General features: G+C 71.0%; 107 protein-coding genes, 5 tRNA genes, 1 other RNA gene and 3 pseudogenes (2 of these 116 only partly in view). 55 read left to right on the top strand and 61 right to left on the bottom strand.

Annotation, left to right across the window (positions count from 1 at the left end):
- Positions 1-472: the start of a LacI family DNA-binding transcriptional regulator gene (locus RBJ65_RS13655; RefSeq protein ID WP_306322738.1), read on the bottom strand. The gene continues 650 nt to the left of window position 1, outside the view; 472 of the gene's 1122 nt are visible here — the first part of the coding sequence; its start codon is at positions 470-472; its stop codon lies off the left edge, out of view.
- A gap of 365 nt (positions 473-837) precedes the next feature.
- Here RBJ65_RS13655 and hisC point away from each other — a divergent pair, with 365 nt between their 5' ends.
- The 6 genes from hisC to RBJ65_RS13685 all read left to right on the top strand — a co-directional run bounded on the left by hisC (position 838) and on the right by RBJ65_RS13685 (position 11260).
- The gene (gene hisC, locus RBJ65_RS13660; protein WP_306322739.1) at positions 838-1917 is read left to right on the top strand and encodes a histidinol-phosphate transaminase; all 1080 of its coding nucleotides are present in this window, start codon (positions 838-840) and stop codon (positions 1915-1917) included.
- A 213-nt stretch (positions 1918-2130) separates the two neighbouring features.
- Entirely contained in the window at positions 2131-3705 is a 1575-nt protein-coding gene (locus tag RBJ65_RS13665; protein ID WP_306322740.1) for a cytochrome ubiquinol oxidase subunit I, read from the top strand.
- A gap of 13 nt (positions 3706-3718) precedes the next feature.
- A complete protein-coding gene (gene cydB, locus RBJ65_RS13670; RefSeq protein ID WP_306322741.1) occupies positions 3719-4723 on the top strand; it encodes a cytochrome d ubiquinol oxidase subunit II in 1005 nt (334 codons plus the stop codon).
- A 51-nt stretch (positions 4724-4774) separates the two neighbouring features.
- Entirely contained in the window at positions 4775-8284 is a 3510-nt protein-coding gene (cydD, locus tag RBJ65_RS13675; protein ID WP_306332132.1) for a thiol reductant ABC exporter subunit CydD, read from the top strand.
- Positions 8285-8331: 47 nt separating this feature from the next.
- Positions 8332-10062, top strand: coding sequence for a GAF domain-containing sensor histidine kinase (locus RBJ65_RS13680; RefSeq protein WP_306323997.1), 1731 nt, complete (start codon positions 8332-8334; stop codon positions 10060-10062).
- A gap of 136 nt (positions 10063-10198) precedes the next feature.
- A complete protein-coding gene (locus RBJ65_RS13685) occupies positions 10199-11260 on the top strand; it encodes a M23 family metallopeptidase (RefSeq protein WP_306323998.1) in 1062 nt (353 codons plus the stop codon).
- A 10-nt stretch (positions 11261-11270) separates the two neighbouring features.
- On the opposite strand, the gene RBJ65_RS13690 is transcribed toward RBJ65_RS13685, so the two are convergent.
- The 6 genes from RBJ65_RS13690 to RBJ65_RS13715 form a co-directional block, all read right to left on the bottom strand.
- Positions 11271-12179 (bottom strand): Cof-type HAD-IIB family hydrolase, encoded by a 909-nt coding sequence (locus RBJ65_RS13690; protein ID WP_306323999.1) that lies wholly within the window; start codon positions 12177-12179, stop codon positions 11271-11273.
- Positions 12180-12298: 119 nt separating this feature from the next.
- Positions 12299-13252 (bottom strand): LLM class flavin-dependent oxidoreductase, encoded by a 954-nt coding sequence (locus RBJ65_RS13695; RefSeq protein WP_306324000.1) that lies wholly within the window; start codon positions 13250-13252, stop codon positions 12299-12301.
- 302 nt (positions 13253-13554) lie between these two features.
- Positions 13555-14505 carry a MerR family transcriptional regulator gene (locus tag RBJ65_RS13700; protein ID WP_306324001.1) on the bottom strand — a complete coding sequence of 317 codons (951 nt, stop codon included), beginning with the start codon at positions 14503-14505 and terminating at the stop codon, positions 13555-13557.
- A 106-nt stretch (positions 14506-14611) separates the two neighbouring features.
- Positions 14612-15574, bottom strand: coding sequence for a metal-dependent hydrolase (locus tag RBJ65_RS13705; protein ID WP_306324002.1), 963 nt, complete (start codon positions 15572-15574; stop codon positions 14612-14614).
- Positions 15571-17349 carry an SDR family oxidoreductase gene (locus tag RBJ65_RS13710; RefSeq protein WP_372341462.1) on the bottom strand — a complete coding sequence of 593 codons (1779 nt, stop codon included), beginning with the start codon at positions 17347-17349 and terminating at the stop codon, positions 15571-15573. Before RBJ65_RS13710 ends, RBJ65_RS13705 begins: the two co-directional genes overlap by 4 nt.
- An 11-nt stretch (positions 17350-17360) precedes the next feature.
- Complete coding sequence (locus RBJ65_RS13715; protein WP_306324004.1) at positions 17361-18203, bottom strand: M24 family metallopeptidase; 843 nt, start codon at positions 18201-18203, stop codon at positions 17361-17363.
- A 208-nt stretch (positions 18204-18411) separates the two neighbouring features.
- Between RBJ65_RS13715 and RBJ65_RS13720 the strand changes: the two genes are divergently transcribed.
- The 5 genes from RBJ65_RS13720 (at position 18412) to RBJ65_RS13740 (ending at position 22361) form a co-directional block, all read left to right on the top strand.
- Positions 18412-19428 (top strand): ABC transporter ATP-binding protein, encoded by a 1017-nt coding sequence (locus tag RBJ65_RS13720; RefSeq protein ID WP_306324033.1) that lies wholly within the window; start codon positions 18412-18414, stop codon positions 19426-19428.
- Entirely contained in the window at positions 19425-20327 is a 903-nt protein-coding gene (locus tag RBJ65_RS13725) for an ABC transporter permease (protein ID WP_372341461.1), read from the top strand. The genes RBJ65_RS13720 and RBJ65_RS13725 overlap by 4 nt, the downstream gene beginning before the upstream one ends.
- Positions 20324-21235 carry an ABC transporter ATP-binding protein gene (locus RBJ65_RS13730; RefSeq protein WP_306324005.1) on the top strand — a complete coding sequence of 304 codons (912 nt, stop codon included), beginning with the start codon at positions 20324-20326 and terminating at the stop codon, positions 21233-21235. Before RBJ65_RS13725 ends, RBJ65_RS13730 begins: the two co-directional genes overlap by 4 nt.
- Positions 21236-21244: 9 nt before the next feature.
- The gene (locus tag RBJ65_RS13735; RefSeq protein ID WP_306324006.1) at positions 21245-21964 is read left to right on the top strand and encodes an ABC transporter permease; all 720 of its coding nucleotides are present in this window, start codon (positions 21245-21247) and stop codon (positions 21962-21964) included.
- A gap of 136 nt (positions 21965-22100) precedes the next feature.
- Positions 22101-22361, top strand: a complete 261-nt coding sequence (locus RBJ65_RS13740) for a hypothetical protein (protein ID WP_306324007.1) — start codon at positions 22101-22103, stop codon at positions 22359-22361.
- A gap of 438 nt (positions 22362-22799) precedes the next feature.
- On the opposite strand, the gene RBJ65_RS13745 is transcribed toward RBJ65_RS13740, so the two are convergent.
- From RBJ65_RS13745 to RBJ65_RS13785, 9 genes are all read right to left on the bottom strand, one after another.
- On the bottom strand, positions 22800-23624 hold the full coding sequence (locus tag RBJ65_RS13745) for an HAD family hydrolase (protein ID WP_306324008.1): 825 nt from the start codon (positions 23622-23624) through the stop codon (positions 22800-22802).
- Positions 23625-23692: 68 nt separating this feature from the next.
- Positions 23693-24964, bottom strand: coding sequence for a serine--tRNA ligase (gene serS, locus RBJ65_RS13750; RefSeq protein WP_306324009.1), 1272 nt, complete (start codon positions 24962-24964; stop codon positions 23693-23695).
- Between the two features lie 625 nt (positions 24965-25589).
- Complete coding sequence (gene pheA / locus RBJ65_RS13755) at positions 25590-26525, bottom strand: prephenate dehydratase (protein ID WP_306324010.1); 936 nt, start codon at positions 26523-26525, stop codon at positions 25590-25592.
- 79 nt (positions 26526-26604) lie between these two features.
- Positions 26605-27924 (bottom strand): iron uptake transporter deferrochelatase/peroxidase subunit, encoded by a 1320-nt coding sequence (gene efeB, locus RBJ65_RS13760; RefSeq protein WP_306324011.1) that lies wholly within the window; start codon positions 27922-27924, stop codon positions 26605-26607.
- Between the two features lie 8 nt (positions 27925-27932).
- On the bottom strand, positions 27933-29864 hold the full coding sequence (locus RBJ65_RS13765; RefSeq protein WP_306324012.1) for a copper resistance CopC/CopD family protein: 1932 nt from the start codon (positions 29862-29864) through the stop codon (positions 27933-27935).
- A gap of 16 nt (positions 29865-29880) precedes the next feature.
- Positions 29881-30360 carry a copper chaperone PCu(A)C gene (locus RBJ65_RS13770; protein WP_306324013.1) on the bottom strand — a complete coding sequence of 160 codons (480 nt, stop codon included), beginning with the start codon at positions 30358-30360 and terminating at the stop codon, positions 29881-29883.
- The gene (locus tag RBJ65_RS13775) at positions 30357-31040 is read right to left on the bottom strand and encodes an SCO family protein (RefSeq protein WP_306324014.1); all 684 of its coding nucleotides are present in this window, start codon (positions 31038-31040) and stop codon (positions 30357-30359) included. The genes RBJ65_RS13770 and RBJ65_RS13775 overlap by 4 nt, the downstream gene beginning before the upstream one ends.
- A gap of 87 nt (positions 31041-31127) precedes the next feature.
- Complete coding sequence (locus RBJ65_RS13780) at positions 31128-31874, bottom strand: YcnI family protein (protein ID WP_306324015.1); 747 nt, start codon at positions 31872-31874, stop codon at positions 31128-31130.
- Positions 31875-32052: 178 nt separating this feature from the next.
- A complete protein-coding gene (locus RBJ65_RS13785) occupies positions 32053-32838 on the bottom strand; it encodes a hypothetical protein (RefSeq protein ID WP_306324016.1) in 786 nt (261 codons plus the stop codon).
- Positions 32839-33029: 191 nt separating this feature from the next.
- Here RBJ65_RS13785 and RBJ65_RS13790 point away from each other — a divergent pair, with 191 nt between their 5' ends.
- Positions 33030-33488 carry an ATP-binding protein gene (locus tag RBJ65_RS13790; protein WP_306324017.1) on the top strand — a complete coding sequence of 153 codons (459 nt, stop codon included), beginning with the start codon at positions 33030-33032 and terminating at the stop codon, positions 33486-33488.
- 171 nt (positions 33489-33659) lie between these two features.
- Here the strand turns inward: RBJ65_RS13790 and RBJ65_RS13795 are convergent, their stop codons facing one another.
- Positions 33660-33989, bottom strand: coding sequence for a hypothetical protein (locus RBJ65_RS13795; protein WP_306324018.1), 330 nt, complete (start codon positions 33987-33989; stop codon positions 33660-33662).
- Positions 33990-34962: 973 nt separating this feature from the next.
- Between RBJ65_RS13795 and RBJ65_RS13800 the strand changes: the two genes are divergently transcribed.
- A complete protein-coding gene (locus tag RBJ65_RS13800) occupies positions 34963-35706 on the top strand; it encodes a GAF and ANTAR domain-containing protein (RefSeq protein ID WP_306324019.1) in 744 nt (247 codons plus the stop codon).
- 73 nt (positions 35707-35779) lie between these two features.
- Positions 35780-36529, top strand: a complete 750-nt coding sequence (locus tag RBJ65_RS13805; protein WP_306324020.1) for an ANTAR domain-containing protein — start codon at positions 35780-35782, stop codon at positions 36527-36529.
- Positions 36530-36588: 59 nt separating this feature from the next.
- Here RBJ65_RS13805 and RBJ65_RS13810 read toward each other — a convergent pair whose 3' ends face one another.
- The gene (locus tag RBJ65_RS13810) at positions 36589-36816 is read right to left on the bottom strand and encodes a DUF397 domain-containing protein (RefSeq protein WP_306324021.1); all 228 of its coding nucleotides are present in this window, start codon (positions 36814-36816) and stop codon (positions 36589-36591) included.
- A 178-nt stretch (positions 36817-36994) separates the two neighbouring features.
- A pseudogene (locus tag RBJ65_RS42085) lies at positions 36995-37750 on the bottom strand (Scr1 family TA system antitoxin-like transcriptional regulator); the annotation flags it as partial.
- Positions 37751-37932: 182 nt separating this feature from the next.
- On the opposite strand from RBJ65_RS42085, the gene RBJ65_RS13820 reads away from it, so the two are divergent.
- The 3 genes and pseudogenes from RBJ65_RS13820 to RBJ65_RS13830 all read left to right on the top strand — a co-directional run.
- Positions 37933-38610, top strand: coding sequence for a hypothetical protein (locus tag RBJ65_RS13820; RefSeq protein WP_306324023.1), 678 nt, complete (start codon positions 37933-37935; stop codon positions 38608-38610).
- A gap of 478 nt (positions 38611-39088) precedes the next feature.
- The gene (locus RBJ65_RS13825; protein ID WP_306324024.1) at positions 39089-39841 is read left to right on the top strand and encodes a hypothetical protein; all 753 of its coding nucleotides are present in this window, start codon (positions 39089-39091) and stop codon (positions 39839-39841) included.
- 14 nt (positions 39842-39855) lie between these two features.
- A pseudogene (locus RBJ65_RS13830) lies at positions 39856-40272 on the top strand (ATP-binding cassette domain-containing protein); the annotation flags it as partial.
- Positions 40273-40403: 131 nt separating this feature from the next.
- Here the strand turns inward: RBJ65_RS13830 and RBJ65_RS13835 are convergent.
- Positions 40404-40856, bottom strand: a complete 453-nt coding sequence (locus tag RBJ65_RS13835) for an iron chaperone (RefSeq protein WP_306324025.1) — start codon at positions 40854-40856, stop codon at positions 40404-40406.
- A 150-nt stretch (positions 40857-41006) separates the two neighbouring features.
- Between RBJ65_RS13835 and RBJ65_RS13840 the strand changes: the two genes are divergently transcribed.
- The gene (locus RBJ65_RS13840; RefSeq protein ID WP_306324026.1) at positions 41007-41612 is read left to right on the top strand and encodes a TetR/AcrR family transcriptional regulator; all 606 of its coding nucleotides are present in this window, start codon (positions 41007-41009) and stop codon (positions 41610-41612) included.
- A gap of 149 nt (positions 41613-41761) precedes the next feature.
- Here RBJ65_RS13840 and RBJ65_RS13845 read toward each other — a convergent pair whose 3' ends face one another.
- Both RBJ65_RS13845 and RBJ65_RS13850 read right to left on the bottom strand, forming a co-directional pair.
- Positions 41762-43234, bottom strand: a complete 1473-nt coding sequence (locus RBJ65_RS13845; protein WP_306324027.1) for an aminopeptidase P family protein — start codon at positions 43232-43234, stop codon at positions 41762-41764.
- Positions 43235-43359: 125 nt separating this feature from the next.
- Positions 43360-44868, bottom strand: coding sequence for a PP2C family protein-serine/threonine phosphatase (locus RBJ65_RS13850; protein WP_306324035.1), 1509 nt, complete (start codon positions 44866-44868; stop codon positions 43360-43362).
- Positions 44869-45413: 545 nt separating this feature from the next.
- Here RBJ65_RS13850 and RBJ65_RS13855 point away from each other — a divergent pair.
- Both RBJ65_RS13855 and RBJ65_RS13860 read left to right on the top strand, forming a co-directional pair.
- Entirely contained in the window at positions 45414-46109 is a 696-nt protein-coding gene (locus RBJ65_RS13855; protein WP_306324028.1) for a bifunctional DNA primase/polymerase, read from the top strand.
- A 56-nt stretch (positions 46110-46165) separates the two neighbouring features.
- Complete coding sequence (locus tag RBJ65_RS13860) at positions 46166-46846, top strand: hypothetical protein (RefSeq protein WP_306324029.1); 681 nt, start codon at positions 46166-46168, stop codon at positions 46844-46846.
- A gap of 227 nt (positions 46847-47073) precedes the next feature.
- On the opposite strand, the gene RBJ65_RS13865 is transcribed toward RBJ65_RS13860, so the two are convergent.
- From RBJ65_RS13865 to RBJ65_RS13875, 3 genes are all read right to left on the bottom strand, one after another.
- Positions 47074-48060, bottom strand: a complete 987-nt coding sequence (locus RBJ65_RS13865; RefSeq protein WP_306324030.1) for a DUF5926 family protein — start codon at positions 48058-48060, stop codon at positions 47074-47076.
- A gap of 103 nt (positions 48061-48163) precedes the next feature.
- Positions 48164-48715, bottom strand: coding sequence for an ATP-binding protein (locus tag RBJ65_RS13870; protein WP_306324031.1), 552 nt, complete (start codon positions 48713-48715; stop codon positions 48164-48166).
- A 195-nt stretch (positions 48716-48910) separates the two neighbouring features.
- The gene (locus RBJ65_RS13875; protein ID WP_306324032.1) at positions 48911-49750 is read right to left on the bottom strand and encodes a glycerophosphodiester phosphodiesterase; all 840 of its coding nucleotides are present in this window, start codon (positions 49748-49750) and stop codon (positions 48911-48913) included.
- Positions 49751-50000: 250 nt separating this feature from the next.
- On the opposite strand from RBJ65_RS13875, the gene RBJ65_RS13880 reads away from it, so the two are divergent.
- Entirely contained in the window at positions 50001-51455 is a 1455-nt protein-coding gene (locus RBJ65_RS13880) for a S1C family serine protease (RefSeq protein WP_306332133.1), read from the top strand.
- Positions 51456-51525: 70 nt separating this feature from the next.
- Positions 51526-51610, top strand: a tRNA-Ser gene (locus RBJ65_RS13885).
- A 68-nt stretch (positions 51611-51678) separates the two neighbouring features.
- On the opposite strand, the gene RBJ65_RS13890 is transcribed toward RBJ65_RS13885, so the two are convergent.
- Positions 51679-52572, bottom strand: a complete 894-nt coding sequence (locus RBJ65_RS13890) for a bifunctional DNA primase/polymerase (protein ID WP_306324324.1) — start codon at positions 52570-52572, stop codon at positions 51679-51681.
- A gap of 373 nt (positions 52573-52945) precedes the next feature.
- On the opposite strand from RBJ65_RS13890, the gene RBJ65_RS13895 reads away from it, so the two are divergent.
- The 9 genes from RBJ65_RS13895 to RBJ65_RS13935 all read left to right on the top strand — a co-directional run bounded on the left by RBJ65_RS13895 (position 52946) and on the right by RBJ65_RS13935 (position 61843).
- Positions 52946-53257, top strand: coding sequence for a hypothetical protein (locus RBJ65_RS13895; protein ID WP_306324323.1), 312 nt, complete (start codon positions 52946-52948; stop codon positions 53255-53257).
- Positions 53258-53502: 245 nt separating this feature from the next.
- A complete protein-coding gene (locus RBJ65_RS13900; protein WP_306324322.1) occupies positions 53503-54690 on the top strand; it encodes an acyl-CoA dehydrogenase family protein in 1188 nt (395 codons plus the stop codon).
- 26 nt (positions 54691-54716) lie between these two features.
- Positions 54717-55640 carry a bifunctional MaoC family dehydratase N-terminal/OB-fold nucleic acid binding domain-containing protein gene (locus RBJ65_RS13905; RefSeq protein WP_306324327.1) on the top strand — a complete coding sequence of 308 codons (924 nt, stop codon included), beginning with the start codon at positions 54717-54719 and terminating at the stop codon, positions 55638-55640.
- A 1-nt stretch (position 55641) separates the two neighbouring features.
- Entirely contained in the window at positions 55642-56799 is a 1158-nt protein-coding gene (locus RBJ65_RS13910; RefSeq protein WP_306324321.1) for an acyl-CoA dehydrogenase family protein, read from the top strand.
- On the top strand, positions 56796-57191 hold the full coding sequence (locus RBJ65_RS13915) for a MaoC family dehydratase (protein WP_306324320.1): 396 nt from the start codon (positions 56796-56798) through the stop codon (positions 57189-57191). The genes RBJ65_RS13910 and RBJ65_RS13915 overlap by 4 nt, the downstream gene beginning before the upstream one ends.
- Complete coding sequence (locus RBJ65_RS13920) at positions 57188-58354, top strand: lipid-transfer protein (protein ID WP_306324319.1); 1167 nt, start codon at positions 57188-57190, stop codon at positions 58352-58354. The genes RBJ65_RS13915 and RBJ65_RS13920 overlap by 4 nt, the downstream gene beginning before the upstream one ends.
- A gap of 154 nt (positions 58355-58508) precedes the next feature.
- Positions 58509-59279 carry a glycoside hydrolase domain-containing protein gene (locus RBJ65_RS13925; protein WP_306324318.1) on the top strand — a complete coding sequence of 257 codons (771 nt, stop codon included), beginning with the start codon at positions 58509-58511 and terminating at the stop codon, positions 59277-59279.
- A 246-nt stretch (positions 59280-59525) separates the two neighbouring features.
- Positions 59526-60047 (top strand): SigE family RNA polymerase sigma factor, encoded by a 522-nt coding sequence (locus RBJ65_RS13930; RefSeq protein ID WP_306324317.1) that lies wholly within the window; start codon positions 59526-59528, stop codon positions 60045-60047.
- 155 nt (positions 60048-60202) lie between these two features.
- Positions 60203-61843: a long-chain fatty acid--CoA ligase gene (locus RBJ65_RS13935; RefSeq protein ID WP_306324326.1), complete on the top strand. Its 1641-nt coding sequence runs from the start codon at positions 60203-60205 to the stop codon at positions 61841-61843.
- 102 nt (positions 61844-61945) lie between these two features.
- Here the strand turns inward: RBJ65_RS13935 and RBJ65_RS13940 are convergent, their stop codons facing one another.
- Complete coding sequence (locus RBJ65_RS13940; protein WP_306332134.1) at positions 61946-66358, bottom strand: PAS domain-containing protein; 4413 nt, start codon at positions 66356-66358, stop codon at positions 61946-61948.
- 194 nt (positions 66359-66552) lie between these two features.
- Positions 66553-67017, bottom strand: a complete 465-nt coding sequence (locus tag RBJ65_RS13945; RefSeq protein ID WP_306324061.1) for an SSI family serine proteinase inhibitor — start codon at positions 67015-67017, stop codon at positions 66553-66555.
- A gap of 164 nt (positions 67018-67181) precedes the next feature.
- On the opposite strand from RBJ65_RS13945, the gene RBJ65_RS13950 reads away from it, so the two are divergent.
- Positions 67182-67272, top strand: a tRNA-Ser gene (locus tag RBJ65_RS13950).
- A 62-nt stretch (positions 67273-67334) separates the two neighbouring features.
- Here RBJ65_RS13950 and RBJ65_RS13955 read toward each other — a convergent pair.
- From RBJ65_RS13955 to RBJ65_RS13990, 8 genes are all read right to left on the bottom strand, one after another.
- On the bottom strand, positions 67335-67895 hold the full coding sequence (locus RBJ65_RS13955; protein ID WP_306324062.1) for a tyrosine-type recombinase/integrase: 561 nt from the start codon (positions 67893-67895) through the stop codon (positions 67335-67337).
- Between the two features lie 613 nt (positions 67896-68508).
- Complete coding sequence (locus tag RBJ65_RS13960; protein ID WP_306324063.1) at positions 68509-68847, bottom strand: hypothetical protein; 339 nt, start codon at positions 68845-68847, stop codon at positions 68509-68511.
- A complete protein-coding gene (locus tag RBJ65_RS13965) occupies positions 68837-69136 on the bottom strand; it encodes a hypothetical protein (RefSeq protein WP_306324064.1) in 300 nt (99 codons plus the stop codon). Before RBJ65_RS13965 ends, RBJ65_RS13960 begins: the two co-directional genes overlap by 11 nt.
- Positions 69137-69340: 204 nt before the next feature.
- Positions 69341-69562 (bottom strand): hypothetical protein, encoded by a 222-nt coding sequence (locus RBJ65_RS13970; RefSeq protein ID WP_306324065.1) that lies wholly within the window; start codon positions 69560-69562, stop codon positions 69341-69343.
- Positions 69563-69591: 29 nt separating this feature from the next.
- Positions 69592-69756 (bottom strand): hypothetical protein, encoded by a 165-nt coding sequence (locus tag RBJ65_RS13975; RefSeq protein WP_306324066.1) that lies wholly within the window; start codon positions 69754-69756, stop codon positions 69592-69594.
- Positions 69757-69791: 35 nt separating this feature from the next.
- On the bottom strand, positions 69792-70028 hold the full coding sequence (locus tag RBJ65_RS13980) for a hypothetical protein (RefSeq protein WP_306324067.1): 237 nt from the start codon (positions 70026-70028) through the stop codon (positions 69792-69794).
- An 8-nt stretch (positions 70029-70036) separates the two neighbouring features.
- Positions 70037-70162 (bottom strand): hypothetical protein, encoded by a 126-nt coding sequence (locus RBJ65_RS13985; protein ID WP_306324068.1) that lies wholly within the window; start codon positions 70160-70162, stop codon positions 70037-70039.
- Positions 70159-70464 carry a hypothetical protein gene (locus tag RBJ65_RS13990; protein ID WP_306324069.1) on the bottom strand — a complete coding sequence of 102 codons (306 nt, stop codon included), beginning with the start codon at positions 70462-70464 and terminating at the stop codon, positions 70159-70161. The genes RBJ65_RS13985 and RBJ65_RS13990 overlap by 4 nt, the downstream gene beginning before the upstream one ends.
- A 218-nt stretch (positions 70465-70682) precedes the next feature.
- Here RBJ65_RS13990 and RBJ65_RS13995 point away from each other — a divergent pair.
- Positions 70683-70964 (top strand): annotated as a pseudogene (locus tag RBJ65_RS13995) (SAM-dependent methyltransferase); the annotation flags it as partial.
- Positions 70965-71036: 72 nt separating this feature from the next.
- Here the strand turns inward: RBJ65_RS13995 and RBJ65_RS14000 are convergent.
- The 3 genes from RBJ65_RS14000 to RBJ65_RS14010 all read right to left on the bottom strand — a co-directional run bounded on the left by RBJ65_RS14000 (position 71037) and on the right by RBJ65_RS14010 (position 71787).
- Entirely contained in the window at positions 71037-71219 is a 183-nt protein-coding gene (locus tag RBJ65_RS14000; RefSeq protein WP_306324070.1) for a hypothetical protein, read from the bottom strand.
- Between the two features lie 170 nt (positions 71220-71389).
- On the bottom strand, positions 71390-71557 hold the full coding sequence (locus RBJ65_RS14005; RefSeq protein ID WP_306324071.1) for a hypothetical protein: 168 nt from the start codon (positions 71555-71557) through the stop codon (positions 71390-71392).
- Positions 71554-71787 carry a hypothetical protein gene (locus RBJ65_RS14010; protein ID WP_306324073.1) on the bottom strand — a complete coding sequence of 78 codons (234 nt, stop codon included), beginning with the start codon at positions 71785-71787 and terminating at the stop codon, positions 71554-71556. Before RBJ65_RS14010 ends, RBJ65_RS14005 begins: the two co-directional genes overlap by 4 nt.
- Before the next feature lie 438 nt (positions 71788-72225).
- On the opposite strand from RBJ65_RS14010, the gene RBJ65_RS14015 reads away from it, so the two are divergent.
- From RBJ65_RS14015 to RBJ65_RS14060, 10 genes are all read left to right on the top strand, one after another.
- A tRNA-Arg gene (locus tag RBJ65_RS14015) sits at positions 72226-72298 on the top strand.
- Between the two features lie 83 nt (positions 72299-72381).
- Entirely contained in the window at positions 72382-73263 is an 882-nt protein-coding gene (locus tag RBJ65_RS14020; RefSeq protein ID WP_372341463.1) for a DUF2797 domain-containing protein, read from the top strand.
- Between the two features lie 66 nt (positions 73264-73329).
- Complete coding sequence (locus RBJ65_RS14025; protein ID WP_372341464.1) at positions 73330-73698, top strand: antibiotic biosynthesis monooxygenase; 369 nt, start codon at positions 73330-73332, stop codon at positions 73696-73698.
- Positions 73691-74587, top strand: a complete 897-nt coding sequence (locus tag RBJ65_RS14030) for an amidohydrolase family protein (protein WP_306324075.1) — start codon at positions 73691-73693, stop codon at positions 74585-74587. The genes RBJ65_RS14025 and RBJ65_RS14030 overlap by 8 nt, the downstream gene beginning before the upstream one ends.
- Before the next feature lie 80 nt (positions 74588-74667).
- Positions 74668-75423, top strand: a complete 756-nt coding sequence (locus tag RBJ65_RS14035; RefSeq protein WP_306324076.1) for a response regulator transcription factor — start codon at positions 74668-74670, stop codon at positions 75421-75423.
- The gene (locus tag RBJ65_RS14040; RefSeq protein WP_372341465.1) at positions 75420-76976 is read left to right on the top strand and encodes an ATP-binding protein; all 1557 of its coding nucleotides are present in this window, start codon (positions 75420-75422) and stop codon (positions 76974-76976) included. Before RBJ65_RS14035 ends, RBJ65_RS14040 begins: the two co-directional genes overlap by 4 nt.
- 173 nt (positions 76977-77149) lie before the next feature.
- The gene (locus RBJ65_RS14045) at positions 77150-78508 is read left to right on the top strand and encodes a bifunctional glycosyltransferase family 2/GtrA family protein (protein WP_306324077.1); all 1359 of its coding nucleotides are present in this window, start codon (positions 77150-77152) and stop codon (positions 78506-78508) included.
- A complete protein-coding gene (locus RBJ65_RS14050; protein ID WP_306324078.1) occupies positions 78505-80733 on the top strand; it encodes a glycosyltransferase family 39 protein in 2229 nt (742 codons plus the stop codon). The genes RBJ65_RS14045 and RBJ65_RS14050 overlap by 4 nt, the downstream gene beginning before the upstream one ends.
- Before the next feature lie 133 nt (positions 80734-80866).
- A complete protein-coding gene (locus RBJ65_RS14055) occupies positions 80867-82381 on the top strand; it encodes an MFS transporter (protein ID WP_306324079.1) in 1515 nt (504 codons plus the stop codon).
- Between the two features lie 78 nt (positions 82382-82459).
- Entirely contained in the window at positions 82460-83257 is a 798-nt protein-coding gene (locus tag RBJ65_RS14060; protein ID WP_306324080.1) for a TetR/AcrR family transcriptional regulator, read from the top strand.
- A 69-nt stretch (positions 83258-83326) separates the two neighbouring features.
- Here the strand turns inward: RBJ65_RS14060 and RBJ65_RS14065 are convergent, their stop codons facing one another.
- From RBJ65_RS14065 to RBJ65_RS14080, 4 genes are all read right to left on the bottom strand, one after another.
- The gene (locus tag RBJ65_RS14065) at positions 83327-83788 is read right to left on the bottom strand and encodes a PPOX class F420-dependent oxidoreductase (protein WP_306324081.1); all 462 of its coding nucleotides are present in this window, start codon (positions 83786-83788) and stop codon (positions 83327-83329) included.
- 57 nt (positions 83789-83845) lie between these two features.
- Positions 83846-84664 (bottom strand): YceI family protein, encoded by an 819-nt coding sequence (locus RBJ65_RS14070; protein WP_306324082.1) that lies wholly within the window; start codon positions 84662-84664, stop codon positions 83846-83848.
- 210 nt (positions 84665-84874) lie between these two features.
- The gene (locus RBJ65_RS14075; RefSeq protein WP_306324083.1) at positions 84875-87400 is read right to left on the bottom strand and encodes an MFS transporter; all 2526 of its coding nucleotides are present in this window, start codon (positions 87398-87400) and stop codon (positions 84875-84877) included.
- Positions 87401-87420: 20 nt separating this feature from the next.
- Complete coding sequence (locus RBJ65_RS14080; RefSeq protein ID WP_306324084.1) at positions 87421-87939, bottom strand: MarR family winged helix-turn-helix transcriptional regulator; 519 nt, start codon at positions 87937-87939, stop codon at positions 87421-87423.
- A gap of 197 nt (positions 87940-88136) precedes the next feature.
- On the opposite strand from RBJ65_RS14080, the gene RBJ65_RS14085 reads away from it, so the two are divergent.
- Complete coding sequence (locus RBJ65_RS14085; protein ID WP_306324085.1) at positions 88137-88349, top strand: hypothetical protein; 213 nt, start codon at positions 88137-88139, stop codon at positions 88347-88349.
- A gap of 27 nt (positions 88350-88376) precedes the next feature.
- On the opposite strand, the gene RBJ65_RS14090 is transcribed toward RBJ65_RS14085, so the two are convergent.
- The 5 genes from RBJ65_RS14090 to RBJ65_RS14110 form a co-directional block, all read right to left on the bottom strand.
- On the bottom strand, positions 88377-89138 hold the full coding sequence (locus tag RBJ65_RS14090; protein WP_306324086.1) for a hypothetical protein: 762 nt from the start codon (positions 89136-89138) through the stop codon (positions 88377-88379).
- A gap of 109 nt (positions 89139-89247) precedes the next feature.
- Positions 89248-90195, bottom strand: a complete 948-nt coding sequence (locus RBJ65_RS14095) for an RNA polymerase sigma factor SigF (protein ID WP_306324087.1) — start codon at positions 90193-90195, stop codon at positions 89248-89250.
- Between the two features lie 246 nt (positions 90196-90441).
- On the bottom strand, positions 90442-91266 hold the full coding sequence (locus RBJ65_RS14100) for an RNA polymerase sigma factor SigF (RefSeq protein ID WP_306324088.1): 825 nt from the start codon (positions 91264-91266) through the stop codon (positions 90442-90444).
- A 159-nt stretch (positions 91267-91425) separates the two neighbouring features.
- A complete protein-coding gene (locus RBJ65_RS14105; RefSeq protein WP_306324089.1) occupies positions 91426-91719 on the bottom strand; it encodes a Dabb family protein in 294 nt (97 codons plus the stop codon).
- A gap of 15 nt (positions 91720-91734) precedes the next feature.
- Entirely contained in the window at positions 91735-91908 is a 174-nt protein-coding gene (locus tag RBJ65_RS14110) for a hypothetical protein (RefSeq protein WP_306324090.1), read from the bottom strand.
- Positions 91909-92353: 445 nt separating this feature from the next.
- Between RBJ65_RS14110 and RBJ65_RS14115 the strand changes: the two genes are divergently transcribed.
- Positions 92354-92650 (top strand): hypothetical protein, encoded by a 297-nt coding sequence (locus RBJ65_RS14115; protein WP_306324091.1) that lies wholly within the window; start codon positions 92354-92356, stop codon positions 92648-92650.
- An 81-nt stretch (positions 92651-92731) separates the two neighbouring features.
- Here RBJ65_RS14115 and RBJ65_RS14120 read toward each other — a convergent pair.
- The 4 genes from RBJ65_RS14120 to RBJ65_RS14135 all read right to left on the bottom strand — a co-directional run bounded on the left by RBJ65_RS14120 (position 92732) and on the right by RBJ65_RS14135 (position 94479).
- A tRNA-Ser gene (locus RBJ65_RS14120) sits at positions 92732-92816 on the bottom strand.
- A 10-nt stretch (positions 92817-92826) separates the two neighbouring features.
- Positions 92827-93285, bottom strand: coding sequence for a tRNA adenosine(34) deaminase TadA (tadA, locus tag RBJ65_RS14125; protein WP_306324108.1), 459 nt, complete (start codon positions 93283-93285; stop codon positions 92827-92829).
- 109 nt (positions 93286-93394) lie between these two features.
- Positions 93395-93952: a hypothetical protein gene (locus tag RBJ65_RS14130; protein WP_306324092.1), complete on the bottom strand. Its 558-nt coding sequence runs from the start codon at positions 93950-93952 to the stop codon at positions 93395-93397.
- 194 nt (positions 93953-94146) lie between these two features.
- Positions 94147-94479 (bottom strand): hypothetical protein, encoded by a 333-nt coding sequence (locus RBJ65_RS14135; RefSeq protein ID WP_306324093.1) that lies wholly within the window; start codon positions 94477-94479, stop codon positions 94147-94149.
- 130 nt (positions 94480-94609) lie between these two features.
- Here RBJ65_RS14135 and upp point away from each other — a divergent pair, with 130 nt between their 5' ends.
- Positions 94610-95245 carry a uracil phosphoribosyltransferase gene (upp, locus tag RBJ65_RS14140; protein WP_306324094.1) on the top strand — a complete coding sequence of 212 codons (636 nt, stop codon included), beginning with the start codon at positions 94610-94612 and terminating at the stop codon, positions 95243-95245.
- 69 nt (positions 95246-95314) lie between these two features.
- Here upp and RBJ65_RS14145 read toward each other — a convergent pair whose 3' ends face one another.
- From RBJ65_RS14145 to RBJ65_RS14165, 5 genes are all read right to left on the bottom strand, one after another.
- Positions 95315-95965 (bottom strand): LytR C-terminal domain-containing protein, encoded by a 651-nt coding sequence (locus tag RBJ65_RS14145; RefSeq protein ID WP_306324095.1) that lies wholly within the window; start codon positions 95963-95965, stop codon positions 95315-95317.
- Positions 95966-96102: 137 nt separating this feature from the next.
- Positions 96103-96399: a type II toxin-antitoxin system VapB family antitoxin gene (locus RBJ65_RS14150; protein ID WP_003955420.1), complete on the bottom strand. Its 297-nt coding sequence runs from the start codon at positions 96397-96399 to the stop codon at positions 96103-96105.
- 244 nt (positions 96400-96643) lie between these two features.
- Positions 96644-96775: a hypothetical protein gene (locus RBJ65_RS14155; RefSeq protein WP_306324096.1), complete on the bottom strand. Its 132-nt coding sequence runs from the start codon at positions 96773-96775 to the stop codon at positions 96644-96646.
- 58 nt (positions 96776-96833) lie between these two features.
- Complete coding sequence (locus RBJ65_RS14160; RefSeq protein ID WP_306324097.1) at positions 96834-97178, bottom strand: hypothetical protein; 345 nt, start codon at positions 97176-97178, stop codon at positions 96834-96836.
- 349 nt (positions 97179-97527) lie between these two features.
- Entirely contained in the window at positions 97528-98109 is a 582-nt protein-coding gene (locus RBJ65_RS14165) for an HhH-GPD-type base excision DNA repair protein (RefSeq protein ID WP_306324109.1), read from the bottom strand.
- Positions 98110-98194: 85 nt separating this feature from the next.
- Between RBJ65_RS14165 and RBJ65_RS14170 the strand changes: the two genes are divergently transcribed.
- Complete coding sequence (locus tag RBJ65_RS14170) at positions 98195-98536, top strand: cupin (protein ID WP_306324098.1); 342 nt, start codon at positions 98195-98197, stop codon at positions 98534-98536.
- Positions 98537-98587: 51 nt separating this feature from the next.
- Entirely contained in the window at positions 98588-100477 is a 1890-nt protein-coding gene (locus tag RBJ65_RS14175; protein ID WP_306324099.1) for a propionyl-CoA synthetase, read from the top strand.
- A gap of 2 nt (positions 100478-100479) precedes the next feature.
- Here the strand turns inward: RBJ65_RS14175 and RBJ65_RS14180 are convergent, their stop codons facing one another.
- Positions 100480-101202 (bottom strand): sensor domain-containing protein, encoded by a 723-nt coding sequence (locus RBJ65_RS14180; protein ID WP_306324100.1) that lies wholly within the window; start codon positions 101200-101202, stop codon positions 100480-100482.
- A gap of 211 nt (positions 101203-101413) precedes the next feature.
- Here RBJ65_RS14180 and RBJ65_RS14185 point away from each other — a divergent pair, with 211 nt between their 5' ends.
- The gene (locus RBJ65_RS14185) at positions 101414-101803 is read left to right on the top strand and encodes a hypothetical protein (protein ID WP_306324101.1); all 390 of its coding nucleotides are present in this window, start codon (positions 101414-101416) and stop codon (positions 101801-101803) included.
- 113 nt (positions 101804-101916) lie between these two features.
- On the opposite strand, the gene arsB is transcribed toward RBJ65_RS14185, so the two are convergent.
- Together arsB and RBJ65_RS14195 are read right to left on the bottom strand one after the other, a co-directional pair.
- The gene (arsB, locus tag RBJ65_RS14190) at positions 101917-103029 is read right to left on the bottom strand and encodes an ACR3 family arsenite efflux transporter (protein ID WP_306324102.1); all 1113 of its coding nucleotides are present in this window, start codon (positions 103027-103029) and stop codon (positions 101917-101919) included.
- Positions 103026-103442 (bottom strand): helix-turn-helix transcriptional regulator, encoded by a 417-nt coding sequence (locus RBJ65_RS14195; RefSeq protein WP_306324103.1) that lies wholly within the window; start codon positions 103440-103442, stop codon positions 103026-103028. Before RBJ65_RS14195 ends, arsB begins: the two co-directional genes overlap by 4 nt.
- A 110-nt stretch (positions 103443-103552) precedes the next feature.
- Between RBJ65_RS14195 and arsM the strand changes: the two genes are divergently transcribed.
- Entirely contained in the window at positions 103553-104314 is a 762-nt protein-coding gene (gene arsM, locus RBJ65_RS14200; RefSeq protein ID WP_306324104.1) for an arsenite methyltransferase, read from the top strand.
- A gap of 78 nt (positions 104315-104392) precedes the next feature.
- Here arsM and RBJ65_RS14205 read toward each other — a convergent pair.
- Positions 104393-104477 (bottom strand) — tRNA-Ser (locus RBJ65_RS14205).
- A gap of 120 nt (positions 104478-104597) precedes the next feature.
- On the opposite strand from RBJ65_RS14205, the gene ffs reads away from it, so the two are divergent.
- From ffs to RBJ65_RS14230, 5 genes are all read left to right on the top strand, one after another.
- Positions 104598-104696, top strand: an RNA gene (gene ffs / locus RBJ65_RS14210) — signal recognition particle sRNA small type.
- 99 nt (positions 104697-104795) lie between these two features.
- A complete protein-coding gene (locus RBJ65_RS14215; RefSeq protein WP_306332135.1) occupies positions 104796-107150 on the top strand; it encodes a DNA polymerase III subunit gamma and tau in 2355 nt (784 codons plus the stop codon).
- Positions 107151-107270: 120 nt separating this feature from the next.
- Entirely contained in the window at positions 107271-108530 is a 1260-nt protein-coding gene (gene purD, locus RBJ65_RS14220) for a phosphoribosylamine--glycine ligase (RefSeq protein WP_306324157.1), read from the top strand.
- Between the two features lie 340 nt (positions 108531-108870).
- Positions 108871-110670 (top strand): hypothetical protein, encoded by a 1800-nt coding sequence (locus RBJ65_RS14225; protein WP_306324183.1) that lies wholly within the window; start codon positions 108871-108873, stop codon positions 110668-110670.
- A 151-nt stretch (positions 110671-110821) separates the two neighbouring features.
- Positions 110822-111600 carry the 5' portion of a N,N-dimethylformamidase beta subunit family domain-containing protein gene (locus tag RBJ65_RS14230; protein ID WP_306324158.1) on the top strand. 769 nt of this gene lie beyond the right edge of the window, so only the first 779 of its 1548 coding nucleotides appear in the window; the start codon lies at positions 110822-110824; its stop codon lies beyond the right edge, outside the window.

Below are 111600 nucleotides of genomic sequence, written 5' to 3' on the forward strand. Positions count from 1 at the left end.
TGACCACGGGGTCGTGGTCGGATGGGTCGACGACGACGGTTCCGTCCAGGGCGACGTTCGACCAGACGTCGGCCGGGCTGCGGCGTGAGGTGGCGGGCAGGATGACGAGGGCGTACCCGCGGGCGAGCGCGGCGGAGGTGGCGGCTCGGGCCATCTCCGCGAAGTACGCGAATTCTGTGAAGGTGAAAGGTTCATCCCCGTACGTCGTCACGGTCAGGCCGATGAGGCCCGATTTCCCGGTACGGAGCGTGCGAGCGGCCGCGGAGGGGCGATAGCCCAACCGTTCGGCGACCTCGCGGACGTGGCGTCGGGTGGCGTCCGGGAGCCGGCCCTTACCGTTGAGCGCATCGGAGACAGTTGTGATCGAGACCCCGGCGGCTGCGGCAACGTCTCTGATGCCTGCCCGGCCCGGCCGGGTGCCCCTGCGGGTCGTCTCTGCCCGGCTCACCTGGTGCTTCCCTGCTGCTGTCATGGCGAGCCGATAGTAGGGCTCATTCGGCTGCATGGTGGGGGCGCATATGCAGGCGTTGACAGGCACGTTTCTGCAAGGTGATGAACAGTCATCGACCATGGAATACATGGGAGTTGGCGGGTATGACAGTGGTACATCGCTTGTCGTCACGCACCGGCCTGCCAAGTCGGCGATGTTTCGAGTAGGTCTCAACTCACCTTCACGAGGGATGCGCGCCACGGCGCGAGCCACCGGCGCGCGCCAGGGTAAGGGGCGCTCCCCCCTCTCTGTACGCCTTCGGGAGGGCCGAGCCCCGACCATTGGGGCGCGCGGCGAATCCTCTTAAGGTGAGCAGTATTGGAACGGTGCCCATGAGGAGGACTGCGGTGAGCGAGATCAACCCGAAGCTGCGTGCGGAGCTGGCGGGGATCCCCGCCTACAAGCCGGGCAAGCCGGCCGCTGCCGGGGGGCCGGTGGCGTACAAGCTGTCCTCCAACGAGAATCCGTATCCTCCGCTGCCCGGGGTGATGGAGCGGGCGATCGCGGCCGCCGGGTCCTTCAACCGCTACCCCGACATGGCGTGCACCGGCTTGATCAACGAGCTGTCCGACCGTTTCGGTGTGCCCGCCGCCCATCTGGCCACGGGAACCGGGTCGGTCGGCGTCGCGCAGCAGCTGCTCCAGGCCACCTCGGGGCCGGGCGACGAGGTCATCTACGCGTGGCGGTCCTTCGAGGCGTACCCGATCATTACGCAGATCAGTGGCGCGAAGTCGGTGCAGGTGCCGCTCACGGCGAGCGAGGACCACGACCTCGACGCCATGGTCGACGCGATCACCGACCGCACGCGCCTCATCTTCGTATGCAACCCCAACAACCCCACGGGCAATGCCATCCGCCGGGCCGAGCTCGAGCGGTTCCTCGACCGGGTGCCCTCCGATGTGCTGGTGGTCCTCGACGAGGCGTACCGGGAGTTCATCCGGGACGCCGAGGTGCCGGACGGCGTGGAGATCTACCGGGATCGGCCGAACGTGGCGGTGCTGCGGACCTTCTCCAAGGCGTACGGGCTCGCGGGGCTGCGGGTGGGCTTCGCCATCGCGCACGAGCCGGTCGCTGCGGCGCTGCGCAAGACGGCGGTCCCCTTCGGTGTGAGCCAGCTCGCACAGGACGCGGCGGTCGCCTCGCTGCGCGCCGAGGACGAACTGCTCGGCCGGGTCGGTTCCCTGGTGACCGAGCGGGCGCGGGTCCTCGAGGGGCTGCGGGCGCAGGGCTGGACGGTGCCCGAGTCGCAGGCCAACTTCGTATGGCTGCGTCTGGGGGACAGGACGATGGACTTCGCGGCGGCCTGTGAGCGGGCGGGCGTGGTCGTTCGGCCGTTCGCGGGCGACGGGATGCGGGCCACGATCGCGGAGACCGAGGCCAACGACATCTTCCTGCAGACGGCCGCGGAGTTCCGCAAGGAGCTCTAACGGGCGCCTGAACGCCGGGCGTTGGCCGGGCATCGTAGCCGCAGGGGGTCTCCCGGAATTACGGGGGACCCCCTCTCGTATGCCGACAACCAGTACGACATAATGCTTGTGAATGTGAACGCGTTCACAAGCGTGTCCTGGTTCCTCCCGGGATTTGTGGGATTAAAGGGGCAAACTGCCGCTGTGACCACGGCGATGTAAGGAGAAGACGCAGTGGACCCGACAACGATCGCCCTCGCGCCGGAAACCCTGGCGCGATGGCAGTTCGGCATCACCACCGTCTACCACTTCCTGTTCGTCCCACTGACGATCTCCCTGGCCGCGCTCACGGCGGGCCTGGAGACGGCGTGGGTGCGCACGGGCAAGGAGAAGTACTTCCACGCGACGAAGTTCTGGGGAAAGCTTTTCCTGATCAATATCGCGATCGGTGTGGCGACCGGTCTCGTGCAGGAGTTCCAGTTCGGCATGAACTGGTCGGACTACTCGAAGTTCGTCGGTGACGTCTTCGGTGCCCCGCTCGCGATGGAGGCGCTGATCGCCTTCTTCTTCGAGTCCACCTTCATCGGGCTGTGGATCTTCGGCTGGGACAAGCTGCCGAAGAAGCTCCACTGCGCCTGCATGTGGATGGTGTCGATCGGCACGCTGGCCTCGGCCTACTTCATCCTCGCCGCCAACTCCTGGATGCAGCACCCGGTCGGCTACGAGATCGACAAGCAGACCGGGGTGGCCCGGCTCAACGACATCGGGCACGTCCTCTTCCAGAACACCGCGGTCGTCCAGTTCGCGCACACGGTGTCCTCCGCCTTCCTGACCGGCGGAGCCTTCATGATCGGCATCGCCAGCTTCCTGCTCTGGAAGATCAAGAAGCAGAAGGACGCCGGCGAGCAGGTCGACCGGAAGCGGACCATCACGCTGCGCAGCTCGCTCCGGATCGGCCTGATCACCACGATGATCGCGGGCATCCTGGTCGCTCTCTCCGGCGACCAGCTGGCCAAGGTGATGTTCAAGCAGCAGCCGATGAAGATGGCGGCGGCCGAGGCCCTGTGGGACACCGAATGCCCCGCGCCCTTCTCGATCTTCGCGGTCGGTGACGTGACCAAGGGTCACAACTCCGTCGAGATAGAGCTTCCGGGCCTGCTGTCCTTCCTGGCCGACAGCAACTTCACCAGCTGTGTCCCGGGCATCCACGAGACCGCCAAGGCCGAGGCCGAGAAGTACGGCGGGCAGCCCGAGGACTACATCCCCAACATCTTCGTCACCTTCTGGGGCTTCCGCCTGATGATCGGCATCGGCCTCACCGCCGCCGTCGCCGCGGGTGCCGGGTTCTGGCTGACGCGGAAGAGGCGATGGCTGTTGCCCGAGCATCGAAGGGGTGAGGACGAGATCCCGAAGCTGATGCTCACCAACAAGCGTGAGCTCGGCCCGACCGTCACCAAGTGGGGCTGGCGGGTCGGCATGGCCTCGCTGATCTTCCCCTTCATCGCCAACTCCATCGGCTGGATCTTCACCGAGATGGGCCGTCAGCCCTGGGCCGTCTTCGGACTGTTCAAGACCGCCGACTCGGTCTCCCCCGGCGTCAGCCAGACCGAGATGGCGCTCTCGCTGAGCGCGCTGACCCTGCTGTACGCGGTGCTGTTCTGGATCAACATCCGGCTGATGAAGAAGTACGCCGTCAAGGGTCCGGACACGGACGAGGAACCGCCCACCAAGGACCCGAAGCTGCGTGGTCCCTCGGGGGACGACTCCGATGACGACGACGCCGACAAGCCAATGACCTTCGCGTACTGAGAGGAGAAGCGCCATGGGACTCAACGACTTCTGGTTCCTTCTGATCGCCGTGCTGTGGACCGGCTACTTCTTCCTCGAAGGCTTCGACTTCGGGGTCGGCATCCTGACGCGGCTGCTCGCGCGCGACCGGACCGAGCGGCGCGTGCTGATCAACATCATCGGTCCGGTCTGGGACGGCAACGAGGTCTGGCTGCTCACCGCGGCCGGAGCGATGTTCGCCGCGTTCCCCGTCTGGTACGCGACGTTCTTCAGCGCCTTCTACATGCTGCTCGTGCTCGCGCTGCTGCTGCTGATCGTGCGTGTGCTGTCCTTCGAGTACCGGCACAAGCGGCCGGAGGAGAGCTGGCAGCGCAACTGGGAACTGGTGCTCTTCGTCAGCTCGCTGCTGCTGCCGTTCCTGTGGGGCGTGATGTTCGCCGACATGGTGCACGGTGTGCCGATCAACTCCGACCAGGACTTCGCCGGTTCGTTCGCCGACCTGCTGACCTGGTGGGGGCTGCTCGGCGGGCTCGCCTTCACCGCCGTGTGCACGCTGCACGGGGCCGTGTTCACCGCGCTGAAGACGGTGGGCGACATCCGGGTGCGGGCGCGTGCGCTCGCGACGAAGGCGGGTGTGGCCACGGTGCTGCTCGGCGGCGGGTTCCTCGCCTGGATCCAGGTCGAGCGCGGGACGGCGTGGACCGCGGTGGCGTTCGCCGTGGCGGTCGTCGGGCTGCTCGGGACGCTCGCGATGAACGCCAAGGGGCGCGAGGGCTGGGCCTTCACCTTCAACGGGGTCGCGATCGCGGCCGTGGTGGCGGCGATCTTCCTGGCCCTGGTGCCGAACGTCATGCCGTCCTCGCTCAACGACGCGTGGAACCTGACGATCGACAACACGTCCTCGGGTTCGTACACGCTGAAGGTCATGACCTGGGTCGCCGGGATCATGACGCCGCTGGTCCTGCTCTACCAGGGCTGGACCTACTGGGTGTTCCGCAAGCGGCTCGGCACGAAGAACATTCCTGCCGAAGCGCACTGAGCCGGTCGTCCGGCGTCTTGCTCAACTCGCCTACGTGAGGGTGTGTTTCACGTGAAACCGATCGACCAGCGTCTGTTCCGGTACGGCCGGGCCTCCCGCCTCTTCCTGATCGCGGTGGTGGTCCTGGGCGCCGCCGGGGCGGGCCTGGTCATCGCGCAGGCGATGCTCATCGCCGAGGTCGTGGTGGGCGCGTTCCAGCACGGTCTCGGTGTGGCCGGGCTGCGGACGCCGCTACTGCTGTTGGTGGCGGTTGCGGCCGGGCGCGGGCTCGTGTCCTGGCTGACCGAGCTGGCCGCGCACCGGGCGAGCGCGGCGGTCAAGTCGGAGCTGCGCAGGCGGCTGCTGGAGCGGGCCGCGGGGCTCGGGCCGGGGTGGTTGAGCGGGCAGCGGACGGGGTCGCTCGTGGCGCTCGCGACGCGCGGCGTGGACGCCCTCGACGACTACTTCTCGCGCTATCTGCCGCAGTTGGGGCTCGCGGTGGTGGTCCCGGTGGCGGTGCTCGCCCGCGTCGTCACCGAGGACTGGGTGTCGGCGGCGATCATCGTCGGCACGCTGCCCCTCATCCCGATCTTCATGATGCTGATCGGCTGGGCGACCCAGTCCCGGATGGACCGTCAGTGGCGGCTGCTGTCGCGGCTCTCGGGGCACTTCCTGGACGTGGTCGCGGGCCTGCCGACGCTGAAGGTGTTCGGCCGCGCCAAGGCGCAGGCCGAGTCCATCCGCAAGATCACCGGCGAGTACCGCAGGGCGACGATGCGCACCCTGCGGATCGCCTTCCTCTCGTCGTTCGCCCTTGAGTTGCTGGCCACGCTGTCGGTCGCGCTCGTCGCCGTGACCATCGGCATGCGGCTCGTGCACGGCGAGATGGACCTCTACATCGGGCTCGTGATCCTGGTGCTCGCGCCCGAGGCGTACCTCCCGCTGCGGCAGGTGGGCGCGCAGTACCACGCGGCGGCCGAGGGGCTCGCCGCGGCGGAGGAGATCTTCGCCGTCCTGGAGGCGCCGCTGCCGGAGTCCGGTGCGCGGGAGGTTCCTTCGGCCGGCGGAATCGCGTTTGAAGGCGTTTCTGTTCGCTACGTAGAGCGCTCCTCGGAGGCCGTCTCCGACGTCACCTTCCAGGTCGCCGAAAACGAGACTGTGGCCCTGGTGGGGCCGAGCGGAGCGGGCAAGTCGACGCTGATCAGCGCCCTGTTGGGTTTCGTACGTCCCTGTAGTGGGCGGATCCGCGTCGGCGGCGTCGACCTGGCGGAGGTGTCGCGCGAGGCGTGGCACGCGCGCGTGGCGTGGGTTCCGCAGCGGCCGCAGCTGTACGCCGGGTCGATCGCGGACAACGTACGGCTCGCCCGCCCGGAGGCCGACGACGCGGCGGTGCTCGACGCGCTGCGGGAGGCCGGGGCCCTGGAGTTCGTAGAGGCGCTGCCCCAGGGAGTGGCGACCGTGCTCGGCGAGGACGGTGCCGGGCTCTCGGCCGGGCAGCGGCAACGGCTCGCGCTCGCGCGGGCGTTCCTCGCGGACCGGCCTGTCGTGCTGCTCGACGAGCCGACGGCCGCGCTCGACGGTGAGACCGAGGCGGGCATCGTCGACGCGGTGCGCAGGCTCGCCGTGGGGCGGACCGTGCTGCTCGTCGTGCACCGTCCGGCGCTGCTGGCCGTCGCGGACCGGGTCGTACGGATCGAGGCGCCCGGTGCCGCGGTGCCGGCGCAGGTGCGCGGCGTGGCGCGGGGAGGCGTGGCCGAGCAGGCCGTCGCCGATGCGGTCGAGGCCGCCCCCGCGCAGGCAGCGCGGGACGACGGCGCGGCCGCGGACCGGCGGCACGTGCTCGCGCGGCTGCGCGACGCCGCCCGGCCGCGCCGCTCGCGGCTCGTGCTCGCCCTGCTGCTCGGGGCGCTCGCGCTCGGCAGCGCGGTCGGCCTGATGGCGACGTCCGGGTGGCTGATCTCGCGGGCCTCGCAGATGCCGCCGGTGCTCTACCTGATGGTCGCGGTGACGGCCACGCGCGCGTTCGGCATCGGGCGGGCCATCTTCCGGTACCTGGAGCGGCTCGTGTCGCACGACGCGGTGCTGCGCATGCTGGCCGACACCCGGGTCGCCGTGTACCGGCGCCTGGAGCGGCTCGCCCCTGCCGGGCTGCGCACGACGCGGCGCGGCGATCTGCTGTCCCGGCTCGTCGCCGACGTGGACGCGCTGCAGGACTACTGGCTGCGCTGGCTGCTGCCCGCGTCGGTCGCCGCGCTCGTCGGCGTGGGATCCGTGGCGTTCACCACGTGGCTGCTGCCCGCCGCGGGCGCCGTGCTCGCCGTGGGGCTGCTGCTCGCGGGGATCGGGGTGCCGTTGCTGTCCGGAGCGGTGTCCCGGCGCGCCGAGCGACGCCTTGCCCCCGCGCGCGGGGTGCTCGCCACGAAGGCGGCCGAACTGCTCACCGGCACCGCCGAACTGACGGTCGCGGGCGCTCTCGGGCGACGTAGGAAGGAAGCCGACGAGGCCGACTCCGTGCTGACGCGGATCGCCTCGCGCGCCGCCACCGCGACCGCGCTCGGCGACGGGCTCACCGCGCTGATCACCGGGCTCACCGTGGCCGCCGCCGCGCTCGTCGGCATCCAGGGCGTGCGCACCGGGCAGCTCCACGGGGTCTCGCTCGCGGTCGTCGTGCTCACGCCGCTCGCCGCGTTCGAGGCGGTGCTCGGCCTGCCGCTCGCCGTGCAGCACCGCCAGCGCGTCCACAAGAGCGCTGAGCGGGTCTACGAGGTGCTGGACGCCCCCGAACCCGTACGAGAGCCCGAACGGCCCGCACAGGCGCCGCAGGCCCCCTTCCCGCTCGTCGTCCGCGGGCTCACCGCCCGCTACGAGGGCCAGGACCGGGACGCGCTCGCCGGCGTCGACCTGACGCTGGAGCGCGGCCGCCGCGTCGCCGTCGTCGGCCCCTCGGGATCCGGCAAGACGACCCTCGCGCAGGTCCTCCTGCGCTTCCTCGACGCGGACTCCGGGACGTACACGCTCGGCGGCGTCGACGCGTCCGCGCTGGACGGCGACGCGGTCCGGCGGCTCGTCGGGCTGTGCGCCCAGGACGCGCACCTCTTCGACAGCAGCCTCCGCGAGAACCTGCTGCTCGCCAAGAAGGACGCCACCGAGGACGAACTGTGGGCGGTGCTCGGCCGCGTACGGCTCCAGGAGTGGGCGCAGGCGCTGCCGGACGGGCTCGACACCCTGGTGGGCGAGCACGCCGCGCGGCTCTCGGGCGGCCAGCGGCAGCGGCTCGCGCTGGCCCGCGCGCTGCTCGCCGACTTCCCCGTCCTCGTACTCGACGAGCCCGCCGAACACCTCGACCTGGAGACGGCGGACGCGCTCACCGCGGACCTCCTGGACGCCACGCGAGGGCGGACGACCGTGCTGATCACGCACCGGCTCGCCGGCCTGGAGGCCGTGGACGAGGTGCTCGTGCTCGACGGCGGGCGGATCGCGCAGCGCGGCCCGTACGCCGATCTCGCCGCGGTCGACGGGCCGCTTCGGACGCTTCGGGAGCGGGAGGGCGCGGCGGAGGCGCTGGCCGCGGCGGGTACCTGAGGCAAGCTCGACTTTCCCCGCCAATTGGTACTAATTAGGCTCGTCGCATGGCAGCACCCACGGACCCCGGCGCCCAGTCCCCCGCCGAGCCCGCCGCGGCCTCCCTGGAGGCGGCTACCGAGGCGACCCGCACCCTTCACGGTCTGTCGGCGGAGCTGACCGCACGGCTGCCGCAGCTCCTGGAGGCGATGCGCTCCGTGGGCACCGGGCTCGAGCTGCACTCCACGCTCGACCGGATCTGCGAGACGGCCGCCGAGCTGGCGCACGCCAAGTACGCGGCGATCGGGGTCATCGCCGAGGACGGCGAAGGGCTCTCGGAGTTCGTCTACTACGGGGTCGACGACGAGACCGCCCAGCTCATCGGGCGGCTTCCCGACGGGCACCGGGGGCTGCTCGGCGCGCTCATCCACGACCCCCGCCCGGTGCGCCTCGCGAACCTCGCGGACGACCCGCGCTCCTGCGGGTTTCCCGCGAACCACCCGCCGATGCACACGTTTCTCGGCCTCCCCATCCGCGTACAGGGCGAGATCTTCGGAAACCTCTACCTCACGGAGAAGCACGACGGCGGCGAGTTCGACGACGACGACCTGAACGTGGTCCGGGTGCTCGCCACGGAAGCGGGCATCGCGATCGGCAACGCGCGCCTCTACGAAGCGGCCAAGCAGCGCGAGCGGTGGATCGACGGATCTGTGGCGGTGACGACCGCGCTCCTGTCGGGCGGCGACGCGGACGACGCGCTCCAGGTGGTCGCCGAACAGGCCCGGCACCTCTCCGACTCGGCGGCCGGCATCGTGCTGCTGCCCGCGGAGGAGGGCGGCATGGAGATCGTCGCCGTCGACTCGGACGAGCCCTCCGCCGCGCTCGGCGTGATCGTCCCTCCGGAGAGCGAGGTCATCTCCGAACTCGGCGACGGACAGGCCGTGTTCATCGACGACGCGGCCACCGATCCGCGGATGCTGACCGACCTCGCGCGGGACTACGGTCCTTCCATGATGCTGCCCCTCCAGAGCGGTGGGCGGGTCCTGGGGACGCTGATGATGACCCGCGCGCGCGGGGGACGTCCTTTCACCGAGGTGGAGCGCACCCTGGCCACCCAGTTCGCGTCCCAGGCGGCGCTCGCCCTGGTGACGGCGGAGGCGCAGCGCGACCGGGAGCGCCTCGCCGTCCTGGAGGACCGCGACCGGATCGCGCGCGACCTGCACGACCTCGTCATCCAGCGGCTCTTCGCGACCGGGATGATGCTGGAGACCGCCCAGCGCCGCTCCGTGGTGCCCGAGGTGCAGACCGGGGTCGGCAAGGCGGTCGACGAGCTCGACACCACGATCCAGGAGATCCGCACCGCGATCTTCGCGCTCCAACAGGAGCCCACGGAGGCGCCTTCGGGGCTGCGCACCAAGGTGCTCCGTGAGATCAACATGGCCGCCGTGCCGCTCGGCTTCAAGCCCTCGCACCGCTTCCTCGGCCCCGTCGACACGGTCGTCGGCGAACTCACCGGCAAGCACCTCATCGCGGCGCTGCGCGAGGCCCTCTCCAACGCGTTCCGGCATGCGGAGGCCACCCGTATCGACGTCGTCGTGGACGGCACCGTGATCCTCCCCGACGGGCAGCAGGGCGTCCGCCTGACGGTCGCGGACGACGGTGTCGGCATCAAGGAGGGCGGGCGGCGCAGCGGCCTGAAGAACCTCCAGAAGCGGGCCGAGTCGCTCGGCGGCGCCAGTTGGTACGGGACGGGGCTCGACGGGGCCGGCACGACGGTGGTGTGGCAGGCGCCCTACTGAGTCGGGGCGCACCCTTGCCCCCGGAGCCGCCCCTCCCTGGTTTGGCGGTACGTTTCTGCGCCGTACGGGGCAGGCGTTCCCTCGGCCGGTCCACCTCCAGGAGAGGCCCGGCGCGCGGCGGTCAACGATCCGATGCATGCGTCAAGGACCCCGCCGCACCGGCAGCCGCAACGGCACCTCGCTCGTCCTCCCGGCGCTGCTCTGCGCCCTCGTGGCCCTCGGCGGCCCGCCCACGCTCTCCCAGGGAGCGGAGGGCCCCGAGGCGAGCGCGGAGGTGGCGCGCCTCTACGAAGAGGCGTCAACGGCCTCGCAGCGCTACGAAGCGGGGCGCAGGGCCGCCTCCGTACAGAAGGCGAAGGCGCGGACGATGGAGCGGCTGCTCGCGCGGGAGCGGCGGCAGATCGACGCGCTCCACGGCGACCTCGGCCGGATCGCCCGCGCCCAGTACCGCGGCGGGGGCGACATCCCGATCACGGCGCAGATGCTGCTCGCCGAGAACCCCGAGAAGCTGATGCACGGTCAACGGGCGGTCTGGCAGGCCGACCTGGCCTTGAACAACGCCGTGGACAAGAGCCGACGTGCCGAGCGCAGGCTCGCCGAGGGACAGCGTGCGGCGGCGGACGCGTGGCACTCCCTACAGGCGCGCACCGCACGGCTCGTACGCCTGAAGAAGGGCATCGAGAGCAAGCTCGAAGCGGCGCGGGGGCAGCTCCAGGGGGAGGCGGACCAATCGGTCGCCGCCGGTAAGTGCCGGGGCTCCGTACGCCTCAAGGAGCCGAAGAACTCGACTACGCGCGCGTGGGTGCCTCCTGTGGAGACGTACGAGCTGTCCGCCGGCTTCGACAGCGCGGGCGCGCGGTGGTCGCACCGGCACACAGGACAGGACTTCGCGGTCGACATCGGCACACCGGTGCGGTCCGTGGGCGCGGGCCGCGTGGTGAGCGTGTCCTGTGGCGGTGCCTTCGGTATCGAGGTGGTCGTGCGGCACCCCGGCGGCTACTACACGCAGTACGCGCATCTGGCCGCGATCACCGTCGACCAGGGGCAGCAGGTCCGCGCGGGCCAGTGGGTCGGGCAGTCGGGCACCACCGGGAATTCGACGGGGCCGCACCTCCACTTCGAGGTGCGGCTCACGCCGTACCTGGGGTCCGGGGTGGACCCGGTGAAGTGGTTCGCCGAGCGCCACGTGAAGCTGTAGGCACCAGGGCTCAGCCCGTGGGGGCGTGCGCGGCCAGGATGTCCTCGATGACGCGGGCCACGCCGTCCTCGTTGTTCGTCGCCGTACGTGCGCTCGCCATGGCCAGGACCTCGGGGTGCGCGTTCCCCATGGCGTAGGACGTGCCCGCCCAGGCGAGCATCTCCATGTCGTTGGGCATGTCCCCGACGGCGACCACCTCGGCGGGCGCGATGCCGCGTTCCGCGCAGCACATGGCGAGGGTGCTCGCCTTGGAGACGCCCGGGCCGCTGATCTCCAGGAGCGCGCTCGGGCTGGACCGGGTGACGGCCGCCCTGTCGCCCACGCCGGACCGGGCCAGCGCCAGGAACTCGTCGGGGCCGAGCTCGGGGTGGTACGCGAGGAGCTTGAGCACCGGCTGGTCCGCGACGGCCGCGCCCTCGAAGTCCGCGGCCAGCAGCTTCTCCGCGGGGGCGACGGTGTCGCCGGCCTCCATGTGCAGCGGCGGGTACGCCGGCTCGTGGTGCAGTCCGCCGGTGCGCTCGACGGCGAAGGTGGTGCCGGGGGCGCCCGCGCGCAGGATGCGGACGACGTCGAGCGCGTCCGGGACCGCCAGCTCGCGGATCTTGACGAAGCGGTGCCGGCCCGCGTCGCCGTGCAGGTCCACGACGGCGGCGCCGTTTCCGCAGATCGCCAGGCCGTGGCCGTGCACATGGTCGCTGACGACATCCATCCAGCGGGCCGGGCGACCGGTGACGAAGAAGACCTCTATGCCGGCTTCCTCGGCGGCGGCGAGCGCGTCGACCGTGCGCGGGGACACGGTCTTGTCGTCGTGCAGCAGCGTGCCGTCGAGGTCGGTGGCGATCAGCCGGGGCGTGGGGGCGGTGGGGGCCGGAATCCGGGGCCCGGGATTCGGTGAGGTCACCGCCCCATCGTCGCGCATATGCGTGCACGGGCGTGCTGCGGGGCGCACATATGAGTGTGCGCCTGGCTCATGCGCCCCGTCCGGTTCGTGGCGTTACGGCTTCGGTTCCGGGCGAGTTCGCTCCGGCGTGGTCGAGGTCAGTCGAGTTGGGTCAGGGCCTCCGTGGCGATCGACTCGAAGGTCTTCTGGTCGGCCGCGAAGGCGGTGTCCGGGATCGGCCAGTGCAGGACGATCTCGGTGAACCCCAGCTCGCGGTGGCGGCCCGCGAAGTCCACGAAAGCGTCGACGGAGGTAAGGGGGCGGGTCCGGTCCGGGGTGAAGCCGGTGAGCAGGACCTTGTCGAGTTCGTCCACGTCGCGGCCGATGGCCTCGCACGCGGCGGCCAGCTTCGCCGCCTGCCCGCGAATGGCTTGAATCGACTCCTCCGGCGTGCCGTTCTCGTACAGCTTCGGGTCGCCGGTGGTCACCCACGCCTGCCCGTGCCGCGCGGCGAGCTTCAGGCCGCGCGGGCCCGTCGCGGCCACGGCGAACGGCAGCCGGGGGCGCTGCACGCAGCCTGGAATGTTCTGGGCGCCGACGTCGCCGCCCGCCGAGTAGAACGTTCCGTCGTACGAGACGGTGTCCTCGGTGAGCAGCCGGTCGAGCAGCGGCACGAACTCCGCGAAGCGGTCGGCCCGCTCGCGCGGCGTCCACGGCTCCTGCCCGCTGTGCGCGAGGGCGCTCGCGTCGAAGCCGGTGCCGCCCGCGCCGATGCCGAGCGTGATCCGGCCACCGGAGATGTCGTCGAGCGTGAGCAGTTCCTTGGCGAGCGTGACGGGGTGCCGGAAGTTCGGCGAGGTCACGAGCGTGCCCAGGCGGATCCGCTCGGTGGCGGTCGCCGCGGCCGTCAGCGTCGGGACCGCCCCGAACCACGGCCCGTCCCGGAACGGCACGCGCCAGGACAGGTGGTCGTACGTGTACGCGGTGTGGAACCCCAGCTCCTCCGCGCGCAGCCATGCCTCGCGGGCGCCCTCGTGCCAGCGGCGGTAGGGCAGGATCACGGTGCTCAGGCGCAGCGGGCGAGGGGGCGTGGCGGGAGCGTTCTCGTTCATGCCTGCGAGCGTATGCGCAGGCCCGACGCTCGGCAGGCCGGGCCGGGAAACCGCGGGTAGCGTGGAGGAACGGCGACGCTCCTCGCGCCTCTCGGCCCTTCCCCGCCTCCGTCTCGGCTCTCCGTCGCCCCCCTCTCGAATCCCTTTCGTGCGCCTCCCGGATTCTTCTCGCGTGCCTCTCGGATTCCTCCCGAGTCCCTCTCGGATTCCCTCAGATTTCTTCCAGAAATTTTGCCTCTCATGTTTGATCCACAGCCAACTCAAGTTATCCACAAGGGAATTGGCGTTTCTGTGGACAACTCTCAAGTGATAGAGCCCTTTTGGGCAACAGTGGGAATATTGCCGGAACTTGACGTCAATGCGTCCAATGTCCTTGTATGCACCTCTCGTTCGGCCGCCGCCGCGACGAACGCCGAGACGTGCTCGGGACCAACAAGCCTGCTTACGGCCTGCATTGTGTCGGCCGGTATGGCGACGAATTGCGGCTCGTCGGACGACTCGGCGGCCGGTCCTTCGGACAGGTGCCGACGGAGGTGCTGGGTGGCGAACAGCCGCATTGCGCGGGCCAGTTCGGCGTCGACCGACTGCTGCGCGAGCGGCCGCAGACGCCGCACGAGCGAAGCGGCCTCGGCCGCTTCCGCGTCCGTCGGCGGCTGCGGGCCGAGATAGCGCGCGAAGACGTGCTCGGTGGTGAACTCCAGGAAACGCGCCGCTATATGCTCGACGTGCCCCCTCAACTCCCGTAGATGACCGGAAATCGCGGACAGCGGGACGCCCGCCGCGTGCAACTCGGCTGCCACCGCCAGCTCTTGAGGACTCGGGACGAGGAACTCGTCGTCCGTCCCCGGAACGCGCTCCAGCACACCGAGTTCGATCGCGTCCCGCACAGCGACCTCATCGGGCTCGCCGCCGAACCTCGCGTCCAGCTCCGCGCGCGTGATGCGTCCCGCCCGCTCGTCCGTCCACGGTCCGTCCACCTCCGCGACCAGACCGAGTACGCCGCCCAGGCCGCGCCCCGCGTCCCAGGCCTCCAGCAACTCCTTGATGGACGCCAGGGTGTAGCCGCGCTCCAACAGGTCGGCGATCTGGCGCAGCCGGGACAGATGCGCGTCCGTGTACACATTGGCCCGCCCGCGGCGCTCGGGCCGGGGCAGCAGCCCACGGTCCTGGTAGGCGCGGATCGTGCGGACCGTGGCACCGCTGTGGTGGGCCAGGTCCTCGATCCGGTACTCGGCGACCGACTGCTCCGTCACACCTCACGCCCCTAGGTCGTACCTGTGGAAGGCTCGCGATCCACGCCCGCGACCCACGCCGGCGGTCCACCGCGTCGGCGGTCCACCACGTCAGTGATCGCCGCTGTCAGGCGATGGCCGAGCGGCCGATCGCGCCCGCCGCGGCTCTCGCGGCCGGCGAGGTCGACAGATAGTCGACGGCCTTGCGCAGCGAACCTTCCTGCGAGGGATGGTACGACCGGCGCAGATAGCGCGGTATGGCCGCACCCAGCTCGCGCCAGGACGGCAACAGGCCCTTGCGCACCGCCCTGTTGTGCTCGGCCAGCGAGTAGCGCGGGCGCCCGGCTAGCATGGGGTGTCCCCTGCTCGAAGAGCTTGGGGAAGGGGCGTGGCGGATGAGATACGCGGCGCCCCACGCCCACAGGTAGAGCATCACGGGCGCGGTGACCGCCATCCCCGCCACCCGTCGCGCGTAGCGGGGCGCGCCCCGGCCGCCGCAGTGCTGGTACATGTCGAAGGCGACCGAGCGGTGCTCGACCTCCTCCGCGCCGTGCCAGCGCAGCAGGTCGAGCATGGCCTCGTCGCAGCCCGCGCGGTCGAGGGCCTCGGCGCCCAGTACCCAGTTGCCCAGGACCGCCGTGAACTGTTCGATCGCGGCGATCACCGAGAGCCGGTAGCGCAGCCACTCGCGCTCGGGTATCGGCACGCCCAGGGGCGGCGTCTCGCCGAGCAGCTTCTCGAAGAGGAAGTCGACGTACTTCGTGTAGTGCGCGGTGTCGAGCTTCTGGGCGGCCAGGTGGTCGAGTACGTAGGCGTGCTGGACGCTGTGCGTGGCCTCCTGGCCCATGAACCCCTTGACGTCCTGGAGGAGTTCGGGGTCCTCGACCAGCGGGAGGCCCTCCTTGAAGACGCGTACGAACCACCGCTCTCCCGCGGGCAGCAGCAGATGCAGCACATTGATGACGTGCGTGGCGGTCGGCTCGTCCGGTATCCAGTGCAGCGGCGTCGTCTCCCAGTCGAAGGAGACCCGGCGCGGAGTGATCGTGTAGTGCTCGCCCTTCTTCGTGCCTGGTGTGTCGTCGGTGCTCACAGGGGTGGCTCCATCCGTGCGACCGCGCGCAGGGCCTTGGGTGTGAAGCGGGACATGAGGTGGGCGCCGCGGGCCTCCGGGGTGACCGGGACGACCGCCTTGTCGTGCACGACGGCGGTCAGGATCGCGTCGGCGACCTTCTCCGGCGGGTAGTTGCGCAGGCCGTACAGGCGCGAGGACTTCTTCTGGAGGCGCTTCTCCTCCTCGGCGTCGGCCCCGGCGAAGCGGGCCGTCGCCGTGATGTTCGTGTTCACGAGGCCGGGGCAGATCGCGGAGACCCCGATGCCCTGCCCGGACAGCTCGGCGCGCAGGCACTCGCTGAGCATCAGGACGGCGGCCTTGGAGGTCGAGTACGCGGGGAGCGCCTTCGAGGGCTGGTACGCCGCCGCGGACGCGGTGTTCACGATGTGCCCGCCCTGACCGCGCTCGGCCATCTGCTTGCCGAAGAGGCGGCAGCCGTGGATGACGCCCCACAGGTTGACGTCGAGGACCTTCTTCCAGTCCTCCGGGGTGGTGTCGAAGAACGAGCCGGACAGGCCGATCCCCGCGTTGTTCACCAGGACGTCGACCACGCCGTACTCGTCCGCGACCTTCGCGGCGAGCTTCTCCATGGCCTGCTCGTCGGTGACGTCGACGGTCTCGCCCCAGGCCTCCGGGGCGCCGATGAGCCGGGCCAGCTCGGCGGTCCGCGCGGCGCTCTCGGCGTCCCGGTCGACGGCGATCACCCGCGCGCCGGCCTCCGCGAAGGCGAACGCGGTGGCCCGCCCGATGCCGCTGCCCGCACCGGTCACCAGGACCAGCTGGCCGCCGAACCGGTCCGCGTACTTGCCGTCGGCCGCAGGGCGCCGCGCGGGCAGATCGGGACCCTGCTCCTCGTTCGCGTCGACGAACTCGGTGATCCACGAGGTGAGTTGATCGGGGCGGGTGCGCGGGACCCAGTGCTTGGCGGGCAGTACGCGGCGGGTCAACTGCGGCGCCCACAGCTCCAGTTGGTCGTACAGCTTCGGCGAGAGGAAGGCGTCACCGAGGGGCGTGATGAGCTGCACGGGCGCGTGCGCGTACGCGTCCTCGCGCGGGCGGCGCAGTCGCGCCCTCACGTTGTCCCGGTACAGCCAGGCGCCGTGCGCGGCGTCCGAGGGCAGCGACTTCGTGGGGTAGTCGCCCGCCGGGACGCGCTCGACGCGCTCCAGGATCTTCGGCCAGCGCTTGCCGAGCGGGCCGCGCCAGGCGAGCTCGGGCAGCACCGGCGTGTGCAGCATGTACACGTACCAGGACTTGGCGCCCTGGCCGAGGAGCTGGCCCACCTTCGCCGGTGTGGGCCGCTTCACGCGCTGCTTGATCCAGTGCCCGAAGTGGTCGAGGGACGGGCCCGACATCGACGTGAAGGACGCGATGCGGCCCTGGGTGCGCGCGGTCGTGGTGAACTCCCACGACTGCACCGAACCCCAGTCGTGCCCCACCAGGTGCACCGGCCGGTCCGGGCTCACGGCGTCCACGACCGCCAGGAAGTCGTCCGTCAGCTTCTCCAGGGTGAAGCCGCCGCGCAGCGGCTTCGGCGCGGTGGACCGGCCGTGCCCCCGGACGTCGTAGAGCACCACGTGGAAGCGGTCCGCGAGGCCCGCGGCGACCTCGGACCACACCTCCTTGGAGTCCGGGTAGCCGTGCACGAGGACCACCGTCGGCCGCTCCGGCCCACCGGGTTCGCCCAGCTCGACGACGCACAGCTCGACGCCGCCCGTGTGCACCGAGCGCTCGCGCGCGCCATGGATCTTCATCAGGTCCGTCATCAGATGCCCTCCGCCCAGCGCCGCACGTGCGGCAGATCGTCGTCCAGCCAAAAGGCGCTCTCCTGCGGGTCCTTGGAGTCCGTGACCACGAGCAGCTCCTCGAACTTGGCGCCCGTGCCCCGGAATCCGAGGTGCGGTTCGACCGCCCACAGGCCCGGCGTCGGTGGGTGGTCGGAGAACTTGTACGGGGACCACAGCGGTGACCAGCCGTCCCGGTGCCCGTGCAGCGCGTCGCTCGCCAGGCCCTTCAGGGACTGGGTGCCGAAGCCGAACAGCGTGGGGTTGATCCGCCGCTCCTTGACCCGGTCGACCTTGTGCGCGATGACGCCGAAGGGGTACGCGCGATGCCGGTTCGCATAGCCCTGGCGGACCATCAGCCGCTCGACGTCCTCGTAGATCTCGCGCAGCGAGCGGCGCTCGCGCACCTCGCGCAGGATCAGCTCGCGGTGCGCCTCGAGGTCCGAAAGCAGCTTGTCGTGCACGGGATTGAGGCCGAGGCAGCCCGAGTAGCCGATGTCCGCGGTGTAGCCCTGGTGGACCGGAGCCATGTCGAGGATGAAGGGCATCCCCGCCTCCAGCTTCCGGTTCGTCGGGAAGAACTGCAGCGGTACGCGGAAGTTGACGAACGCCGTGCGGTCCCCGAACCAGGCGAAGGGCAGATGGAACCAGTCCCGCACCCCGCGCTCGCGCAGCCACTCCCGCTGCATCCGCGCCGCCTCGCGCTCGGTCACCCCGGGCTTGAGCTGCCCGGCGACCGCTTCCGCGCAGGCGTACGCGAGCTTCTGCACTTCTCTGAACCCCCGCAGCTCCGCCGAGAGTTCACGCACCACTGCTGAGGTCATGCCACCGTCCGCCCGTCGCCGTACGCGTTCGTAACTTGACACTGATGAATGTGACAATGCCTGGCGGCGGCGTCAAGGGGTGTGCACGGACTGTGTGGGCTACTCAGGGAGGACCCCTAGGGACCCGTAATACTCAGGTCTTATACGAGGTCGACCCCACGGTCTGACGAATTGGTGTGGCCTGCGCCACTACGGTCGAACCGTGACTGTGATCGCGACCGAAAGCCTGAGCAAGCGGTTCCCGAGGGTGACCGCGCTTGACCGGCTGACCATGGACATCGGGCCCGGGGTGACCGGACTCGTCGGGGCCAATGGAGCCGGCAAGTCCACCATGATCAAGATTCTTCTTGGTCTGTCCCCCGCGTCGGAGGGCCGTGCCGAAGTGCTCGGGCTCGACGTCGCGACGAAGGGCGGTGAGATCCGGGAGCGCGTGGGCTACATGCCCGAGCACGACTGCCTGCCGCCCGACGTCTCGGCCACCGAGCTCGTCGTCCACATGGCGCGCATGTCGGGCCTGCCGCCCACCGCCGCCCGCGAGCGCACCGCGGACACGCTGCGGCACGTGGGCCTGTACGAGGAGCGCTACCGCCCCATCGGCGGCTACTCGACGGGCATGAAGCAGCGCGTGAAGCTGGCCCAAGCGCTCGTCCACGACCCGCAGTTGGTGTTCCTTGACGAGCCGACGAACGGCCTGGACCCGGTCGGCCGCGACGACATGCTCGGCCTGATCCGCCGCGTGCACACCGACTTCGGCATCTCCGTCCTCGTCACCTCGCACCTGCTCGGCGAACTGGAGCGCACCTGCGACCACGTCGTCATCATCGACGGCGGCAAGCTGCTGCGCTCCAGCTCCACCACGGACTTCACACAGGCCACGGCGACGCTCGCGATCGAGGTCACCGACAGCGACGAACACCCGGACGGCACCAAGGCGCTCCGCGAGGCCTTCGCACAGCGGGGCATCGAAACCAGCACCGGCGGCGAACTGCCCGGCGCGGGACACACGGTCCTCATCACGGCGCAGGGCGAGGAGACGTACGACGTCGTGCGCGACGTCGTCGCGGACCTCGGCCTCGGCCTGGTCCGGATGGAACAGCGCAGGCACCAGATCGCGGAGGTCTTCCGCCCCGAGGCCGAGGCCCAGCAGGAGCAGGAGTCCGAGCGCGCCGCCGCCTGGGCGGCCACCGCCGCGGCGCAGCAGCAGACAGGAGGCGCGGCGCGATGACCACCGAGCCCATGCCCACCGACCGTGCGTCCACCCAGATCCACAACATCGGCTACCGCCACTACGACGGCCCGCGCCTGGGCCGTGCGTACGCCCGCCGCTCGCTCTTCTCGCAGAGCCTGCGCGGGGCCTACGGACTCGGCCGCTCGGCCAAGTCCAAGGTGCTGCCGATGCTGCTCTTCATCGTCATGTGCGTCCCGGCGCTGATCATGGTCGCGGTGGCCGTCGCCACGAAGGCGAACGACCTGCCCGTCGACTACACGCGCTACGCGGTCATCCTCCAGGCGGTGATCGGCCTCTACGTGGCGTCCGCCGCGCCGAACGCGGTCTCCCTGGACCTGCGCTTCAAGACGATCCCGCTCTACTTCTCCCGCCCCATCGAGCGGGTCGACTACGTAGTCGCGAAGTTCGCCGCCATGACGTCGGCCCTGTTCATCCTCACGGCCGCGCCGCTGATCGTGCTCTACGTAGGCTCTCTGCTCGCCAAGCTGGACTTCGCGGAGCAGACCAAGGGATTCGCCCAGGGACTGGTATCCGTGGCGCTGCTGTCGCTGCTCTTCGCCGGGATCGGCCTCGTCGTCTCCGCCGTCACGCCGCGCCGCGGCTTCGGCATCGCCGCCGTCATCGCCGTACTGACCATCTCCTACGGCGCCGTGTCCACGGTCCAGGCGATCGCCGACGCGCAGGACAACGGCGGGGCGGTGACCTGGCTGGGGCTCTTCTCACCGATCACGCTCATCGACGGCGTGCAGACCGCCTTCCTCGGGGCGAGCTCGTCCTTCCCCGGGATGCACGGCCCCTCGGCCGGCCAGGGCCTCGTCTACCTGCTCGTCGTCCTCGGGCTCATCGCCGGCTCCTACGGGCTGCTGATGCGCCGCTACCGGAAGGTCGGACTGTGACTGCCATCGAAATCGACCACGTCTCGCGCTGGTTCGGCAACGTCGTCGCGGTCAACGACGTCACCATGAACATCGGCCCCGGCGTCACCGGCCTCCTCGGCCCGAACGGCGCGGGGAAGTCCACGCTCATCAACATGATGGGCGGCTTCCTCGCCCCCTCGAACGGCTCGGTGACCCTCGACGGCCAGCCGATCTGGCGCAACGAACAGATCTACCGGCACATCGGCATCGTCCCCGAGCGCGAGGGCATGTACGACTTCCTCACGGGCCGCGAATTCGTCGTCGCCAACGCCGAGTTGCACGGCCTCGGCAAGAAGGCCGCCCAAGAGGCCCTCGCCACGGTCGAGATGGAGTACGCGCAGGACCGCAAGATCTCGACGTACTCCAAGGGCATGCGGCAGCGCGTGAAGATGGCCTCCGCGCTCGTGCACACCCCGTCGGTGCTGCTGCTCGACGAGCCGTTCAACGGCATGGACCCGCGCCAGCGCATGCAGCTCATGGACCTGCTGCGACGCATGGGGGACGACGGCCGCACCGTCCTGTTCTCCTCGCACATCCTCGAAGAGGTCGAGCAACTCGCCTCCCACATCGAGGTGATCGTCGCGGGCCGGCACGCGGCCAGTGGTGACTTCCGCAAGATCCGCCGCCTGATGACCGACCGCCCGCACCGCTATCTGATCCGCTCCAGCGACGACCGCGCCCTGGCCGCCGTACTGATCGCGGACCCGTCGACGGCGGGCATCGAAGTCGACCTCAAGGAGGGCGCGTTGCACATCCAGGCGGTCGACTTCGGCCGCTTCACGACGCTGCTTCCGAAGGTGGCGCAGGCGCACGGCATCCGGCTGCTCACGGTCTCGCCGTCCGACGAGTCCCTCGAGTCCGTCTTCTCGTATCTGGTCGCGGCGTAGGAGGCCCTGATGTACGACCCCACTGTCGCCCGACTCACCTACCGGGCCCTGCTCGGCAGGCGCCGGGCCCTCATCCTCTTCGCGCTTCCGGTCCTCCTGGTCGTGATCTCCGCGCTCGTGCGCGGGCTCACGGGAGCCGACGACCAGACCGCGTCCGACCTGCTCGGCGGGTTCGCGCTCGCCACGATGGTGCCGCTGATCGGTGTCATCGCGGGCACCGGAGCGATCGGCCCGGAGATCGACGACGGCTCCGTCGTCTACCTCCTTTCCAAGCCGATCAAGCGGCCCACGATCATCTTCACCAAGCTCATCGTGGCCATCGGTGTGACCATGGTGTTCTCCGCCGTCCCGACGCTGATCGCGGGCTTCATCCTGAACGGGAACGGGCAGCAGATCGCCGTCGCGTACACGATCGCCGCCCTCGTGGCCTCCATCGCGTACGCCGCGATCTTCCTGCTGCTCGGTACGGTCACCCGGCACGCGGTCGTCTTCGGCCTCGTCTACGCCCTCGTATGGGAGGCCCTCTTCGGCTCCCTGGTCTCCGGGGCGCGCACCCTCAGCGTGCAGCAGTGGTCGCTCGCGGTCGCCCAGAAGGTGGCCGGCGGCGACCTGGTCACCTCGGACGTGGGGCTGCCGCTCGCGACCGTGTTCCTCGTGGTCGTGACGGTGCTGGCGACCTGGTACGCGGGGCAGAAGCTGCGCACGCTGAAGCTGGCCGGGGAGGAGTAGAGGAGTAGGAGTGGGCGACCCGGCCGCTGCTTTCGCCGGGTTTGTTCTTGATGCCGATTTCACCCTCCCACCCGGACACTGGTGGGAGGGTGCGCCGTTCCACAGGCCGCCCCGACGCAGACCCGGAGGGCCCGCGATGACATTCGAACCGAACCGTGAGGGGGACCGGCCCGGTCAGGGCGAGGACAGCGAGCACCGCGTGGACGCTTGGGACGACGTGGTCCTGGACGCCGACTTCATACGTGCCGCCGAGACGAGCGAGCCGTCGGCGCGGGCCCGGATGCTCGCCGAGCGGTGGCGGAAGGACGGTCCCGAGCCGCAGCCGTGGCGTTCGGACGAGCCTCCCGCGGGGTGGTTCTTCAGCAAGGCGCGGCGCCGCAGGTGGCGCCGCCGGTGAGCGTCGGCGATTAATTCGGTGGCGTGCAACTTCGCGGCGCGGCACAGTAGTTGTGTCAGCACACCGACCGTGGCGTCGGCGTCCAAGGACCGGGAGAGGAGCCCGGCGATGTCCATCAGTGGTACGTCGAGCTCCCGGCAGGGCGGCCCGAGGCAGGCTCCGGAGTAGTCACTGCACTCCGTCGAGCCCCGCCTGGGGCGTTGCCCGGGGCGGCCGCTTCGAGCGCGTGTCCTTCTTCCGTGACACGCGGGCCGCCCACCCTTTGCATCGGGCCCGGTCCCCAGCCGTAGCGGGGCCGGGCCTCGATGCTGCGCAACGCACGTGAAATCAAGCCCCGGCGGCGGGTGGGCATTCTCAAGCCCCGCCGGCGATTGAGGCGCGGGGTCCGGGGCGGAGCCCCGAGACATGGGGACGGCCGACCGCCACACGACCCGGACCTCAGCCGAGCATCCGCTCCAGCACCACGGCGATCCCATCGTCCTCGTTCGACGACGTCACCTCACTGGCCACGGCCTTGAGCTCGTCGTGCGCATTGGACATCGCCACCCCGTGCGAGGCCCACCCGAACATCGGGATGTCGTTCGGCATATCGCCGAAGGCGATCGTGTCGGCGGCCTTCGCCCCGAGCCGCCGCGCCGCCAGCGAGAGCCCCGTCGCCTTGGAGAGCCCGAGCGGCAGCAGCTCCACGATGCCCTCGCCCGCCATCGTGACGCCCACGAGCCCGCCCGCGGCGGTCCGCGCGACCTCCGCCAGCTGGTCGTCGGTCAGCCCGGGATGCTGGACGTACACCTTGTTCAGCGGCTCGGCCCACAGCTCCGCGAGCTCCGTGAACGGAACGACGGGGAGCGGCCCCTCCTGCACCTGGTAGCCGGGCCCGACGATGACCTCGCCCTCGATGCCGTCGCGGCTCGCGGCCAGCGCCAGCGGCCCCACCTCGGCCTCGATCTTGGCGAGCGCGATGCCCGCCAGCTGCCGGTCGAGCGTCACGGAGGTCAGCAGCCGGTGCTCCCCCGCGTGGTACACCTGCGCGCCCTGGCCGCACACCGCGAGCCCCTCGTAGCCGAGGTCGTCGAGGATGTGGCGGGTCCAGGGCACCGCCCTGCCGGTCACGATGATGTGCGCGGCGCCCGCCGCGGTGGCCGCGGTGAGCGCCTCACGCGTGCGCTCGGAGACCGTGTCGTCGGAGCGCAGCAACGTTCCGTCGAGGTCGGTCGCCACGAGCTTGTACGGAAAGGCAGGGGCGAGGGGAGCGGGATGGCTCACTTGGCGTTCGGCTCCAGGCTGGTCAGCTGTTCAGGCCGCGCGGGCCCGACGGGCCGCTCAACCTGCGATTACTTGGGGTCCAGGGTGGTGCGTCCCCCAAGGTACGGCCGCAGCATCTCCGGAACCCGCACCGAGCCGTCGGCCTGCTGGTGATTCTCCAGGATCGCCACGATCGTGCGCGGGACGGCGCACAGCGTGCCGTTCAGCGTCGCCAGCGGCTGCACCTTCTTGCCTTCGCGCATCCGGATGGACAGCCGGCGCGCCTGGAACCCGTCGCAGTTCGAGGCCGAGGTCAGCTCGCGGTACTTGCCCTGGGTCGGGATCCACGCCTCGCAGTCGAATTTGCGCGAGGCCGAGGAGCCGAGGTCACCGGTCGCGACGTCGATCACCTGGAACGGCAGCTCCAGGCCGGTCAGCCACTGCTTCTCCCACTCCAGGAGCCGCTTGTGCTCGTTCTCCGCGTCCGCCGGGTCGACGTACGAGAACATCTCGACCTTGTCGAACTGGTGCACGCGGAAGATGCCGCGGGTGTCCTTGCCGTACGTACCGGCCTCGCGGCGGAAGCACGGCGAGAAGCCGGCGTAGCGCAGCGGCAGCTGGTCCGCGTCGACGATCTCGTCCATGTGGTACGCGGCGAGCGGGACCTCGGAGGTGCCGACCAGGTAGTAGTCGTCCTTCTCCAGGTGGTACACGTTCTCCGCGGCCTGGCCGAGGAAGCCGGTGCCCTCCATGGCGCGCGGGCGCACCAGGGCCGGGGTCAGCATCGGCGTGAAGCCGGCCTCGGTGGCCTGCGCGATCGCCGCGTTGACGAGCGCGAGCTCCAGGAGCGCGCCGACCCCCGTCAGGTAGTAGAAGCGCGAGCCGGAGACCTTCGCGCCGCGCTCGACGTCGATGGCGCCGAGCGCCTCGCCGAGCTCCAGGTGGTCCTTGGGCTCGAAGCCCTCGGCGCCGAAGTCGCGGATCGTGCCGTGCGTCTCCAGGACGACGAAGTCCTCCTCGCCGCCGGTCGGGACGTCGGAGTGCACGATGTTGCCCAGCTGCATGGCCAGGCGCTGCGTCTCCTCCTCGGCCTCGCGCTGCTCAGCCTCGGCGGCCTTCACCGCGGTGGAGAGCTCGCCCGCCTTCTTGAGCAGCTCCTGCTTCTCCTCGGGCGAGGCTTTGGGGATCAGCTTGCCGAGCGACTTCTGCTCGGAGCGGAGTTCGTCGAAGCGGAGCCCGGACGACCTGCGCCGCTCATCGGCGGACAGGACGGAGTCGACGAGCGCGACGTCCTCTCCACGGGCGCGCTGGGAGGCGCGAACACGGTCGGGGTCCTCACGGAGCAGGCGAAGGTCAATCACCCCTCAAGGCTACCGTCGCGCGGTTCCGGCAGACGACCCGATATCCGTTGCACCCATTTATGCCCTATTTGCCGGAATGTGAATTTAGAGTGGAATGCGGGACGTCGAGGGGTATCGAGGAACGTCAAGGAAAGAACGCCACTTTCCCTTGAAAGGGGCAGAAGCGGCACTCCGCTTTGACTCGACCCCCTTGCTGGAGGCGGGAGTTGGGGCCCGTTGTCCACAGAGATACACAGCCCCGAAAGGTTATCCACAGGCTGTGAGAATGATCTGTGGACACCGGAAGAGATCATTCCGAAAGCCGCATGCGTAACGAAGAATTCCCCGCTCAAACTGCTCGCAAGCTCACTTTCGGGTGGAAATGCTTCACTCCAAAGAGTCGATCAAGGGAAATGCCTGGACGAAGGGTGGCCTGTCGGGCTGTGGACACCTCTGGGGCCTGTGGGGCGATTTGTCGACCATCCACCACCTTCCTGTCGACTTGTCCCCAGGTCGAGAAGGTGCCCTGTGGATAACTTCTGTGGATGAAGAAAATCCGCTGGTAGGACCGGGTGTGCGGGCAAAAAGAAGCCGGATCCGGCGGTGGAAAACCACCTGGGATCCGGCCCCGTTGCTGCCAGGGGCCTCAGAACCGCCCGTCCTGGCAGCGCGCCAGCCAGTCCGATGCCGCCACGAACTCGCCGTCCGAGGTTCCCGAGCGCGGCGGCCGCACATCCTCCACGGCGACCCCGGCCCGCGGATACGAACCGAGGAAGCGCACCTCCGGGCACGCCCGCTTCAGGCCCATCAGCGCCTCCGCCACCCGGCGGTCCGCGATGTGGCCCTCCGCGTCGATCGCGAAGCAGTAGTCGCCGATGCCCGTGCCGGTGGGCCGGGACTGCAGCAGCACCAGGTTGACCCCGCGGATCGCGAACTCCTGGAGCAGCTCCATCAGCCCACCGGGATGGTCCTCGCGCTGCCAGATGACGACCGAGGTCTTGTCCGCGCCGGTGGGCGCCGCGGGCCGGGCCGGCTTGCCGACCAGGACGAAGCGGGTCTGCGCGTTCTCCGCGTCGTGGATCCCCGTGACCAGCGGCACGAGCCCGTACTTCTCGGCCGCGAACTCGCCGGCGAACGCGGCGTCGTAGCGCCCCTCCTGCACGAGCCGCGCGCCGTCGGCGTTCGAGGCCGCGGACTCCCAGGTCACGTCGTCGGCCAGGTTGGCCTTCATCCAGTTGCGGACCTGCGGCTGGGCGGCCGGGTGCGCGGTGACCGTCTTGATGTCGCCGATCTCGGTGCCGGGGCGCACAAGGAGCGCGAAGGTGATGTCGAGCAGCACCTCGCGGTAGATCATCAGCGGCTCGCCCGCGACCAGTTCGTCGAGGGTCGTGGTGATGCCGCCCTCCACGGAGTTCTCGATCGGTACGAACGCGGCCTCGGCCTCCCCGCCGCGGACGGCGTCGAGCGCCGCGGGCACGGACACCATGGGAACGAGCTCCCGGGTGGCCGTCTCCGGGAGCGTGCGCAGGGCGACTTCGGTGAAGGTGCCCTCGGGACCGAGATACGCGTAGCTGGCTGGCATGGGCTCACCTTAATGGGCCGTACGGTGCGGGGTTCACGGATGCGTCGAGGGCCACCCGGACCGGCGGCACGGGCCCCGCCTACCCCTCCAGCAACGCCTGCCCCACATACCCGCCCTTGTCGGCGCCGCCCGGCACCGCGAAGAGCCCGCTCGCCTCGTGCCGGATGAACTTCGACAGGGCGTCGCCCCGGTCGAGCTTGCGCTGCACCGGCACGAAGCCGCGCAGCGGGTCCGCCTGCCAGCAGACGAAGAGCAGGCCCGCGTCCGGGGTGCCGTCCTCGTCGAAGCCGTCGTGGTACGAGAACGGGCGGCGCAGCAGCGCGGATCCGCCGTTCTGGTCGGGCCGGGTGATGCGGGCGTGCGCGTTGAGCGGGATGACGAGGTCGCCGTTCGCGTCCGTCTTCTCCAGGTCCGGCTCGGTGGTCTCCTTGCCACCGGTCAGCGGGGCGCCGTTCGACTTCTTGCGGCCGATGACGTGCTCCTGCGCCGCCGTCGACAGCTTCTCCCAGTCGTCGAGGAGCATCCGGATCCGGCGTACGACGACGTACGAGCCGTTCGCCATCCACGCGGGGGACTGCACGGAGCCCGAACCCGAGCCCGAGCCCGACCCCGAACTCGGCACGAAGATCCGCTCGTTGAAGTCCTTGTCGGCCGGCTTCGGATTCCCCGTGCCGTCGACCTGGCCCATCAGATTGCGGACCGTCATCGGGTGGGCGGTGGCGCCGGGCGAGCGGTTGAAGCCGTTCATCTGCCAGCGCAACTTCGCCGTGCCGCCCGCCTCCTTCTGGATCGCGCGCAGCGCGTGGAAGGCGACGAGCGGGTCGTTCGCGCCGATCTGCACCCACAGGTCGCCATTGCTGCGCGCCTTGTCGAGGTGGTCGGAGTAGAAGTCCGGCAGCGGGTCGAGGGCGGCGGGGCGCTGCTTCTCCAGTCCCGTACGGGAGAAGAAGCTGTGGCCGAAGCCGAAGGTGATCGTCAGCGAGGACGGTCCGGCGTCCCGCGCCACATCGGTGTCGTCGGACGACATCGGCTCGCCCGCCATCAGCCGCTCGGCCGTCGCCGACCAGCGGCGCAGCAGGGCCGCCGCCTCCCTGCGCCCCGCGCCCGCCGCCAGGTCGAACGCGACGAGGTGGCCGCGGGCCTGCATCGCGGTGGTGATGCCGGGCTGATGTTTCCCGTGAAACATCACCTCGTCCGCCCCGAGCGAGGTCAACGCCGCTTGCTGCTCGGGGGAGTTCGAGGACGCCACGGCGTACCCCGCGCCCGCACCGACGGCGCCGAGCGCGACTCCGGTGGCGCCCGCCGTCCCGATCAGCCGCCGTCGCGAGATGCCCGTCGCCCCGGCGGAGGTCCCGGTGGAGGTCTCGGTCCGGCTCTGCGTGTCAGACGTGTCAGTCATGGGGCGGGTCAGCCGATCTTCGTGTTCTTGTCGATGGTGATCTGGTCGATGTCCGAGGTACGCACGGTCAGCGCGACCTTCCAGTTTCCCGCCACGGGGATCTGCACGCCGCTCGCCGTCCAGTGTCCGGTGGCGATGTGGTCGGGCACGACGGGCAGCGGGCCGATCTTCTTCGCCTCCTGGGTGAAGGCGACCTTCACCTCGGGGACGTCGAAGGCCTTGCCGTTCGGCCGCTCTACGTAGAGGTGCATTTCGTTGTTGCCGGTGCGGCCGGGGTCGATCTCCAGGAGGGCGGTGCCCTTGCCGTCCGCGCCGCCGGTGTCGAACGGGATCTTCAGCGAGACCGGGCCCGACTGCGTCTGCGCGGCCGAGGTGGCGGACTTGGCCTCCTCCTCGGTGCGGCCCGGTTCGGTGGACGTGAGCACGGTGGTGACGGCGAGCAGGACGACCGCGATGCCCGCCTCGGTGAGCACCGAGCGGCGCAGGCCGAAGCGGTGCGGGTCGGAGTCGCGTACCCGCTTCTCGCGGGCGCTGGCCATCGCGGCGCGCTGCCGGGCGAGTTGGGCGGCGCGCTCGGGGTCGGCGTTCTTCGCCCCGGCGGCCACGGAGACCGTCGCCTTCTCCTCCGACTTCTCCTCCACCGCTTCGGCCTCGCGCGGTGCGACCACGGGCGCCGCGGCCACGGACTCGGACAGCCGCCCCGTCCACTTCCGGGAGATCCAGGCGACGCCGACGAGCACGACGACCAGCCCGACCTTCACCATCAGCAACTGCCCGTACGACGTCCCGGTCAGCGCCGACCAGGAGCCGACCTGCCGCCACGACTGGTAGAGCCCGGTCGCGACGAGGACGAGGACGCTGCCGAAGGCCACGCGCGAGAAGCGGCGCACGGCCGAGCCCTCGATCGTCGGCACCCGGTACAGCGCGACGAGCAGCGTCGCGAGCCCGCCGAGCCAGGAGGCGACGGCCAGCAGGTGCAGTACGTCGACGGGCATCGCGAGGCCCGCCTGGATCCCGGTCGAGGCGTGCTCGGCCATGGCCCAGGTGGCGGCGAGCCCGGCCGCGACGACGGCGCCGCCGATGGAGAGCCCGAAGGTGAGGTCGCCCCGCTCCTTCTCCCGCTCGCCCTCATCGTCCCCCTCACCCTCGTCGGCCTCGTTCTTCTTCGCGTACGCCCCGAAGAGCACCGCGATGAAGAGGGCCGCCGCGGCGAGCAGCAGCAGCCGGGACGTGAGCGCGGCGCCGGTCTTCGTCTGGAGGACCTGGCCGAGCAGCGACATGTCGAAGATGTCGCCGAGCTTCCCGGACCCGGTGTACGAGCCGCGCATCAGCAGCATGGCGAGGGTGGCGGCGGTCAGCGCGGTCCAGGCGCCGACCACGAGGCGCTGCACGGGCTTGCTGTTCGCCCCGCCCCGCCAGCAGCCGAGCACGAACGCGGCGCCGCCCACGAGCAGCGCGAACCCCGCGTACGCGACGTAGCGCGCGAAGCCGTACAGCCCGCCGACGACGCCTCCGCCGGCGTTCTGGTCGGCGACCACCGCGGTCGTCTTGGAGGGCTTGCCGATGGAGAACGTGTAGGCGCCGGACACGGGGTGGCTGTCGGCGGAGACGACCTGGTAGGCGACGGTGAACGTGCCGTCGGGCAGGCCGGAGTGCAGGCCCACCGCGTAGGTCGTGCCGCCGGGGTGCGTGACCTTGCCGTCGTCGACGCGCTTGCCGGCCGGGTCGAGGACGCGGACCGCGCCGTCGGAGATCGCGACGTCCTCGGAGAAGGTGAGCGACACCTTCTTCGGCGCCGAGTCGACCACCGCTCCCTGCTTGGGATCGCTCCCGGTCAGCGCGGCGTGCGCGGACGCGGGGGCGGCGCCGGCCAGGAGTGCGCCGGTGACGGCGAGGAAGAGCAGCACCAGCTGCCAGGTGCGGGGAGCGATGGTCTTCACGTACAAGTCAGCCCCTTCAGTGCGAAGCGTGCGACGGGTTGTAGGTGGCGACCTTCACCGGGAAGGAGACCGTGACGGTGCCGGACTTGGCGAAGCGCAGCTTCACCGACACCTTGTCGCCCTCCTTGGGCTTCTGCTTCAGGTTCTCGAACATGAGGTGGTTGCCGCCGCGTTGGAAGTCGAGCTCGCCGTTCGCGGGGACCGCGAAGGACTTCTGCTCCTTCATCACGCCGCCCTTGGTGCTGTGCAGGGTGACCTTCTGGGAGATGCCGCTGCTCACGGACGTGAGGGTGTCGGCGGCCCCCTTGTTGTGCACGGTGAAGAACCCGGCGGCCATGTCGCCGGAGGCGGGTGCGGGGATGAACGCGCCCTCGACCTTCACGTCGGGCTTGTCGGCGGAGTCCTCGGAGCCGGAGCCGGAGCCGGAGCCGCAGGCGGTGAGGGCGAGCCCCGCCGCGAGCGTTATGGCACCGAGGGTGACGGGCGTGCGCCTCACGGCTTCTCCCCCTTGACGATCTTGGGGAGGTCCTTGGTGTAGTCGTCGACCGTGGCGTCCTCGCCGTACATCACGTACCCGGCGTTGGTCTTCGGCGAGAAGCCGATCACCTGCGTGCCGTGCATCGACACGAGCTTGCCGTTCTTGTCCTTCTGCGTCGGCTCGAGGGAGATGCCGAGGGTGCGGGCGCCGCCCTGGATGGTCGCGAAGTCGCCGGTCAGGCCGATGAAGTCCTTGTCCTGCGCCTTGAGCCACTTGCCGAGTACGGACGGGGTGTCGCGGTCCGGGTCGGAGGTGATGAAGACGACCTGGAGCTTGTCCTGCTCGGACTTGGGCAGCGACTTCTTGGCGACGGCGAGGTTGCTCATCGTCAGCGGGCAGACGTCGGGGCAGTGCGTGTAGCCGAAGTAGATGAGCGTCGGCTTGCCCTTGGTCTGCTCGCGCAGGTCGAACTTCTTGCCGTGGGTGTCGGTGAGCACCAGATCCGGCTTCTTGAACGGCTTGTCGAGGACCGTCGCCGCCTTCTTCGAGCCGGCGTCGGAGGACACCTCGGCGACCGGCTTGCCGCTGTCGTCGCCGCTTCCGCAGGCGGACAGGGCGAAGGTCGCCACGGTGACGAGGCCGACCGCGGCCAGCAGGCTCTTCCTGTTGAACTTCGTGTTCTTGCGGGGGTTGCGCATAGAGAAATGTCCCAGATGTGAGGTGGCCGGTGGGCGGCGGGGGCGGCGGGGACGCACACCGCGCCCCCGCCGCCCACCGAGAGTGGCTCAGCTGTTGGTACGCCGACGGCCCGCCACGACGCCGAACGCCACACCGGCGATGCCGACGAGGATGCCGACGACGCCGAGGACGCGGGCGGTGGTGTCGCTGCCGGAGCTGTCGGACGACGCGTCCGTGGAGGCCGCCGCGGCCTCCTTCTTGGCGCTGTCGTCGGAGGCGCCCGAGGCACCGTGCCCGTCCTCCGCGGCGGCCGAGAGCTCCAGGACGGGCGCCGGGTTCTCCGGCTCCTCCTGGCCCTTGACCTGCGGCTCGATCCAGCGCACGACCTCCTTGTTGTCGTACGTCTGGAGCGCCTTGAAGACGAGCTGGTCGGTGTCGGTCGGCAGCTGGCCGATGGACACCGGGAACTTCTGGAAGTAGCCGGGCTGCACGCCCTTGTCGTCGCCGGAACCGGTCGCGGTCCAGGTGACCTTGGAGACGGCCTCGGTGATCTTCTCGCCGTGCATCTCCATGGGCTTGTCGAGCTTCTTCTTGGTGACGTCGGCCTTCCAGCCGGGCACCGGCTCGGGCATCACCGAGGCGAGCGGGTGCTCGGCCGGGAAGTTGATCTCGACCTTGGTGGTGGCGGAGTCGTCGCGCTCGTTCGGCACCTTGAAGTCGACGACGGCGTAGTCGCCCTTGGCCGCCTCGCCCTCCGGCTGCACGCTCACGTGCGCGAAGGCGGGGGCGGACAGGAGGACGACGGAGGAGACGGCGGCGCCGCCGACGAGTGCGGCGCGGGACATCTGCTTCATGACTGAGTGAACTCCACGTTCAGAGGGATCCAGCGAAGGGTGAGAGGGCGCGACCGCGCGGCACCGCACCACATGGGCGGCGTAACACCGCACTACGTAGGCGGCGAAAAAGCGGGTACGCGCGCGTGCCCACGGCACGGCTCATCCCCCGCAGTACGCGGTGGAGTACGCGCGCCGTTCAGGCAGCGAGAAGGAACGTGTCGGCCGCGGGTGGCCCGCGCCGCCTCACGGAGTGCTGAAGTGCCGCCGCCCGCAGGGCCGGTGGTTCGGCGAAGGACGCACGAGCGGCACGCGGCAGGGCCGGCGCACCCCACAACCCGGCCTTGAGGGCCCGTACGAGCCCCAGGGCGGCCCGCAGCGAACGGATGGGCGCCACATCCACGGCGGCGTACGCGGAGAGCCGCACGATGCGGCTCAGCGCGAGGTCGCCGTGGCGCAGCAGCCAGCCGGCGCCGGCCGCGGCGAGCAGGTGCCCGAGCAGCATCGGCAGGGACGGCAGCAGCGACATCGTGGAGTCGGCCGCGCCCGCCATGTGGTGCTGCGCCTCGCCGGTCGGCACGCGCGCGTTGTCGAGGATGCGCTGGGCCTGCGCCGGGCTGAGCGTCGACGCGCCCGCCCCGCACATGAGCCGCGCGGCCCGCTCGACCGCCGAGGGCTCGCCCGCGGTGGGGGCCATGGCCATGGCGTGCTGCTGGCCGAGGCCGAAGACGCTGTGCAGCGCGATCTGCCCGGCGCCCAGCAGGGCGGCGATGCCCGGCAGCGACCGCTCGCGCCCGGCCAGCGGCAGGGCCGCGCAGAAGACGCCGAGGAAGCCGAGCGAAAGTGTCCACAACGGGACGGTGGCCGTCGAACCGAGGCAGTGCCCTCCAGCGGACAGCACGACGCAGACCGCGGCGAACACCGCGGCCCGAAGCAGCCGGAGATCGGCCGCGCTGCGTGACCGACGCTGGTGGGGGGCAGACATGGCGGCCTCATCATCGCACTGGCTTCACACGCTCCATACGGCAGGTCCGCAAGGTCCCGAATCTCCCGTACACCGCCGACTCCGGTACGCGCGTCGGCCGTATGGGCGTCATCACGTCAACTCCGCGATTGCGCCGGGCCGGTGGTGGCAATACGTATCGGTATGTCGAGTCGCGGCCGGGAGGCGGGAGCATGAGCATCTGGTGGTCCCTCCATCTGCGGCGCGATGCCGCGAGCGTGCCGCTCGCCCGGCGCCTCCTCATGGGCACCATGGAGACCGCGGGCGTCGACCCCGACATCTCCTACGACCTGTCGGTGGCGCTCAGCGAGGCGTGTGCGAACGCCGTGGAGCACGGCGGCACGGGGACGAGCGAGGCCTCTGACGCGTTCCGCGTCACCGCCTACCTGGACGGCGAGAAGTGCCGCATCGAAGTGGCCGACACCGGCCCCGGGTTCGCCGCCACGAACGGCCGCGCGGCGGTGGCCGTCCGCCCGGCGCCGGACTACGCGGAGCACGGGCGCGGCCTGTGCCTGATCCAGGAACTCGCCGACCACGTGCACTTCGTGAACAGACCGGGCAGCGGCGGCGCCGTGGTCAGCTTCGACAAGATCCTCAAGTGGAAGAAGGATGCGCCGCTGATGGCGGTGTGAGGGTGTTGTGCTGCGCTGACCTGCGGTGGAGCGGTTATCGGGGCCACTGAGGGCCACTGAGGGCCACTCTGGGGGCTTGATCAGGCCGCGAGGGCACGGTCAGGGCACATGATCACAGATGCTCCTGACCGGGCGGTGAAGGCGGAGTCGATCGCCCGTCGCGTACGGGACTCACTGCTCGGAGGTGTGCATGCCGTCCTCGGGGGCCGCCGCGCAGCGCGGGGAGCCCTTCTCGCGGGGCGGGATGACTCCGGCGTCGGCGAGCGCCTTCTTCCAGACGTACTGGTTGAAGACCGTGCGGTGGTACGCGCGCCCCTGGTCGTCGGTGAAGAGCAGGCGGTACGTGCGTTCCTCGCCGTCGGGCTCGGCCCACGGCAGCGAGACCTCGACCGGCGGGTGGTCCTTCATATGGGCCGTGAGCGCCTCGGCGAGTGTGTCCGGCAGAGGGACGGTGCGCAGCGCGCGCTGCCAGGTCCTGCGTACAGCGGTAGGACGGGGCACCCTGGCCGACGCCGAGCATCCGGCCCGGGTCCTCACCTGGCGTATCCAACGCCTCGCGGCCCGCCCGGCACCCAGCCCACTGGCCCGTGCCGCACAAGCCCGCAGCGGGTATCGGCCCCCCGCGCCGCCCGGTCCACAGACCACGGCACGGACACCTGCCATGGACGCCTCCGTGACGTCGCGCCCGCGGCGTTCACGCTGAGCCTGCCCTGCGTACTGGCGCGGGCCCACGCCGATCGTTCGTAGGGTCGGTGGCGACCGGTGGAGGTGAGGGCAGTGCCGGGGGCCAGGAGACCGGTGAGCCGGAGCGGATTGCGTGGGGGCTCCAGCGTGGTGAGGACCTGAACCGCGGGGGCTCTCCCCGTGCCCGTACCGCCTACAGTGGGTGAGGACGGAAGCCTTCACGGGCGGACAGCGCTCCGTCACACGCCCCCAGCCCCCGGGCCAACTGGACCATTTTTCGGGTGGTCCAGGCCGCCTCGCCGACATCAGACGGCCTGGACCCTCCGTCCTCCCGGACTGATCCAACCCGGGGCAGCTCTCCCGCACGCCCCGGCGCCGGCGAGGACGGACCCTCGCGAGGAACGCGGCATGGAAGGGGAGCAGGCCGCGACATCCCCGCGCAGACGGCCCGCTGCCGGCCTCAACCTCTGGCGGCGGGCCGCCGGCCACTGCAAGTGCGCACCCTCGAACGTACCCCCGCAATGGCCGAACCGGCCTATGCCTGCGGCCAGTTCGTGACACCGGAGCAAAGTGTGGCTCGCTCACTCCGAGGGCGGGCCGTGTCGGCTTCTTCGCGAGGGGTTCCCGCGCCTGTACGGGCGTCGGGCAAGCCCGCCGGGCGCTTGCCGGGTGCCTGCGCAGGCCATCGGTCCTGGCCGCGACGCGGGCAGGAGGAGGACACTGGATTCGGTATCGAGCTGGGCACGCCGTACGGGGCCGCGTCCCGGATCGCTCCTGATGGGGGGCGGACATGGCCGAACTCTCGCGTGAGGAACAGTTGGCGGCCGCCTTCGTCGAGCTCGCCGACACACTGGTGCAGGACTTCGATGTCATCAACTTCCTGCACATGCTGACCGAACACTGCGTACGGCTCCTGGACCTGACGGCGGCCGGGGTCCTGCTCGCCACGCCCGGCAGGCAGCTCGTGGACGCGGCCGCATCCGACGAAGTCACCCGGCAGCTGGAACTCGCCAGCATCGAATGGGACGAGGGCCCGTGCCGGGACTGCTACCGGCTCAAGAGGCAGATCCCCGATGTGCCGCTGGACACCTCCGCCGCACGAGCGCGGTGGCCCCGGTTCTCCCCGCGGGCCGTGGAGGCGGGCTTCACTTCCGTGGTGGCCTGCCCGCTGCGGCTGCACGACCAGGTGATCGGGGCGTTGAACCTGTTCCGGTCCGAGCCGGGACCGCTGGACGCCGCCCAACTCAGGCTGGGGCAGGCGCTTGCGGACACCGCCACCATCGGTGTGCTGCAGCAGCGGGCGGTGAGTGAGCAGATGATCATGTCCGCGCAGCTGCAGGCGGCCCTCGACAGCCGCATCGTCGTCGAGCAGGCCAAGGGGTACCTGGCCCACCGGCTCGGCACCGGAGTCGAGGACGCCTTCGTCCTCATGCGCCGCCATGCCCGCACCCGTCATCTGCGGCTGACGGAGCTGGCCCGGCAGGTGCTGCGCGGCACGGCCGACCCGGAGTTGCTCCACCGGCCCGACCAGTGAGAGACCCGTACTCCGGGGAGAGCGGCGTGGCGGGCCTCCGACCGGCCTGCACCATGCCAGGAAGGGGGCGGTGGTGGTGACTCATCCGGTCCTGGCCGCCTTCCACCGGGCCCTCAGTACCCACACGGGACCCGGGATGGCGCCCGTGCCGCTCGCGGACTTCGCCGGGATGCTGGGCCTGGACGGTCTTGGCCTGCTCCTGTCACCGAGCGGCGGACCGGCTCAGCTGGTGCAGTCCTACGGTGAGCGCACCCTGGCCCTCGAAGACCTCCAGCAGGTCCAGGGCCAGGGGCCCAGCCTGGACGCGGCCAAGCACGGGGCTCTGCTGCTCGTCCCCGACATCCGCGTCCTCACCGGCGACCGCTGGCCGGGCCTGCTCGCCGCCGTCGAGGCGCTCGACGTCCGCGCCGTGTTCGCCTTTCCCGTACGCGTCGGGATCATCGGCCTGGGCGCCCTCACCGGTCACCGCAGCCGCCCCGGAGAGATGTCGATCGCCCAGCTGACCGACGCCTTCCACCTGGCCGACACCCTCGCCCAGCTCACCATCGCCACCGCCGCGCACGCCGACCGGCCGGGCACCACGCTCCTCGACGAGCCCGGCCTGCACTTCGCCGAGGTCCACCAGGCCACCGGGATGCTCGCCGCCCAGCTCGACACCGGCTGCGACCACGCCCTGGTCCGCCTTCGCGGCCACGCCTTCAGCCACGGCCGCCCGCTCCTGGAGGTCGCCCGGGACGTCCTCACCCGCCGACTGCGCCTTGATCTCGACGGGGACGCCGGGGACGCCGGGGATGCCGGGGACGCCGGGGACGCTCCGCGCTGAACGAAACCGGACAGCAGCCGCGTCCCCGCCGAACGCCACAGATGAGCGTCGGTGCGCAGTCAGTCCACATCTCCGGAACGTACGCGGCCGACGAATGAGGACCAGGCCGCGGCCGGCACGACGAGCGCCGGGCCGCACTTGTCCTTCGAGTCACGGATGCCGATCTGGTCGGAAAGGCCCGCGACCTCCACGCAGTCGCCGCCGCCCTGGTCGCTGTACGTCGACTTGAACCAGGCGCCTTCCGGTGCGACCTCGGTGGAAGGAACGAGCTGGGTGTGATGAGTCATTTCCACAGTTTCTTTTTCGAGTTCCATCAGGATGGACGGCGTCCGGGACGGGCCCGGAGCCGCCTTGACCATGGCATCGAACTGCCGCTGGTACTGCCCGACGTCGGACGGCTTCGACCACCTCCACGTTGTCCCGCTCGCAGAGGCGGATGATCTCCGCGTACTGGGCGAGCATGATCCCGGGGCTGCCGATCATCGTGCGCAGTGTGCTCTCGGTCAGGATGATGTGGATCTCACGGGCACCCTCCAGGAGTCGCTTGCGCTCCATGCGTGCCTGGACGCCGCGTACCACCGCGTCGGTCGTACGCTCCTCCACGATCTTGGCCGACCCCATCAGGGCGCTCGCGTACTGCTGTTCCTGGAGCAGGCCGTGTACGACGTTGTTCTCGAAGCCGCGGATGCGAACGGACTCGCGCTCCAGACCGAGGTAGCGCGGCATGCCGGAGGGCAGCACGTTCCGGAACGTGGTCAACGGGTCGCTCTTGAGTGAATCACGGTGCGTCTGGAGGAGCACGCCGCGGTCTATGGGCTCGTCGACGTCGTAGAGGTCCAGGAGCGCTTCGAGGTCGCGCAGCTTCGGCAACGGGATCTCGCCCGCCTCTACGCGGCTCAGCTTGGCCCGCGAGAAGCCGAGCCTCGACGACACCGCCTCCGCCGTGTACGAATCCACCTTCGCGCCCTCAGCTCCGCGCGGTGCGTCGGCGGCCTGTCCCCTCACTTCGGTTCGCTGGCCGTCAGATCGGAGCCTCTGTCCTGCGGCACGAGGTGTCTGTCCGCCGGGAGGAGGGCGCGGTCCGGAGTCCGGCACGCGTCGTCTTCTCCGCAACAGCCCCAGCGCGCTAGCTGCCACTTGCCCATTGGCGCTCGATCGCACATTGCCTCGAATGTCAACTAGCGCGCCCACCAAGCTGGTTGAGCCGGTTCCGGCCCGCACAGGGAGCGCCTTCCCCGGCCCTCTGTTGCACCCGGATCATCCGCGCGGCCACCTCGACCGGCTCGCCAACATCTCGATCGCCACCGGAGCCGGCAAGAACAACGAGGCCGTGGCCTGCCTGCCCCGCCATGTCCTGCGGCTGAGGCCCCGCACCACCTCCTTCCCTCGCTACGAGGTGCCGTATGAGCACCACGGCCCACACCGTCGTCCCGTACATCACCATCCGCCGGACCGAGCAGGCGGAGAGCTTCCTGATGCTCGGCGCGCGCACGGAAGACGACGGCCGATCACGGCTCGCCCACCTGGACGAGGAACGCGACGACCGGGACCTGCACCGTGTGCTCTGGGCACGTGTCTGCCAGTCCCTCGGCCCCGACCTGCTGCCGTCCGGGGACCCGCAGTGGGGTCTTGTCCACCCGTCCCGGCAGCGGGAGACCAGGCTCCGCCTGCGCTGTCAGGTGTGCTGGGCGAATACCGAGGACCACCGCCGCGAGGCACCGGCCCGGCCCGGCGTCCTGTTCCTGCACACCGCCGGAAGCGACCTGACGCAGGCGCAGCCGGTACGTACCTGGCAGCCGCCCATCCGCGTCGAACATGCGCGATTGGCCGTCACGCGGTGCCCGGCCCTGGGCCGCAAGGGCCACGTCGCCCTCCTGGCCCGCCGCTACCGCCTCTACGGCCTCTACGGTGTCATCGGCACCCCGCACGAGCGAACCCTCGACGGAGTGCGCGCGCCGGCGAGCAACGACATCCCGGTCCCGTACCGAGACCCGCGGCTGCGCCGGTTCCTCGCTTCCCAACTCGTCCGCGAACTCACCGACTTCGGGGTCGTGAATCTGGAAGAACTCACGCCGGCGTAAGCCACCCGGCCGGCCTGCCCGGCGCTCCGATCTCCACTTGGTCGCAGCTGTTCAGGACGGGCGGTGCGGGAGAACATCCGGTGGGCCACGTCGAAGGCGGTGCTCTGCTGCGCTTCGGTGATCGCGCCGCGGCGGCAGAGGCGGTCCACCATCATCTTGGTGGTGGAGGGGGTGGCCGTGGTCTGATCCTTGCCGCCCTGGTAGCCGGCGACGGGGACGTGAGGGGTCAGCCGGGAGAGTGTGCCGAGGCACTCGGTACGGGTACGGGCCGCCTGGACCTGGGGTTTCATGGGGTCCGCTATGAGCGTCGAGGTCGATGCGGTCGTCCACGGCGTTGGCGCCCAGGGCGGTGACGGAGATGAAGGGCTGGGCGGCCCGGGCGACCTCGCCGTCGGCAACGAGGACATCGAAGTTGATGGCTCCCCTGGGGCGGGCGCGGGGTACCGGGGGGTGTGTCCTGCCGGTCACACTGGTCGACGTGGAAGACGAAGCAGAAGTTCGGCCGCCTGAGCCGGTCAGCCCGCTGCGTGGGGAGAGCCGGCACGAACCGCTGGCCGGTAGTCAATACACGGCCGAGGAGCAACGCGAGGCGGATGCGGACGCTCGCGAGGCGGATGCGGATGCTCGTGAGGCTACGGCGGACGCTCGCGAGGCGGATGCGGATGCTCGTGAGGCTACGGCGGACGCTCGCGAGGCGGATGCGGATGCTCGTGAGGCTACGGCGGATGCTCGTGAGACGGATGCGGATGCGAGGGAAGACCGGCTCGCCGCGTGGGAGCGCCATTTGGACGAGCAGAGGCGCGCACATCGCGAGGCTGTTCCCGCGCGTCGTCAGCGGGCTCACGAGGCGATCGAACGGTCCCGAAGGCTGTTGGACGGCAGCCGGAGCCGACTGGATCGCAGCGAAGCGGCTTTGCACCGAGCAGATGCGCGAGACGAGCGGGAACAGGGCGCGGTCGACCGGGCGTCCGCTGCCGCACAGCTTCAGCAGGGCCGCGCAAGGACGTTGCCGCTGCTGGAGAGCAGAGTGCAGCGGCTGTGGACGCAGTTTGCGGCGGCGGCAGGCCAATTGGCCGATGCTCAGGACGCGCTTGCCGGCGAGTACGAGCAGCTTGCCCGGCAGGAGCCAGGGCAGTCCGCGGATCTGCTGCGCCGCGCGGAGCAGTCACGCCGGGCTGCACGCAACATTCGCGCCTCGGCCGAATCTGGTGATGCCCAGGACCGTTCGTGATCGACTGCTGGCCAGTGACCTGCTGGTGGGGAATCCAGCGCCTGGCCACCGCACTGCGCGCCGAACGCGGCACCACCCAACTCCCCGAAGACGCCCCGGACATCATCCGCTCCGACAACGTCGCCTACGCCTGCCCCGGCTCCGACCGGCCCGCCCTCGACGGCGTCAGCCTCACCCTGCGCCGAGGCCAACTCACCGCCCTCGTCGGCGAGAACGGCTCCGGCAAGACCACCCTGGCCGCACTCCTGACCGGACTGCGCATCGCCAACCGCGGGGGAAAGGTCACCTGGGACGACACCGATCTCGCCGACACCGACCTCGCCGACGCCGACCCGGCCGGCGTGTGGCACCGCGTCGGCCTCGTCCCGCAGCACTACACCCGCTGGCCCGTGAACCTCCGCGAGAACATCCACCTGGGCCAGCCGGTTCAAACGACTCGCCACCGGCAAAACCGCGCTCTTCGTGACCCACAACCTTTTCGTGCGCCGCTGCATCACCGGTCTCACCGCATAAGAGCTACACCTCACCTGATGTGCTGTGTGAGCCGCTCCGAGCGCGTGCCTCAGCTCACCGCCTGTTTCACGAGCGCGGCTATCCGCGCTTCCACCTCGGCCGTCACCTCGGTCAGGGCGAAACCGGCCGCCCACATCGTGCCCTCGTCCAGCTTTGCCTGGTCGCTGAACCCGAGCGTCGCGTAGCGCGCCTTGAACTTCTCCGCGCTCTGGAAGAAGCAGACGACCTTGCCGTCCAGCGCGTAGGCAGGCATCCCGTACCAGAGCTTCGGCGCAAGGACCGGGGCGCCTTCGGTGATGACGGCATGGACGCGCTCGGCCATGATTCGGTCCGAGTCCTGCATCTCAGCGATCTTCGCGAGCACGTCCCGCTGCGCCTCCGCCGCCTTGTCCGCACGTGAACTGCGACGCCTGGCCGTCTTCTGCTCCTGAGCGTGCTCTTTCATCGCGGCCCGTTCCTCGGCCGTGAATCCCTCGTGCTTGGCGCTCTCATCGGTGCGCATGACAGTCATCCCCCTTGAGGATCTTGGACGTGCGGACGGCCGCGTGCCGACACACGCCGTATCGACACGCTGCGTGCCGATCGTGTCGGGATACTGCGCTCAGTCGGCGGGAGATGTCAACGGCACGCACAGTGCCGTTAGGGTGGCGGCATGACCGACACTCCTGCCACGCCGAGGCGCCGGGGCGCCGCACGCACCGAAGAGCTGCTCCAGGCAACTCTCGATCTGGCCGCGGAAGTGGGTTACGCCGGGCTGAGCATCGAGGCGGTCGGCCGGCGGGCCGGGGTCGGAAAGCACACGATCTACCGGCGCTGGCCGTCCATGCCGGCGCTCCTGCTCGACGCGCTCAACCGCGTATGGACCAGCGACCTGGACTACCGCGACACCGGGGACGTCCGCGCGGATCTGCGCGAGCAGTTCCTGCGTTCAGGTCACGGCCTGTCCACCCCGCCGATCGGCCCCGTCTATCGCGCGGTCATCGCCGAGGCGCAAGCCGACTCCAGGCTGCGGGCGACCCTGCACGAACGATTCCTGGCCACCGTCGAGCAGAGCACGCTTGAGCGGCTCACCCGCGCCCAGCGGGCCGGCGAACTGGCCGCGGGGGCGAACCTGGAATGTGCCGCCGAGGTGCTGTGCGGCGCGCTGTACTACCGCCACCTGCTGTCGACCCGGCCTGTCGGCGAGGACGTGGTCGACGGACTCCTGGACATGTTCATGGCCGCCTACGGAACCGGCTCGCGAAACCAAAGAGCGTAAGCCGGGATCGGTGTGTACGAACTGGCCATTTTCAGCGGAGCGCGTGAGCGGGTTCCGCGCGGCAACGGCTCGGGGTTTCGCGCAACAAGTAGGGCCGCACTTCCAAGTGCGGCCCTACTTGTTGCGTTACTTGTTGCGTTCTAAGGCGCTCAGCCCTTCAGGCGGGCCATCCACGCCTCGACCTCGTCGGCCTTGCGGGGCAGCCCGGCCGACAGGTTCTTGTTGCCGTCCTCCGTGACGAGGATGTCGTCCTCGATGCGGACGCCGATGCCGCGGTACTCCTCCGGCACGGTCAGGTCGTCGGCCTGGAAGTACAGGCCGGGCTCGACCGTGAGCACCATGCCGGGCTCCAGCGTGCCGTTCACGTACGCCTCGGTGCGCGCGACAGCGCAGTCGTGGACGTCCATGCCGAGCATGTGACCGGTGCCGTGCAGGGTCCAGCGGCGCTGCAGGCCGAGCTCCAGGACGCGCTCGACCGGGCCCTCGACGAGGCCCCACTCGACGAGCTTCTCGGCGAGCACGCGCTGCGCGGCGTCGTGGAAGTCCCGGAACTTGCCGCCCGGCTTCACGGCCGCGATACCGGCCTCCTGGGCCTCGTACACGGCGTCGTAGATCTTGCGCTGGAGCGCGTTGTACGTGCCGTTGATCGGCAGCGTGCGCGTGACGTCGGCGGTGTAGTACGTGTGCGTCTCCACACCGGCGTCGAGCAGGAGCAGGTCGCCGGAGTTGACCGGGCCGTCGTTGCGGACCCAGTGCAGGGTGCAGGCGTGCGGGCCCGCGGCGCAGATGGAGCCGTAGCCGATGTCGTTGCCCTCCACGCGCGCGCGAAGGAAGAACGTGCCCTCGATGTAGCGCTCGGAGGTGGCCTCGGCCTTGTCGAGCACCTTCACGACGTCCTCGAAGCCGCGCACGGTCGAGTCGACGGCCTTCTGCAGCTCGCCGATCTCGAACGCGTCCTTCACGACGCGCGCCTCGGAGAGGAAGACCTTCAGCTCGTCGTCGCGCTCGGCGGTGACCTTGTCGGTCAGGGCGGCCTCGACGCCGGCGTCGTAGCCGCGCACGACGCGCACCGGGCCGGTCGCTTCGGCCAGCTCGTCGGCGAGCGCGCGGACGTCGGAGGCGGGGATGCCGTACAGCTTCTCGGCCTCGGTCAGCGAGTGGCGGCGGCCGACCCACAGCTCGCCCTGGCCGTCGAGCCAGAACTCGCCGTTCTCGCGGTTGGAGCGCGGCAGCAGGTACAGCGTCGCGTCGTGGCCACCCGCGCGCGGCTCCATGACGAGGACGCCGTCCTCCGTCTGGTTGCCGGTCAGGTACGCGTACTCGACCGAGGAACGGAAGGCGTACTCCGTGTCGTTCGAGCGGGTCTTGAGGTTGCCCGCGGGCACCACGAGGCGCTCGCCCGGGAAGCGGGCGGAGAGGGCGGCGCGGCGGGCGGCGGTCTCGGCGGCCTGGGCGATCGGCCGCAGGTCGTGCAGCTCGGTGTCGGCCCAGCCGGACTTCATGTTCTCGGCGAGCTCGTCGGACACGCCCGGGTAGAGGCCGTTCTTGCGCTGCTTGATGGGCTCCTCGGCCTCGGCGGCCTCCGGGGTCTCCGGGGTCTCCGGGTTGAGCTCCTCCGACACGGTTCCTCCTCGACACGGCGGGTCCGGTGAAATGCCCTGGATACGGCGATGGACCCCCTCCATCGTACGAGCGTACGGAAGGGGGTCCAGGGTCGGAGTGCCTGTTACACACAGCGCCACAGAGGTCACTCGAAGCGCGCCGCGAGCAGCACCACGTCCTCCTCGCTGTCGGCCGTGTCGAGCCCGTCCGGGAGCACCGCGCGCAGCACGTGGTCGGAGATCGCCGCGGGGTCCTCGCGCAGCGCCTTGGGCACGCTCGCGGCGGCCGCGTGCAGCCGCGCGAAGGCGCGGTCCATGGGGTCGCCGGTGCGGCGCAGCAGGCCGTCCGTGTAGAGCAGAACGGTCTCGCCGGGTGCCGGGGTGATCTCGACGCTCGGGGCTTCCCAGCAGGCGAGCATCCCGAGGGGCGCGGACAGCGTCGTCTCGGCGTACTCGGTGCGCCGCTCGCCGATCACCAGGGGCGGGCTGTGCCCTGCGCCCGCGAGGACGATCTTGCGCTGGGCGGGCTCGCAGTAGGCGAACAGGGCGGTCGCGCTGCGCGCCGGCTCGGTCAGGCGCAACAGAAGCTCCAGGTCGGACAGGACCGCCACCGGGTCCTCGCCCTCCATCACCGCGTACGCCCGGAGGGAGGCGCGCAGTCGGCCCATCGCGGCGACCGCGCTCGCGCCGGAGCCGCTGACCGAGCCGACCGCGAGCCCGAGCGCCCCTTCGGGCAGCGGCAGCGCGTCGTACCAGTCGCCGCCGCCGCGCGGCCCGGTGTGGTGCCGGGCGGCGAGCTGCACCCCGGCGACCCGGGGAAGGCGCGGCGGCAGCAGCTCGTCGGCGACGGTGCGCGACCACGCGCGCGTGCGCTCCAGTTCCAGGAGGCGGGCCAGGTGTTCGGTGGCGTAGGCCGTGTACAGGCCGATGAGGTGGCGCTGGCGCTCCACGGGCTCGGCCGGCTCGTCGTAGAGCCAGACCGCGGCGCCGAGCCGCCCCGCCGCCTCAGTGGCGAGCGGCAGCGCGTAGCTCGCGGCGTAGCCGAGGCGGGCGGCGACCTCGCGGTGGCGCGGGTCGAGCCCGTCCTCGGCGAGCAGGTCGGCGCGCGCCTCGGGCTCGGCGGACAGGCCGTCGAGGATCCGTCCGTACGAGGTCGCGCCGCGCGGCACCGTCTCGATGTGCCCGAGGTCGGGGCGGGACAGGCCGAGGCCGACGGTGGTGTCGGGGCCGCGCCCGTCGCCCGGTTCCAGGACGACGAGTCCGCGCCGGGCGCCCACCAGGGAGGCTCCGGCGCGCAGCAGTTCGTGCAGTGCGTCCTCGAGTGCGGCCGTGCGGGCCAGCCGTTCCGTGAGTTCGTGCAGGGTCGTGAGATCGGAGACCCAGCCCGCGAGCCGGTCCTGGATCACGGCTCCGGGGGCCGGGGCGGCGGGAGTGACTTGCGACACGGAGGGAGCGGGCGCGGCATTGGGGGCGGGAGGGGGAACCTGTCCAGGAGGGGAATCGATTCCGGCCACTTTCGGCAGGCGTGGGGTTGTCATGGCTTCCGGCTTTCCGGCCGGTGCAAATTGCTCATTAGCATCGCAAACCCCCATGTCATTCTGCGCCGCTAGCAATGTCTCCACATGTACACGGACTCGTGAGGGGATGTCCAGCATTGTCCAGTTGAGATTGCCGGTGTCCGCCGTGGTCACGCGACGTGTTCGGTAAAACGATCTCGGTTCTCATACGTGATCCCATCCGTGATCCCCTCCCGATCTCGAGCCGATCCCGTTCGTTCGAAGTTGGCCAAAAAGTGCCCGAGGGAACGGCATATTGCAGTCCACTGGCATTGTTCAGCTGTGGTCAACAGAGCGTCATAGCGGCCGTGGTGGGTACGTAGTCGGTGAAGACCAGGGGCAGTTGGGATCCACCCGGAACCTGGTGACGGAGCCGGGCGTCATAACCATCGGCGACCGTGCCCCATCCTCCCGTGGCGGAGGCGGCGAGAAATACGCGGGACGGCAAACGCCAGGCGCCGCCACCCCACGCCAGGCTTTTAAAGGACACAGCAGGCGCTCGGACTATAGGGGTTCCCCCTGCCTCAGGCCGGCGGTTCAGGCTGGGGTGTGGCGCTCCAACACGTACGCGCAGTGACTGATCGACACATGGTGTGATGTGGCCCATAGCGTTCTCTTCGGTCTACGGAAAGGAACGAGCGCTCATGCGCGAGATCCTCGGAAGGCGACGCAGGCTCCTGTCCAGGCGTGACAACGGGAAGTCTGACCTGATCAGTGCGGCCCTCACGTTCGCGACAGCGTGGCAGTGGCCGGTCCTGCCGGGCATAGGGCTCGAGGCGGGCGGCCGTCGCGACGGCGTCCGCTGCGCCTGCCCCGACCCGGAGTGCACGGTGCCCGGCGCGCACCCCTTCGACCCGGGACTGCTCGCCGCGACGACCGATGAGCGCATGGTCCGCTGGTGGTGGACCAACCGTCCCCAAGCGCCGATCGTGCTCGCCACCGGTGCCCCCGCCGGGACCTCATCGGGGCGCGCGCCCTGCGCCGTGAGCCTCCCGGCCGTCGCGGGCGCCCGCGCACTCGCGGCGCTCGACCGCAGGGACGTCCGGCTCGGCCCGGTGATCGCGACGCCGGAGCGGCTCGCGATCCTCGTGGCGCCGTACTCGCTGGAGCAACTCGGCGAACTCCTCTACGCGCAGGACTTCGTGCCCGGCTCGTTGCGCTTCCACGGGGACGGCGGCTATCTCGCGTTGCCGCCGTCGATCTCGGGCGCGGGACAGGTGCGTTGGGAGCGCGCGCCGCTGCCGGGGTCGGCCGCCCCGTGGGTGCCGGACGTGGAGGCCGTGGTCGGCACGCTCGTCGACACCCTCACTCGTACGGGTGTGAGCGCGCCCGAGTTGTAGCGGAATCGGGCGCGCGGCGGGCCGGTTGGTGGGGTGTGCGCCGATATGTTCGGTGCATGCCTGCCGCGCCGCCTTCCTCCCGACTCCGTCTGTACGGCCTGATCGCCGTGGTGGTTCTCACAGCGGCGCTCCCGCTGGCTGGCGCGTCCGCGGGGCCGGTGGACGACGAGCGGCCGACGCGCCCGGCGGCCGCCGGGGCCGGCCCCACCGAAGCGCCCGGGACGGAGGCCGAGGCCGACACCGCGGACAGGGCGAGCGACGAGCGGGACGACAAGCCGTCGCAGGCGGGCGACGAGCGGGACGGCAAGCCGTCGCAGACGGGCGACGAGCGGGACGGCAAGACGTCGCGACAGGAGTCCGGAAAGCCCTCCCTGCTGACCGGTCTCGGCCTGACCACCGAGGCCCACTGCGGCCCCCAACTGGCCGCCCCGGAAGGCATCGAGGCGCAGACCTGCGTGCTGATCCACGGGCGCGACACCTGGGCGCGCACCTACTACCGCAACGCGACGGGCTCCGTGCTGAACGCCGTACTGACCCTGATGGCACCCGGCGGACGCACGGTGCAGCTGCACTGTGCGGTGGGCGCGGAGGACGAGCCGGGGATGTGCGAGACACCGCGGGAGCGTACGCGGGGAAAGCCCGGCGAGTACGCGGCGGTGGCGGAGTACGCGAAGGGCGGGGAAGGCCCGCTGCTGCTGCGCTCCGGAAGCAACTCGGCGCCCTCGCACGGGGGTTGAGCCCGGCGGGCACGGGGCGAACGCGGAGCGGACATGGAAGCGCCCGGTTGCTGGCGACGGGGGATGCACCAGCAACCGGGCTACTTGAACGGTAACAAGAGATCGGCGGTTAGCAAATTCGATCTCTTCTATTCGGACATGGATTTACCTGCAACTACCGGGAGTTGTGACCCGGCTCACCCTGTGGTTCGGGCTGACCGGTCGGTCAGCCCGAGGAGAGCCGTGCGTCAGCTGAGCGTCACCTGGCGGTTGGTGAGGCCCCCGCGCGCGCGGCGCTCGTCCGGGGTCAGCGGGGCGTCCGTGGCCAGCGCGGCCGCGAGCCGCTCGGCGAACTCGGCGGCCGGCTTCTCGACGTCCTCCGCCCGCACCTCGCTGGGCAGGTCCCAGACCGGCACGGTCAGGCCGTGCGCCCTGAAGGAGCCCACCAGGCGGGTGCCCTCGCCGAGCGAGGACGTGCCCGCCGCGTGCAGCCGCGCCAGCGCGTCGAGCAACTTCTCCTCGGCGTGCGGCATGACCCACCGGAGGTGGTTCTTCTCCGGCGTCTCGCACCAGTAGGCGCTGTCCACGCCGGTGAGCTTCACCGTGGGAATGGCCGCGGCGTTGGCCCGCTCCAGGGAGGCGGCGACCTCGCCCGTCGCGTTCTCCGAGTCCGGAACCCAGAATTCGAAGCCCGTGTGCACGACCGGCTCGAAAACGCCGTCGGAGGCGAGTACGTCCTGAAGGCGCGGACCGTCGGCCGGCGCCCGGCGCGTCTGCACCGGATTGCCCGGCTCCGCCTCCAGCGCGCGCAGCAGGGTGTCGGCCAGATCGCGGCTGATGTCCCCGGACGGCGTGTCGTTCTGCAGGCCGAGCAGGACCGAGCCGTCGTCGCGGCGCAGTGCGGGCCAGGCCATGGGCAGCACGGTGGCGAGCGTCACCGAGGGAACGCCATCGGGCAGCCCGTTCTTCAAGGTCAGCTCGACCGTCGCGGCGGGCACCAGCTCGCGCAGCGCCACCCAGTCGCCCTCGCCGGGCAGGCCCTCGAAGGGGCGCTGCACCAGCTCGGTCACGGCGTGCGCGGCGACCCGGCCGTGGCACGCCTTGTAGCGGCGACCGCTGCCGCAGGGGCAGGGTTCGCGGGCACCGACGACCGGGAAGTTCCCCTCAGCGCCTCCTGCGCGGGCGCCATCGGTGACGTGCGGCTTGCCCTTGGTCTGCGGGCGCTTCTTGGCCATCTTGGGTGTCTCCCGGATACGGCTCTCGTACGTACGGCGCGAGCCTAGCCGCTCGTACTGACAACGAGTGGATTCGGCCCAACTGGCCGCGCCCGGGCGGCTTTCAGCGCAGCTCGTCGAGCGCGTCGGAGAAGTCAAGGCCCGCCAGGTCCGCGACGGGTGGCGCGGCCACCCGCGAGACGAAGTCGTCCCGGCGCTCCGCAGCGGCCTCCGCGTGCACGTCCTTGTGGACGATCACCCAGACGGTGACCTCGCCGCGAAACCCGTCCCGTACGCCCCAGTCGTCGGCGAGCGCCGAGATGATGTTGAGCCCGCGGCCGCCGTGCGCCGTGACCGACGGGGTGGCCGGAACCGGGCGGGTGGGCCCGCCGCCGTCCGTCACCTCGACCGTGAGACAGCCCCGGTCGTCGACGCGCCACGCGGCGCGTACGTCTCCGTCGCCCGCCAGATCGTCGCCGAGCGGCCTGCCGTGCCGACACGCATTGCTGAGCAGTTCCGAAAGGATGAGTACCGCATCGTCGATGACCGATTCCGGTACGCCACTGATGCGCAGCTGTTCACGCATGCGACGCCTTGCCGCACCCACGCCCGCAGGGCCATGGGGAACGGCCATGCTCGACGACGCGGGCACCTCCTGTGCCACCACCAACGCCACCCCCGAGACCTCCTTTGCCCCACGCCACCGTGTGAATGCCCCAATGGACTGGACCGGAAACCGGCCACTTCGCTTCCAGTGACGCACTCGTGACGATCGAATACGGTCCGAACGCGCCGGGGCACACCCTGTGACGACACGAGAGGAAAGTGGCCGGATTCGGTCCCTGGGGCAGTTCTGGCGCCGGGGCCCGCCTCAGGACCTGCCGAGTCGGCTCAGCACCGCCGCCGGCCGGTTGGTGATGATCGCGTCGACGCCCAGGCTCGCGCAGAGGTCGATGTCCTCGGGTTCGTCCACCGTCCAGACGTGGATCCCGTGCCCCGCGCGCGCGAGCTTCTCGACGTACGCGGGGTGGCCCCGCACGATCCGGATGCTGGGCGCCGCGATGTGCACGCCCTTGGGGAGGCGCCCTTCGCGGTGGCGGGGCGAGACGAACTGCATCAGGTAGACCGTCGGCAGCGTCGGGGACGCCTCCTGGACGCGCAGCAAGGAGCGCGCGGAAAAGCTCATCACGCGCACGCGCGAGGGCCCTTCGGGCGGCGGGGCGTCCAGGCCGAACCGCTTGAGCAGGAGCAGCAGCCGCTCCTCGACCTGCCCCGCCCACCGCGTGGGGTGCTTGGTCTCGATCGCCAGCTCCACCGGGCGCTCCGCGTCGGTCACCAGCTCCAGGAGGCGCTCCAGCGTCAGTACGGAGGTGTCGGCGGAGGTCTCGGCGGAGGTCTCGGCCGCGCCGCCCGTCCAGTCGGGCCCCTCCTCGTGGTCCTTCCAGGAGCCGAAGTCGAGGGCGGCGAGGTCCGAGAGTTCCAGTGCGGAGACGGCTCCGCGCCCGTTCGACGTACGGTTGACGCGACGGTCGTGCACGCATACGAGGTGACCGTCCGCCGTGAGCCGCACATCGCATTCAAGGGCGTCCGCACCGTCCTCGATCGCCTTCTTGTAGGCGGCCAGTGTGTGCTCGGGGGCATCCTGAGAGGCACCGCGGTGGGCGACGACCTGGATGCGCTGTTGTCGTCGCTGCTGTCGTGCGAGGGTCACCGCGTCATGGTGCCACCGCGCGGTGGGTACGCGAGAAAAGTTCGGCCTTGCGGATGCGTCCGTTTTGCCGGACGTAAAGGATGGCAGGGGACGCACAGGATCGCCTTACGGCGGCCTGACGTCCCGTGGGAAAGGCTGACGACGTACAACAGCACAAGTGGACCCTGACAGGACCATGCCGGGACGGCGCGTGAGCGCGCCCAGACAGGATGGACCGGCGACGACAGCCGTGGATCGAGGAGAGAAAGCTGTGAGCACCGAGAACGAGGGCACCGAGGTACCCCCGGCCCCGTCCGCACCTCCTGTGCCGGTGGACGCTCCCGCTGCTCCCGCGCCGGCGCCCCAGGGGGCCGGACATGACCCTGCGAGCCAGCAGACGCAGCCCGCCGACCACGGGGCGCCCGGAGCGCCCGCGGCGTCCGCCGCGCCCTCCGGGCCCGCTTCCGGCGTGCCGGGCGCGGCGGGCCCCGCCCACGGCGGCGACTGGCCGCCCCCGCCGCCCGCCATGCCCGCCTACGGGTCGGGCGGTGGCGGTGGTGGCTGGGGCGCCTCCTACCAGCCGCCGCAGCCCAAGCCGGGCGGCCGTCGCGGCGGCCTGCTCGCCGGTGTCATCGCGGCGGCGCTGATCGCGGGCGCGGCCGGCGGCGGCGTGGGCTACTGGGCGGCCGAGCGGGGCGACGGGTCGAGCACCGGCTCGACCACCGTCTCCGCCTCCAACCCGGCGGACCTGAAGCGCGACAAGGGCACCGTCGCGGGCATCGCCGCCAAGGCGCTGCCCAGCACGGTCACCATCGAGGCCGAGGGCAACAGCGGCGAGGGCGGCACCGGCACGGGCTTCGTGTACGACAAGCAAGGCCACATCCTCACCAACAACCACGTGGTGGCGGAGGCCGCCGACGGCGGCAAGCTGTCGGCGACGTTCTCGAACGGCAAGAAGTACGACGCCGAGGTGATCGGCAAGGCGCAGGGCTACGACGTCGCGGTCATCAAGCTCAAGAACGCGCCGGACGACCTGAAGCCGCTCACCCTCGGCAATTCCGACCAGGTCGCGGTCGGCGACTCGACCATCGCGATCGGCGCGCCCTTCGGCCTGTCGAACACGGTGACCACGGGCATCGTCTCCGCCAAGGACCGCCCGGTGGCCTCCAGCGACGGCTCCGGCACCAGCAAGGCCTCGTACATGAGCGCCCTGCAGACCGACGCCTCGATCAACCCGGGCAACTCCGGCGGCCCGCTGCTTGACGGCAACGGGAACGTGATCGGCATCAACTCCGCCATTCAGTCCGCCTCCAGCGGCGGCGGCATGGGCGGCTCGGGGCAGTCCGGCTCGATCGGTCTCGGCTTCGCCATTCCGATCAACCAGGCGAAGATGGTCGCCCAGCAGCTCATCAAGACCGGGCAGCCGGTCTACCCGGTGATCGGGGCCTCCGTCTCCCTGGAGGAGGGCACCGGCGGCGCGAAGATCACGCAGCAGGGTGTGGGCGGAGCCGACTCCGTCACGCCGAACGGCCCGGCGGACAAGGCGGGCCTCAAGCCCGGCGACGTCATCACGAAGCTGGACGACCAGCCGATCGACTCGGGCCCGACGCTGATCGGCCAGATCTGGACGCACAAGCCGGGCGACTCCGTGAAGCTCACCTACACGCGCGACGGCAAGGAGCACACGGTCGACGTGACCCTGGGCGAGCGCAAGGGCGACAGCTGACCGACCCCGCGACCGGACCCGCTACCCTGGTCCCCGCGCCACGACGGTTTTCAAGGCCGTTACGGCGCGGGGTGGGTTGCCCGAGCGGCCTAAGGGAACGGTCTTGAAAACCGTCGAGGCGCGAGCCTCCGTGGGTTCAAATCCCACACCCACCGCGTAGTTGAGCGAGCCCCCGATCCGGATGCCGGGTCGGGGGCTCGCTCGTGTTCGAGGGCGGGGCGGTCTACGGCCCCGCCGTGAGCCGGGCCGCCGAGGCGATCGTGGAGCGGGCCTCGCGTTCCGTCAGGCCGGTGCGGACCGCCGCGTCCGTCAGGGCGTCCACGAGGCTGTCCCCGATGCCGCTCTCGTACGCGCGGCAGGCCGCCCAGAAGAGGCGCGTGTTGCGCTGGCCCTCATGGGCGCTCAGAACGAACTGGACGAGGCCCAGACCGTGTTGACCCGGACGGCCCGGCGCGGGGTGGTGCGCGCGTGGCGGGGGCGTGAGCAGGCGCAAAAGCGCCGGTGGGCAGGGCGCGGGCGGCAGATGGGCGGTGCCGGGGACCGTGCTGTAGACGCCGTGCTCCGTGCGTGAGCCGGGGCCCACGAGATAGCCGCCCGCGCCCCGGATGTCGATCCCGGGGGCGAGGCGCCCCGCGGAATTGGGCACCACGACGTCCGGCGGCCCGGACAGCCACAGGTGCCGGCCGCCGCTGGGGGTGGCCACGACCACGGTGTCGGGGATCGTGAAGAGATGCCGTAAGGCCAGCTCACGCAGCGAAGCGGAGGCGTTCGTACCGGACTTGGTGTCCAGGTCGACGCCGATCAGGTGGTGCGGGGCGAGGCCGCAGGCGATGCCGTAGCCGGTCGCCCTCGGCGCCGCCGCGAAGAGCGCGCGGATGCGGCGCGGATCGGTCGTCGCGTCGTACACGCCGTGTCCGGGCAGCCCGCATTCCCCGTGGCAGCGCGGGGTCGAGGGCGGGTCGTCGCGGTGCGGTGAGGGCAGCGCGGGGAGTTTGGTCCTGGCCAGAGGGATGACGGCGAGTCCGCGTTCGGCGGCGGACAGGGCGTGCGCGAGGGCCAGGGTCGCGAGGGGCGGGTGCGGTGGGGAGCAGAGTGAGTGCCGGTCCATGGTGGCCATGCCCCCATTTTCGTACGAGTGTTCGAAGAAGGGAAGTGGGGCTGGCCTCCGGAGGGGAGCGTTTACCAAAAATGTGCTGAAACGCTTCGCCGTTTGGGGTGCTTGGGGAGGGCTGGTCCCCAGGTGGCGTAATCAGGGTTGAGCTGGGGTTTTCCGGTAGTGAAGCGGGTTTATCGACTTGTCCTCACGCTTGAGAGCGAATAGCGGCTTCCGGGGTGGTTCGCCGGGGATTCGGTGGGCAACTCTGGATTCGCGACGTCGTGAACTTCGCCGAGGTGGTCGGCCAACTACCTGGGCACATCCCCGTACTTACCGGGTGGCGGGACCCCCGTCCGAGCGCCCGGAGCGTACTTCCTGTTCTGGAGGAATAGACATGGCTTCCATCCGTACCGCCCGCGCCATCGCCGCCGTCGCCGCACTGCCCCTCGCCGCAGCCCTCTTCTCCGGGGTGGCCATGGCGGACAACGGCTCCTTCGCGGACGACGGATCGAACGCGGGTGTGGCGTCGGTCAACGGCAGCGGTGTCGGTGACGACAACAGCGGCAACTCGTCCACCACGCAGCAGCAGGCCGTCGGCGACGGCGCCTCGAACCAGAGCAACACGGCTCAGGCGAACGGCTCCGGATTCACGGCGATCGACCAGTCGAACGAGAACGTGACCGTGAACTTCACCGAGCTCTGGTAACCCACCGGCTCCTGCTCGGCGGGGGTCTTCCGTGGGGTGCGTGACAGTCTGCGCGGCGGTGCTTCGGTGCCGCCGCGCAGGCGTGTTCTGCGACTACGCGCGCGTGGCGGTGACGGCGACCGCGCGCGTGCCGTGATGTGTACGCGCGCGTGCCGTGACGTGGTCGATCTCTTGACACCCGACGGTATCTGACGGACAGTCAGAAACCCTTGTCGGTACGAGGCCAGTCCTGGAGGGCAGCCGCCGTGCACCTCGCCCCCACCGAGCGCCAGCGCGAGCTGCGCGCCCAGCTGCGTGAGAGATTCCGTACGTTGATGCCGGGCGGCCCACCGGCCGCCGACGACCCGGGCGAACAGCGCCGGGTGCTGCGCCGGATCGGCGCCGAGGGCCTCCTCGGCCTCGGCTGGCCCGTCGAGTACGGCGGCCAGGGGCGCGGCGCGGACGAGCAGTTCGTGTTCTTCGACGAGGCCTACCGGGCCGGTGCGCCGGTCTCCATGGTCACGCTCAACACGGTCGGCCCGACGCTCATGAAGTACGGCACCGAGGAGCAGAAGGCCTACTTCCTGCCCCGGATCCTCAAGGGCGACCTGGTATTCGCGATCGGTTACAGCGAGCCTTCGGCGGGCACCGACCTCGCGTCGCTGCGCACACGCGCGGTGCGGGACGCGGCCACCGGTGACTGGGTGATCGACGGGCAGAAGGTGTTCACGTCGAACGCGCAGAACGCCGACTGGATCTGGCTGGCCTGCCGCACCGACCCCGAGGCGCCCAAGCACAAGGGCATCTCGATCATCCTCGTGCCGACCGACGCGCCCGGTTTCTCGTGGACCCCGATCGAGACCGTCGGAGGCCTGACCACGACGGCCACGTACTACGACGGCATCCGGGTCCCCGGCTCGAACCTGGTCGGTGAGGAGAACGCGGGCTGGGGGCTGATCACCAATCAGCTCAATCACGAGCGGGTCGCCCTCGCCGCGATCGGGATGCAGGCCGAGGACTTCTACGAGCGGGTGGCCACCGCCGCCCGCACCCCCGATCCGGTGACCGGGGAGCGCCGTGTTGACACCTCATGGGTGAGATCCCAGCTCGCCGAGGCGCATGCCAGGTTGGCGGCAACGCGCCTGCTCAACTGGCGTTTGGTGGGGGATGTCGGGGCGGGCCGGCTGGCCCCCGGGGACGCCAGCGGCGTGAAGTTCGCGGGAACGGAATCAGCGGTCGAGACGTATCGAATATGTCAGCAGATCGCGGGTGACAGCGGGTGGGTGCGGGCCGGTTCGCCCGGTTCGCTCGGCGATGAAGCGGGGGTGGGCGACGGCGGGTTGGAGCGGATGAACCGCGCGGCGCAGATCAATACGTTCGGCGGCGGGGTGAGCGAGGTGCAGCGCGAGATCGTCGCGACGATGCGGCTCGGGATGCGGAGGGGGAAGCGGTGAGCGCGGGAGTTGCGGGACAGGAGTTCATGGGCCACGAGCCCCTGGCGTACGAGAAGTTGAAGGCCTTCGAGGGGCGGGTGGCGGCCACCGAGGCCGCGGGCCTTGACCCGGTCAACGCGCCGATGATCCGGCACTGGTGCGAGGCCATGGGCGATACGAACCCCGCGTACCAGGGGCCGGACGCGATCGCGCCGCCGACCATGCTGCAGGCCTGGACGATGGCGGGCCTGACCAGTTACGAGGGGCGCTCGCCCGCCCACGACGAGCTGTTCGCGCTGCTCGACGGCGCGGGGTACACCTCGGTCGTCGCCACGGACTGCGAGCAGGAGTATCTGCGGCCCCTGCGGCCGGGCGACGCGATCACGTACGACTCGGTGATCGAGTCGGTCTCGCCGCTGAAGACGACGAAGCTGGGCACCGGGCACTTCATCACGACGCGGATGAACGTACGGGTGGGTGGGGAGGTCGCCGGGACGCATCTGTTCCGGATCCTGAAGTACACGCCCGCCAAGCGGAGTTCGTCGCAAGCGGCGGCCAAGAAGGACCGGGGCCGGCGGCCGCGGCCCGTCGTCAACCGGGACAACGCGGGGTTCTGGGAGGGCGTGGCCGAGCACCGGCTGCTCATCCAGCGCTGCCGCGCGTGCGAGACGCTGCGCTTCCCCTGGCTGCCGGGGTGCAACACCTGCGGTGGGCAGGAGTGGGACACCGTGGCGGCGAGCGGCGAGGGCACCGTCTACAGCTACGTGGTCATGCACCACCCGCCCTTCCCCGCCTTCGATCCGCCGTACGCGGTGGGGCTCATCGAGCTGGCGGAGGGTGTGCGCATCGTGAGCAACGTGGTGGGCGTGCCGTCCGACAAGGTGCGGATCGGGATGCCGGTACGGCTCGAATTCCTCGCTGTGGACGACGAGTTGGAGCTGCCCGTCTTCCGTGTGGTCGAGGAGGTCTGACGTGGACTTCACCCCTACCCAGGAGCAGGAGGCGGCGCGGGAGCTGGCCGCGCGGATCTTCGCCGACCTGTCCACGCCGGAGCGGCTTGCGGGCCTCGGCGGCGGCACGGACGGCGAGCTCTGGAAGGAGCTGGGCGCGGCGGGCCTCGTGGGCGCGGTGGAGGAGACCGGGCTGCTCGGGCTCGCCCTGATGCTGGAGGAGCAGGGCAGGACGACGGCGCAGGTGCCGTTCGCCGCGAGCTGTGTGTACGGACTGCTCGCGGTGGCGGCGCACGGCACGGACGAGCAGCGGGAGCGGCTGCTGCCCGGGCTTCGGGAGGGTTCGGCCGTGGCGGCCGGGGCGTTTCCCGCGCGCGGTGGGATCGTGGTGGACGCCCTGTCGGACGGGGCGGAGCGCGCGCGGCTGACCGGGGTCGTGCCCTGGGTGCCGTGGCTGCGGGACGCGACGCACGTACTGGTGGCGGTGCGGGGTGAAACCGGAAGCTCTGTCCACAGCCTGTGGATGGTGCGGGCCGGGGACGCCGGCTGCGAGCCGGTCGAGCTGACCGCGCCCTGGTCCGCGGGGCGGCTCGTCCTCGACGGCGTGGAAGCGGAGCGGATCGGTGGCCCCGGTGCGTACGCGGACGTGCTCGCGGCCGCGCGGACCGCGTTCGCCGGGCTGCAGGCCGGGGTCGGCGCGGGATCCCTTGCCAGGGCCGTGGAGTACACGAACGAGCGGGAGCAGTTCGGCAGGCCGCTCGCCGCGAAACAGGGAGTCCAACTCCGCGCCGCGGAGGCGTACATGGACATCGAGGCGATCCGGGTCACCACGTACGAGGCGGCCTGGCGGCGCGACGTCGGACTCCCTTACGGGAGTCATGCGCTGACCGCGGCCTGGTGGGCGGCGGAGGCCGGCAAGCGGGTCGTGCACACGGGCCAGCATCTGCACGGCGGCATGGGCGCCGACCTGGACCATCCGGTGCACCGGCACTTCCTGTGGGGCAGGCAGCTGGACGGATACCTGGGGTGCGGGCCCGAACTCCTGGAGGAGCTGGGCGAATTGATCGCCTCGGGAGAGACCGGAGAGTCCGGAGAGTCCGGAGAGACCGCAGAGACCGGAGAGACCGGAGCGAGCGACGAGGCCGGCGAGGGCGTCGACGACGGAGGTGTGGCCGCATGAAGGCAGGACAGGAGCTTCCGGACCTGACGATCCCGATCACCCGGACGCTGATCGTCTCCGGGGCCATCGCGTCCCGTGACTACCAGGACGTGCACCACGACGCCGAGTTGGCGGCGAAGAAGGGCTCCCCCGACATCTTCATGAACATCCTGACGACGAACGGCTTGGTGGGGCGGTACATCACCGACCACTTCGGGCCTGCCGCGACTCTACGTAAGGTCGCGATACGCCTGGGGGCCCCGAACTACCCGGGCGACACGATGGTGTTGAGCGGAACGATCAGCGAGGTGGACGGCGGCACGGCGCAGGTGAAGGTCGTCGGCAGGAACGGCCTGGGCAACCACGTGACCGGCACGGTCACGGTCACCGTCCCCGAGGGGAGCGCGGCATGAGCGTGCGCGGAGCGGACCGGCTCGGTGGGCAGGCGGCCATCGTCGGCATCGGGGCCACCGAGTTCTCCAAGGACTCGGGGCGCAGCGAGCTGAAGCTCGCCGTGGAGGCGGTGCACACGGCGCTCGACGACGCGGGCCTCACCCCGGCCGATGTCGACGGCATGGTCACCTTCACCATGGACACCAACCCCGAGATCACCGTGGCGCAGGCCGCGGGCATCGGGGAGCTGTCCTTCTTCTCCCGGGTGCACTACGGGGGCGGCGCGGCCTGCGGCACCGTCCAGCAGGCGGCCCTCGCCGTGGCGAGCGGAGTGGCCGATGTCGTCGTCTGCTACCGGGCGTTCAACGAGCGCTCGGGCCGGCGCTTCGGCTCCGGAGTGCAGCACCGGGAGCCGTCCGTGGAAGGAGTGGCGCTCGGCTGGAACCTGCCGTTCGGGCTGCTCACTCCGGCGTCCTGGGTGGCGATGACGGCGCAGCGCTATCTCCACACGTACGGGCTGACCCCCGAGGCCTTCGGCCATGTCGCGGTCACCGACCGCAAATACGCGGCGACGAACCCGGCGGCGTACTTCTACGAGAAGCCGATCACGCTGGAGGACCACGCCGCCTCGCGCTGGATCGTCGACCCGCTGCGGCTGCTCGACTGCTGTCAGGAGACGGACGGCGGGCAGGCGATCGTCGTCACGAGCGTGGAGCGGGCCCGCGAGCTGCCGAACCCGCCCGCGGTGATCCGGGCGGCGGCGCAGGGCGCGGGCCGCGCGCAGGAGCAGATGACGAGCTTCTACCGGGACGAACTCACGGGGCTGCCCGAGATGAGCGTCGTGGCACGGCAGCTGTGGCGCTCGGCCGGACTCGGCCCCGACGACATCGACGTGGGCATCCTCTACGACCACTTCACGCCGTTCGTGCTCATGCAGCTTGAGGAGTTCGGGTTCTGCAAGCCGGGCGAGGCGGCCGGGTTCGTGGCGGAGGAGAGGCTGCCGTTGAACACCCACGGAGGGCAGTTGGGAGAGGCGTATCTGCACGGTATGAACGGCATAGCCGAGGGCGTGCGACAGGTGCGCGGCACGGCCGTGAACCAGATACCCGGCGCGGCCACCGCCCTGGTCACGGCGGGCACCGGCGTCCCTACATCGGGTCTGATTCTGGGGTCGGACGGCTGAACGCGGTGTGTGTCCCCGCTTCCTGGGCGGGGACGGGGGCTTCACTCGGCCCATGCGCAGGCAATGTCGATGGCAATGGTTGACCTTGGGTCTCGGGTGGCTGCTCCTGGGCGTCGGACTCGTGCCGACGGCCGCGGCGGAGGGGCCTCGTGCCGTGGCGTCCGTGAGAGCGGGGGCCGACGAGTCATCGGGGCCCTGGCGCTCCGGAGTGCGGACCTTCCGCGGCCGGGCCTTCGACGCGTGCAGGGCGCCCTCCCTCGACACCATGCGGCGCTGGCAGCACTCGAAGTACCGGGCGGTGGGCGTCTATTACGGGGGCCGCGCCAGGGCCTGCCCGCACCAGCGGAACCTCGACCGGGCCTGGGTGCGCTCCGTGACCCGCATGGGGTGGCGGATCCTGCCGGTCTATGTGGGCTCGCAGGCGCCCTGCGTCACCGCGCACCACAAGAAGGACGTGCGCATCGGGCGCCACCCGTGGTCGCAGGGCGTGCGCGAGGCGCGGGACGCGGTGGGCCGCGCCAAGGCGCTCGGCATCCGGTCGAGCAGCCCGCTCTACCTCGACATGGAGGCGTACAACGACCGGAAGAAGGGCTGCGCGCGGACGACGCTGTCGTTCGTCCGCGCATGGGACCGCGAGGCGAGCCGGCAGGGGTACGTTCCCGGCTTCTACAGCAGCGCGGGATCCGGGGTGCGGCACATGGAGGCGGCCCGCCGCGCGGGCGTTCCCGACCTGCCCGCGGTGATGTGGTTCGCCCGCTGGCACACGCGGCCGCACCTCTACCGGGAGCCGGTGCTCAAGGCGCGCGCCTGGCACCCGCAGCGCAGGATCCACCAGTACGCGGGGAACGTGAAGGAGCGGCACGGCGGCCGTACGCTGGTGATCGACCGGAACGTGGTGGACGCGCCGGTGGCCAGGATCGGCTGAGCGGGCTCCGGACCGGGGCCCGGCCGGGCGAGCCCACGGCCACGCCTCGCGCGCCTCGCGCCCACGGCCACGCCCGCGCCCACGGCCCCGTACGACAAGAGCAGTCAGGGTCGACCCCCAGGGGACCTCGCCCCTGGCTCCACCTTCAGGAGGTGGGGCCAGCACCCCTCGTACAACCTGAGGCGGACGCCGCTTCGGGACCTCCGGCCGATCCCCGGAAGTAGGGGGCGCTCATAGCGTGGAGCCATGACCGCAACCCTCTCGGCACCCACGACATACCCGTCGTTCGCGTCGTATGTCAGCGCGCGCCAGCCGGTGCTGCTGCGCACCGCCCGGTCGTTGACGTCGAACCCGTGCGACGCCGAGGACCTGTTGCAGACCGCGCTCACGAAGACGTACGTCGCGTGGGACCGGATCGAGGACCACCGGGCGCTCGACGGCTACGTACGCAGGGCCCTGCTGAACACCCGGACCTCGCAGTGGCGCAAGCGCAAGGTCGACGAGTTCGTCTGCGACGAGCTGCCCGAGCACCCGGAGGTGCCGGCCGGGGACCCCGCCGAACAGCAGGCGCTGCACGACGCGATGTGGCGCGCCATCACCAAACTCCCGGCGCGGCAGCGGGCGATGGTCGTGCTGCGCTACTACGAGGACCTGAGCGAGGCCCAGACGGCGCAGGTCCTCGGCGTCTCCATCGGCACGGTGAAGAGCGCGGTGTCCCGGGCGCTCGGCAAGCTCCGCGAGGACCCGGAGCTGCGGCACACGGCGTGACCAGCGGCTGTGATCGTCATGGCCAGCGGCTGATCTTGGGTGATCCCTTGATCGATCATCCCCGGAAGTAGTGACATACCGCCTGGTATGCAGTGAGAATCAGCGGACCCCTACTGCTCCGTAGCGCCCACCGGGAGGACGCCGTGCTGAGCACGATGCAGGACGTACCGCTGACCGTGACCCGCATTCTCGTACACGGCGCGCTCGTGCACGGATCGTCCCAGATCACCACGTGGACCGGCGAGGGCGAGCCGCACCGCCGCAGCTTCCGCGAGGCCGCGGTGCGCGCGATCCAGCTCGCGAACGCGCTCCGCGACGACCTCGGCGTCCGCGAGGACGACCGGGTCGCGACGCTCATGTGGAACAACGCCGAGCACGTCGAGACGTACTTCGCCGTCCCCAGCATGGGCTCGGTCCTGCACACGCTCAACCTCCGCCTGCCGGCCGAGCAGTTGGTGTGGATCGTGAACCACGCCGCCGACAAGGTCGTCATCGTCAACGGCTCGCTGCTCCCGATGATCGCCCCGCTGCTCCCGAAGCTGCCGACGGTCGAGCACATCGTCGTCTCCGGGCCCGGCGACCGCTCCGTGCTCGACGGCGCGCACGCGCGCGTGCACGAGTACGAGGAGCTGATCGCGGGCAAGCCGACCACGTACGACTGGCCCGAGCTGGACGAACGCCGGGCCGCCGCCATGTGCTACACCTCCGGCACCACGGGCGACCCCAAGGGCGTCGTCTACTCGCACCGCTCGATCTACCTGCACTCCATGCAGGTCAACATGACGCAGTCGATGGGCCTCACGGACGCCGACACCTCGCTCGTCGTCGTCCCGCAGTTCCACGTGAACGCCTGGGGCCTGCCGCACGCCGCGTTCATGACCGGCGTGAACATGCTGATGCCGGACCGCTTCCTGCAGCCCGCCCCGCTCGCCGAGATGATCGAGTCCGAGCGCCCCACGCACGCCGCGGCCGTCCCCACCATCTGGCAGGGCCTGCTCGCCGAGCTCACCGCGAAGCCGCGCGACGTCTCCGTGCTCAAGCAGGTCACCATCGGCGGCGCCGCCTGCCCGCCCTCGCTCATGAAGGCCTTCGACGACCTCGGCATGCGCGTCTGCCACGCCTGGGGCATGACCGAGACGTCCCCGCTCGGCACCGTCGCCCAGCCCCCGGCCCATGCCGAACCGGGCAGCGAGGAGGAGCTCGCGTACCGGCTCACGCAGGGCCGCTTCCCGGCCGGAGTCGAGGGGCGGCTCACCGGGCCCGGCGGCGAGCAGCTGCCCTGGGACGGGGAGTCCGCCGGTGAGCTGGAGGTGCGCGGGCCGTGGATCGCGGGCGCGTACTACGCGGGCGCGGACAGCGAACCGATGCGCCCCGAGGACAAGTTCAGCGCGGACGGCTGGCTGAAGACCGGCGACGTCGGCACCATCAGCCCCGACGGCTACCTCACGCTCACCGACCGCGCCAAGGACGTCATCAAGTCCGGCGGCGAGTGGATCTCCAGCGTCGACCTGGAGAACGCGCTGATGTCCCACCCGGACGTCGTCGAGGCCGCGGTCGTTGCCGTCCCCGACGACAAGTGGGGCGAACGGCCGCTCGCCACCGTCGTGTTGAAGGAGGGCGCGAGCGCCGACTTCGAGTCGCTGCGGTCGTTCCTCGCGGAGAAGATCGCGAAGTGGCAGCTGCCCGAGCGGTGGACGATCGTCCCCACGGTGCCGAAGACCAGCGTCGGCAAGTTCGACAAGAAGGTGCTGCGCAAGCAGTACGCCGAGGGGGAGTTGGACGTCACGCGGTTGTGAGGTCCTGTCCGTCGTGACGGCCTGTTTCACGTGAAACGGGGGCGGCCCGAAAGGGCCGCCCCCGTACGCGTATTGGGACCCCTGCGGGGCGCCTATGGGCGACTAATTCGTCCCTATCTTCGCCAGTACGTCCACGATTCGGCCCTGCACCTCGGCGCTCGTCGAACGCTCCGCGAGGAACAGCACCGTCTCCCCCGCCGCGAGCCGCGGCAGGTCGGCGTGGTCGACGGCGGCGGTGTAGACGACGAGCGGGGTGCGGTTCAACTGCCCGTTCGCGCGCAGCCAGTCGATGATCCCGGCCTGCCCGCGACGTACCTGCAGCAGATCCATGACCACCAGGTTCGGCCGCAGTTCCGCCGCGATGGCCACCGCGTCCGTGTCGTTCGAGGCCCGCTCGACCTGCATCCCACGTCGTTCGAGGGTCGAGGTCAGGGCGAGCGCGATCTCCTCGTGCTCCTCGATCAACAGGACGCGCGGCGGGTGCTGTTCGCTGTCCCGAGGGGCGAGCGCCTTCAGGAGTACGGCCGGGTCGGCGCCGTACGCCGCCTCGCGCGTCGCCTGTCCGAGGCCCGCGGTCACCAGGACCGGCACCTCGGCCGCGACGGCGGCCTGCCGCAGCGACTGCAGCGCGGTCCGCGTGATCGGACCGGTCAGCGGGTCCACGAACAGGGCGGCGGGGAACGCCGCGATCTGCGCGTCGACCTCCTCACGGGAGTGCACGGTCACCGGGCGGTAGCCGCGCTCGCTCAGCGCCTGCTGCGTCGCCACGTCGGGGGCGGGCCAGACGAGGAGGCGGCGCGGGTTGTCGAGCGGCTCGGGCGGCAGTTCGTCGTCCATCGGCATCGGCTGCGGCCGGTTGGCGACCTCGACGGCTCCGCCGGGACCGTCCAGCGGCTCGGGGCCCTCGACGCCGTCCTGGTCGGGGGCGCCGATCGCGTAGGCGCGACCGCTGCCCTCGGAGGCGTTGGCGTTCGGCGCGAGGAGCGGGGGCTGCGGCTGCGGGTGCGGGTGCGGGTGCGGCCGGGCCTGGGTTCCCTGCGGGGGCGTGCCCTGGGCGGTGCCCTGCGCGGGGGTGCCTTGTGGCGGGGCGGGCGTGGTGCTGCCCGTGTCCGGCTGCTCCTGGCGGGTGGCCTGCCGGGGGTCCTGCCGGGTGTCCTCGCGCTTGGACAGCTTGCGGCGCCGACCGGACCCGCCGAGCGTTCCGCCCTGCGTACCGGATCCGCCCTGCGTACCGGCCCCTGCCTGCGGCTGGGCCTGCGGCTGTGGAGCGGCGCCCGGACGCGGCGGAGCCTGCGGCGGAACCGGGGGCTGCGGCCGACGCGGTTGCTGCGCGGCGACCTGCCGTCCGAAGGGCACACCCTGCCCCAACGTCCGCACGCTGAAGGCCCGTCCCTGCGTCGAGTTCGTGTCACCGGCCGGGGACTGCTCCGGGGCCTGGGGCTTCGGGGCCTCGGCGGGCAGCGGTTGGGCGGCGGCAGCGGGGCGGGGCTGCGGGGGGCTTTCGGGGGCGGGCGCGGTTTCCTGTGCGGGCGTGGACTCCGCGGGTGCCGAGGTGCCTTCGGGGGCGGCCGGGGCGCTCTGCGGCTCCGGCTGTGTCTGCGGCTCAGGCTGCGGCTTCGGTTCCGGCTGCGGCTGTGCCTGTGGTTGTGGCTGCGGCTGTGCCGGGGTCGTGGTCGTGGTCGTGGCCTTTTGGCCGTCGCCTGCCTGCTGCTCCTCGGGCTGCGTCTCCGGCGGCAGCGCCGCGCCCGTACCCGTACCCGTACCCGTACCCGTACCCGTGGCCGGGGTGGCCTGCAGCGGCGTGGGCGTGCCCTGAGCGGGCGTGGCCTGCGCCGGGTGCGGCTGCGGCGGGGTGTGGTCCTGGGCCGGGTGCGCCTCGGCGGAGTCGTGCTGCTGCGCCTCGTCCGGCAGCGGGAGGGGCTGCGGCTGCGGCGCGGGCCGGGCGTCGCTCTCCTGCGTCGCGGGGGCGGCGGCGTCCGGCTCGTCCTGCGGTACGTCACCGGGGGCGGTCTGCGCCTCGGTCTGCGCCTCGGGCTTGGCCTCCGGTACCCGGTCGGCCTCGGCGGGCGGCAGCGCGAACACCTCGCGCGGCCCGGCCTGCTGCTGCGCGGCCTGCGCCTCTTGCGCCGCCTGCGCGGTGCGGAGCGCACGCCGTGCCCGCCGCCCGGTCGGCTGCGCGGAGGCGGCCCCGGCCAACTCCAGCTCGCCCTGCGCGGGTTCGGCGCCCTGCTCCCCGTCGGGGGCGGACCCGGACGGCAGCGCGGGCAGCGCGGCCTGCTCCTGACCTCCGGCACGCCGGGCCCGGCGCCCGGTCGGCGCGGGCACGCCCTGCGGCGGCACCGTGTCGCCCAACGCGGGCGCGGCCGTTCCGTGTTCGGCCGAGGTCACCACGGCGCCCTCGGCGGCGGCCTCCTCCTGGGCGGGGCGTCCGCGCCTGCGGCCCGTACCGCCGGAGGGGGTCGACTGTCCGCCGCCGGAAACGCCGCTCTCCAGGAACGAGTCGACCGAGGGCCCGGCGGCACGGCGCGCCCTGCGGCGCCCGCCACCGCCGGTGGCCTGCGCGGGAAGGTTCGGGTGCGCCTCGGGGGAAGCGTCCTGGGACTCGGCGCGCTCCACGGAGACATTGGCGGGAGCGTCGAGGGGAGCCTCGGCGGGCACCTCGCCGGACGAATCACCGGGGACCCCACCGGGGACGGTCTCCTCGACCGGACCCGGACCCGGACCCGGCCCCGGACCGGTGACGACCCCGGCCCCCGCCCCCGTCCCGATCGGCACTTCGAGGACGTACGCGCTGCCGCTCATCCCCGGCACCTCGTGCGTCTGCAGCACGCCGCCGTGCGCGCGCACGATGCCGTGCACGATCGGCCCGTGCACCGGGTCCCCGCCCGAGTACGGCCCGCGCACCTCGATTCGTACGTTCGTCCCGCGCTGTGCGGCGGCCACGACCACGGTCGAGTCGACGTACCCGGTGGTGGCGGGCGTCCGGGCGTTGCCGGTGGCGTCGATCCCGGCGACGTCGGCGATCAGGTGCGCGAGCGCGGTCGCGAGCCGCCCCGCGTCCACCTCGGCCTCGATCGGCGGCGCGTGCACGGCGAACTGCACGCGGCCCGGCCCGATCAGCTCGACGGCCCCGTCGACACCGGCGGCCACGACGGCGTCGAACATGACGTTCGTACGGGAGAGCAGGGAACCGCCCTCGTCCAGGGTCTGGTAGGCGAGCACGTTGTCGACGAGCGTCGTCATCCGCGAGTAACCGGCGGCCAGATGGTGCAGCACCTGGTTGGCCTCGGGCCACAACTGCCCGGCGTCGTCGGCGGCGAGCTGGCTCAGCTCGCTCCGCAGCTCGTCCAACGGCCCGCGCAGCGACTGCCCGAGCACGGCGAGCAGCTGCGTGTGCCGCGCGGCCAGCGCCTCGTAACGGTCCTTCTCGCGCTCGGCGAGCGCGGCGCCGCGCTCCTTCTCGGCGGACAGGTCCTCGGAGTGCTGCTCGCGCACGCTCGCGAGCTCACCGGTCAGCGTCTCGCGTACGGAGGTCAGCTCGGCGCCCAGTTCCTCGCGCACCCGCTCCAGCTCGGCGGCGCTCGCCTCGCGCACCTGCCGCAGTTCTTCGGCGCGCTCCTCGCGCTCCTTCTCGGCGGCCTCGTCGCGCCGGGCGAGTTCCTCGGTGTGCTCGACGGTCAGCTTCTCGTGCGCGCGGCGGTCGGCGAAGGTCATGACGGCGCCGACCAGTTGATCCCCGTCGCGCACCGGCGCCGTCGTCATGTCGACGGGAACCCGGTCGCCGTTCTTGGCCCACAGCACCTGGCCGCGCACCCGGTGCTTGCGCCCGGAGCGCAGCGTGTCGGCGAGCGGGGACTCCTCGTACGGGAACGGCTCGCCGTCCGGACGCGAGTGCAGGATCAGCGGATGCAGCTCCTGCCCACCCAGATCACTGGCCCGGAAGCCGAGTATCTGCGCGGCGGCGGGGTTGACGAGCACGATCCGCCCATCGGTGTCGGTCCCGACGACACCCTCCGAAGCGGCCCGCAGAATCATCTCGGTCTGCCGCTGCGAACGGGCCAGTTCGGCCTCGGTGTCGACGGTTCCCGACAGGTCGCGCACGACGAGCATGAGCAGTTCGGACCCGCTGTACCCCGGGCCGCCGCCGGCGCCGGTGGCGTACGGATCCACGGCGTCCCGCGCGCTGTCGGCGAGATTCGCGGAGGTCACCTCGACGGGGAACTCGCTGGAGTCGGTGCGCCGCGCGGTCATCCGCGTCGGCTTGGTCCGCCCGCGCTCGTCGGTCACGGTGTCGGGCCGGCGCATGGAGCCGGGGATCAGCCGAGAGTCGAACTCGGGGAGGAGGTCGAGGAGTCCGCGCCCCACGAGTGCCGTGCCGGGTGCCTCGAAGGCCTCCAGGGCGATCGAGTTGGCGTTGACCACGGTCCCGTTGGTGTTGACCAGCAACAACCCGTCCGGGAGCGCGTCAAGTATGGCTGCGAGGCGAGCAGCGCCTCGGGATGGCCTGCTGCTCACGACTGCGGTTCCTCCCTGATTACTGCGACTTGCCGACCGCCCGGACCATCCTTCGACGCGGTCCGCGGCGTATCACGGGAGGGAGTCTACGGGCAGTGGTTGCGCGAGAGGTCCCGGATGCGACGGAGCCCACGTAGAGGATGTGTTGATCCCGAGCGGGCCGAGTCACGACCCTGTGACCGATGGACTCAGGGTCACGGCCCGGTCGCAGGCAGCACGGGCACCATCCGCTCCCACCGCGCGATCTCGCACCCGTTGCTCAACGCGTACGAGGAATCGACCACCCGACCATGCCAATTCCCCTCAATACGGGCGGTGGCGGGGCCTCCGTACTGCATGGTGCAGCGCGCGTCGTCCGCGACGGGCGCGAACGGATCCACGCCCTCCGCCTCCAACTCGTCGAGCCGCCCGCACGCCCCGTCCGGATCCTCGTGCGTGCCACCCGCGGGCCGGCACTCCAGCTCGTACGTCCCGTCGCCGCCGTTGTCGGAATCGGCGACGGTGACGGTCAGCCGGTCGAGCCCACCGGCACCGGTGTCCGCGTGCGCGGCGACGGGGGTGGCGGCGAGGGCGGCGAGCGGGGCGGCGAGCGGGGCGGCGAGGGTGGCGGCGGATGCGAGCAGCCGAGATGAAATCCGGGAAGAAACAGACGTGAACATGCCGTGCCCAACGCCCGCCCCCACCCCGGGGTTGCGCCCGACACCCCAGGCTTTGCCCTCTGGCCTGCCCTCCTAGTACCGTGGGGGGCGATTGGTGACGCAGCGCTCCGCTGTGTCATCATCTGCACGCACCCACCTCGCGTCCGCGCGAGACGGGCTGTGCTGGAGGCGTCGCCTAGTCCGGTCTATGGCGCCGCACTGCTAATGCGGTTTGGGGTTTACCCCCCATCGAGGGTTCAAATCCCTCCGCCTCCGCACTCTGACCAGGGAGTTCATGTCGTAAGGCATGGGCTCCCTGAGTCGTTTCCGGAGCGAATTCACAGCCCGGATGGCACGGTGATGGCACCAACGGCCGCAGGGCGTCCCATGCGGGGGATGAACGCCGAGATTTTCCGTGCCGCGTCCTGTGCCATTTCTTCGGCGACGACCGCGTACACGTCCTTCGTGAATGCCACGGAGGCGTGGCCGAGCACCTCGGAAACGAACTTGTCGTCGACGCCGGCCGCGATGAGCATCGTCGCCGCGCCGTGGCGTAGATCGTGGAACCGGACCGGTGGCAGCGGCGCCCGGAGAGCTACGCGCACCGCGTCCTCGGTCGTGCGGTACTTCCGAGCGATCCGCTCGACGGTCCAACCGTCATCAGCCCGAGCGCGGATGTTCCCGTACCGCTCGATCAAGATCCGGAAGCGGCTCGACAGGTACTCGGACTTCAACTCCGAGCCGTCCTCGTAGCAGTAGACGCGCCCCGAGTCCCGGTAGGCCTCACCCCACTGAAGCCGCTCCTCGATCTTCCGCTTGTGCCATGCCCTGTGGACGCGGATCGTCTCGTCGTCGAGCGGGATCTGACGCCAGCCGGCCTCGGACTTCGTATCGTCCAACTCGTCCTCGGCCTGCGCCTGGAGGACGTGGAGCCAACATGGGCGCGAAGTGCACACAGTGCCACGCCGGGTGCACCGACTCGCCCAACACGGGCAAGGACAAGTAGGCGGCAAGGCACGAGAGTTGGGGCCCGCCCCTCTACATTCAGGGGCGGGCCCCTTCCCCCTGTGAGAGGAACCATCTGCATGTCGCTCGCCGAGACCTGGGACCGCTTCGCCAAGGAGCGCGCCCCGCGCCGTGCGGTGAATGCGCGGGGCCAGTCGACGTGGCTCAACTGGACCTCCCACCTCCCACCTCCCATCCGGCAGTCAGGAGCTCAAGCCGGGCAAGGTCGGCATGCGCCACGACCACACACCCGACGAGTGGACCAAGTTCCTACACCGCCACGGCTTCACCGACGTCCACGCCGAGATCATCGAACCGCCAGCGGGCCAGAACCCGGCAACGATGCTGATCCGGGCAACTGTGTAGGCCGCCCGCTAGCCCTTCACCTACTCGTCGTGGCATACGCCACCACTGGCGCCCGACGGTGCGCCGTCGCGAAGGCATGGGTGAAGACAAACCAGTAAAGGCCCCCGGTCGTTCGCCCCGGTCGGGGCCCCTCGTGTGTGGCTACCAGTTCATGTGGCTGGGCACATCGCAGGTCGTCGGCATGCCGTCCGACGGAGGGCAGTCGCCCAGGCCGAGCGCGACCAGCACCCCGGCCAGCGCCACCAGGCCAAGGCCGATGGCCAGGCCCGCGGGTGTGATCAGGAACCTGCCGATGCCGCCGAGCTGCCGGTCGCGGGGCACGGTGGCCCGGCGCAGGTTCCAGGCGCCGAAGACGGCGGCGGTAGCGGCCCCGAAGCCTGCGGACACCCAGCCGTCGTGGAACAGGCCCTGGGCGACGTAGGCAACCATGCCGCCGAAGAACAGCGCGTACATGATCCGGACGAGGATTTTATTGATCATCTTCGTCCTCCTCCGGGTATGGGTCGGGCACGAAGCGCTCCATGCACGGCTCCACACGCGGCCAGAGCCGGGAGCCGAGCCAGCACCCACCGGCCAGCACGAGCGCCCCGACCGCGAGCGTCAGCCAGTTCGTGTGCCACACGGCCTGTACGGCGGCCCCGGCGGCGACCGCGAGAACGACGCCGAAGACGTAGATGAAGCAGCCGCTCACGCAGCCCATGGCTTCCGCACGGGCTTCCTCACGGTCTTCGGTCGAGGAGGGCCTGATCGGCCCTATGGGGCGACTCACCGTCAGTCTCCTTCCGTCGTCGCCGTTTCTTCCAGTAGGCGCCGATCAGTCGGAACAGGAGACGGAGGACCACCAGCATGCCGAGGCTCAGGCACGCGTCCCCGAAGGTCCGCCCGCTCACGCATACCTGCACCGCGAGGTAACCGGGCAGGCCGATCCCGAGTGCCACGATGCGCGCGATCGTCTCGGACGACATCCGCCTCGTCATTCGCCGGTCTCCTCGTCCTCGTATTCGGGCTGGCCGGTGCGGCGCCACCACCACTGGTGGATGAGCTGGGATCCCGTGACGCTGATCCCCAGGCCGATCGCCATCTGCCAGTCGCCGATGATGAGCCCCATGGCGCCGAAGAGCACGACGGCCACGAGGACGATGAACGTGACCTCACGAACGGTGAGCTGCTTCGGCGGGTCCGTGTGGGAACCCATCAACAGTAGGCGCCGCTTCACACGCAGTTTCATTCGCCGACCTCGTCCCACTGCTCCCGGCGCCGGAAGTCGCGCAGCGAGATGCCGACTGCGGCGAACTGGCACGCCACGGCGACGGCCGACACCGCAGTCGGCCAGACCGAGTCGTGGCTGGTCACGAGAAGCATGAGGTTCCCGACGATTGCGAGGGACATGCCACTGACGAACACCCGTCGCTGCGTACGTACTTTCATCGCCGCCTCCGTACCTCGCGCCGCATGAGCAGGTCGAGGCGCTCCAGCTCGGCCTGGCGCTGCCGGGCGGGCGCCTGCCGGTCGCTGCGGATGGTCCGCACTTGGTAGCTGACGGCCCAGACGCAGACGGCCGCCCAGAACCAGCGAGCCCAGCCGTGGTGGCTCATGACCATTCCGGCGTAGAGGGCGACGCCCACGGCGAGCGAGACGTACGACCACAAGCCTCCGGGCACGGGCCGCCTCACTTGCGCCTCCGGAACATGTGGACGACGACCCCGATCACGATGGCGGACGCGATGATCGCGACGACTATCCCTTGGTCGTGCGGCAGGTCGGTCGGGATGTACCCGCCGCCCCCGCCCCTCATCGGACGGTCCGGCGGCGCTCGCGCATGCGGCGGCCCCAGGCGGCGGCCTTGGCGTTCAGGCGGCGCTGTCCTATGTGCCAGAGGGTGGCGACGGCTACGACGATGACGATGAGCGTCCAGTCGACGAGGCTGTGGACGTCCGCGAAGCCGCGCCCGTGGTCACGGCGCGAGAGCCACTCGGAGACGGGGCGCACCCCGAACGCGTCCAGGGCGAACGTCGCGGCTACGGCCACGGTTCCGGCGACGGCGGTGACCCGCTTGGGTAGGGACGCCTCGCGCCATGCATCGATCCACCTGGGCACTGCTCTTGCTCCCGCTCGATTAGCCCCCCGGCTGTCGGTGTGTCCGGGGGACGCTAGGCGGCGGGCCGAGCGCGATGGAAATCGATCATGGGGTTCGTTGCGGGTCTCACACGCCGGGCCAACGTGCCTCTTGATGGCACGGTGATGGCACCAACTGGCACAGCCACCCTCGGTCGCGAGCCACCGAGGTGGGGCGGCCTGGTGGCCACGGGCCCGGGCCCGAACTCCTCGTGCCCTTGGTCACTCAACGCCTCAACCCCGGCGGGGTGTTCTTCGTCTTCTCGCAGCCTCCCGCGATCCCCGGCGCGTACGGGCCGCAGGGCATGTACAAGGGCGGTTTCGCCGGGCCGGCCCTGTTCACGTACCGGTACAGCCACACCCCAGAGACCTGGGAAGAGCTGCTTCGGACCGCTGGATTCACTGAGGCACAGGCCGGCGTGCTCGACGCCCCGCAGCGGGGTTACATCGGAACCTTGATCGTCCGGGCCACCCGCAGGTGATCACACTCAGCCCCCGGGGTGAGCCGGACCGCCGTCCCGCCGGTTCGAGTGGAAGCGGCACGCCCGCCCTGGCTACCAGTTCATGTGGCTGGGTGTGCGGCACCTTCCGGCGAGGCCGGTACGAGTGGCCGTGAACCGGCTGATGCGCGTGCCGGAGCCGCCGAGTTGCTGGTCGCGGGGCGCTGTGGCCCGGCGCAGGTTCCAGTCGCCGAAGAACAGCGCGTACATGATCCGGACCAAGACGTTAACGATCATCGTCGTTCCCGCGCCGCTCGATGCGCCGGGCGTGGATGTAGTTCCAGCTCACGGAGCCGAGAAAACGGACCCGCCGTTGATGACGGCGCTCCACTTTCCCGTGCCGGCGCGGATGATGCCCATGACGGCCAACACGACCAAGGCATAAAGGACGAGTCGCGTGGGCTTACTCATCTTCGCCCTCGCCTTCGTGCTCCGGAGCCGATGGCGAGCCCCATGGCGCCGAAGACGACGGCGGCGATGACGGTGTTCACCGCGATCTCCTGGGCGGTGAACTGCCTTGGCGGGTCCGTGTGCAGGCCCACGAACGTCCGCCACCGGTCCCCACGTGGCCTCATCGGCGGAAACTCTCCGGCTGGCGGGCTTTGACGCGGCGGCAGAACAGCTCGAAGGCCACGCCGGCCACGACGGAGCCGGTGAGCACCCACCAGGCATCGGGCGTGAAGCCCTGCGCGATGCCGACGACCCCGAGGACGAACAAGGCCCCTACGAAGATGTGGACCTTGCGCCGGGAGTGCTGGAAGCGGACCCACCCGTCGATGTTCATGGGCCGGGGCTCGATCCGCATGATCACCAGGCCGCCGACGCAGACGCCTGCACGGGACGTGTCTTCGGGCCTTCCGGCCGCAGGAGGGGTGGACGCTGCTTCACTGTCTCGCTCCGCTTGAGTCGTCCCCCCGGACGTCGACGTGCCCGGGGGACGCTAGACGGCGGGGCCAGGGGGAGGAAAGTTGATCACGGGGCCCGTTGCGGGTCCCACACACCCTTGGCCGTGAGCCACCGAGGCGGAACAGCCCCTTTGCAAATCCCTCCGCCCCCGGCTCCCGGGCCCGCTCGCCGCGGTCGGCACGGTCCGACGACCGAGTCGCCTCCAGGCACGTTTTTGCAGGTCAGGCAGGGTGAGGCGAATGGATTTCACATGGCGGCGGCAGTCATGTAATGTTCTTCTTGTCGCCGGGACGGGCCGAAAGGCCGGGAGCGGAGACAACAACAAAAGAAAAAACAAGCACTCGTAGCTTAACGGATAGAGCATCTGACTACGGATCAGAAGGTTGCAGGTTCGAATCCTGCCGAGTGCACACAGGTAAGAGGCCCCGGACGAATAGTCCGGGGCCTTTTGCGTTTTCCGGGGATGTCAGTGGCGTGCGTCATCCTGGCTCGTATGACGTGGTGGTGCACCGGGATGCGGTGGCGTGGGGGCGGGCCGGTTTTCGGGTGGGTGGGTGACGGTGGGGGCGAGCGGGAAAGCGGGCTGCGGTTCGGGGACGACGTCGCGTTTCGGGTCGGCGGGGAGCGGCGGTGCCTTGGGGTGTGGCGCGCGGGGCGGTGGACCGCGTGTCCGGGGCGGGACTCCGTGCCGGTGCGGGGGACGCGGGCGCAGTGTGCGGAGTGTGCCGCGATCGACCGGGCGCGGTCGGTGGCGGCGGACACGATCGCCGATGATCCGCGGCCGTACCACGTGTATTTGGCGTGGTTCGGGGACGGGCTCGTGAAGGTGGGGATCACGGGGGTGCGGAGGGGGAGTGACCGGTTGCTCGAGCAGGGGGCCGTCGCGTTTACGTGGCTGGGGCGGGGGCCGTTGATGGCGGCGCGGCGGGCCGAGGAGTTGCTGCGGGTGGCGCTCGGGGTGCCGGACCGGATTCCGTACGAGAGGAAGCGCGCGGTGCGGGGCTCGTTGGCGGGGGCCGGGGAGCGGGGCGCTGAGTTGGAGCGGGCGCATGCGGTGGTGGCGGGGCTCGTGGGGTGGCCCGAGTCGTTGGAGCGGCTGCCGTGCGAGGCGGTGGATCACGGGGAGGCGTTCGGGCTCGGGGCGATCGACCGGGTGGATGCCGTGGTGAGCGGGTTGCGGGAGGGGGATGTCGTGGCGGGGCGGGTGGTTGCCGCCGCTGGGCCCGATCTGCATCTCGTCGAGGAGGCCGGGCGGCGGCTCGTCGTCGATACGCGGGTGCTGGCCGGGTGGCCGTTGGAGCGCGTGGCGGAGGGGGCCGGTGGGGTGGGGCCCGAGGTGCGGGAGGTTCCCGGGGTGCAGGGTGGGCTGTTTTAGACAGTTGGCGGTCGGTCCTCGGCCAAATCCCTTTCCCCGCGCCCGGGAACAGGAGATCGTATGGACATGAGTGTTCACGCCGATGTGGCTGACGGGGCGGCGGCGCCCCAGCCGTTGCCCGCTTTTGAACCGCCTTACTACGTCGTAGTGTTCAGCTCCGTGCGGACCGAGGGGGACCGCGGGTACGGGGAGGCAGCCGACCGGATGGACGAGCTGGTCAAGGAGATCCCGGGGTACCTCGGGCACGAGTCCGCGCGGACGCCCGGCGGGCTGGGGATCACCGTGTCGTACTTCCGGGACTCCGCCGCCATCGAGCAGTGGCGGTCCGTCGGCGAGCACCGCGCCGTGCAGAAGCAGGGGCGCGCCGAGTGGTACGAGCGGTACACCGTGCACGTGGCGAAGGTCGAGCGCAGCACCGGGTTCGTGCGTGAGTAGCGGCGAAGAGGCGGGGCGCGTTGCCGCGTTCCGCGAGCGGTACCGGCTGCCCGGCCTCGTCGACGTGCACACCCACTTCATGCCCGAGCGGGTGCTCCGCAAGGTGTGGGCGTACTTCGACTCGGCCGGGCCGCTCGTCGGGAGCGAGTGGCCGATCACGTACCGGGAGGAGGAGGGCCAACGGCTCGCCCGGTTGCGGGAGTTCGGGGTGGAGGCCTTCACCTCGATGCTGTATCCGCACAAGGCGGGGATGGCGCGGTGGCTGAACGAGTGGGCCGCCGATTTCGCCGCCCGTACGCCCGACTGCCTGCACACCGCCACCTTCTTCCCCGAGCCGGGCGTCGAGACGTACGTACGCGAGGCGCTGGAGGCGGGGGCGCGGGTGTTCAAGGCGCACGTGCAGGTGGGGGCGTACGAGCCGAACGATCCGCTGCTCGACCCCGTGTGGGGGATGCTCGCCGAGGCCGGCGTGCCGATCGTGACGCACTGCGGGTCCGGGCCCGCGCCCGGCAAGCACACCGGGCCCGAGCCGATCGCGCGGCTGCTCGCCCGGCATCCGCGGCTGCCGCTCGTCGTCGCGCACATGGGGATGCCCGAGTACACGGACTTCCTTGAGCTCGCCGAGCGGTACCGGGAGGTGCGCCTGGACACGACCATGGCGTTCACCGACTTCGTCGAGCGGCAGGCGCCGTTCCCGAAGGGGGAGCTGGGGCGGCTCGTCGAGCTCGGCGACCGGGTGCTGCTCGGGAGCGACTTCCCGAACATTCCGTATCCGTACGTGCATCAGCTGGAGGCCGTCGAGGGCCTTGGGCTGGGGGACGACTGGGTGCGGGGCGTGTGCCGGAACAATGCCGCCGCGTTGTTCGGGCTCGACCCCGGCTCCGGCTGAACCCCGTCGCTCACCGGTTTCTCAGAGTTTTCACAGGTTCGGGAAAGGGCGCTCTCAGAGGCGCGTCGCATCGTTGCACCATGACCGCGACCTCGCCCCAGGGGCGTACCGAACTGCTGAGGCCGGACGGGAGTCCCGTTCGGGTGCTTGTCGTGGACGACGAGCAGTCCATCACCGAGCTGTTGTCCATGGCCCTGCGCTACGAGGGCTGGCAGCTGCGCACCGCGAGCGACGGGAGCGGAGCCGTGCAGACCGCGCGCGAGTTCCGGCCCGACGCCGTCGTGCTCGACATGATGCTGCCGGACATGGACGGGCTGAGCGTGCTCGGGCGGATGCGCCGCGAGCTGCCCGAAGTGCCCGTGCTGTTCCTGACGGCGAAGGATGCCGTGGAGGACCGGATCGCGGGGCTCACGGCGGGTGGCGACGACTACGTGACCAAGCCGTTCAGCCTCGAAGAGGTCGTCGCGCGGCTGCGCGGGCTCATCCGCAGGACCGGCGCCGCCGACCGGCGCAGCGAGTCCGTCCTCGTCGTCGGTGATCTGATGCTGGATGAGGACAGCCACGAGGTGTCGAGGGGCGGCGACAACATCCATCTCACCGCCACCGAGTTCGAGCTGCTGCGCTTCCTCATGCGCAACCCGCGGCGCGTGCTCAGCAAGGCGCAGATCCTTGATCGGGTGTGGAGCTATGACTTCGGCGGGCAGGCGAACGTCGTCGAGCTCTACATCTCGTACCTGCGGCGGAAGATCGACGCCGGGCGCGAGCCGATGATCCACACCCGGCGCGGCGCCGGCTACCTGATCAAGCCGGCCGTGGCCGCCACCGCCTCGTCGTGAAGCGCGGGGGACGGCCGCAGACGCTGCGGACCCGGCTCGTCGTCACGGCCGTCGCGCTGATGGCCGTGGTGGCGGCGGTGATCGGGGTGGTGTCGGCCGTCTCGCTGCACTCGTACCTGTACGACGAGCTCGACAAGCAGGTGCACGGCATAGCGATGCGGGCGGGCGGGCCGAAGGGCGACTTTCCCGGTGGCGGGCCCCTGGGGCAGCACGACTTCGGCAGCCTCGGGTTCGTGACCCTGGGCTCCCCCGAGGGGACCCTCGGCGCCGAGGTCGACGGCGGGCAGGCCACCGACGGCAAGGTGAGCGTCGAGGCGACGAACACCTCCGGCGAGCGGCAGCTGGGGACCGACGAGCTGTCGCAATCCGTGCTCGACGCCCTGGAGGACGTCCCCCAGGTCGACGACGACTCCAAGCACACGGTCGACCTGCCGGGCCTCGGCAGCTACCGCGTCGAGTACGTCTCCTCGGCCGACGGCGACTTCTACGTGGGCCGCCCCACCGCCCAGGTCGACTCCACCGTCAACAAGCTCATCGTCACCGAACTGCTCGTCGCCGCCGCGGCCCTCGTCGCGGCCGGCGCCGCCGGGGCGATCATGGTCGGCGTCAATCTGCGGCCACTGCGCCGCGTCGCCGCGACCGCGACCCGCGTCTCCGAACTCCCGCTGCACAGCGGCGAGGTGACCCTCTACGAACGCGTCCCCGAGTCCGAGGCCGACCCGAGAACCGAGGTCGGCCAGGTCGGCGCCGCGCTCAACCGCATGCTCGACCATGTGCACGGCGCGCTCGAATCGCGCCAGCAGAGCGAGACACGGGTGCGGCAGTTCGTCGCCGACGCCAGCCATGAGCTGCGTACGCCGCTCGCCTCCATCCGCGGCTACGCCGAGCTGACCAGGCGCGGACGCGAGGAGACCGGGCCCGACACCCGGCACGCGCTCGGCCGCATCGAGTCCGAGGCGGACCGGATGACGGGGCTTGTGGAGGACCTGTTGCTGCTCGCCCGGCTCGACGCCGGACGGCCGTTGTCGTACGAGCCGACGGACCTGTCGCCGCTCGTCGTCGACGCGCTCAGTGACGCCCGCGCCGCCGACCAGAGCCATGTGTGGCGCCTCGACCTCCCCGACGAGCCGGCCACCGTGCTCGCCGACTCGGCGCGCCTGCACCAGGTGCTGGTCAATCTGCTGGCCAACGCGCGTACGCACACGCCTCCCGGCACCACCGTCACCGCCCGCGTGCACCGGCACGGCCCCTGGGTCTGCCTCGACGTACAGGACGACGGGCCCGGCATCCCGCCGGAGCTGCTGCCGCGCGTCTTCGAGCGGTTCGCGCGCGGTGATACCTCGCGGTCGAGGAAGGCGGGGTCCACGGGGCTCGGGCTTGCCATTGTGCAGGCGGTCGCGGCGGCGCACGGAGGGTCGGTGACGGTGGACAGCGTGCCGGGCCGCACCGTTTTTACCGTGCATCTGCCGGCCCACGCGGGCGTGCCGGCCACCCGTGCCGACGTCGCGGGGCTCCGCCCCGGGCCCCGCTGCTCAAGCGCCGCAGGGGCTTGAGGGTCGGGGCTCTGCCCCGGGCCCCGCTGCTCAAGCGCCGGCGGGGCTTGAGGATCGGGGCTCTGCCCCGGGCCCCGCGCCTCAAGCGCCGGCGGGGCTTTGAAAATGCACTCACAGGCAGGGCAAAGCTTCACCACACAGCCCTAACAGGGCAGTTGGCGAATGTCGGTGGCATGCAAACCGACTCTTCTCCGGGCATCGACCCCACCGCATCCGCGAGCACCGTCTCCGCGAGGTTCGGGGCGCTGCCGGCGCGGGAGCACCTCCCGGCCGGCAGCGGCGAAGTCGATGTGCCGGTCCTGGACGTTGTCATCCCCGTCTACAACGAGGAGAAGGACCTCGGTGAGTGCGTGCGCAGGCTGCACCACCACCTGGTCCGCACCTTCCCCTACCCCTTCCGCATCACCGTCGCGGACAACGCGTCGAACGACAGCACCCCGCAGGTGGCGCACGAACTCGCCGCCGAACTGCCGGAGGCCAGCTACTTCCGCCTCGAGCAGAAGGGCCGCGGACGCGCCCTGCGCACCGTGTGGTCGGCGTCCGACGCGCCGGTGCTCGCGTACATGGACGTGGATCTGTCCACCGACCTGAACGCCCTCCTCCCCCTCGTGGCGCCCCTGATCTCCGGGCACTCCGACCTCGCGATCGGCTCCCGCCTCGCCCGCGCCAGCCGGGTCGTGCGCGGCACGAAGCGCGAGTTCATCTCCCGTACGTACAACCTCATCCTGCGCGGCTCCCTGCACGCCCGGTTCTCCGACGCACAGTGCGGGTTCAAGGCGATCCGGCGCGATGTCGCGCAGGTGCTGCTGCCGCTGGTCGAGGACACCGGCTGGTTCTTCGACACCGAGATGCTGGTGCTCGCCGAGCGGGCCGGTCTTCGCATCCACGAGGTGCCCGTCGACTGGGTCGACGACCCGAACTCGACCGTGCACATCGTCAAGACGGCGACCGACGACCTCAAGGGCGTGTGGCGCGTCGGCAAGGCCCTCGCCACCGGCTCGCTCCCCCTCGACCGGCTCGCCCGCCCCTTCGGCGACGACCCGCGCGACCGCGAACTCGCCGACGTACCAAAGGGGTTGGCCCGCCAGCTGCTCGGCTTCTGTGTCGTCGGCGGCCTGTCGACGCTGCTGTTCCTGCTGCTGTACTCCGGCTTCCGTACGTTCTCGGGGGCGCAGATCGCCAACGCGCTCGCCCTCTTCGTCTCGGCCATCGCCAACACGGCCGCCAACCGGCGCCTTACCTTCGGGGTGCGCGGCCGGGACAAGGCCGTGCGCCACCAGGCCCAGGGCATCGTCGTCTTCGGCATCGGCTGGGCCCTGACCAGCGGCTCGCTCGCCGCCCTCGACAACGCCTCCGGCAACCCCTCGCACTCCACCGAGCTGATCGTCCTCATCGCGGCCAACCTCGCGGCGACGATCCTGCGCTTCCTGCTCTTCAGGGCGTGGGTGTTCAACGACCAGACCGACCGGGGCAGCGCTGCCCCGGCCCCCGTACAAGAACCCCAGGTTCCGCAGGTGAGGAGCCAGCGATGACCACCGACCTCCGACCCTCGTACGACCCGTCGTACGACACCGCCGCCGAGGCGGCGCCCGCCGAGTCCCCTCCCGGGCCCCGGCCCGCGTTCCTCAAGCGCGTGTGGCGCGGCAGGCCCGAGGACCCGCGCTGGGCCCGCCCGGCCTTCCTCGGCCTGCTCCTCGTGATCGCGGCCGCCTACTTCTGGAACCTCTCCGCCTCCGGCTACGCCAACTCCTTCTACTCGGCGGCGGCGCAGGCGGGCAGCGAGAGCTGGAAGGCGTTCTTCTTCGGCTCGTCCGACGCGGCGAACGCCATCACCGTCGACAAGCCGCCCGCCGCGCTGTGGCCGATGGGCCTTTCGGTCCGCCTCTTCGGCCTCAACTCGTGGGCGATCCTCGCCCCTCAGGTGCTGATGGCCCTCGCCACCGCCGGTCTGCTGTACGGGGCGGTACGCCGCCGCTTCAGCGCCGCGGCGGGACTGATCGCCATGGTGGTGCTCGCGACGACGCCGGTCGCCGCGCTGATGTTCCGCTTCAACAACCCGGACGCGCTGCTCGCGCTCCTGATGACGGCCACGGTCTACTGCGTGCTGCGCGCCATGGAGCAGGGGCGTACGAAGTGGCTGGTCTGGGCGGGCGTCGCCGTCGGCCTCGCCTTCCTCACCAAGACGCTTCAGGCCTTCCTGATCCTGCCGCCGCTCGCGGTCCTCTACGCGGTGTTCGCGCCGGTCCGGGTCCGGAAGCGGTTCGGTCAACTCGCCCTGTCGGCGGTCGCGATGATCGTGTCCGGCGGCTGGTGGGTGGCGATCGTCGAGCTGTGGCCCGCGTCCTCGCGGCCGTACATCGGCGGCTCGCAGAACAACTCGTTCCTTGAGCTGACCTTCGGCTACAACGGCCTCGGCCGCATCAACGGCGAGGAGGCCGGATCCGTCGGAGGCGGCGGTGGTGGCGCCGCGGGCGGTGGCCAGTGGGGCGAGACCGGGCTCACCCGGATGTTCAACTCCGAGATCGGCAGCCAGATCTCGTGGCTGATCCCCGCCGCGCTGATCCTGTTCGTCGCGGGCGTCGTCCTGACGTGGAAGGCACGGCGTACGGACCTGACGCGCGCCGCGTTCCTCGCGTGGGGCAGCTGCTTGCTGATGACCGGCCTGGTCTTCAGCTTCATGGCCGGCATCTTCCACCAGTACTACACGGTGGCCCTGGCCCCGTACCTCGCGGCCGTCATCGGCATGGGCGCGGTGGCGCTGTGGGAGCGGCGGGCGCGGGTGGCCTGGTCGGTGACGCTGGGCGCGGCCGTGGCGGCGACCGCGGTGTGGGGGTACGTGCTGCTCGGCCGGACCCCGGACTACCTGCCGTGGCTGCGGTGGGCGGTGCTCGTCGGCGGGCTCGTGGCGGGCCTCGGCCTCGCCCTCGCGGGCCGCGTGAACCGTCAACTGGCGCTCGGCGCGGCCGGGTTGGGCCTCGCGGCCTCGCTGGCCGCCCCCACCGCGTACACCATCTCGACGCTGAACACCGGGCACACCGGGTCGATCGTGACGGCGGGCCCCTCGGGCGCCAGCATGATGGGCGGCCCCGGTGGTGGCGGCCCGGGTGGTGGCCCCGGTGGCGGCGGCAAGGGCGGCTTCCCCGGTGCCGGTAAGGCGGGCGGAAAGACCGGCGGCAAGGGCGGCTTCCCTGGCGGCGGGATGCCGGGCCAGAACGGCAAGACCGGCCAAGGCGGCCAGAACGGCCAAGGCGGCCAGAACGGCCCGGGCGGCGGGATGGGCCAGCCCCCGAACGGCACCGGCAAGAGCAACGGCAACCAGAAGCAGCGCGGCGCCATGCCCGGCGGCGGAAAGGCCGGAGGCAAGGGCGGCGGCAAGGGCGGCGGCATGGGCGGCCTCCTCAACGGCGCCCAGGTCAGCACCAAGGCCAAGAAGCTCCTCCAGCAGAACGCCGAGGACTACACCTGGGCCGCCGCCACGATCGGCTCGCAGAACCAGTCGAGCTACCAACTCGCCACCGGCGACCCGGTGATGGCGATCGGCGGCTTCAACGGCACCGACCCGTCCCCGACCCTCGCCCAGTTCAAGCAGTACGTCGAGGACGGCAAGATCCACTACTTCATCGGCGGCGACTCCGGCGGCGGCATGGGCGGCTCCGACTCCGGCTCCGCATCGAAGATCACGAAGTGGGTCAAGGCCAACTTCAAGAAGGTGACGGTGGGCAGCGCCACGTTCTACGACCTCACACAGCCCAAGTAGAAGGCCCGGCCGAGGGCCCGGCCGAGGGCCCGGCCGAGGGCCCGGCCGAGAAAGGCACTTGTACGGCGTACAACACATCCTCTACGGTGTACGGGAAACGTCATTCCCGTACACCGTAGAGGAGTGAGTACCCATGGCGCCCACGGCCGACCCGGCCACCGAGGCACCCCAGGTCACGCCCGGCGGCCACCCGCAGCGCTGGCTCATCCTGGGCGTCATCTGCCTCGCCCAGCTGACCGTGCTGCTCGACAACACCGTCCTGAACGTCGCGATCCCCTCCCTCACCCGGGAGCTGCACGCCTCGACGTCCGACGTCCAGTGGATGATCAGCGCCTACTCGCTCGTCCAGTCCGGGCTGCTGCTCACCGCGGGCAGCGCGTCCGACCGCTACGGCCGCAAGAAGATGCTCGCGGCGGGTCTCGCGATCTTCGGCGTCGGCTCGCTGACCGCCGCGTTCGCCGGATCCACCGGGCAGTTGATCGCCGCCCGCGCCGGGATGGGTGTCGGCGGGGCGCTGATGATGACGTCGACGCTCGCGGTCGTGGTGCAGGTCTTCACCGACACCGAGCGCGTGAAGGCCATCGGCCTGTGGGCCACGGTCAACTCGCTCGGCTTCGCCGTCGGCCCGCTGCTCGGCGGCGTGCTGCTGGACCACTTCTGGTGGGGGTCGATCTTCCTCATCAACATCCCGGTCGCGGTCCTCGGCCTGTTCGCCGTGATCACCCTGGTCCCCGAGTCGAAGAACCCGCAGGGCGACCGCCCCGACCTGCTCGGCGCGCTGCTCTCGACGATCGGCATGACCGGCGTCGTCTACGCGATCATCTCGGGCCCCGACGACGGCTGGACGTCGACGCCCACCCTCGCATCGGCCGCGATCGGCGTCGTCTTCCTGGCGGCCTTCGTGACGTGGGAGCTGCGCATCCCGTACCCGATGCTCGACATGCACTTCTTCCGCAACCAGAAGTTCACGGGCGCGGTCGCGGGCGCGATCCTCGTCGCGTTCGGCATGGGCGGCTCGCTGTTCCTGCTCACCCAGCACCTCCAATTCGTCCTGGGCTACGGCCCGTTGGAGGCGGGACTGCGGACGGCGCCGCTGGCCCTGACCATCGTCGCCCTCAACCTCACCGGCGTCGGCGCCAAGCTGCTGCCCAAGATGGGCACGCCGCTGACCATCGCGACCGGCATGACGTGCATGGCGGCGGGGCTCGCCGTGATCGCGCTGCTCGGCGGGGACTCGTACGGCGGGCTGCTGACCGGCCTGATCGTGATGGGCGCGGGCATGGCGCTCTCGATGCCGGCGATGGCCAACGCCATCATGAGCGCGATCCCGCCGGAGAAGGCGGGCGTCGGCGCCGGGGTCAACGGCACCCTCGCGGAGTTCGGCAACGGGCTCGGGGTGGCCGTGCTCGGCGCGGTCCTGAACGCCCGTTTCGCCGCGCTCGTATCGGTCTCCGCGGCCTCGTTCCCCGCGGCGCTCGCGGCGGCGAACTCCGCCGAGGAGAAGGCCCGGATCAGCGACGCCTTCTCCTCCGGTCTGGAGAGCAGCCAACTGGTCGGCGCGGTCGCCGTGCTCGCGGGCGGCCTGCTCGCGGCGGCGCTGCTGCGCAGGGCGGAACGGGCGGAGTCGGTGGCACCGACTTCCGCTTAGCATCGTTGCGGGCGGGGAGCGGTCTCCTACGCGGGCCCGACCCCGCCCGCGTACGAGGAACTCCCGGGAAGGAACGCCATGGCGAAGGCAGCGCGGATGAGCGTCTGGCTCGATGCCGCCGACAACACGGACGGTGGCGCCGCGGAGCCGAGGCCCAGAGCGTCGCGCGGTCGCCGCGCCGAGCAGCCGAGCGGCCTCGACCGGGAGCGGATCACCGAGGCGTCGGTGAAGCTGCTGGGGGCGGAGGGCCTCGCCAAGTTCTCGATGCGGCGCCTCGCGAACGAGCTCGGCGTCACCGCGATGTCCGTCTACTGGTACGTCGACACCAAGGACGACCTCCTCGAACTCGCCCTCGACCACGTCTTCGGCGAGCTGGACATCCCCGACACGGACGCGGGCGCCGAGGATCTCCCGGACTGGCAGACCCAACTGCGCGAACTCGCGGCGACGTACCGGAAGTTGCTGGTCCGCCACCCCTGGATCTCGCCGCTCGTCGGCAACTACCTCAACATCGGCCCGAAGTCGCTGCTGTTCTCGCGCGCGGTCCAGCGGGTCATCGCCCGCACCGGCCTCACGCTGGCCCAGCAGCGCGGCGCGGTCTCCTCCGTCTTCCAGTTCGTGTACGGCTACGGCACCATCGAGGGCCACTTCCGGCAGCGCTGCGCCGAGGTGGGCCTCACCCAGGACGAGTACTTCCACAAGGCGATGGCCCAGTTCAGCGTCCCGGCCGAAATGGCGGACGACTTCCAGCACGCCGAGCGGATGATGGAGGCCGTGGAGGAGGGCGGCGACGTCGACACGATGCGCGACATGGACTTCCAGGTCGCCCTGGACCTCCAGATCGCCGGCATCGAGTCCTTGGTGGCCCGCGGATAGATCAAGCCTCGCCGGCGTTTGAGGCGCGGGGGCCGGGGCAGCGCCCCGAGGCCGCGACGCCGTTGCCGGTTACGCCAGCCGCGCCGGGAACCCACCCGTGGCAACGGGCCCCCACTTCTGAGGCGTCACCCGGATAATCGACTTCCCCTGCTTCCGCATCGCCTCGCGATACTCGTCCCAGTCCGGATGCTCCCCCGAGATGCACCGGAAGTACTCGACGAGCGGCTCGACGGAGTCCGGCGAGTCGATGACCTCCGCCACCCCGTCGACCTGCACCCACGGCCCGTTCCACTCGTCGCTGAGCACGACGAGACTGACCCGCGGATCCCGCTTCGCGTTCCGCGTCTTCGCCCGCTCCGGGTACGTAGAGACAACAATCCGCCCGTCACCGTCGACCCCGCAGGTCAGAGGTGAGGCCTGCGGGGTGCCGTCGGCGCGGGCGGTGATGAGGAGGGCGCGGTGCCGGGGACGTACGAAGTCGAGCAACTCGTCGAGGGACACACGGGTGTTGGTCGCGATGTTCGGAGCCATGCCCCGCACCCTAGGCGCTCTTCGTTACAGAGGAGCCCTTTACAGAGGAGCCCTTCGCTACATCTGCGGCAGCGCGTCGCCCTGCACGGCCTGGATGTCGAGCTCGACCTTCAGCGTCGCGCCGATCGCGGCGATGCCGGCCTGCACGACCTGGTTGTAGTTCATCGCGAAGTCCTCGCGCTTCAGCTCGGCCGTCGCCTTGAACGCCGCACGCGTGCCGCCCCACGGGTCGGCGCCGGTGCCGAGGTAGCTGAGGTCGAGGTCGACCTCGCGCGCCACCCCGTGCAGGCTCAGCTCGCCGTGCACGGTCCAGCGGTCGGTGCCCGCCGGGTCGATCGCGGTGGACCGGTAGGTGATCTCCGGGTACGTCTCCACGTCCAGGAAGTCCGGGGACTTCAGGTGGCCGTCGCGCATGCCGTTGCCGGTGTCGATGGACGCCGACTTGATGACGGCCTCGACCCGCGACTTCTCCGGGTCCTGCGCTATGTCGATACGGGCGGTGAAGTCGGTGAACCGCCCGTGCACGGACGTGATCCCGAGGTGCTGCGCCGTCGCGGCGACCGAGGAGTGCGCCGGGTCGACCATCCACGGTCCCGGCGGCGGCAGTTCGGCCCCGCCCTGTCGGTGCAGCACGATGCTGCCCACGTCGGCCCGCCCGCTCGCCGTCACCATCGCGGTGGACGCGGCGGGGGCATAGCCGACGGCGGTCACGATCACGGTGTAGGGACCGGGGGCGAGCTGGGCCGGGTCGTGCACGGCGCCCTCGTCATCGGCCTCGGCCCGCAGCACCTGCGAGCCGGTCATGTCGGTCACCGTGACGACGGCGTGCGGCAGGGCCCACCCGTCCCGCGTGCGGATCCGCGCGCTCAGTCCCATGCTTTTGCTCTCCTAGCTCAAGTTCATACGTACGTAGAGGCGGGCTGGTCATCGCTCCCTCTACGTGGACGGGCCCCGGTCGGCGTGCGTCTCGGCCGTCCCCTGCCGTTGGCGACGCCGCCGGGTCCGGGGCCCATTCTCACAACCGGGCCTGTGTGCTTCACGTCCGCTCAAAGCGCGAACCACACGTTCAGGTAGGCCCGGGGTCAACTACTCGCCGGGGTGCGCGAGTTCGATGTCGTGGCCGTCGACGCCACTGCCGTTCACGCTCAGCCCGGTGGCCACCGGCGGGTAACCGGTCGCGATGACCGTGTACTCGCCGCCGTCCAGGTCGGTGAAGGCGTACGCGCCGTCCTCGCCGGTGGTGGCGGTCGCGACCACGTTGCCCGCGGCGTCCACCAGCGTGACCCGCGCGTCGTTCAGCGCGCGGCCCGCGGCCCGGATGGTGCCCTGGACCTGGGAGCCGGAGTGCAGGTCGATCTCGACGCGGGTGACGCCCGTGCCATTGACCTCGACCGGCAGCGCGGTCGGCCGGTGACCCGGCGCGTTCACCGCGACGGTGACCGGGCCCGGAACCAGCTCGGCGAAGGTGAACTCGCCGCCCTGGCCGGACTGGCCCGTGGCGAGCACATCGCCGCGCACGTCGGTGACGATGACCATCGCCCCGGCGACCGGCGCCTTGGACTCGCTGGCCCGCACCACACCGGTGAGGCCGCTGGTCCCGCTGAGCAGGATGTCGTACGTGACCGGGTCCTCGCCCACGAGGACCGTGGAGGCCTGCGGCTGGTAGCCGTCGGCCGAGGCGATCAGGACGTAGGAGCCGGCGCCGGGGGCGTCGACACCGTACGAGCCGTCGCCCTGGGCCACGGCGCGGCCGAGCTGGCGGCCACCGAGGGAGATCAGGGTGACCGCGGCGCGCGGCACCGGGGCGGACTCGGCGCCGCGGACGAACCCGCGGACCGGGGTGCCGCCGCCGACGGGCGCGTCGCCACCGGCGGAGGCGACGGCCGCCAGGCGCTGGGTCTGGGTGTCGGCCGCGGGCTCACCCGCACCGACCAGGCTCGGAACCGGCTCCGGCGCGGGGGCGGGAGCGGGGGCAGCGGCCTGGGCCGGGGCGGCGGCGGGCGTCGAATCGCCCTGTGCGGCCTGCTCGAGGGCTCCGGTGGTACGCAGGGGAACCTCCTTGATGAAGATCGTGGCGATGACCGCCAGGAACGCGATGGGGGCGACGTACAGGAAGATGTCGGCGATGCCGTGCCCGTACGCGGCCTCCAGCCAGTTGCGGATCGGGCCGGGCAGCGAGTTCATGTCCGGAAGCGAGCTGCCGCCCATGGACTTGGCGGCCGCGGCCCGCGACTGCGGGTCGAGATCGCCGATCGAGTCCTTGGCGTAGTGGCTGATCCGGGTCGACATGACGGAGCCGAGCGCCGAGACGCCGACCGCACCTCCGAGGGACCGGAAGAAGCTCACGGTGGAGGACGCGGAACCGAGGTCCTGGGGGGCGACCTGGTTCTGTGTGCAGAGCACGAGGTTCTGCATCATCATGCCGACGCCGATGCCCATCAGCGCCATGAAGATCGCGATGTGCCAGTACTCGGTGTCGTAGCGCATGGTGCCGAGCAGACCCAGACCCGCGGTGAGGAAGAGACCGCCGGCGACCAGCCACGCCTTCCACTTGCCGGTCCGCGTGATGATCTGGCCGGAGACGGTGGACGAGACGAACAGGCCACCGATCATCGGGATCGTCATGACACCGGACATGGTCGGCGTCTTGCCGCGCGCCATCTGGAAGTACTGCGAGAAGTACACGGTGCCCGCGAACATCGCGACACCGACGAACAGCGAGGCGAGCGAGGCGAGGGTGATGGTGCGGTTCTTGAAGAGCCGCAGCGGGATGATCGGCTCGCTGGCCTTGGCCTCGATGAGCAGGAAGATCAGCGCGAGCACGATCGCGCCGCCGACCATCGTGTACGTCTGCCACGACAGCCACTCGTACTTGTCGTCGGCGAAGGTGACCCACAGGAGCAGCAGGCAGACCGCGGCGGTGATGAAGAAGGCGCCGGCCCAGTCGGGCTTCACCTTCCGCTTGAGCACCGGCAGGTGCAGGGTCTTCTGCAGCACGATCAGGGCGATCAGCGCGAAGGGCACACCGACGAACAGGCAGTAGCGCCAGCCGAGCCAGTCGGTGTCGGTGATGACGCCGCCGAGCAGCGGACCGCCGACGGTCGCGACGGCGAACGTGGCGCCGAGGTAACCGGAGTAACGACCGCGCTCACGCGGGGCGATCATGGCGGCCATGATGATCTGAGCCAGGGCCGACAGACCGCCGGCGCCTATGCCCTGGATGGCACGGGCGGTGATCAGCATCCCGGGGTTCTGCGCGAACCCGGCGACGACCGAACCGACGACATAGACCAGCAGGGCCGTCTGGACCAGGGCCTTCTTGCTGAATATGTCGGCCATCTTGCCCCAGAGCGGCGTCGTCGCCGTCATCGCGAGCAAGGAGGCCGTGACCACCCAGGTGTAGGCCGACTGGCCACCGTTCAGGTCGCCGATGATCTTCGGCAGGGCGCTGGAGACGATCGTCGACGAGATGATGGCGGCGAACAGGCCGAGCATCAGCCCGGACAGCGCCTCCAGGATCTGTCGGTGCGACATCGCCGCCCCGCCTTCGGGGGCGGCCCCTGAGTGCTTGGGATGGCTGCCCCGCACACCGGCCGGTGTGGTTGTTGCCATGGGATTCCTTTTCTTACTTCTTACGCGGGTGTACGGGTGGTGGCCTGAGCGGTCGACCCGGGGGTCGGCTCAGTGGCGGCCTGCGGAACCGTTGCTCGGGACCCCGTCGTACGGCAGTCGCCGAAGCTGTCGCGCAACCGCGTCATGAGGACGATCAACTGATCGACCTCGTCGTCGGACCAGTCGCTCAGCCGGTCGGCGAGCAGTTGGGTGCTCCGTTCATTGAGCAGGTCCATCTGCTGCGAGCCTTTTTCGGTGAGGCTGAGGATGCGCGAGCGTTTGTCGGCGGGGTCGGGATGGCGCTCGATCCAACCGCGGTCCGCGACGTGTGCCACGTGCCTGCTGGCCACGGACACGTCCACGGCGAGCAGCTCGGCCATGCGGCTCATCCGCATGTCGCCGTAGCGCCTGAGCAGGGTGAGTACCGCGGCCGAACCGGTCGGACAGTCGTGCGGCAGGATCCGCGCCATGTCCCTCTTGACGGCTCCGAAGGCGCTCATCTGTCGCGCCAGCTCGTCGTAGTGACGTTGTGCGGCCACGGCACCTCCTGACCAAAAGATCTTTATTTGTTGCTTAGGGCAACCATAGAAGCGGTTGGTTGCCGCAGGCAAACGAAAAGGGGTGGTCGCGGATAAAATCGCGGCAAAGATCGCGTGCAAATCAGTAAAGTCGCAGCTCAGCTGGTGTGCGCCCGGACTGTGGCGCCGTTCACTGCAATTCGCTAGGGTCCTGCCCCATGGCTAACAACCCCCAAGGCCCCGGCCCCCAGGGCAACCCCGACCCCGCGGGCAACACCCAGATGTTCCGCGCCTTCGTCGACGAGCAGCCTCAGGGGCGCCGCCAGGCGGCGGCCGCCCCCGCGAAGTCAGGACCTGGCGCAGGCCTGATCATCGGCATCGTGCTCGCGGTCATCGTGGTCGCGGCAGTGGCCTGGCTGGCGTTCAAGTAACTCAAGTAAGGCTTCTTCTACTGGAGTTCACTCCCAGTCGACGTCGACGTCCTTCGTCTCCAGGCGCATCCCCAGCGGGACGCGCCAGTCGTCGACACACACGGTCCACGTCTTCCGCTTCTGCTCCCCGGCCCCGATGGGCACGGGGAGCTTCTTGGTGACGTCGATGGTCGCCCAGTCGATGCCCAGCGCGCCGATGACGTGCGTCTCGAACTTCGCGGTGCCCGAACGCACGGCGCTGCCACCGGAGTTGCGCAGGGTCAGCGTCACGTCCTGACACCAGCGCTTGTCCGCCTTCTTGAGGTCGGGGTCGCCGACGAGCTTGAGCTCGGCGGGCCCTGAGGGGGCCGAGGGGCCCGAGGAGGCGGTGTCCCCGCCGCCGGATCCGCCTGAGCCGCCGGAGCTGCCTGAGTCACCCGAGCCGGCGGTGTCGTCGTCGGGGGCGGTGGACTTGGGGGGCTTCCCGGTGGCGGACGGTGTGCCGCTCTCGCCCGGAGTGTCGCCGAGCGGCGGGGTGGCGCTGCCGCCCGCGCCCGGGGCGTCTTCCCCGGCCCTGCCCTTGGCGCCCTTGTCCGACGTGCCCTTGCCGGACGAGCCCGGGGCGCCGGGCGTCGGCGAGTCCAGCGGTACGAGCTCCACCTTGCCGGAGGGCGCGACCCGCTCGCCCGGCTTCGTGGGCGCCGCTCCCGCCGCGCCCACGGCCACGTATTTATCGGGCCCGTCGCCACCGTCGAGGGCGACGACGGCACCCGCGCTCGCGCACACCACGGCGACCGAAGCGGCCCCCACGGCGGCCTTCCTGTGACCGAGCAACCAAGTCCGCAGCATCGCGCCAGTGTGTCTGACGCTCCGTCAAATCGGAAGCCCGTAAAGAGCTTTCGGTTGGCTCGGTCGGTGCTCAGTCGGCGATCAGGCCGTCCCGCAGCTGCGACAGCGTCCGCGTGAGCAGCCGCGACACATGCATCTGCGAGATGCCGACCTCCTCGCCGATCTGCGACTGCGTCATGTTGGCGAAGAACCGGAGCATGATGATGCGGCGCTCGCGCGGCGGCAGCTTGGCCAGCAGCGGCTTGAGCGACTCCCGGTACTCGACGCCCTCCAGGGCGCTGTCCTCGTAACCGAGCCGGTCCGCGAGGGAGCCCTCGCCGCCGTCGTCCTCGGGGGCGGGGGAGTCCAGGGACGAGGCCGTGTAGGCATTGCCCACCGCGAGGCCGTCGACCACGTCCTCCTCGGAGACGCCGAGCACCGCGGCGAGCTCCGGGACGGTCGGCGAGCGGTCCAGCTTCTGGGAGAGCTCGTCGCTGGCCTTGGTCAGGGCGAGGCGCAGCTCCTGGAGGCGGCGCGGCACCCGCACCGACCACGAGGTGTCCCGGAAGAAGCGCTTGATCTCACCGACGACCGTCGGCATCGCGAAGGTCGGGAACTCCACGCCGCGTTCGCAGTCGAAACGGTCGATCGCCTTGATCAGACCGATCGTGCCGACCTGGACGATGTCCTCCATCGGTTCGTTGCGACTGCGGAACCGGGCCGCCGCGTAGCGCACCAGCGGCAGGTTCAGCTCGATCAGGGTGTCGCGGACATAGGCCCGCTCGTTGCTCGTCGCCGATTGCTCGTCGAGCGTGGCAAGACGCAGGAACAGGGAGCGGGACAGGGTGCGGGTGTCGATGGCCCCTGAGGTCCGAGGCGTCCCGGGCACCTCTGGGCTCTCGGCGGCCTGGGCCGGAACCGAGGCGGGAAGAGGAGCGTCGATCAGCGCGGCAGGCGTCTGCTCGCTCATGTCGTCGGTCGCGGCGGACGCGCCGGGCGTGAGCGTGAGCACCTTCGAGCTGCCCTGGTCTGCGGACATGCCACCCCCTTGAGGTCGCGGACGGTCGCGGCGGACGCTCCCGTCAGGTAAGAGCGCAGCCTCCACCTGAATACCGGACGTGGGGCCGCGCCAAACGCCGTTCCAGCAGAATGTCACATGTCGGCAACACGCTGTAGTGACATGTCGACATGTATGGGATGGATCGGTGCAGGAAGCAGGGGGTGTGGCGGAAGGTGGCGCGGATTCTGGCGCGAATGCGCCGTGCGCGCTGTCTACCCGATCGAGCTAGGCATCGATCCTGTTTGCGGAACGAAGTCGAGCGAAGCTGCGGGCGAGGAGCCTTGACACATGCATCTGTGAGACACCCAGTTCCGCGCTGATCTGAGATTGCGTCAGATTGCTGTAGTAGCGCAGCAAAAGGATCCGCTGCTCGCGCTCGGGCAGCTGTACGAGGAGGTGGCGGACGAGGTCGCGGTGCTCGACGCCGTCCAGCTCCGGGTCCTCGTAGCCGAGCCGGTCAAGGAGCCCCGGCATCCCGTCGCCCTCCTGCGCCGCCTCCAGGGACGTCGCGTGGTACGAGCGCCCCGCCTCGATGCAGGCGAGCACCTCGTCCTCGCCGATCCGCAGCCGCTCGGCGATCTCGGCGGTCGTCGGGGAGCGCCCGAAGGCGGTCGTCAGGTCCTCGGTCGCGCTGTTGACCTGCACCCACAGCTCGTGGAGGCGGCGCGGTACGTGGACGGTGCGGACGTTGTCCCGGAAGTACCGCTTGATCTCGCCGACGACGGTCGGCATCGCGAAGGTCGGGAACTGCACGCCGCGGTCCGGGTCGAAGCGGTCGATGGCGTTGATCAGGCCGATGGTGCCGACCTGGACGACGTCCTCCATCGGTTCGTTGCGGCTGCGGAAGCGGGCCGCGGCGTAGCGCACCAGCGGCAGGTTCGCCTCGATCAGGGCGCCGCGCAGCCTGGAGTGCTCGGGGCTGCCCGCCGGGACCTCCTTGAGCTGGGCGAAGAGGACCTGGGTCAGAGCACGGGCGTCGGCGCCCCTGCTCTTCGCGGGCGTGGGCGGTGCTTCTTGAGGCGCAGTACTGGCCGGCACGGTCAACTCCACCTCTGTTTCCGTCAACTCATCGGTCAAAAGCGGTCATAGCATCACAAGACATGTGCACTGTGTGCAAGCACCGCATAACTACGTGTTGATGGGTCGGTTGGGGTGCGAGACGCACGAAAGCCCCTCACCGTTCCGGTGAGGGGCTTCGGCCGCGGCGGCTCAGAACTCGTAGTCGGCGATCACCCACGTGGCGAACTCGCGCCACATGGCGACGCCCTCCTGGTGCGCGGGGTGCTCGATGTACCGCTTCAGGGCCTCGGTGTCCTCGACGGCCGAGTTGATCGCGAAGTCGTAGGCGATCGGCCGGTCGGTGATGTTCCAGTCGCACTCCCAGAACGTCAGCTCCGGGATCTTCTCGCCCAGCGCGCGGAAGGCCTCGACACCGGCGGCCACGCGCGGTTCGTCACGGCTCACGCCGTCGTTGAGCTTGAAGAGGACCAGATGGCGGATCACGGATGCTCCCTGGGGCTACTTCCCACCGTTGACGACCCAGGTCATGAAGTCGCCTATGGACTGGGCGGCGGACGATACGCCTTCGAACCCTATCTGGACGTAGTCGGCGGCCTTGGCGGGGTCGGTGATGATCACGTAGAGCACGAAGACCACCCCCACGAAGAGCGCGATCTTCTTCGACTGCACCACGATGGCCTCCCCGTGCCCGCGTCCGTAACCCCTGTGGCCCCTGTTTGCCGGCGGTGAGTCTAACGCGGGCGATCACTCATGTGACTTTTAAGGACCAACGGCCTCCTGTTATGGGTCCTTTGCCGCCGCTCCGAGCCCCCGCAAAGGCGCAGGATTGGTGATGAGCCCGGAGGGTCTGGCAGGAATCCGAAGGGCTGGGACGTGACCCCGACTGCGGGGTCCGCGCCGCGGCTTCCCCCCAGAAGCGGCGCGGGCTACGGGAGTCCGTCCTCATCGGGGGGAGTGGTTTGTCCCCCCGATACCACTCCCCCCGTCCCGAACGGGACGTGAAGGCTCCGGCACCTTTCGACGGGTGTCGGGGCTTTTCCGTGTTTCGGTCTTCACTCGCCGTGCCGGCGCAGGATCATGGGCGCGCCTACAGGACGAGCGCGAGGAGAGACAACCCATGGCCAACCAGACCCAGGCCCTCGGAAGAGGCGTCACCACAGGTGCGGAGAGCTTCTGGTACATCCTCGGGTGCATCTCGTTCGGAGCCGCCTACTTCGCGAAGGTCCCCACGAAGAAGGCCCTCAGCGAGTACGGGCTCTGCGAGATGACCAGCGCCGAGAAGTTCTGGTACGTGCTGCAGAACATCTGCTTCGGCTCCGGCTACCTGGCCAAGGTCCCGGTGAAGAAGGCGCTGTCCGAGGTCCGCCTCGGAGGCGAGCAGCAGCAGTACCAGTACCCGCAGCAGGCCGGCTGAGCGAGCGGTCGAGCGCGGCCGAACGCGGCCGGGCAACGCGAAGGGGCGGATCCTTTTCGGATCCGCCCCTTCGTCTGTGAGCGGTAGCGGAGGGATTTGAACCCTCGGAGAGTTTCCCCTCACTCGCTTTCGAGGCGAGCTCCTTCGGCCGCTCGGACACGCTACCGAGAGGAACTCTAGCCCATGGTGGGCCGTGGTCCGAAATCCGTATCCCTGAAGAAGCGGGTGAGGGGCTCGGCGCACTCCCGCGCGAGTACTCCGGAGACCACTTCGGGCCTGTGGTTGAGCCGTCGATCGCGGATCACGTCCCACAGCGAACCGGCCGCGCCCGCCTTCTCGTCGAGGGCTCCGTAGACGACCCGGTCGACGCGGGACTGCACGAGGGCGCCCGCGCACATCGTGCACGGCTCCAGGGTGACGACGAGCGTGCACCCCGTGAGCCGCCACTCGCCCACCTCCCGCGCGGCCCTGCGCAGCGCCAGTACCTCGGCGTGCGCGGTCGGATCGCCGGTCAGCTCGCGTTCGTTGTGCGCTCGGGCGAGCACCGTGGTCCCGTCCGGCGCCAGGACGACGGCGCCGACGGGCACATCGCCGCCCGCCGCGGCGAGCCCGGCCTCGGCCAGGGCGAGCCGCATGGACGGCGACCACGGGTCTCGTACGGGATCGGGGACGGCGGCGGCGTCGGGGGCGGGGCCGGGAACGGGGTCGGAGGGTGTCACGGCGAGGAATCTATCGCCGCGTCGGTCAGCGCACCGTTTCGAGGACCTCCGACGCTCCCAGGGCGTCGGCGATCTCGCCCAGCGCGTCCGCCCCGTCGAGGGTGAGCAGTTCCTTCTCGGGGACGCCCAGGTCGGCGAGGACCTCGCTGTCGCCGAGCGGGCCGGGCGGGACCACCTCGGCGCCCGCGTCCTCCTCCTCCTCGGCCCCGTCCTCGTCGTCCGGTTCGCCGTCCTCCGTACCGTCCAGGTTCAGGGCGTCCAGGTCGTCGACCGCGTCCGAGCCGTCCGGGGCCTTGCCGAGCAGTTCGTCGGTGAGCAGGATCTCGCCGTAGCTGCTGCGGGCGGCCGCGGCCGCGTCGGAGATGTAGATGCGAGGGTCCTCCTCGCCGTCCACGCGGACGACGCCGAACCACGCGTCCTCTTGTTCGATGAAGACGAGGACCGTGTCGTCCTCTGCGCCGGCCTCGGCCGCCGCCTCGCGGGCCAGGTCGGACAGGTCCGACAGGGTCTCCACGTCGTCGAGCTCTGTGTCGCTCGCTTCCCACCCGTCTTCGGTGCGCGCGAGCAGTGCGGCGAAGTACACCGTGACTCTCCCACTGGTCTCAGGTGTGCCGGTCGGGATTCCCCCCGGCGGGGTTGTGGAGGCGGGGAGTGCAGTTCAAGCCCCGCCCACTCGGAATCGTGGCAGAAAGTCCGGCTCCAAGAGAGGTCTTCCGCGCGCTGTGTTCGTGGCGCGTCCTTCGCGGGGTCCTTCGGCGGGGCGACCGACGGGGCTCGTCACCAGCGAAACGTGCGCATGCGCATCTGCTGTCGCATCCGTGCCGCCCGGGCGCGGCGCGGCTGGACCCGGGCGCGCAGCTCCCGCGCCTCCGTCAGCTCGCGCAGGAAGAGGGCGCGCCTGCGCCTGCGCTCGGCGTCGGTCTCCGGGCCTGACCCGGAGTCCGGGGGCGGGTCGGGCTCCGCCGCCTTCGGCTCCCGCTCCGGTCCCGTACCGACTGCCTTCGGCTCCCGCTCCGGTCCCGTACCGACTGCCTTCGGCTCCCGCTCCGGTCCGGCTGCGGCCCCCCGCGACCCCCGGTCGGGCCGTGCTCGACGCTGCTCGTCCGCCATCGGCCACACCACCCCAGTCCGCCCAGTCGGCTCCTGTTCGGCGAGTCCTTTCCACCTTCCCCCCGGACCGGCCGTTGATGCCACCGCGCGGGGGAGCGGGCGGCTCCGTGACCCGGTTACTGTTGAGGACATGCGGATCCACGTCGTCGACCACCCGCTGGTGGCGCACAAACTCACCACTCTGCGCGACAAGCGCACCGACTCCCCGACCTTCCGGCGCCTCGCCGACGAGCTGGTCACCCTGCTCGCGTACGAGGCGACCCGGGACGTGCGCACCGACCAGGTCGACCTCGACACCCCCGTCGCGCGGACGACCGGCGTCAAGCTGTCCTACCCGCGCCCGCTGGTGGTGCCGATCCTGCGCGCCGGCCTCGGCATGCTCGACGGCATGGTGCGCCTCCTGCCGACCGCCGAGGTGGGCTTCCTCGGCATGGTCCGCAACGAGGAGACGCTGCAGGCGTCCACGTACGCGACGCGGATGCCGGACGACCTCTCCGGCCGCCAGGTGTACGTCCTGGACCCGATGCTCGCCACGGGCGGCACGCTCGTCGCGGCGATCCAGGAGCTCATCAAGCGCGGCGCCGACGACGTCACGGCCGTGGTGCTGCTCGCCGCCCCCGAGGGCGTCGAGGTCATGGAGCGCGAGCTGGCCGGCACCCCGGTCACCGTCGTGACGGCCTCGGTCGACGAGCGGCTCAACGAGAACGGGTACATCATCCCGGGCCTCGGCGACGCGGGGGACCGGATGTACGGCGCGGCCGAGTAGAGACTTTCCTACGAGAAGGGCCGGGTCCACGAACGCGGAGCGTTCGTGGACCCGGCCCTTCTCTTCGTCCTACCGGCAGCCCGCGGACGCGCTCGGCTCCGGCTTCGGGTGGCTGAGCGCGGTCAGCGCCTTGTCGGCGGCCGGCTTCTTCGTGAGCTTCTTGAAGCCGGAGCCGATGATCAGGTCGACCTCGGTCGGCTTCGTGCGCTTGTCCGTCTTCAGGTCGGCGCCGGTCAGCTGCGTGCCGAGCACCGGGAGCGCGGCGTCGGTGGCCGCGGAGGCGCCGAGCAGTATGCCGGGCCCCTTGACCTTCTTGTCGTAGGCCTTCGTGGCGTTGCCCACGTCGCCGATCTTGAAGCCGCGCTTCTTCAGCTCGTCCGCGGTGTCCTTGGCGAGGCCGCCGCGGGCGGTGGCGTTCAGGACGTTCACGGTGATGTCGGAGGGCTTCGGCAGCTTCTGCGCCGCCTTGCCCGGGGAGGGCGAGGCGCTCGGCTTCTTCTCGCAGGCGCCCGACTTCGCCCCCGCGGCGCTGGCCTTGTCGCCGCCCGTGAACACGTCGACCAACTGGAACGAGCCCCAGCCGATCAGGGCGATCGCGGCGACGGACGCGACGACCGCGAGCACGATCCTGCTGCGCGGGCGACCGCGCCGCATGCGGGGGTACTTGTCCCCTGTGATGCGGTACTTGCCGCCCATGCCGGGTGGAGTGAGCATGCTCATGGGCGCAGCGTAATGCTGTGCGGCGACGATGCCTATTAAATGATCACGGTCAGTCGCTCAGTCCAACCCAAAAGGGCCAATACGGACTTGAGGCGCCGTCAGCCGGGCACGAAGATCGGCCGGGGTTCAGCCGAGGATCAGCCGAGTTCGAGGACGCGGGCGTGCAGCACCTGGCGCTGCTGGAGCGCGGCGCGCACGGCGCGGTGCAGCCCGTCCTCCAGGTACAGATCGCCCTGCCACTTCACGACATGGGCGAAGAGATCGCCGTAGAACGTCGAGTCCTCGGCGAGCAGGGTCTCCAGATCGAGCTGGCCCTTGGTCGTCACCAGCTGATCGAGGCGGACCGGGCGCGGCGCGACGTCCGCCCACTGCCGGGTGCTTTCCCGGCCGTGGTCGGGGTACGGCCGGCCGTTTCCGATGCGCTTGAAGATCACACGGAAAGCCTACCGGGCGAGGCTCTCCGGGCGCAGCCTTGGGGACGCAGTGCGACGTCGGTAAATAACGTGCTTAACCGGTGCCAACCAGGTCCAGTCGAGCCGTTCACAGGGGCCTGAAATGAGTGGCGCCGCACGTGAGTTGGTCGAAAGGAGGCGTGTCGGCGGCACTTCCGGGGTAGTGGCGCTCGCCGCGTTGACGGACGGCTCCCCGCGCCCGGTGCGAGGGCGCGGGGAGCCGACTTCAGCGGGCGTCCTTCTTACGCCGCGGGGGCTGGTCCTGAGGAGCGGCGGGCGGGGGCGTCCGCTCCTTCGCGGCACGCGCGGCCTCCGCGCGCATCAGGGCGCGCAGCAGCGCGTAAGGGTCCTTGGGCATGGGGGTGCCGTCCTTCCGACGTCGTGCGTGAGTACGAACAGGTCCGGGGCGGGACCTGTCAGCAGCGCAGGACGACGGTGCGCAGGGCGCGGTGGAACGGCGGTGCGGGGTGCGCCGCGGTGTCGGGGCGCGAGACGAGCAGGGGGCACGGCGGGGCGCTCGGCGGCGGAGCCGTGAGAAGCCGGACCGGGTGGCCCGTGGGAAGCCGGAGCGCCTCATCGGAGGCGTCCCGGGAGCCCTCGCCCGGCTCGCAGGAGGAGGCGACGGCGGCGGGCGGCGGCGCCGATGCCTCGGCGGGGGCGACGCCGAGCGGCGCGAGCAGCAGCGCGACCACCAGCACGAGCGCACGCGCCATGGCCCGGACACGGGGTCCCGGCCCGGCGGCGGACACGGCGGCACTCATGCCCCGTCATCTGCCCACCCCCGACCACGACGTGATCCACACACCCCCAGATCCGCCCTCACGGGTTACCGCCCCCGCACCCGGCTGACACACCTTTCAGCCCCGCCCGGCAACGACAGCCCCGCCGGCGTTTGAGGCGCGGGGTCCGGGGCAGCGCCCCGTGTCCGTAACGCCGGTTCGGCAAATCCAGCCTCGCCGGCGTTTGAGGCGCGGGGTCCGGGGCGGAGCCCCGTGTCCGTAACGCCGGTTCGGCAAATCCAGCCTCGCCGGCGCTTGAGGCGCGGGGTCCGGGGCAGCGCCCCGCGACGCCCACCACGGCTCCGCCGAAGTCAGCCCGCCCAGCCCCCGGCTACTTCGCCGCCTTCGCCGCCGCCTTCATCTCCTGCTTGTGCGCCCGCACCTTCGTAAGGGACTCGGGCCCGGTGATGTCGGCGACCGAGCGATACGCCTTCGGCTCCCCGTACGCCCCCGCCGCCTCCCGCCACCCACTCGGCCGCACCCCGAGCTGCTTGCCGAGCAGGGCCAGGAAGATCTGGGCCTTCTGCTTGCCGAAGCCGGGCAGGTCGTTGAGGCGCCGCAGCACCTCCTTGCCGGTGTCCACGCCCTCCCACACGGCCGTCGCGTCCCCCTCGTAGTGCTCGACGAGGTACTGGCACAGCTGCTGCACCCGCTTCGCCATGGACCCGGGGTAGCGGTGCACGGCCGGCTTCTCGGAGAGGAGCGCGGCGAAGGCCTCGGGGTCCCGGGCGGCGATCTCGTACGCGTCGAGGTCGTCGACGCCCATGCGCGTGGCGATGGTGCGCGGGCCCGCGAACGCCCACTCCATGGGGACCTGCTGGTCGAGCAGCATCCCGACGAGCGCGGCGAGCGGGCTGCGGCCGAGGAGTTCGTCGGCGGCGGGTTCCTGGGCGAGGTGGAGGGTGACGTTCATACGGCTCATGCGTAGATCATCGCGTCCGCCACGATCGGCGGCCACCGCGTCGCATGGCCGCGCCGTCCGAGGTAACCCTGTCGTCATGGCTTCCACGACACCGGCCCCGTACGATCTCGCCGCCCTCGCCGACGACCACCTGACGGCCGCCCGCAAGGCCGAGCACGGCCGCAGCGCCGAACTCCTGATCAAGGAGGACCCGCTGCTGCGGCAGAGCGTCATCGCGCTCACCGAGGGCAGCAACCTGGAGGAGCACAACGCCCCGCCCGCGGCCACCCTCCAGGTGCTGCGCGGCCGGGTCCGCCTCACCGCGGTCTCCGGGGACGTCGTCCTCACGCAGGGGCAGTTGCACCCGATCCCGCAGGAGAAGCACGGCCTCGTCGCGCTCACGGACGCCGCCGTGCTGTTGACGGCGGTCACCGCCTGACCTGATCGTGTTCCCGTCGCTTCCGCGGGAACTGCGCTAAGGGGTGCGGGCATGCCGTCGTACGAGGAAGTCTTCCGAGCGAGCACCGACGACCCCGAGGGCTTCTGGCTCTCGGCGGCGCACGGCGCCATCGACTGGGACGTGCCGCCGACCCGCGCCCTGGACTCCTCGCGGGCGCCCTTCCACCGCTGGTTCCCGGACGGCGAGCTGAACGTCTGCCACAACGCCCTCGACCGCCACGTCGCGGCGGGCCGCGGCGCGCAGCCCGCCCTGGTGTACGACTCACCGGTGACCGACACCCGACGTACGTACTCGTACGAGGAGTTGACGCACGAGGTCGCCACCTTCGCGGGGGCGCTGAAAGGCCTCGGGGTGGGGCGCGGCGACCGGGTGGTCATCTATATGCCGATGGTTCCGGAGGCCGTCGTCGCGATGCTCGCGTGCGCGCGGATCGGGGCGGTGCACTCGGTCGTCTTCGGCGGTTTCGCGGCGCACGAGCTGGCGGTGCGGATCGACGACGCGGCGCCGAAGGTCGTCGTCTCGGCGTCCTGCGGCATCGAGGGGGCGCGGGTCGTCCCGTACAAGCCGCTCCTCGACGAGGCGGTCGAGCTGTCGAAGCACCGGCCGGACGCCTGCGTGGTCCTCCAACGCCCGCAGGGGCCAGGCGAGTTGACGCCCGGAAGAGACGTCGCCTGGGCGGACGCGATGCGCGACGCCCGCCCCGCCGACTGCGTCTCCGTCCGCGCCACCGATCCCCTCTACATCCTCTATACGTCGGGAACGACCGGCAGGCCCAAGGGAGTTGTGCGCGACTGCGGCGGCTACGCGGTGGCGCTGCGCTGGTCCATGGAGGCCGTGTACGACGTCGGCCCCGGCGAGACCATGTTCACCGCGTCCGACGTGGGCTGGGTCGTCGGCCACTCGTACATCGTGTACGCGCCGCTGCTCGCCGGCGCCACGACCGTCCTCTACGAGGGGAAGCCGGTCGGCACCCCGGACGCGGGCCAGTTCTGGCGGGTGGCGGCTCAGTACGGCGTGAAGACGCTGTTCACGGCGCCGACGGCGTTCCGCGCGATCAAGAAGGTCGACCCGGAGGGCGAGTTCACGCGCGCGTACGACCTCAGCGGCCTGAAGTACCTCTTCCTCGCCGGGGAGCGGCTGGACCCGGAGACGTACCACTGGGCGGGCGAGCTGCTCGGCATCCCGGTGATCGACCACTGGTGGCAGACCGAGACGGGCTGGCCGATCGTCGCGAACCCGGTGGGGATCGAGGCCGCGCCGGTCAAGGCGGGCTCCCCGACGTTCCCGCTGCCGGGCTGGGACGTGCGGGTCGTGGACGGGGACGGCAAGCCGGTGCCGCCCGGCGAGGACGGCGCGATCGTCGTCCGCCTCCCGATGCCGCCGGGCTCGCTGCCCACCCTCTGGAACGACGACGAGCGCTTCGTCTCCTCGTACCTGTCCGCGTACGACGGCTACTACCTGACCGGCGACGGCGGGCATGTGGACGAGGACGGCTATGTGTACGTGATGGGGCGCACGGACGACGTGATCAATGTGGCCGGGCACCGGCTGTCGACGGGCGGGATGGAGGAGGTGCTGGCCGCGCATCCGGATGTGGCGGAGTGCGCGGTCATCGGCGTCGCGGACCCGCTCAAGGGCCAAGTGCCGCGCGGCTTCGTGGTGTTGAAGGCGGGCGTGGAGTCGGAGCCCGCGGTGGTCGAGGCGGAACTCGTCCAGCTCGTACGGGACCGGATCGGGGCGGTCGCGTCCCTGAAGGACGTCGCCGTGGTGGCGGCCCTGCCCAAGACCCGGTCCGGGAAGATCCTGCGCAAGACGATGCGCGGCATCGCCGACGGCCGCGAGGAGCCGGTGCCGTCGACGGTCGACGACGTGTCCGTCCTCGACGCGCTGCGGCCGGTGCTGCGGCGCCGCCCCTCCTGACCTCAGGCGTCGGTGCGGCGGCCGAGCAGCGCGCGCACGGCGCCGCGGTCGACGTTCGTCAGGGCGTGCACAAGCACCGGCGTAAGGAACACGAGGAGGAACCCGATCGCCGACACCCCGGCGATCTGGGCGGGCGACTCCACGTAGTAGGCGTGGTGCACGCCGGCGTCGGTCGTGAAGTCGTAGAGCCGGTATCCGGGCCAGTCCAGATAGCGGTGGAAGACCCAGGAATACGTCGGGAAGAGCGCGACGACCCACCCGGTCACGAGAAAAGTGACCGAGAAACAGAAAGTCGCGACCCGCCAGGGAAACATCAGGAAATGGAAGAGCAGCGCCTTCCAGCCGGCGGCGTCCGCGAGCCGCCTCACCATTCCGGCCGCGGGCTTTTCCGGCCTGACCGGCGCCTCGACGCGCACCCCGAGCAACGCGTCCGCCCGCCTCCGCTCCACGGCCGCGAGCCCCCGCGCACCCGCGAGCATGGCCACGAGAACGGGCAGCCCGACCCAGACCACGAGCGTGCTCACGCCGACGCTGAACATCGCGACGGCGAACACGAACCCGGCGATGGCCAGGGGCAGCGAGGTGACCGTGTACCGGAACTCCCGGTAGGTGGCGCGGGCGAAGGGGGCGCGCCAGAAGCCGGGCCAGGTCGAGCGGGGCCCGGCCATGTGGGTCGGCGCCGGGTGGCGAAGCGTCGCGGAGGTCGTGGCAGTCGTCGAGGTCATGGAACCAGCGTCGCGTTTTCGCGGCGGCGGGGACATGGGGCTGTGGGGTGTCTTGGGGGTGGGGTTAACCCCCGGACCGCCTTACATCCATTGGGCGGTCAAATGCTCTATTGGGACGGCGGAAAGCGCGTTTCCTTGTCCGGTATTGGTTTATGAGGGCCGGCTGATTGCAAACTGCTCGCGTAATTTCCCCCCGCACTTTGGAGCAGCCATGATCCGCAAGGTTCTGACCGGCGCCGCGCTCGCCTCTGCCGCGGCGGCAGCGACGGTAGGAGCGACGGGTGTCGCCTCCGCGGCCGACAGCCCGCAGGCCGAGACGATGACCAACGCGCACGACGCCAACGAGGCAGGCCGCGCCAGCTACGACGAGACCACGTCGGGCACCGGCACCTCGCGGTTCGCCACCGAGAACGGCGACGTCGCGATCGGCGGCGACACCGGCGGCCTCCTCAACACGTACGGCGCCCCGCTCGTCGACGTGGACCTGCGCTGCGCGGTCCCGGGTGCGCAGGGCGTGGGCGGCAACGTGCTGGGCGGCCCGTCCGCGAACTGCACGAACGAGCCGGTCGACCAGTTCGACGCCCCCGAGCGCATCCTCTGACGCACGACCGAGCGCACGACCGAGCGCACGACCGAGCGCGCGGCTGACCGCGCGGCTGATCGCGCGAGCGACCGCACGACGAAGGGCCCCGCCGGTCACCGGCGGGGCCCTCGTCAGCTCTGGACGGAGTCCTGCGGCACCGGCACGCCGGTCGTGGTCGCCTGCTTTGGGGACCCGGGGAAGTGACGCCGGACGGCGAGCGCCACGTAGACGAGCCCGATGAGGGCCGGGACCTCGATGAGCGGCCCGACGACTCCGGCGAGGGCCTGGCCACTGGTGGCGCCGAAGGTGGCGATGGCGACCGCGATGGCCAGCTCGAAGTTGTTGCCCGCGGCCGTGAACGCCAGCGTCGTCGCCTTCGGGTAATCGAGCCCGACCGCCCTGCCCAGCGCCATGGACCCGGCCCACATCACGGCGAAGTACACCAGCAGCGGCAGCGCGATACGGGCGACGTCGAGGGGCCGCGAGGTGATGGCGTCGCCCTGGAGGGCGAACAGCACGACGATCGTGAACAGCAGCCCGTACAGGGCGAACGGGCCGATGCGCGGGATCAGTTTCGTCTCGTACCAGGTACGCCCCTTGGCCCGCTCGCCCAGGCGACGCGTGAGGAACCCGGCAAGCAGCGGAATCCCGAGGAAGATCAGGACGCTACGGGCGATCTCCCACACCGACACGTCAAGCGTCGTCTGCTCAAGGCCCAGCCAGCCCGGCAGTACGGACAGGTAGAACCAGCCGAGCAGGCTGAACGCCAGCACCTGGAACACGGAGTTGAGAGCGACAAGCACGGCGGCGGCCTCGCGGTCGCCGCAGGCCAGGTCGTTCCAGATGACGACCATGGCGATGCAGCGGGCCAGGCCGACGATGATCAGGCCGGTGCGGTACGCGGGCAGGTCCGGCAAGAAGATCCAGGCGAGGGCGAACATCAGGGCCGGGCCGAGCACCCAGTTCAGCACCAGGGACGGGACGAGCAGACGGCGGTCGCGGGTGACGGTGTCGAGGCGGTCGTAGCGGACCTTGGCCAGGACCGGGTACATCATCACGAGCAGGCCGAGCGCGATCGGCAGCGAGACCCCGGTGACGGTGACCTCGGCCAGCGCGTCGCCGAGACCGGGCACGAGCCGGCCGAGGCCGAGCCCGGCAGCCATCGCGGCCAGGATCCACACCGCCAGGTAGCGGTCGACGAAGGAGAGGCGCGCCGCGACCGGTGCGGTGGTGGCGTCGCTCACGAGGACGCCTCCGTGGGGGTGGCCCGTCCGGGACGGGCCCCTCCGGGACGGTCCCCTCCGGGACGGCTCAGGACGCCGGCGAGCTTGTCGGTCGCCTCCGGCAGCAGCCAGTAGTAGACCCACGTACCGCGCCGCTCGCAGTCGATCAGGCCGGCCTGCCGCAGCAGCTTGAGGTGGTGGGAGATCGTCGGCTGGGAGAGGTCGAAGGCGGGCGTGAGGTCGCAGACGCAGATCTCGCCGCCCTCGCGCGAGGCGATCATCGACAGCAGGCGGAGCCGCACCGGATCGCCAAGTGCCTTGAACACCTTGGCCAGTTCGACCGCCTGCTCCTCGCCCAGCGGTGACGTCAGCAGCGTCGGACAGCACCCGTCGGCGCCGTCCTGGCCGAGCACCACCAGTTCTTGTTTCGACATCCCTCTATGTTGACGAACTTCGATCCAGGGCGCAAGGTTGCATCGAAACCCATCGATACCTATCGATACACCACCCACCCGTCAAGACACCCCGTTCCGGGAGGCACTCCATGAGTGACCGGTCCACTGACCTGCGTGAGACCGTCCGCGAGCGCTACGCGGCCGCCGCCGTCCAGGTCACCGAGGGCGGCACCGCCTGTTGCGGCCCGCAGGCCATCGAGATCGACGACAACTTCGGCTCCACGCTGTACGCGGCCGACGAGCGCGAGGCCCTGCCCGCCGAGGCGATCGCCGCCTCGCTCGGCTGCGGCAACCCCACCGCGGTGGCCGATCTGCACGAGGGCGAGCGCGTGCTCGACCTCGGCTCGGGCGGCGGCATCGACGTCCTGCTCTCCGCCCGCCGCGTCGGGGCGACCGGCAAGGCGTACGGCCTGGACATGACCGAGAAGATGCTCGCGCTCGCGCTGGCCAACCAGAAGAAGGCCGGCGCCACGAACGTCGAGTTCCTCAAGGGCGCCATCGAGGCCGTCCCGCTGCCCGCGAACACGATCGACGTCGTGATCTCCAACTGCGTCGTCAACCTGTCGACGGACAAGCCCGCCGTGTTCGCCGAGATGTTCCGCGTCCTGGCCCCGGGCGGCCGCATCGGCATCTCCGACGTCGTCGCCGACGACGTACTCGCCCCGGCGCAGCGGGCGGAGCGCGGTGACTACGTAGGCTGCATCGCGGGCGCGCTCTCCTTCGCCGAGTACCGCGCGGGCCTGGCGGCGGCCGGCTTCACGGACATCGACCTCACCCCGACCCACCCCGTCGCCGACGGCATGCACTCGGCCGTCATCCGCGCCACCAAGCCCACCGGGGCCGCCGCGTAACCACCGACGACACCACCAACGCCGAAGGCCCCGACCGGCGAACCGGTCGGGGCCTTCGTCTGCCCTGCTGGGCTGAGGCGGAGGATACGAGATTCGAACTCGTGAGGGGTTGCCCCCAACACGCTTTCCAAGCGTGCGCCCTAGGCCTCTAGGCGAATCCTCCGCTGGAGACATTACATGACCGGAAGGAGTGCTCGCGAACTCGATCCGGTGGTGCGGATCGGGGTCGGGGGTGCCGGTCCGAGCAGGTGGTTTCGGGCGGTCCGGAGCATGTACTCTGTTGCGCAGCCCCTCACGTGGCGCTATCTGACTGAACTCCCCCAGGGCCGGAAGGCAGCAAGGGTAGGTTGGCTCTGGCGGGTGCGTGGGGGGCGTTTACGTTTCCGGGGGCCGGTCGGTTTCCCGCTCGGTCTCCGAGGTTCCGGGGCGGCATACCCGTGGGCGGGTCCGGTTGTCAGTGGGCGCCTATAACCTCGTATGCGTGTCGTCTCTCGCGCTGTACCGCCGTTATCGCCCGGAGTCGTTCGCCGAGGTCATCGGGCAGGAACATGTGACTGACCCGTTGCAGCAGGCGCTGCGGAACAACCGGGTCAATCACGCCTACCTGTTTTCGGGTCCGCGCGGCTGCGGCAAGACGACCAGCGCGCGCATCCTGGCCCGCTGTCTCAACTGTGAGCAAGGTCCCACCCCGAATCCGTGCGGGGAGTGCCAGTCCTGCCAGGACCTCGCGCGCAACGGTCCGGGTTCGATCGACGTCATCGAGATCGACGCCGCTTCGCACGGTGGTGTGGACGACGCGCGCGACCTGCGCGAGAAGGCCTTCTTCGGGCCCGCGAGCAGCCGCTACAAGATCTACATCATCGACGAGGCCCACATGGTCACCTCGGCGGGCTTCAATGCCCTGCTGAAGGTGGTCGAGGAGCCGCCGGAGCACCTCAAGTTCATCTTCGCGACCACCGAGCCCGAGAAGGTCATCGGGACGATCCGGTCCAGGACGCACCACTACCCGTTCCGGCTCGTGCCGCCGGGGACGCTGCGCGACTACCTGGGCGAGGTGTGCGGCAAGGAGGACATGGCCGTCGACGAGGGCGTGCTGCCGCTCGTCGTGCGCGCGGGCGCCGGGTCGGTGCGTGACTCCATGTCCGTCATGGACCAGCTGCTCGCCGGGGCCGGCGAGGACGGTGTGACGTATGCCATGGCGACCGGCCTGCTCGGATACACGGACGGTTCGCTGCTCGACTCGGTGGTGGAGGCGTTCGCGACCGGCGACGGTGCCGCGGCCTTCGAAGTCGTGGACCGGGTCATCGAGGGGGGCAACGATCCGCGGCGCTTCGTCGCCGACCTGTTGGAGCGGCTCCGGGATCTGGTGATCCTGGCGGCGGTTCCGGATGCCGCCGAGAAGGGGCTCATCGACGCTCCGGGCGATGTCGTGGAGCGGATGCAGGCGCAGGCGTCGACCTTCGGCGCGGCCGAGCTGAGCCGCGCCGCCGACCTCGTCAACGAGGGCCTGACCGAGATGCGCGGCGCCAACGCGCCGCGACTCCAGCTCGAACTGATCTGCGCGCGCGTGCTGTTGCCCGCCGCCTACGACGACGAACGTTCGGTCATGGCCCGCCTCGACCGCATCGAGCGCGGTGGCGTCTTCACGCCGGGTGGGCAGGGGGCCGCGCCTTCCATGGCGTACGTTCCCGGGCCCGATGCCCATGGTCCTGGCCCCGGCGGCCCCGGTCCTGGCCCGGGCGGCCCCGGTCCTGGTCCCGCCGGGCAGGCGCCCGTCGAGCCGGGTGGCGGCCCGGCGGCGGCGCGGGCGGCGGTTCGTGGGGCGGGCCCGGGGGCCGGTCCGGCGGCGCCCCAGGCCCCGGCCCCGGCGCAGGCTCCTGCCGCCCCCATGGCCGAGGCCGCACCGGCTCCCACCCCCGCCCCGGCACCCGCTCCTCCCGCGGAGGCCCAGCCCGCCCAGCCCGCCCCGGCCACCCCGGCCGCCCCCGGCTCCTGGCCCACCGCCGCCCCGGCGGGTGGCGGTGGCGGTGGCGCCCGCAGGCCCGGCGGATGGCCCACGGCCGCGGCCGCCGGATCCGGCCCGGCCCCCGCCCCGGCCGCACCACAGACCCCGAGCCCGAACCCGACGGCCCCGGCCCCCGGCCCCGCCCCCCAGCAGTCGGCCCCCGCCCCGGCACCCGCGGCCCCGGCCCCGGCACCGGCCCCGGTCGGCGGCCCGGACCCCCGCCAGCTCTGGCCGAACATCCTGGAGGCGGTCAAGAACAAGCGCCGCTTCACGTGGATCCTGCTCAGCCAGAACGCGCAGGTCACGGGCTTCGACGGCGCCACCCTCCAGCTCGGCTTCGTGAACGCGGGAGCGCGTGACAACTTCGCGAGCAGCGGCAGCGAGGACGTACTGAAGGCGGCCCTGGCCGAGCAGTTCAACGTGCACTGGAAGATCGACGCGGTCGTCGACACCTCGGGCGGAGGCGGCGCACCCCCGCCGCCCGCCCCCGGCGGTTACGGCGGCGGCGGTGGCTACGGCGCAGGCGGTGGCGGCGGTTACGGCGGTGGCGGCGGTTACGCCCCCGCACCCGCCCCGGCACCGGCGCCCGCTCCGGCCCCCGCGCCCCCGGCCCAGTCCCAGCCGTCCGCCCCCCGGTCCGCCCCGCCCAGCGCGGAGCCCGCCCCGGCGCCGGCCCCGGCGCCCGCGGAGCCGCCCCGCCGCTCGGTCTCGGTGGAGGACGACATCCCGGAGGACGACGACCCGGACCTGGACGAGAACGCGCTGTCGGGCCACGACCTGATCGTTCGCGAGCTGGGCGCGACGGTGGTCGAGGAGTTCACGAACGAGTAGCGGTTCGCCGTCCGCGCCGGAAGGAGGCGGGGCGGGCTGGAGGAACCCACAACCCCGCCCCCGTCCCGCCTTGGGCGGCCCGTACAAGACCACCCCACCCGTACGGATAGGCTGACCGGCGTGAAGGTCCTCGTCATCGGCAGCGGCGCCCGCGAACACGCCCTGTGCCGCTCAATGTCCCTCGACCCCGACGTCACCGCCCTGCACTGCGCTCCCGGCAACGCAGGCATCGCCGACGTCGCCGAGCTGCACGCGGTCGACGCCCTCGACGGCGCGGCGGTCACCGCCCTCGCCCAGGAGCTGGGCGCCGAGCTCGTCGTCGTCGGCCCCGAGGCGCCCCTGGTCGCCGGGGTCGCCGACGCGGTCCGCGCCGCCGGCATCCCGGTCTTCGGCCCGTCCGGCGAGGCCGCCCAGCTGGAGGGCTCCAAGGCGTTCGCCAAGGACGTCATGGCCGGCGCCGGAGTCCCCACCGCCCGCTCGTACGTCTGCACCAACGCGGCCGAGATCGACGAGGCGCTGGACGCGTTCGGCGCCCCGTACGTCGTGAAGGACGACGGTCTCGCGGCCGGCAAGGGCGTCGTCGTGACCGACGACATCGAGCAGGCGCGCGCCCACGCAGGCGCCTGCGAGCGCGTCGTCATCGAGGAGTTCCTCGACGGCCCCGAGGTCTCCCTCTTCGCGATCACCGACGGCACCACCGTCGTCCCGCTGCGGCCCGCCCAGGACTTCAAGCGCGCGCTCGACGACGACCAGGGCCCCAACACCGGTGGCATGGGCGCCTATTCGCCGCTCCCGTGGGCCGACCCGAAGCTGGTCCAGGAAGTCCTCGACACGGTCCTCCAGCCGACGGTCGACGAGATGCGGCGCCGCGGCACCCCGTTCTCCGGGCTGCTCTACGCCGGTCTGGCGATCACAAGCCGCGGCGTCCGCGTCATCGAGTTCAACGCCCGCTTCGGCGACCCCGAGACCCAGGTCGTCCTCGCCCGCCTCAAGACCCCGCTCACCGGCGTCCTGCTCGCCGCCGCGAACGGCACGCTCGCCGACCTCGAACCGCTGCGCTGGAGCGAGGAGGCGGCCGTCACCGTCGTCGTCGCCTCGCACAACTACCCCGGCACCCCGCGCACCGGCGACCCGATCACCGGCCTCGACGAGGTGGCCGCACAGGACGCCCCGCACGCGTACGTGCTGCACGCCGGCACCAAGCGGGACGCCGAGAGCGGCGCCGTGCTCAGCGCGGGCGGCCGCGTGCTGTCCGTCACGGCGACAGGCACCGACCTGGCGCAGGCCCGCGAGCGCGCGTACGCCGCCGTGGACCGCATCGGCCTGGACGGCTCGCAGCACCGCACGGACATCGCCGCGAAGGCCGCGTCCGAGAGCTGACGGAGGCCGCCTCCGAGAACTGACGGAGGCCGTACGCCGGGCAGGTGGCACCCTCGCCTGCCCGGCGCCCGATGTCACCCACCTCTACCCAAAGCCATTCCATCGAGTGACCGATGGCCCATCCGGCTGACGAGGCCGGAACCCCCAACTAGGGTGCGGCGCACGGAGTTACGGCACCTGCGTAAGCCGTGCGGAACCAGACGGACCACCGGCATTGCGATGTCAGTGGCGGGTGCCATTGTGGGGGAGTGAGCAACGCCACCAGAGCTCTGCCGCGGGCCTCGGCCCCTGGTTGGGCAAGAGGCATGGGCAGCAGGGGGTGACATCGGTCGTGTCCGGTATGGGTGTGGAGATGGGTGCGCAGACCGCGCGCTCCCGAGCCCTCGCCGTGCTGCGCATCCGCAGCAGGGCGACGGCCCTCGCGCTGCTCCCCGCGGCCGCCTCCGTGGTGCTGCTCGCGGGCGGCACCACCGGCCATCTGACGGGCGGGAGTTGGGACATCGCGCGCGGCGTCGTGAGCGCGATCGCCGTCGTCGTGCTGCTCGCGGCCGCCGCCGTCGCCCTCGTCGTGGCGCGCGCCCGCCCGGCCGTCAGCCCGACGGTCCCGATCGCCGAGGAGACCGCCCCCGACCTGTACCGCCTGGTGCGCGACCTGGCGGACCGGCTCGACGTTCCGGCGCCCTCGGCGATAGCGCTCACCCCGGACTGCGACAGCTGGCTCGAGGACCGTACGCATCCGGCGCACGGCCCGCCGCCCGCGCGCCGCGAGAAGGGCCAAGGGCGACCCGGCGGGCCGGAGGGGACCGCCGACCCCAAGGCCTCCGACGCATCCGACGCCCCCGTCCTCGTCATCGGCTCCCCGTTCCTGTGGTGGATGCGGGTCGCCGAGCTGCGCGCCGTCCTCGCCCCGGTCGTCGCCGGTACGGGGCCTTCGGCGCACCCCGACATAGCGGCGGCCCGGCGCTTCGTCCGCGGCCTCGACGCGGCGGTGGCGGTGTCCTCCGGCGGTGGCCGGGGGCCGGTGGCGCGCGCCGTGCTCGGCGGGGTCGGCCGGGTGGCGCGGCTGCTGCTGACCGGGTGCCGGGTGCACGCCGCCGAGATGGAGCGCGGGGTCGCCGCGGCGGCGGCCGAGCGGGCCCAGGCGGTGGACTACGGACTGCGGATCGTCGCCCAGGAGCAGGTCGGGCTCGCGTACGCGGGCTGGGACCGGCTGCTCACCAGGGTCGCGCTGCCGGCCTGGCGGATGGGGCGCTGGCCGGCCCGGCTCGACGCGGGCGTGGTCGCGGCGCTGACCGAGCTGTCCCGGCGCGATCGCCTCGCGGCGCAGGACGGGAGCTTTGCCTCGCGGCTCGGCGAGCGGCCGGCGTGCGATCTGCTGGAGGAGCCGGGGACGGTGGACGAGGCGGCGTCGTTGCTCGCCGCGCGACTGTTCCACGGGGGGCCCGCGGAGCGGGGTCCTGACTGGGCGCCGGTGGACTGGCAGGAGTATCCGGACGAGGTGGTGGACCGGAAGTGGCGGATGGACGCGGCGCGGTTGCACCGGGTGCTTGACGCGTTGGGTGTCCCCGGGCACACGCGGGGGGCGGAGGGGCCGACGTTGGCGCGGGTGCTGGAGCACTTGGCCGTGCCGGCGGGCTCCGGGTCCGTATCGGAGCGGTCGTCCGTGCCCACGTCTCGGGGCTCCGCCCCGGACCCCGCGCCTCAATCGCCGGCGAGGCTTGATCTTGCTCACCCGGCGGAGGGGCACCTCGATGAGCTTTCCGCTGGGCTCGCCGCCGAAGTCGCCCGGGAGGAGAGTGCGCGGCCGGTGGCGGATGTTCCGGTGGCGGGGCAGGGGCCGGACGGGGCGTTGTGGGACGAGGGCGCGTTGCCGCTGTTCCCGTTGCAACCGCCGCGCAGTGGGCGGGAGTTGCTGGCCGATCACGTCACCGCGATGGTGTGCTGCGCCGCCGTGGACACGGCGGGCGCCGCGCCGGGGCTCGACTGGCTGGACGGACCCTCGTTGCTGGTCGGCGGCGAGCGGGCCGCCGACCTGGCGCCCCGCGTGCTGAGCCTCGTGGAGGACGGCGACGGGGACCCGCTCAAGGACTGGCTGAGCCGCCGCGGTGTCCGCCCGGAGAAGCCCGTCCGCCTCGTGTAGGGCACACCCGCACCACCCGGAGGGAACCGTTCCACTCTCGTCAATTCGCGACGAACGGTGACGGAGTGCGTGCGTAATGTGATGTGCTTGGACCGGTCGCGGACAAGAGGCCGCGCGTGTGGACTCGGGGGAGCGAGGGAGGGGAGCAGTCATGGGGCCGGACAGGGCGGGGCACCCGAAGGATCCGGCGCGCAAGGACCTGCCCCCGCCCCGTCCCCGTACGCCCCGCTGGGAATCGGGGGCGTTGGCGCACGCGGTCACGGACCCGTTCGGACAAGGTCCGCTCCCGTGGCTGCGCGGAAGTGAGCACTACTTCGACGACACCGGTCACGTCGTTCCCTGGTACGTCGACCATGTCGACCACGCACAGCGGCGGCCCGGCGCCCCCGAGGTCCCGGCGCCCCGCACCGGCGGCCCCCGCACCGCCGACGACGTGCACCGCCAGATCAAGGGCTTCACCTCGACCGGCGCGGCGGCGCCCGGCGAGGCGATCGACTTCCACATCACGGTGGACCCGCCGCAGGAGTTCACCGTGGACGTCTACCGCATCGGCCACTACGGCGGCGACGGCGCCAGCAAGATCACCACGAGCCCCCGCCTCTCCGGCATCGTCCAGCCGCCCCCACTGACCGCGGACCGCACGGTCTCCTGCCACCACTGGTGGCTGTCGTGGCGGCTGCAGATCCCCTCGTACTGGAATGTCGGCGCGTACGTCGCCGTGCTCACCACCCTCGACGGCTACCGCTCGCACATCCCGTTCACGGTCCGCGACGCCGAGCCCGCCGACCTGCTGCTCCTACTCCCGGACATCACCTGGCAGGCGTACAACCTGTATCCGGAGGACGGCCGGACGGGCGCGAGCCTGTACCACGCGTGGGACGAGGACGGGCGGCTGCTCGGCGAGAGCGAGGCCGCGATCACGGTCTCCTT

Origin of the sequence: Streptomyces sp. KL109B (assembly GCF_030766935.1) — a bacterium.
In the GTDB taxonomy this organism is placed as follows: domain Bacteria; phylum Actinomycetota; class Actinomycetes; order Streptomycetales; family Streptomycetaceae; genus Streptomyces.

What these genes read in the sequence shown, in the direction of transcription:
- RBJ65_RS13780 (WP_306324015.1), bottom strand. Translation starts at nt 31,874, where the DNA reads ATGAAGCAGATGTCCCGCGCCGCACTCGTCGGCGGCGCCGCCGTCTCC.
- RBJ65_RS13855 (WP_306324028.1), top strand. Translation starts at nt 45,414, where the DNA reads ATGCGCGAGATCCTCGGAAGGCGACGCAGGCTCCTGTCCAGGCGTGAC.
- RBJ65_RS13985 (WP_306324068.1), bottom strand. Translation starts at nt 70,162, where the DNA reads ATGAGGGGCGGGGGCGGCGGGTACATCCCGACCGACCTGCCGCACGAC.
- RBJ65_RS13890 (WP_306324324.1), bottom strand. Translation starts at nt 52,572, where the DNA reads ATGGCCACCATGGACCGGCACTCACTCTGCTCCCCACCGCACCCGCCC.
- RBJ65_RS13790 (WP_306324017.1), top strand. Translation starts at nt 33,030, where the DNA reads ATGAGCATCTGGTGGTCCCTCCATCTGCGGCGCGATGCCGCGAGCGTG.
- RBJ65_RS14180 (WP_306324100.1), bottom strand. Translation starts at nt 101,202, where the DNA reads ATGACCTCGACGACTGCCACGACCTCCGCGACGCTTCGCCACCCGGCG.
- tadA (WP_306324108.1), bottom strand. Translation starts at nt 93,285, where the DNA reads ATGCGGCTCGCCCTGGCCGAGGCCGGGCTCGCCGCGGCGGGCGGCGAT.
- RBJ65_RS14065 (WP_306324081.1), bottom strand. Translation starts at nt 83,788, where the DNA reads ATGGCTCCGAACATCGCGACCAACACCCGTGTGTCCCTCGACGAGTTG.
- RBJ65_RS14035 (WP_306324076.1), top strand. Translation starts at nt 74,668, where the DNA reads ATGACCGCGACCTCGCCCCAGGGGCGTACCGAACTGCTGAGGCCGGAC.
- RBJ65_RS13975 (WP_306324066.1), bottom strand. Translation starts at nt 69,756, where the DNA reads ATGTCCCTCGCAATCGTCGGGAACCTCATGCTTCTCGTGACCAGCCAC.
- RBJ65_RS13725 (WP_372341461.1), top strand. Translation starts at nt 19,425, where the DNA reads ATGACCACCGAGCCCATGCCCACCGACCGTGCGTCCACCCAGATCCAC.
- RBJ65_RS14225 (WP_306324183.1), top strand. Translation starts at nt 108,871, where the DNA reads ATGGGTGTGGAGATGGGTGCGCAGACCGCGCGCTCCCGAGCCCTCGCC.
- RBJ65_RS13710 (WP_372341462.1), bottom strand. Translation starts at nt 17,349, where the DNA reads ATGAAGATCCATGGCGCGCGCGAGCGCTCGGTGCACACGGGCGGCGTC.
- RBJ65_RS13835 (WP_306324025.1), bottom strand. Translation starts at nt 40,856, where the DNA reads ATGCGCACCGATGAGAGCGCCAAGCACGAGGGATTCACGGCCGAGGAA.
- RBJ65_RS13695 (WP_306324000.1), bottom strand. Translation starts at nt 13,252, where the DNA reads ATGAACGAGAACGCTCCCGCCACGCCCCCTCGCCCGCTGCGCCTGAGC.
- upp (WP_306324094.1), top strand. Translation starts at nt 94,610, where the DNA reads ATGCGGATCCACGTCGTCGACCACCCGCTGGTGGCGCACAAACTCACC.
- RBJ65_RS13785 (WP_306324016.1), bottom strand. Translation starts at nt 32,838, where the DNA reads ATGTCTGCCCCCCACCAGCGTCGGTCACGCAGCGCGGCCGATCTCCGG.
- cydB (WP_306322741.1), top strand. Translation starts at nt 3,719, where the DNA reads ATGGGACTCAACGACTTCTGGTTCCTTCTGATCGCCGTGCTGTGGACC.
- RBJ65_RS13735 (WP_306324006.1), top strand. Translation starts at nt 21,245, where the DNA reads ATGTACGACCCCACTGTCGCCCGACTCACCTACCGGGCCCTGCTCGGC.
- RBJ65_RS13690 (WP_306323999.1), bottom strand. Translation starts at nt 12,179, where the DNA reads ATGCGCGACGATGGGGCGGTGACCTCACCGAATCCCGGGCCCCGGATT.
- RBJ65_RS13810 (WP_306324021.1), bottom strand. Translation starts at nt 36,816, where the DNA reads ATGACTCATCACACCCAGCTCGTTCCTTCCACCGAGGTCGCACCGGAA.
- RBJ65_RS13895 (WP_306324323.1), top strand. Translation starts at nt 52,946, where the DNA reads ATGGCTTCCATCCGTACCGCCCGCGCCATCGCCGCCGTCGCCGCACTG.
- RBJ65_RS14050 (WP_306324078.1), top strand. Translation starts at nt 78,505, where the DNA reads ATGACCACCGACCTCCGACCCTCGTACGACCCGTCGTACGACACCGCC.
- RBJ65_RS13740 (WP_306324007.1), top strand. Translation starts at nt 22,101, where the DNA reads ATGACATTCGAACCGAACCGTGAGGGGGACCGGCCCGGTCAGGGCGAG.
- RBJ65_RS13850 (WP_306324035.1), bottom strand. Translation starts at nt 44,868, where the DNA reads ATGCTGGACATCCCCTCACGAGTCCGTGTACATGTGGAGACATTGCTA.
- RBJ65_RS13905 (WP_306324327.1), top strand. Translation starts at nt 54,717, where the DNA reads ATGGGCCACGAGCCCCTGGCGTACGAGAAGTTGAAGGCCTTCGAGGGG.
- RBJ65_RS13840 (WP_306324026.1), top strand. Translation starts at nt 41,007, where the DNA reads ATGACCGACACTCCTGCCACGCCGAGGCGCCGGGGCGCCGCACGCACC.
- RBJ65_RS14165 (WP_306324109.1), bottom strand. Translation starts at nt 98,109, where the DNA reads ATGAACGTCACCCTCCACCTCGCCCAGGAACCCGCCGCCGACGAACTC.
- RBJ65_RS13945 (WP_306324061.1), bottom strand. Translation starts at nt 67,017, where the DNA reads ATGTTCACGTCTGTTTCTTCCCGGATTTCATCTCGGCTGCTCGCATCC.
- RBJ65_RS14060 (WP_306324080.1), top strand. Translation starts at nt 82,460, where the DNA reads ATGGCGAAGGCAGCGCGGATGAGCGTCTGGCTCGATGCCGCCGACAAC.
- RBJ65_RS13935 (WP_306324326.1), top strand. Translation starts at nt 60,203, where the DNA reads ATGCAGGACGTACCGCTGACCGTGACCCGCATTCTCGTACACGGCGCG.
- RBJ65_RS13865 (WP_306324030.1), bottom strand. Translation starts at nt 48,060, where the DNA reads ATGGCCAAGAAGCGCCCGCAGACCAAGGGCAAGCCGCACGTCACCGAT.
- RBJ65_RS13930 (WP_306324317.1), top strand. Translation starts at nt 59,526, where the DNA reads ATGACCGCAACCCTCTCGGCACCCACGACATACCCGTCGTTCGCGTCG.
- RBJ65_RS14075 (WP_306324083.1), bottom strand. Translation starts at nt 87,400, where the DNA reads ATGGCAACAACCACACCGGCCGGTGTGCGGGGCAGCCATCCCAAGCAC.
- RBJ65_RS13920 (WP_306324319.1), top strand. Translation starts at nt 57,188, where the DNA reads ATGAGCGTGCGCGGAGCGGACCGGCTCGGTGGGCAGGCGGCCATCGTC.
- RBJ65_RS14185 (WP_306324101.1), top strand. Translation starts at nt 101,414, where the DNA reads ATGATCCGCAAGGTTCTGACCGGCGCCGCGCTCGCCTCTGCCGCGGCG.
- RBJ65_RS14020 (WP_372341463.1), top strand. Translation starts at nt 72,382, where the DNA reads ATGACGTGGTGGTGCACCGGGATGCGGTGGCGTGGGGGCGGGCCGGTT.
- RBJ65_RS14000 (WP_306324070.1), bottom strand. Translation starts at nt 71,219, where the DNA reads ATGATCGTTAACGTCTTGGTCCGGATCATGTACGCGCTGTTCTTCGGC.
- RBJ65_RS13860 (WP_306324029.1), top strand. Translation starts at nt 46,166, where the DNA reads ATGCCTGCCGCGCCGCCTTCCTCCCGACTCCGTCTGTACGGCCTGATC.
- RBJ65_RS13685 (WP_306323998.1), top strand. Translation starts at nt 10,199, where the DNA reads ATGCGTCAAGGACCCCGCCGCACCGGCAGCCGCAACGGCACCTCGCTC.
- efeB (WP_306324011.1), bottom strand. Translation starts at nt 27,924, where the DNA reads ATGACTGACACGTCTGACACGCAGAGCCGGACCGAGACCTCCACCGGG.
- RBJ65_RS14195 (WP_306324103.1), bottom strand. Translation starts at nt 103,442, where the DNA reads ATGTCGAAACAAGAACTGGTGGTGCTCGGCCAGGACGGCGCCGACGGG.
- RBJ65_RS14135 (WP_306324093.1), bottom strand. Translation starts at nt 94,479, where the DNA reads ATGGCGGACGAGCAGCGTCGAGCACGGCCCGACCGGGGGTCGCGGGGG.
- RBJ65_RS13820 (WP_306324023.1), top strand. Translation starts at nt 37,933, where the DNA reads ATGAGCACCACGGCCCACACCGTCGTCCCGTACATCACCATCCGCCGG.
- RBJ65_RS13800 (WP_306324019.1), top strand. Translation starts at nt 34,963, where the DNA reads ATGGCCGAACTCTCGCGTGAGGAACAGTTGGCGGCCGCCTTCGTCGAG.
- RBJ65_RS14155 (WP_306324096.1), bottom strand. Translation starts at nt 96,775, where the DNA reads ATGCCCAAGGACCCTTACGCGCTGCTGCGCGCCCTGATGCGCGCGGAG.
- RBJ65_RS14010 (WP_306324073.1), bottom strand. Translation starts at nt 71,787, where the DNA reads ATGCGGATCGAGCCCCGGCCCATGAACATCGACGGGTGGGTCCGCTTC.
- RBJ65_RS13970 (WP_306324065.1), bottom strand. Translation starts at nt 69,562, where the DNA reads ATGGGTTCCCACACGGACCCGCCGAAGCAGCTCACCGTTCGTGAGGTC.
- RBJ65_RS14055 (WP_306324079.1), top strand. Translation starts at nt 80,867, where the DNA reads ATGGCGCCCACGGCCGACCCGGCCACCGAGGCACCCCAGGTCACGCCC.
- RBJ65_RS14115 (WP_306324091.1), top strand. Translation starts at nt 92,354, where the DNA reads ATGGCCAACCAGACCCAGGCCCTCGGAAGAGGCGTCACCACAGGTGCG.
- RBJ65_RS14085 (WP_306324085.1), top strand. Translation starts at nt 88,137, where the DNA reads ATGGCTAACAACCCCCAAGGCCCCGGCCCCCAGGGCAACCCCGACCCC.
- RBJ65_RS13680 (WP_306323997.1), top strand. Translation starts at nt 8,332, where the DNA reads ATGGCAGCACCCACGGACCCCGGCGCCCAGTCCCCCGCCGAGCCCGCC.
- RBJ65_RS13775 (WP_306324014.1), bottom strand. Translation starts at nt 31,040, where the DNA reads ATGCGCAACCCCCGCAAGAACACGAAGTTCAACAGGAAGAGCCTGCTG.
- RBJ65_RS14070 (WP_306324082.1), bottom strand. Translation starts at nt 84,664, where the DNA reads ATGGGACTGAGCGCGCGGATCCGCACGCGGGACGGGTGGGCCCTGCCG.
- RBJ65_RS14095 (WP_306324087.1), bottom strand. Translation starts at nt 90,195, where the DNA reads ATGTCCGCAGACCAGGGCAGCTCGAAGGTGCTCACGCTCACGCCCGGC.
- RBJ65_RS14045 (WP_306324077.1), top strand. Translation starts at nt 77,150, where the DNA reads ATGCAAACCGACTCTTCTCCGGGCATCGACCCCACCGCATCCGCGAGC.
- RBJ65_RS13960 (WP_306324063.1), bottom strand. Translation starts at nt 68,847, where the DNA reads ATGATCAATAAAATCCTCGTCCGGATCATGTACGCGCTGTTCTTCGGC.
- RBJ65_RS14025 (WP_372341464.1), top strand. Translation starts at nt 73,330, where the DNA reads ATGAGTGTTCACGCCGATGTGGCTGACGGGGCGGCGGCGCCCCAGCCG.
- RBJ65_RS14160 (WP_306324097.1), bottom strand. Translation starts at nt 97,178, where the DNA reads ATGAGTGCCGCCGTGTCCGCCGCCGGGCCGGGACCCCGTGTCCGGGCC.
- arsM (WP_306324104.1), top strand. Translation starts at nt 103,553, where the DNA reads ATGAGTGACCGGTCCACTGACCTGCGTGAGACCGTCCGCGAGCGCTAC.
- pheA (WP_306324010.1), bottom strand. Translation starts at nt 26,525, where the DNA reads ATGCCAGCCAGCTACGCGTATCTCGGTCCCGAGGGCACCTTCACCGAA.
- RBJ65_RS14145 (WP_306324095.1), bottom strand. Translation starts at nt 95,965, where the DNA reads ATGAGCATGCTCACTCCACCCGGCATGGGCGGCAAGTACCGCATCACA.
- RBJ65_RS14005 (WP_306324071.1), bottom strand. Translation starts at nt 71,557, where the DNA reads ATGAGGCCACGTGGGGACCGGTGGCGGACGTTCGTGGGCCTGCACACG.
- RBJ65_RS14175 (WP_306324099.1), top strand. Translation starts at nt 98,588, where the DNA reads ATGCCGTCGTACGAGGAAGTCTTCCGAGCGAGCACCGACGACCCCGAG.
- RBJ65_RS13915 (WP_306324320.1), top strand. Translation starts at nt 56,796, where the DNA reads ATGAAGGCAGGACAGGAGCTTCCGGACCTGACGATCCCGATCACCCGG.
- RBJ65_RS13715 (WP_306324004.1), bottom strand. Translation starts at nt 18,203, where the DNA reads ATGACCTCAGCAGTGGTGCGTGAACTCTCGGCGGAGCTGCGGGGGTTC.
- RBJ65_RS14170 (WP_306324098.1), top strand. Translation starts at nt 98,195, where the DNA reads ATGGCTTCCACGACACCGGCCCCGTACGATCTCGCCGCCCTCGCCGAC.